This window comes from Microcoleus sp. AS-A8, from assembly GCA_039962225.1.
Classification (GTDB): Bacteria; Cyanobacteriota; Cyanobacteriia; order Cyanobacteriales; family Coleofasciculaceae; genus Allocoleopsis.
On the sequence record JAMPKV010000002.1, the window covers coordinates 346,029 to 461,371 of the forward strand.

The following is a 115,343-nucleotide window of genomic DNA, read 5'->3' on the forward strand; positions in this document are numbered from 1 at the left end:
CAAATTCAAAATCGGCGTTGCGCGAACATTATCGGCTGGCACGCAGCATGTATCGTGGGCAGTCTTACACGTACTTGGGTCGCCAAGCTGATGAAAAAACAGCAAGTGTAGCGAACATCCTCGCTGAACTTGAAGAGGCGGTAAGAAGCGCTGAACCCATTCCTGTGACTCACCTCGATCGCCAACCGGATGCCGAACATCCGCTCACAGGGTGTGGAGTGTATTTACGCACAGACTTCTGGGTACGGATCGATTCAGGCGGTAGCTATGGTCACACCTGCCATGTAGCCAAGGAACTCGCCAAAGTCACCGAGAAGCTGGTGTGCTTCATGCCCCATCAGTATTCGCTACTAGATGATTTTGGTCTCTCTCAAGTGGTTCTCGCTCCTGCGGGTGAGGATGGCAGCGAAGGAACGATTTTACAGAGTACCAAGCACTATTACCAACTTTTAAAACCAGCGATCGAAAGCTTGCGTCCGCTTTATATCTACGAGAGGTTGTGCTTGGGGAATTATGCAGGCGTCCTCTTGAGTCAAAAGCTGAAGATACCCTACATCGTTGAGTACAACGGCTCAGAAATCTCCATGAAGCGGAGTTTTGATGGTAGTGGGTATCAATATGAGGATATTTATCTGAAAGCAGAAGAAGCGGCGTTTCGACAAGCTACTTTGATTTCTGTTGTATCAGAAGCGGTTAAAGAGGATTTGGTCGCACGCGGGGTCGAGCCATCCAAAATTTTAATTAACCCCAATGGCGCTGATATCCAGGCTTATGCTCCTTTACCTCCTGACAAAAAAAGCACCTTGCGCCAGGAATTGGGCTTCGACGACTCCCATCGGGTTATTGGATTTATCGGCACCTTCGGTGGTTGGCACGGAATTGACGTACTAGCGGCGGCGATTCCTAAAATTTGTCAGCAACTGCCCGAATGTCGCTTTCTCCTCATTGGTGATGGCAACTACAAGCATTTAGTGGACCAACAGATTGCCAAGCATCAACTTTCTCAACAAGTATTAAGTGTTGGTCGCGTTCCCCAGAAAGAAGGTGCTCGTCTCCTAACGGCTTGTGATATTTACGTTGCCCCTCACAACAGCCATATGGTCGATCGCCGCTTCTTCGGTTCTCCAACCAAGCTCTTTGAGTATATGGCTCTAGGGGGCGGTATTGTGGCTAGCGACTTAGAACAGCTTGGCCAGGTTCTTTCCCCCGCTATGCGTCCTGGAAACCTGGGCAACCCAGATCTAACGGTGAGCAACCAACGTGCTGTGCTGTGTACCCCTGGCGATATCGAAGAATTTGTCAGTGCTGTTGTGGAATTAGCCAAACGACCTGAATTGTGCCAAATTCTGGGTCAGAATGCACGTCAAGCGGTCGTTGAGCATTATGCCTGGAACCATCATGTCGCCAAACTTTGGCGTTTTCTCAGAGGAGAAATCACCTCAGAGGGGTTTACCGTTGATTCGCCAAACAACAATATCGAGCCACTCGATTTACAAAAGCTCGATACTGGCGATGCCTATAAAAATGAAACGCAATCCCAGTGGAACAATAATCCTTGTGGTTCACAATATGTCAAACAGGCACAGCGTCATACCCTAGATTGGTTCTTGGAAGTAGAAGCATACCGCTATGGTGAATACGCGCCTTGGATGGCAGAGACGATGGAATTTGCCAAACATAGCGGCAAAAAACTTCTAGAGATTGGCGCTGGAATCGGTACCGATCTGTGCCAATTTGCTCTCAACGGTGCTGATGTTACTGATGTTGACCTTTCGGCTGGACACTTGGAACTGGCTAAAGAAAACTTTAGATTGCGGGGTTTGACAGGTAACTTTATTCACCAGGATGCGGAAGATTTACCGTTTGATAACAACAGTTTTGATGTTGTCTACAGCAATGGGGTGATTCACCATACCCCTAATACAATCCAACTGGTGAAGGAAATTTACCGCGTACTTAAACCCGGTGGAAAAGTCATTATTATGGTCTACGCTGAGAACTCATTACACTACTGGCGTAGTCTGGTTGGTAACCTTGGACTCATGAAAGGTGAGCTGCTGGATGTCTCAATGGGTGAAATAATGTCGCGTCACGTTGAGATTTCTGAAAATAATGCTAAACCTCTGGTTAAGGTCTATACCAAAAAAAGACTGAAAAATATGTTCAGAGAATTTGTCAATATCGAGATTGTGCAACGACAAATTACAGCACCGGAATTACCAAGCTCACTACGCTGGATACCGTTGGACTTGGTTGGCAAACTGGTAGGCTGGAACCTGGTAATCAAAGCGAATAAACCGGAGAAGGCGTAAATGGTTGTCCGGCTGCCTAATTGGTTAAGGCGTTTAGCCAAACGCGCACCCCAGCAAAAGGCGAAAGAGCTATCTTTGCCAGATTTGACTTCCGATTTAGCTAGCGCTGGACTGTCCTTCGATCGCTGGTATGCGAGTCTGCAAGGGTTAGGGAGTTTGTATGCGGAGTTGTCGGCAGAAACGATAGACCATTTGCGATCGCTGTGCGGCGATCGCATCTCCACTACCATTACCGCAGCCAATCAGATACTTGCCCATCAGTTCGACTTACTCGGCAGCGGCAAATATACACCCATCGAGCCAGAGCGTGCGATTAGTTCTCAGGGTTATCGTCCCATTGATTGGTATTTAGACCCGGTGTCTAAACTCCGCTTTCCTCAGGGAATTCCTCATAAAGAATGGAATTTATTCCAGATGCGCCCTAGTCAGGAAGCGGACATCAAGCTTCCCTGGGAACTAGCCCGGTGCCAGCATTGGGTAACTTTGGGGCAAGCTTATCGGCTAACCAACGATGACCGCTATGCCTGGGAAATTGCCCATCAGTTGCATGACTTTAGGGAAGCCAATCCAGTGGGTATGGGTATTCACTGGACTTGTACGATGGATGTTGCGCTTCGAGCCTTGAACTGGGCACTCGCTTTTTCCTTAATCGGTCAGTACCAAGGATTGCCAGCAGACTTTTGGCGGCAGGCTTATGAAGCTCTATTTGAGCATGGGGTATTTATCTACGGGAACCTGGAAAATAACTACGAGGTAACCAGCAATCACTTCTTGAGCAATGTAGTTGGTTTATACTACCTAGCCAGTGTCTTCCGGGACTTGCCTCAAGGTCGTATTTGGAACCAATTCTGCCGAGAATCTCTCGAACAAGAAATCCAGGTTCAGGTACTTGATGATGGGGCAGATTATGAGTCATCTGTCCCCTATCACCGTTTGGTAACAGAATTGTTTCTCGGTGCTGCCCGACTTGCTGAGTTTCGGGGTGAACCTCTATCCGAGGCTTATTGCGATCGCCTCTACAAAATGGTTGACTTCCTCGTGGGGGTGATGCGTCCCGATGGCTTGATGCCCCAAATTGGCGATGCTGATGATGGACGATTGCATATTTTCACCGACTACGGAACCTGGCAACCCCAAGATGCACGCCATCTTTTGGCTCCGGCTGCCTTCTTGCTGAATGAACCCGCTTGGCTGCAACAGGCTGGAGTGACTGGCTGTTGGGAAGCCGCTTGGTGGGGCTTCGATATTGGACAACTTTCTCCAAAAGATCAGCCTCCACCCGAATTATTCAAACTGTTTCCACAAGCAGGATTGGCTGTGATGCGGGAGGGCGGACATTATCTGTTGGTGAGTAACGGCGTGGTGGGCACCAAAGGGTTTGGCAACCACAAGCACAACGATCAGCTGAGTTTTGAATATCATGCTGATGGCATCCCACTGTTGGTTGACCCCGGCAGTTACGTTTATACGTCAGACTTCGCTGCCAGAAACCTCTTCCGGAGTACTGGCTATCACAATACCTTGTGTATTGATGAGGAAGAACAAAATGAGATGCGCCCAGAATGGATATTTCGCCTGTTTGAAACAGCTCGTGCAGAAACCTTAGACTTTCGAGTTACCGAGCAGTATGGGGAATACTGGGGCAAACATATTGGGTATCAGCGCTTAAGCCATCCTGTAACTCACGAACGTCGCTTTCGACTGGAAAAAGAATCAGGAGCCTTATTTATCCTCGACAGACTCAACGGAACGGGCAAGCATCAGTTAGTCTGGCATTTTCATTGCGCTCCTGGGGTGGAAGTGACACAAGTGGAAAGGGGAATCTATCAGCTGTCTGCTGGAAATGGGCGTTTTTATTTGCGTACTCCAGAAACCCTAGAGGGAACAATCCGCGATGCCTGGTATTCTCCATCTTATGGCGTGCGGTTACCGTGCCGAGCAATTGACTTAAGCCTAAATACGGAACTGGAACCTGTAGAATCCTGGTTTTTTGCAATGGCTGGTGAAGCGTGTTTTACACAACCCCAATGGGCAGCCCAATTAACATCCATTTTGCAGTCAATGGCTCTGGGATAACAGAAATAATTTTATGCGCTCTCTATTGACTACAATTGCTGGTTCTACATTAGATGCAAGCCGCACAATCCTGCGCTACCGGAAAATTATCTGGGCTACCACCAGAGTGGAACTTGCCAAACGCTACTCCGGCTCAGCACTTGGATTAGCGTGGGTCTTTTTACATCCGGCTTTATTACTGTCTATCTATATATTCGTATATGTCGTAATTTTTAAAGTTCGGTTTCCGGGCTATGGTCAATCCTATTATGTCCTCTATATATTCAGTGGTTTAATTCCTTATTTAGGCTTTTGGGATGCTATTTCTGGCGGTTCCTTATGCATTAAACAGAATATTCATTTAGTTAAAAATGTCATGCTACCTATTGAGCTGATACCCGTAAGGGCAGTGGCAGTTGGTATGGTGACACAGGTAGTAAGTACGGGCATTTTGATTTTATTGGTAGGATTCAAAGGTTCCTTAACGTTTCATTTAATTTGGCTACCCTTGGTTTTTCTATTACAGGTCATGTTCCTAGTCGGTCTTGTTTGGATACTGGCTGCCTTGGCAGTGGTATTGCCAGATATTTCTTATTTTATAAATTTGTTTTTGCTGCTTTTAATGTATATATCTCCTATCGGATTTACTCCCGACATGATTCCATCTCATTTAAAATTAATGATATATTTAAACCCAATCTATTACATGCTTGAGATGTATCGAGATAGTATACTAAAAGGGCAGTTGCCAGCGATAGATACGCTGGCAATTTATGTGATTATGTGTACAGGATTTTTTGCTCTGGGTGCAGCATTTTTTAAACGATTCAAAAGTATGCTAGTGGATTATGAATAATGTCATTATCCAGGCTAGGGAGTTGACGAAGGTTTACCGTCTTTACAGCAAGCCTCAGTACCGCTTCTTGGATATGTTCGGACTACTGGGTAAAAAACGCGGGGCTTTTACGGAACATGCGGCGCTAGACGGGGTCAATCTGGATATCCGGCGCGGTGAAAAGGTGGCTGTCATAGGGCGCAATGGTGCTGGGAAAAGTACGTTTTTGAAGCTGGTAACCCAGGTCACGCAACCCACTTCAGGTCAGATTAAGGTAAGAGGCAAGGTACACGCTCTACTGCAAATTGGGACGGGTTTTCACCCAGATTTTACAGGTCGGGAGAATGTTTACGCTTACTTGGCTCAACTGGGCGTGACGGGTAGAGAGGCTGACCGCAAGTGTGCTGAGATTATTGAATTTGCTGAATTGGAAGAATATATCGATCAGCCGGTGAAAACCTACTCCACGGGGATGGGTGCTCGGTTGATGTTTTCCACTTCAACGGCAATTACTCCCAATTTGCTGGTACTTGATGAGGTGCTAGGGGTAGGCGATGCTTATTTTACTCAGAAAAGTTATGAGCGAATTCGGGAGTTATGCGAAGGGGAAGGGACTACACTGCTATTGGTAACCCATGATATTTACTCAGCCTCAAAAATTTGCGATCGCGTAATTTGGATTGACCGAGGGCGCGTCTTGATGGATGGCAATGCTCCAACTGTCATCAAGGCTTATGAGGACTCGATCCGGGCGCAAGAAGAACAGCGTTTGCGCTTGCGTAAACAGGCAAAGTTGCAAGAACTCAAAGCCAATCATCAAAGTCGTGCACTTGATTATATCTTGCTGGAAATACGCAGCCGGGACAACAAGCCACAGCCCTGTCCTGTCTATTTCAGCGAAATATCTCTCTATAATCAGGGTGTGCCAATTGCCAGCCTGCCTCTGGGCGTCAATGGCTTCGATAATGAAGACAACTCGCATTTACAGCAGGAAGGTACATCCTGGGGCGACACTGTTTTCTGGGAAGGGCGTCAATCCCGCCCCATGCTTAATTACGGTTCCCCGTTTCACAAAGTTGCAGGCGTGTTTGTGACTCCGGGACTATTCACAGATGCCGACAAAACACAGATCGACTTATTGATGGAATATTGGTCGGACGAGCCTTGTGACCTTGTCCTGCGTGCTTTCATCAAAGGACGTGAGATAGACTTGGGGCCGCTTCCGCCGACAAAGGGACAATGGATTAAACATAGTGTTCAGTGCTTATATGAGGGAAAGCAAGGCGAACACAGGAATTTAGAGCCTTTGTCGGAAATCAATACTAGTGGAGTTTATGGTTCTGGCGTTATTGTTGTGCAGAATGTAAAGACTGTTGATGATTGCGGCAAAGATACTCATTTTTTGTCACATGGCAAAGGAATGAGCTTTTTAATCGAATATCAAATTGTGAAGCCAACCTTTAATGAAAGAGCTCAAGTAATCATTGTTCTGCATAAAGATGGTGTACAAGATGTGTGCCGCTTTATTACACGGGATTTACTTTTTGATGCAACAAAAAATAATAAAGGAATAATACGCTTAAATATCCCCAGACTTATGCTAGGTGCTGGCACCTATTCTGTAACCATTATGGTAGTCAAAGAAAAATATTTTGACCAGGAACAAACAATATTTTTTTCTATTAATCCGAGTGTTTATGCAGTCATTTCAAAAGTTATTGATATCCAAGTTACTGATGGAGGTTTATTGGGTTCAGGTACTATATTCGTAGGTCATGGCGAGTGGTCTATGGACTTTAATCACGAATTATTATCACCCTACAATTCCTAAAAATACATCTCCTATAGATTGCATTTATCTTTGCAATTAAATTTATATATGAGCAAAATCATAAGCTCTAATTGTAAATTGTTAAGTACATGGTCAACAATAGGTTACTGTTGCTAACCCAGCGATTTCCCTCGATAGAAGTTATAGAATCTAGGCTAAATGCTGAACCAGGCACAGTGTGGATGCTCCCACCTGAAGAGATGCCCACTACTGACGCCGACCTCATATCTTTTGCCCACAGAATGGCTAGGTTGAGGTCTACCCTAGTTTATCCACAAAGGATTCTTTGGATTCAACCTTTATCCCCGGAACTAACACTAACCTTGGAAGAGGCTGAACAGTTAGTAGGTTTAGTTGCTGGAGTAACATTGCTTGAAAAAGATGCTTGCCTTGATGGTCGAGATTGCTATGTGATCGGCGGTGTTATCCGCAAACAGGCTATTACATTTGGATTAAAATGGTCTAAAGGATGCTTTGAATCTAGTCAAGTTATAAACAAATACTTGAATCGAATTATAGAATATAGTAACTTGATTAATGACGCTATACATTTGATTGAATTACCCGAAAATCATGAAATCAACCAAGAATGGCGTGAAGCCGTTTATATCTTTCTTAAAGAATTAATAGAAAAAAATATACAGCCAACTCTAGGAATTAGCTTATCTCGCGTTCCCCGACAAGATGGCACAGATTTATGGGAAGCATTGCAATATCTTCAAAGTATCGAGATTAGAAAAAATCTATCCATTAAAATTAGTTTTCAAATTATAGATAAAAACTTTGATTTATCAGATTCTCAATCAATTCTTGATTTTGCTAAAACACACGAAATAAATTGTGATTTATCCCTCGATATTTATGGAAAAAAGAATGAATTGATTCCTTATTATCAGTATGAGGCTTATACTCCACTTAATTTCGATATACGCACCCCGTCTTTTCACTTAACTCAAAATGCTGTGATGGAAATACCGCATATAGACGGATTGCAACTAATTCAGGGTGAACATACTAATTTAAAACAACTTTTTACAAGTTACACTACAGATAGTCTATACAGACTCACCGTCGCTTTAAGCCGAAATCTAAGAAAGACCTATTTAGAACAACTGAATTTGAACTCAGATTTGATCTCACTGTGGCATTATTTTCATGTCTATAACTGGAGCGCGCCTCCAAACGATATTTTACAGTTACTGTTATTTGACGTAGAAGATTTTTTGCAAAATTTCTCTGTTGATGACTATAAGCATTTAGAAAAAGAAAATTGGATATGGAATTCGTTTGATTTTTTAAAAGACCTACGTCAAAAATCCCTAGAAACAGGTTTTTATGATATTAATTCCATTCTTAAATCTCAAGTTGATCTCCATCAATACCTTGAAGAGCGCACTACGCTAACGCCTGACGGAGAGAAACTGATTGAACTGTTACCGGCATCTCTGGGGAAAACGCTAGAAATAGGCTCAGGTTACGGTTTAATTGCCCGTAGGATAATAGAAAGAACGGAAAAATATATTGGAGTAGATTTACGAATTAATCAAGCCCATGAAATCAACAAACTAGGAGGTCATGGCATCATTGCAGATATTCATAAGTTACCTTTTTTAGATAATTCGTTTGATACTATTATTGCTGATAACGTAATTGAACATAGTTATAATCCCGAACATGCGTTCAAAGAAATTAGAAGAATTCTTCATGCTAAAGGACGATTGTATGCGCTAATTCCCCTAGATTATAAAAGTAGTAGTTATCAGTTAAAAGCACATTTTTGGAAAGCTGATGAAAAGTCGATTCGGATTGTAGCTCAAATAGTTGGGCTAAAAATCCAGTATATGGAAGTTTTAGATTTGAGCGAATTAAATTATTTTGGATGTTTTCCAGCTAGCTCTGGGAAAACTTGCCTGGTTATCATGGAACCCAAGGATTCTGAATTTTTAGACTTACCAACAAATAATATCACTGAAAAAATAAAAATAAATCACGATATAGATAGAAAAATAACTTTTGATGATTATGATCCGAGACATCAAAATTATAAGATGATAAAGCTTTGTGAAAATGCTCTATTAAATCTACAATCTGAGGTTAATAGAAGGGATGAAATACTAACCAATCTACAAGCAGAAGTCACTAAAAGAGATGAAATGCTAACCAACCTACAAGCTAAAATTAATGATGTGCAAGCAGAAGTCAACGATAATTTTATTATAGCCATAGAAAAAAAGATTAGAAATACCTACCATCATATTAAGAGTTTCTTGAAATTAGATTAACTGTAAAATATAAATTTACTTAGTTAATCTATAATACAAAACTATTAATATAAAAACTCTACAAAATAGTTTCTAGAACACAGGTGTGGCGATGTGTGGAATTGTTGGTACTTATAAACCTACTGGCGAGGTCTGTAGTTCAGAAGTCCTAATCGCCATGCGCGATCGCATGACGCATCGAGGGCCAGATGGGGCGGGTTTGTGGCGATCGCAAAATGGGAAGTGTGGTTTGGGACACCGCCGCTTATCCATCATCGATTTATCTGATGCCGCCGCTCAACCGATGTTAAACCAGGACGGTACAGTGGTACTAACCTTCAACGGCGAAATTTACAATCACGCTGAAATTCGGCAGGAGTTGGAGGCATTAGGTAAATATCACTGGAAAAGCGACCACTCTGATACAGAAGTCCTGCTGCACGCTTATGAAGAGTGGGGATTGGATTGCGTCCAGCGCTTCTACGGCATGTTTGCCTTTGCGATTTATGACGCCCGAAATCCAGACAAGCCAGTTGTTCACTTGGTGCGCGATCGCATCGGGATTAAGCCACTGTACTTTAGTAAAACGCGATCAGGAGAATGGCTATTTGCCTCCGAAATCCGGGCGCTGTTCGCTCACCCCGATTTAACGCCAGAAATGGATCGCACCGCTTTCTGGCACTACCTAACCTTTATCGTCACCCCCGCCCCCCTAACTCTGTTTCGGGGGATTTTTAAACTGCCAGCCGGTCACACCATTACGATCGACCATACGGGGAAAGCTACGGCTCATCAATACTGGAATTGTCAGCCTGATGCCGCTAACACTCTAACCGAACAGGATTTGAGCGAAACAGAAGCCGTAGCGGAGTTAACCGGGTTGCTCAAGCGATCGATTGCCCGCCGCATGGTTTCGGATGTACCCTTTGGTGTTCTACTCTCCGGTGGTGTAGACTCTTCCCTCAATGTAGCTCTGATGAGCGAACTGATGGATCGGCCTGTAACGACCTTCACCATTGGCTACGAGGGTAAAGAAGATTACAACGAATTCCAGTTTGCTCGCCGAATCAGCCAACGCTATGGCACAGAACACCACGAGGCGCTGATTAATCGGCAACAGATGCAAGAGTTCCTACCTCTGCTAGTTCAACTTCAGGATGAACCCATTGCGGATAATGTCTGTATACCGCTTTACTTTTTGGCTAACTTAGTCAGAGACAGTGGTACTACAGTCGTGCAGGTAGGGGAAGGGGCGGACGAAAACTTCCTAGGTTACTGGTGGTGCGAACATTATCGTCATAAGTATGAAACGGTTTACCAGGCGGCTCAGCACAAAGTGAGTTGGTGGCAACGTCTTCTGTCTAGAGGTAAAGCCACTTTGCCGGGATTGAGTGGAGAAGACTGGGAGATTCAGCGTCGGGCTCAGGCAGGTCAGGAACTTTTCTGGGGTGGGGCCGTTTGCTGGTGGGGAGAGATGCGCCGCCAACTCACACCAGACGCCGCACCGTTCCAGCAGACTCTTGAATGTCCGGTTGAGGGATTATTGCCAGAGAGTCACCAGCTTATCGATAGCCATTCAGTGGTCAGCCATTACCTGGGTGGCTTGAATGGTCACTTGGTGGAACCTGAGGTACTGCAAAAGATTCCCTACATGGAAATGAAGCTGCGTTTGCCAGAACATTTGCTCATGCGGGTCGATAAATTGACAATGGCTCATGCGATCGAAGCCAGGGTGCCCTTTCTCGATCATGAAGTTGTGGAATTCGCCACGCGACTACCGCCTACCTACAAGCTGCGCGATGGGGTAGGTAAGTTAGTTCTCAAGAAGTCTGTTGCACCTTACCTTGACAATGATATGATCTACCGGAAAAAACAAGGTTTTGGTGCACCGATGGAGGAGTGGTTTAAGGAGGGAGATTTTGGTCAGCGGTGTCTGGCTGCTTTTGAGCGATCGCAGATTAAAAAAGAAGGATTTTTAGATAATCAATATTTTACGGACTTGCTCAAACATCAGATGCACCAAGGTGGCGGCTACAGCTTTCACCTGTGGACGGTGCTAAATGCTGTACTTTGGTACGAGTCATGGGTCGTGGGTAACAAGAATTGTTTTTAGCCACCGTCTCAAGCCCCAGGAATGTATTCGGGCGTTTGACAGAAACAAAAGTGAAAACGCCAAAAATAAAGGATACTCATGCTTTATTTTCTTTCTATATAGCAATTTATTTCGTAGCTTGTGCCAAGCTATTTTGTATTACCAAGACAATAACGGAAGGAACGAACGTTCAATAAATGTTATGGTCAAGACTGCATGGAGTTAGAGTTATAACAGCGTCTCCTGATACTGCTAGAATCTTCCCAAAGCCTTGTCCCAATTAAGAGCAATTTATTATGTGCGGTATTTGTGGTGTGATATTCGCCGAGCATGATAGACCAGTGGACGCCAAGCTCATCGAAAGCATGTCTTCTACCATCGTGCATCGTGGCCCTGATGAGCAGGGCATTCATGTGGACGGTAACGTTGGCTTAGGTTCCCGGCGGCTATCGATTATTGACTTGGAAGGTGGGCGACAGCCCATTCACAATGAGGATAAGACAATCTGGGTTGTCTTCAATGGCGAACTCTACAACTATCCGGAACTTACTCACTCACTGTCGCGACGCGGACATCACTTTTACACCCATACTGATACGGAAATCATTGTCCATGCTTATGAAGAGTTTGGTGATGAGTTTCTACAGCACCTAAATGGGATGTTTGCTCTGGCGTTGTGGGATAGCCGACGTCAGCGATTGGTGTTGGCTCGCGATCGCATGGGCATTAAACCTTTATATTACGCGCTGCATGATGGTGCACTGATCTTCGGTTCTGAACTGAAAACGATTCTGACCTATCCGGGTATACCCCGCACAGTCGATCTAGTAGCGCTCAACGAGTATCTGAGTTTTGAATACGTTCCTACACCGCGAACCATCTTTCAAGGCATATCCAAGCTACCACCAGGACACGCGCTGTCCTTTTCTGAGGGGCGGATGCGGATTTGGCAGTACTGGGACGTTAATCTCGCTCGTAGTGAGAATATTCAACCTAAGCGGTTGGTTGAGTATGAAAACGAACTCCTAGAAATTCTCAGAGAAGTTGTACGCAAGGAGATGGTTAGCGACGTACCCGTTGGCGTTTTGCTCAGCGGTGGAATTGATTCCAGTGCTGTGGCGGCACTTATGTCAGAGATAGCACCAGAACGGGTCAAGAGCTTTTCAATTCGATTTGACGATGTATCTTTCGACGAATCTAACTATGCTCACCAGGTGGCTCAGCACTTGGGCACTGAACACCATGAACTAACGTTGACCCCTAAAATGGCACTGGATTTAGTGCCACAGGCTGCCAAGTTTCTTGACGAGCCGTTAGGTGACTCATCTCTCATACCAACCTTTCTGCTCTCACAGTTCACTCGCCATCATGTCAAGGTAGCTTTGGGGGGTGATGGTGGGGATGAACTTTTTGCAGGCTATTCTACGCTTCAGGCTCATCGACTAGTGGAGTATTACGAGTCGCTCCTGCCTAGCGTTGTTCGTCATCGCTTAGTGCCGTGGGTTGTAGACAGAATGCCTGTTTCTTTTGATAACATCAGCTTGGATTTTAAAATTCGACGTTTTATTGCGGGTCGGGGTTTGCCATTAGTGATTCGCCATCAGCAGTGGTTGGGTTCCTTTACGTCAGCCCAGAAGCAGCAACTCCTACAGCCTTGGACTCAGTTACGAGAAAAAGATACCTACCAGGTAGCCTTTGACTATCAACGTAACTCTCAAGCAAAGGAAGCCCTGAATCAGCTTTTGTATAGCGATATGAAGTTATATCTAGAAGGGGATATTTTGCCCAAGGTAGATCGAGCCAGTATGGCTAACTCGCTAGAAGTGCGCGTACCGTTGCTCAATCATACGCTCGTAGAATACGTGTCTGGTTTACCTCATAGTCTGAAGTTGCGCGGTCTGACAACCAAATACATCTTAAAGCGGGTGATGCGAGACCGTTTACCTGATGCCATTCTACAGCGAGGCAAGAAGGGGTTTAACATGCCAGTGGCGAAGTGGTTGGCTGGCCCCTTGCGCCCTCTACTGGAAGATATGCTTTCTAAGGAGCGGTTGGAACGTGAAGGACTCTTCAATGCAGGCTATGTAAAACAGTTGGTCAATGAACACCTGACAGGTCAGTTTGACCACCGGAAATTGTTATGGACTTTGTTGATGTTTGAACTTTGGTATGACCAATGGGGTTCAGCTGGTCAAGGGAAGAGAGACCTTGTAAGTCCTATAGCATTGATTGGAAACACTACTCCTTAAAAGTTTCAAATCAGTTTTTCAGGAGCTTTTTACTTAGGGAATAATTGGATGTTGGAAAGCCTCTCTCATCGAGCATAAAGGTTGAGTTTTCTAACAACAAAACGGGATTGCCTATCTTCTGATCGCGAATTCAGCAACACTAAGGTGACACTTTGTAGATTTTTTAAGGGTACATCCCAAGAGTCAACATAGTCACCAGGCTTGCTTAAAGTCTTCACATCGATAAATCTGCTTCCATCGGGCAAAAGTAGCCCCAAAGCCATCCCGCCATCATCTACTCGAACGTCATATTCAACATGCATGACGGAGAAGTTGGAAACAGGAATAGGAGCCATGAGTTGATAATGGCTCCGACCTGGGCTTGTTGTCACGCGTAGCAGGCTATCTGATTCAGCCTTGAAGGAAACATCAGGTAACGCCTTCGTCCAGTGGAGGTTTTTTAATGTTGTAATGGGCTTTGTTCGTCCCTCTGCAACCGCTAGACGTATTTCGTTTCCCACTAACACCTTTGTACTCTCCTCATTCAACGCCAGCAGATTTATGCTTGCATAGTTGCCGATAACAATTAATGCAAATACTGCTAGTCCCAGTGCAACTACTCTTTTTTTCAATATTGGTGAGAGTGATACGAATTCACTGTATAGGAGATTAATCAGAATTGCAGCGGCAAAAATGTAACTAAGAGGTACGTACCTGATATAACGGGATTCATAGTAAACAAGACCCAAGCTACCCATTGCGTAAATTAAAGGAATTGAAATGATGTAAGCAGTAGAAAAATTTTTTTTTAAAATAAGCACTATTATAGATAGACAAAATATCCAAAAACCGTATTGAGTACAGTAATTATTAATCAAATTAAAATAGTCAGGTATACCAAGGTATGATTGATGATCGAATACAATTTTTGAAAATCGCCAGATAATAGTAGTCAAAACATACAAAGGATGTTCGCGCCATGCATTTTGGTAAGCGGCTCTCCAGTACTTTTCTGATGCCGCTGAGTGCCACTCGATACCTTGTTGCATAAGTAGTTTAGCTGCTTTGTCATCATTGACAAAATAGCCGTAATCATTGGGTAACTGTCCAAGTCCACACCAAAGAGCATAGTTTCCTGCATTAGAGGTAAAGATCCAATGTCCATTATTAATTTTGTGATAAGCTCCCCAGAAAAACATGAGGGTGCAAAATCCAATAATAATCATTGTCACTGCATGAATTCTTCGCTCAGCAGGAGCAGTGAATACAGCCCAGAGCAAGAGTGGACAGATAAAGAGAACCAAATCAGGACGAATTAAAGCCGACACAGCTACCAAAAAGCCAGTTACCAGCCAGAGAAGCATCTTATCGCGACGGCTAACAAAGACTATTAAGGCAATCAACCATGCCATAAGTGGAGGGGAGAGAGCTTCGGCAAGCAGCATAATGCTGCCAAAAGTCCACAAAGGTGCGACAGTGTAAACACCAGCAGCGAACAGCGAAATTATGGGTCGAACGCCCAGCCGAATTAAAACATAAAAAATAGGAAAAACGGTCAAGCAATCAATAGCCGCTTGAACTAGGCGAATCGTCTGAAGGTTATTAATTCCAAAAAATTGCCAGATTGCAATAAATAAAGAATAACCTGGAGGATAGAAGGTGATAGACCAAGGTCGGAGATGTAATATATCGTCAGCACCCTGCACATATTTAATTGTTATGCCACCGAAATAATGAGCTAAGGACCAATCGATATAAGATTCCGAAAGACCTCCATTGAGCAGAAAGAACTGATACCGAACCCAAAATCCCAGAGGTAAAAAAGCTAAGAGAATCAGTAGCGTTAAACTAGGAAATCCGAAGACTTTCCATCGTTCAAGTGGCAACAGAAATTCAATTTTTTTCATTAGGCTAGTGGTTGAACAAGAAAGTTTTTAGTTTTTATAGAGGTGCCTAAACGTGTTTTTGCGCTCGACCAATAACCTGTAATCCAGCCCGTTTAAAGGCAGGTAATCGGACAGCCCAATCATCAAATTGCGTTACAAGTCGTGTCAGACTTCGAATGCCAGGAATGAAACGTAGCAACCCATTTACAACTAAAACGTCACTGTTCATAAAAAAACAAAAACCGAGAAACCCATAACTACGCCATTGACTTAATTGGAAGCCAACATCGAGAAGAATAGGTACTGTTTTCTCATACAAGAGAGGGCATTCTGTTTCGTGATCAAGAGCAGGAGAAAGTCTATAAATAATTGCTCTGAGCCAACGCCAAAGAAAGAAGTCACTTAATGGTTCTCTAAATATAAATTGGCCTCCGGGCTTCAGGATTCTAAAGATTTCTGAAAACAGCTGTTTGCGATCGCGTACATGATGGATACCACCTAGCATGAACACGCTATCGAAGGCTTCGCTTTGTAGGGGCAATTGCGTCGCATCGCCCTGAACAAAGAAGAGATTTTCATTGGGTAGCGTTGTCTGGGCACTTTCCAACATGGATAAAGATATATCTACTCCAACCCCTCGCTCGACACGTTCCCCCAGAAGCAGAAAGGCTTCACCCCGTCCGCAACAAATTTCTGCCACGGTTCCCAAATGAGCATCCTTAACAGCTGCTAAGAGTACTCGGTCGAGATAGTCCATATACTCTTGGGTATGGGGATAAGCTAGATTTTGTAAATAGGCTTTGGCGATCGCTTCATAATGCTGCTGTTGTATCCGTGCATCTGGTGAACAAACTTGTTCCCCGAACAGAGGAATACCTGAGGTGCTGATTTGATAAGAGTATTGCCCTGAGAGATTGGCTATCTGCCTATCTTTTAGTTGCAGAGTTTCGCCAGACTGAGGACAACGCAATAAGGTAAGGAATTTGGATACATTCATCATTTGAATGCTAAAAAATAGTGAACTGATTCTTTATGTAGCGGTACTACTTGTCTCTTTATTGATTGGCTTGGTTCCAACCGCTGTCCAGCTGTATCCGTGTCGGTGATGAACAGCAATATCGACAAAGCCACCTTGCTGCAAGAGGGAGATAACCTCATCACGCCTGTAATACTTTGCATAAGCAGGATTGAGTTGGTCGTAGATGATGAGCTGCTGTTTCTCGGGTGACATTCGCCCGATCACATTGGTTACATATTTATGTAGGGGCAAAGGAAGTATTTTGCACAATTGGATGTAGGCAAATAGAGGAAGATAAAAAATCCAGCTCAAACCTGCCAATAATTGGTGAGGCAGTAAACTCGTAATTTTCCGCAGGGGTTTAACAAAGAAAAGGTACAGTTCGTTTCCCTCTTGGCCATAAACCCAAATCGCAATTTTCCCCCCCGGCTTTAAAGCTGAGTAAGCCGCTTTGACAACTGGTACAGGTTCAGGAATGTGGTGTAAAACCCCTACAGAAAAGACATAATCAAAGTCTTCTGTAGCAGGTAGGCGATCGCCTGTTACATTTAAACAGGTTACTTTGTCAGGAATGTTACTAACATTTTTCAACAAAACCGCGAAGGCATCTGAGGCAGGCTCGATCGCTAAAACCTTTGATACCCCATGTTCTACGAGCATTTGAACGATTCGACCCGTACCACTTCCGATATCTACCACGCGTTTCTCTCTTATTTCGCCGGGAGTAACTAAGGGAGAAAAACAGTCAGTAAATAGTTCAGATGACCCGTAGTATCCTTGGTTATCTTGATAAGTTTTCCACTGCTTACCGAAATCATCAATCGTTTTTTGAGAAATTTGATCGGTCATAATATCCCTATTTACTACCTAAGTCTAATGATTGAATGACATTAATTTCATTGCAATTTAAGTGCCTTTGTCTGGCTTGTCCAACAGTGCCAATATAGAAACGCCGAAAGGAGGTGATAAGGTTGGAGATGACATAACGTCAAATGTAAAAATAACCTTGAATAAATTATTTAAAAAATCGTTATTAATTGAATTTTCATTTTTTACTCCCAGTTTTAATAACTTAATAACACTCCTAGCCGCCAGAATAGGCAAGAACAAAATATAATTAAAATAAAATATATTTAGGCAATTAAATCCAACATTTTTGGCTTTTCCTAAAAGTTCTTTCTTTAAATACCTTCTTTTGTGGTGAGAAACCTCATCTTGGGTTCCCCAAAGAATTTTGAAGGCAGGAACTGTTACAATTGCTCGGCCCTCAGAAGCAAGAACGCGGCGAATTTCTGATAGCGCGGCTAAATCATTATCGATATGCTCGATTACATCAGTAGCAAGGACGAGTTGAAACGTACCATCCGGAAAAGGTAAATTGCCAATATCCCCCAAAGTTACATTCTTAAAACCTTTTTCATGGCAATAATGGATGGCTTCAATACTACTGTCAATACCTTTAACAGCAGTGTAACCCAACTCACGCAGCACAGATAGGTTAGAGCCAGTGCCAGTACCAACGTCCAGAATGGAAGCATCTTTGGGAAGCGCTAATTGCTTGAGAAGCTTTGATAGCAGGTGACGCCGTCCAACAAACCACCAGTGGTAGGCGGCTACCTTAGCTTCGATCGCATAAGTCTCGAATTCCATAATCTACCTCCTACAGGAAACTCGTCTGTGTTTTGAAGCGTCAATAGCTTAGCAGCGAATAGGCATGATTCGCTAACCTTAGCTGTGCATCTAGGGTTGCTCCCAGTTTGGCTAATTGCATAGTGGTCTATCCTTTCTGCCATTGCTTCAATGAGTTGGCGGTTCAAGCAACTCAGATCGATGCTACTATCTCAAGGATTTACAAGTAGGTTTCACAATGTGCGGGATTGTTGGCGCACTGACGTTTAAACATAGCACCTTCACCGTTACTGAGCCATACCTGACTCGGATGCGGGATACCATGTTCCACCGGGGGCCAGATGGTGCCGGGATTTGGATTGCTCAAAACGGGCAAGTAGGACTAGGTCATCGTCGTCTATCAATTATCGACCTATCCCAAGCGGCTGCCCAGCCTATGTGCAATGAGGATGGCACTCTCTGGGTTACTTTCAACGGTGAAATCTACAATCATGCCGAGATTCGCACTGAGTTAGAACAAATCGGCGGACATCGCTGGAAAACTGACCACTCAGATACTGAGGTGATTCTCCATGCGTTTGAGCAATGGGGGATTGACTGTTTGCACAAATTCCGGGGGATGTTCGCGATCGCACTGTGGGATACTCAATCACGGGAATTATGGTTGATTCGCGATCGCATCGGTATCAAACCCCTCTATTACAGCATCCATAACGGTCGCATCACCTTTGCCTCAGAAATCAAAGCTCTTTTGCAAGACCCCGACCAAAAACGTGCCGTTTGCGAAGAAGCCTTTTACCACTACCTCTCCTTCCTCACCACACCCGCGCCCCAAACCCTTTTTGAGGGTATCAAAAAATTACCGGGTGGTTGTTGGCTACGAGTCACAGAAGATGGACAAATCCGTGAACATCGCTACTGGGACGTCTGGGACTACACCACACCATTGGTAGGTGTTTCTGAAGACGAAATTGCCTCCCGAATTCTCGCCGAACTACGAACAGCCGTGAAACTGCGTAAAGTCAGCGACGTTCCCGTAGGAGTCTTTCTCTCTGGTGGCATCGACTCCAGCACGAATGCCGCCTTATTTTCCGAAGGCGAAGGGGGAAACGTCAAAACCTTTACTATTGGTTACAAGGGCGAGTATCAGACCTACCAAAATGAGTTACATTACGCCCAGACAATGGCCAAGGAAGTTGGAGCAGAATACCACGAGTGTCTGCTCACCATCGATGACTTAATCGACTTTCTTCCCCAAATGGTACACCTCCAGGATGAACCCATTGCCGACCCTGTTTGTGTACCGGTTTACTACGTCTCCAAGCTGGCAAGAGATAATGGCGTCATTGTCTGCCAAGTCGGAGAGGGAGCGGATGAATTATTCTGGGGTTACCCCAGTTGGAAAATTCTCCTTCAGCTTCAACGCTACAATGCCCTGCCATTGCCCCAAATCTTCAAAAAACTCGGTCTTTTGGGTCTTCAGCTTGCAGGGAAAAGTCAAACACTTTACTACGAACTCCTGCGTCGGGGAGCTACAAATCAGCCTGTATTCTGGAGTGGAGCAGAAGCGTTTACTGAAGCTCAAAAGCAAGCTATCCTATCGCCCCGCTTGCGCCAAAAATTTGCTCACCTCACCTCTTGGGAGATACTAAAACCGATTTACCAGCGTTTTGAAACCAAAGCATGGGAAAAATCGCACCTGAATTGGATGACTTATGTCGATCTCAACCTGCGCCTTCCCGAACTTTTACTAATGCGAGTTGACAAAATGAGCATGGGAGTCAGCTTAGAAGGGCGAGTTCCTTTCCTCGACCACAAAGTTGTCGAGCTAGCGATGAGCATTCCAGAAGCCATCAAAACTAAAAACGACACATTAAAGTACATTCTTAAAAAATCAGTGCGTGGCTTAATTCCAGATGAGCTCATTGACCGCAAAAAACAAGGGTTTGGAGTTCCTGTGTATGAATGGTTCTTCGATAAGTTGGGTGAACAGGCGCGTCAAGAACTGAACGACTTTTGCTCTCAGACCGATTTTTTAGATAAAGTCGAGGTAAATCGCTTGATTGCTCAGAACCGAGGAGCCCAATTCTGGTACTTGCTGAATTTCGCTCTGTGGTGGAAGCAATACATCAGATGAGACCGAGGGAGAGTCAGATTGAAATTTTGCTTCCTTGAGAAAGTAATTAGTCTATACAGATTTTAACTTTGCACCTATAAATTGCTGATAGCTTATAATAATTTTAGCGAGTGCATTTGATTAAATATTAATTTTTAGTACCTGCTGTTGATCGTGTATTATTCGTTCTTTCCTCAGTAAATGCCTTATATCTAAGTCTGCTTTTTCACTTAGGGAAACGAATCTTGCTGCTGTATCAGCTCATAGTAGGAGCGATCGCCACGGGATGCATCTCAAATTTGCAAAAATTCACTTGTAGCGACCGGAAAGATCATTAGTTCTCTTCAAGTGGACAAGATTTGCGTATTACAACCTGACATACAGGGGATGCTCTTATCGTAAAGCTTTTGACGGGAATATCAATAACCTAGACATCTACTATACAGATAAAAACATCCGGATAGCTACCGCCTAGCTGAGTAAATAAAACAACTATCCTTGAACAGAAGCCAATTCTGAGCTACTGGGATAATTGGCTGTCACTTGTTATAAAACAAATATATTTCCTTGCAGAAAATAATCTATTTTAAACGTCTTTCGATCTGTTTTGGGTTTTTATTTAGTCGTTCATTCATAGCCCATACAGCCTTCTTTCATCCTCAGAATGAGCTGCAAAAACTTTATAGTTAAAATGAGAGTTTAGCTAATTTAGCCACTAACGCAGAAGCGTATTACACCCAATCAATTTATTCTAATCTAAGAGCTGCGGTATTAGAAACTGTTCCGGAGATGAAGCAGGCAAAGACAGACTGGGAGGGTGCCATTATCCTCCGAGACCACGTCTACTCACGGAATAAAATATTTCTCCCGATCGCAGAAGTACCTGTTCCATTAACGGTTGAAAAGTACAAAGCGATCGTTTCCGGTCAATCTCCTCAGATATGTACAGGAATGTCCTTAGCTTACATTGGTTTGCTTCAGGCGTTTGATATTCCAGCACGTTTAGTTAGCCTTGCCAATAACGAAGCCGTTAACCGCACCCAGTCTCCAAAAAATTCTGCGGCAAAAATTCCAGACACGCATTCGACCGTTGAGGTATTTTTAGACAAGCGCTGGGTATTGCAAGACCCATCCTTTAACACTCAATGGGAATTGGATGGTAAACCACTGGGGGCTTTGGAGTTACGTCAGGCTTACTTATCCAAGAAAAACCCAATTTCTACAACTAACGGTCGCCCAGTTTTGCCCCGTCGTTCGCTTCAAGAGTTTTACATTCCCTACCAAGATGTACTGGCTTATGTGGAGATTAGTGAAATTGAGATATTAAATCCCAAAAATGCCGGTAGCTTTAAAGTTGTTGTGACAATGCCACCCGGCCCGACATGGCGTCATGCCGTCCAATCATCACCCTTAGCACCCTCTTTAAACAATGAGAAAGAAACTAGAGTGCGTGATTGGGATTTGAGCGAGCATTTACCGATGGGTTGGGAGACTTTACCCAATGCGAAGGTATGGAATAATTCCCAGGAAAAGGGCATTGGGGTAAAAACAGATGCATCCAATAGTGGTTACCAACTCTGGTCAGTCCCCGAATCTTTACCGGGGGGTGACTACCAAGTTAGAGTAAAAGGTGACGTACTCGATGGCGGCTTGTATATTGGTGTATTGGATACAACAACCCAGCAGTTTATTAGTACAGCTTACTACTGGTCAGGCCAGCGCAATTGCCCAAGGAATGCCGACAAAGACGATTGCTTTAAAAAATCAGATATGATGGCTAAGTTCAGCCTCAAGGAAACAAAGCCAATAAAAATTATTTTGGCAAATTGGTCGTATGAAATGCAGTCTTCTACCTGGAACGTGAAGAACGTTGCGATCGCCAAAAATCAAACTGTTAGTTCAAAGCCATGATGGATGGAATAGAAGGCTGGTCATGAGTCGCGACTGGATCGGGATGTTGAAGCGTGGCTTACAAAAGCCCCCAAAGGTTATCGCGCAGCGTCTATACAGCGAGTTAACGGCTGAAGCTGACCGATTTCTCTCACCAATTCGTGCTAAACGTTTTAATGGGCGGCTACTGCTTAAGGCTACTGAAGAGGACAACCTGGATGCCTATTGGCACTATTTGAGCCAGCGTCCATTTGTTGCTCATACATCTTTCTTGAACGCGGCGGACTATGAGCAGTTGTGTCCTGGCGATTACGATCGCATTCTCAACGCCGCTCATTGTGCGTTATTACATCAGGTTGATTTACTGGGTTCTGGGCTGATTGCACTCGGCAGCAAGATTGATTGGCATAAAGACTATAAAACCGATATATCTTGGTCATCGGCTTATATCCGTAGTATTGAATACGCTAATCTAGACCGCCCCAGCGATGTGAAAATTCCTTGGGAAATTTCGCGTTTACAGTGGCTCATACCAGTGGGACAAGCATACCTCCTAACAGGAGATGAGCGCTATGCGGTTGCGGTTCGAGAGGTATTAGAGGATTGGATCACGAGCAATCCCTATGCCCATAGTGTGAATTGGGTTTGCACGATGGAAGTGGCGCTGCGTATCCTGAGTTGGACGTGGTTTTTTCATGTCTTTCATCACAGCAATGCGTGGGCTGATACTGGATTTCGCGATCGCTTTTTACGTACTCTGTTTCTACATGGAGAATTTACCGAGCGTCATCTGGAACGTTCGGACATTAATGGGAATCATTACACTGCCGATGCCGCAGGTTTAGTGTTTGCGGGTTTATTTTTTGGTAAGGGTGCTGCCCCAGAGCGTTGGCAAAAGCTGGGTTGGGATATTTTAAGTGAAGAACTCCCCCGCCAGGTTTTCCCCGATGGTGTTGATTTTGAAGCATCCGTGCCCTATCACCGCTTGGTACTGGAGTTATTTCTGCTTCCGGCACTGTATCGGGAAGCCTGTGGTTTAGAGGTCAACAGTGCCTATAAAGAACGAGTGATAGCGATGGCACACTTCACTGAGGCTTATTCTCGACCCGGTGAGAGCGTTCCTTTGTGGGGTGATGCAGATGATGCTAGAGCGTTGCCGTTTGGCGGACAGCCGATTAACGACCATCGATATTTGCTCGGTTTAGTTGGGCTGGCGTGGACTGTTCCCGAATTGTGCCAAGGCTTTGCAGGCTCTTGTAGTGAGATTTTTTGGCTGTTGGGGTCTACTGCTGCTGCTTCGCTCACCCATGTTGAAAAACCATTAGCGCCTCGCTCAATCGCCTTTCCCGATGGCGGTTTTTACGTGATGCGGAACGGATGCGATCGCCCAAAGGGCACCGACAAAGGCGATCGCATCTTTATTGATTGTGGCCCATTAGGGTTGGCAGGGCGAGGCGGGCATGGTCACAATGACTGCTTGGCGTTTGATGCGGTTTTAAACGGCGTGCACCTGATTTCCGATTGTGGCGCTTACCTCTATACGGCGTCTTACCTAGAGCGCAACAATTTTCGCTCAACCGCTTATCACAACACGCCACAGGTGGATGGCGAGGAAATTAATCGTTTTATTCGTCCCGATTATCTGTGGAATCTCCAGAATGATGCCCTACCGGAAGTCCGACGCTGGGAAACCGATGTTCAACAAGACATTTTTTGTGGCTCCCATAGCGGTTATCAACGATTAGCCCAACCTGTAAGACCCGTGCGGACTATTATCTTAAACCACATCCTCCATGCTTTAGTTGTACAAGATGCGTTTGAAGGAACGGGGGAGCATCGAATCGATATCCCCTTACACTTAGCTCCTGAGGTGGTGGTGCAGGAAGTGGCAACTGGGCAGCTAAGGTTGCGAGTGTGCGACCAAGACTTTATTCTGGTTTGGGGTAAGGCTGAGGACTGGCAACTAGAAGTGGGCATGGGTCGTATCTCCCCCAGCTACGGTGTTGTAAAATCAGCGCCGCGTTTGGCTTGGCGGCGCAACGGTTCCTTAGAAACTTCGTTGATAATCGGCTTGATACCAGCAGATAACCTGCCCTCAAATTCAATTGAGTGGGTCTACAACCTGCTTGACAAAAATGGAATTAAATGCACATAAGTTAGAAATCCAAAAACAGTGGGACAAAGACCCCTGCGGGGCGAGTACAGCGACCGATAAAATTCCGGAAACCTTGGAATTCTATCAAGCGGTGCGAGAGCATCGCTACAAAGTGTATGCACCTTGGTTTGACTCAGTGGTGCATTTTGAGGAATGGCGGGACAAGGATATTTTAGAAATTGGTGTGGGGTTGGGTAGCGACCACTTCCGCTTTGCTCAAGGTGGCAACCGCATGACAGCATTAGATTTAAGTCAGGAACACTTGAGGCAAACAACCCGACATCTGAAACTAGAAGGGCTGAGTACTACTCCAATTTATGGTGATGCTGAGCAGATGCCCTTCGAGGACGAGAGTTTTGATCTAGTCTATGCGTTTGGGGTACTTCATCATACGCCGAATACAGAGGCGGCTATTCGGGAAATCTACCGGGTGTTACGACCTGAAGGGACTGCAATCATTGGGCTGTATCATCGGTATTCTTATTTTATGTTGTGGGTACTGATATGGAAAGGCTTAATCTTGGGTGGGTTATGGCGCAAGGGATGGCGGCAACTTTTGTCAGAAATCGAATATCGCCGTGATTTGGATTCGGCGATGCCTTTGGTCAAGGTTTACAGTCGCAGGCAGGCGAAAACATTATTCTCTCAATTTTCTAGGGTAGAAGTTACAAGGTGTCATGTAAGCCTGGGACGTTTTCAGGATTTGTCGCCAGTGCCTCGTTCTGTAATAGAGCGTATTTTGGGTTGGTGTGGTTGGTATCTAATGATTAAAGCTGATAAAAAATTCTCCTGAAAGGAAAAGATTTAAAACCACCAATAAACACGATAGTGCCACAGATGTAATACCCTTCCACTTTTACTAGGCTACACATTGACCTCCTCACTAAAGCTCCGGCTAACCCCCTTTATCAAGGGAAGACAAGCGAAAAATTTGAGATGAAAAAGCTAGATTATGCCTTGATAGTTTATCCATTGTCCCAAGATTTTCGGAATCATTTTGAAAAGTCAGTTGGCTCTACACCGACGTATCTTAATCTACCTGAACTTCGTCGCTTGCCCTTGCCTGAATTAATTCGTACCCTTCGTTCTTTGAATGCAAACTATCTTTTTCTACCGATTGAGGATGTTAACAGTCGGGTCATTCTTCCTATTTTGGAAGCGATCGCAGCGGTTTCAGATGCCCGCAGGATCGAGGTGGTTCATCCTGACTTAAAACGCGATCGCATATCTCGTGGCAAAGCGAGTCTCTCGATGCTGGCACTGGCTGGTGCCTCGGTGGCAACCCAAGTAGCGATGCTTGAGTGTAAGCGTGAATTGGCACAGCTGGTTAAGCAAGCGCGTATCTGTGTATCCCCTCACCCTGTTCAACATTTACTGTATTTAAATGCCAATCTCTGGTTTGGTGTGAAGGCTGGAGGTTCGGTTGGGCATATTGCAGGTGTGGTTAACGCCCTGATGGAACAAAATTATACGGTTGATTTTGCTTCAGTGGGGGAGGGTGTGATGCTCAATCCAGGGGTTAACCTTCAGTTACTTCAACCCCCGAAAGCTTTTAGTATGCCCGCTGAACTCAACTACTACCGCTTTCAGCGTATGGTAGTAGAGCAACTTCGCCGCTTTGCCTCTCAAAAACACTATTCGTTTATTTACCAAAGATTGTCCATCGCCAACTATGCCGGGGTGGTGCTGTCGCGTGAAATGAAACTACCTTTAGTTCTGGAATACAACGGTTCTGAAGCTTGGGTGGCGAAAAACTGGGGACGACCTTTAAAGTATCATGACCTTGCGGTTCTGGTTGAGGAAGTCTGCCTCAAGCACGCTCATTTGATAGTTACGGTTTCCGACGTATTGCGCGATGAGTTAATCCAAAGAGGGGTTGAGCGCGATCGCATTGTCTTCTACCCTAACTGTATCGATCCCAACGTTTTCGATCCGGGGCGTTTCAGCCAGGAGGACTGCGATCGATTGCGTCAGGATTATGGGATTGCCAAGGATGCGATAGTCGCCACTTTTATTGGAACATTTGGGCAGTGGCATGGTGTAGAGGTATTAGCTGCCGCTATTCGCCAAATGATTGACAATAATTCAGAGTGGTTGCGAGAACGAAAACTGCATTTTTTACTCATCGGCGATGGGTTAAAAATGCCTAAGGTACGAGAAATACTGACTGGAGAAACTTATGCACCGTTTGTCACTCTCACAGGTTTAGTGAAACAAGAAGAAGCCCCCGCTTATTTAGCGGCATCCGATATTCTCTTATCTCCCCATTTACCCAATGGTGATGGCAGTCGTTTCTTTGGTTCACCGACGAAATTGTTTGAATATATGGTAATGGGGAAAGCTATTTTAGCGTCAGAGTTGGAACAAATTGGTCAAGTTTTGCAAAATAGTCTTCGTGTCGGTCACTTACCTTTTAATGCGCCGAACGGAGATGAAACAGAATTAGCTGTCTTAGCACCACCTGGAGATAGACAAGCTTTAATTGATGGCATTCTTTTTCTGGTTGAAAATGCCGAATGGAGGGTTTCGCTAGGTCAAAATGCTAGAGCTGAAGCACTATCTCATTATACCTGGAGTCATCATGTCAAAACAATTATTGAAGGCTTAAACAACCAATTTCAAGAAACTATAAAAAATGCCAATCATTAATTCAGATAAAAAAGCTGTCCACGAATTTTGGGAAGCAGCGGCTTGTGGTGAAAATCTGTATTTGAAATCCCAGGATAAAGATGATTATCACCAGCAAATTAAACAGCGATATGAACTAGAACCTTTTATCTTAAAGTTTGCTGAATTTGACCGATACAAAGGCAAAGATGTTTTGGAAATAGGGATAGGCTTAGGGGCTGACCATCAAAAGTTGGCTGAAGCGGGTGCCATTCTCTACGGAATTGATTTGACTCAACGGGCGATCGCACATACTCGTCGCAGGTTTGACCTACTGGGGTTGACATCAACATTACAGGTAGCCGATGCAGAGAACCTACCTTTTGAGGATGGAATGTTTGATTTAGTTTATTCCTGGGGCGTCCTGCATCACACGCCTGATACAGTCAAAGCTATAGATGAAGTGCTTAGAGTTTTAAAACCTGGAGGGGTGGCAAAACTCATGATTTACCATAAATACAGTTTTGTGGGTTACATGCTGTGGCTTAGATATGCGCTTTTGGGGTTCAAGCCCTTGACCTCTTTGAACGAAATTTATGGAAAATATTTAGAGAGTCCGGGAACGAAAGCTTATTCTGTGAGTGAAGCTCATCAACTGCTGAGCAAGTTTCAGTCGGTGGAGATTCAAACAATTCTTACTCACGGTGACCTTTTGACCTCATCAGCAGGTCAACGTCATCAGGGTTGGATGCTCACGGTGGCGCGATCGCTATGGCCAAGGTGGATCATCCGCACTTTTTTTCCCAATCAGGGGCTGTTTATGCTAATTAAAGCGACAAAGTAAGGTTGTGAAACAGATTCTTCAGTCACTTAGCACGGGTAGTACCGAGGTTGTAGATGTTCCCTGTCCGAAGGTGAAATTCGGTCATCTACTCATCGGTACCCGAACTAGCTTAGTCTCGGCGGGAACCGAACGGATGCTGGTGGAATTCGGCAAAGCGAATCTCCTCGATAAAGCCCGCCAACAACCGGAAAAAGTCCGTATGGTGTTGGACAAAATTAAGACGGACGGACTCATCCCGACACTGGAAGCGGTTCAAAGCAAACTTGACCAACCGTTGGCAATGGGTTACTCCAATGCTGGAGTGGTGTTAGAGGTTGGGGCGGGAGTAGAAGGGTTTAGAATTGGCGATCGCATTGTCTCTAACGGGTATCACGCCGAAGTTGTCTGCGTGCCGAAAAACCTCTGTGCCAAGATTCCTGATACCGTAAGTGATGAAGCCGCCGCCTTTACCGTCCTGGGTGCGATCGCTCTTCAAGGCATCCGTCTCGCCCAACCTAGTTTAGGCGAAGCGTTCGTCGTTACCGGACTTGGTTTAATAGGTTTAATAACCGTCCAATTACTACGTGCCCAAGGTTGCCGCGTTTTAGGGATAGACTTCGATCGCCACAAGCTTAACCTAGCTGAACAATTTGGGGCGGAAACCGTAGATCTTTCCTGTGGGGAAGATGCGGTTGCTGCTGCGATCGCATTTTCTCGTGGACGAGGGGTAGATGGTGTCTTGATTACCGCCTCTACCCAAAGTAACGAACCCATTCACCAAGCCGCCCAAATGTGCCGCAAACGGGGTCGGATTGTTTTAGTGGGTGTTGTGGGTTTAGAACTTTCCAGGGCAGATTTTTACGAAAAAGAACTCTCCTTTCAAGTTTCCTGTTCTTATGGCCCAGGTCGCTACGATCCAGCTTACGAGGAAAGCGGACAAGACTACCCCCTCGGCTTTGTTCGTTGGACAGAACAACGGAACTTTGAAGCCGTTCTTGATCTGCTGGCTGCTGGCAAATTAGACATAGCGCCTCTTATCTCTCATCGCTTTCCCCTCGACCAAGCACCTGCCGCGTACCAACTCTTAGGTAGCAATGAACCTTCTCTCGGCATCCTGCTGCAATATCCGGATTTTGAGTACCAATTAGCTGATAACCTGCTGAACCCAAGCATTCAGCTTGGAACTGTAGAAGGAAACGAACAAAAGTTTCGACCTATCCTCCCCCCTTACCAAGGGGGGATAGAGGGGGGTCAAGGGGGAGAGAAAAGACAAAATCAAGCCGTCCTGGGCTGCATTGGTGCAGGGAATTACGCCAGCCGAGTTTTAATCCCAGCCTTTAAAACCACCGGAGTTCCGATTAAAGCTGTTGCTACCAGTGGGGGGACGAGTGGCGTTTATGTCGGTCGCAAATTTGGCATTCAGCAGGCAACAACGGATACAGCCAGTTTATTCACTGACTCCGAAATCAACACTTTAGTGATTGCCACTCGCCACGACACTCACGCGAAGTTCGTCTGCCAAGCACTCAACGCTGGGAAACATGTTTTTGTCGAAAAACCCTTGGCGATTACCTGTGAGCAACTTAATGAAATCAAGTCAACCTATACCTCTATCTCGAATTCTGGTACCGCCCCTGTGCTGATGGTCGGTTTTAATCGTCGCTTTGCCCCCCAAATTCAGCAAATCAAAACCCTTCTTACCCCTTTCAAAGAACCCAAGGCAATGATCATGACGGTTAATGCCGGGGTAATTCCAGCCGAACACTGGACACAGGACATCGCGATTGGGGGTGGGCGAATTATTGGGGAAGCGTGTCACTTTATCGACTTGCTGAGATTTCTCGCAGATTCTCCAATTGTGTCGGTTCAAACCACAAGTTTGAGGAAATACCCTCCCCAATCTCCCTTACCTAAAGGAGGGCAAGAAGCGATCGCAATTCGCGAGGATAAAGTCAGTTTTACCCTCACTTTTGCCGATGGTTCCTTTGGCAGCGTTCACTACTTAGCCAACGGACACAAATCCTTTCCTAAAGAGCGATTAGAAGTTTTCTGTGCCGGCAATATCCTTCAGTTGAATAACTTCCGCAAGTTAAGAAGTTACGGCTTCTCTGGATTTAAAACCATGAACTTATGGCGACAGGATAAGGGCAATACTGCCTGTGCCGCCGCTTTTGTCAAGGCTATTCAGTCGGGTGAAGCATCTCCCATTCCGTTTGAGGAGTTAGTTGAGGTGACTCGCGTCAGCTTCGAGATTGCGGAGGCAGCGAGACATTGAATCTAGGCCGCTGGTTTCGTACAATTCGCGATATTCCACCCCGTCAGCTAGCAGCGCGAGTTCAATTTGAAATCCAATCGCGATCGCTTCCTCGCCTGCCCTTCCCCCTGCGCCAATCGCTAGCCGTAGGTAACTCTATCTCAACGCCTCCCTTACGTCAGGGCTATCTCCAAGCGTTAGAACTTCCCGAACCCTTTAACCCTATCCCCTCGCCTCAAGACACTTACACCCTCACCTTTCTCAACCAGCCGCAAGAACTGAAATTTCCCATCACTTGGAATAGTCCAGACTATCCTCGTTTGTGGCAATTTAACCTGCACTATTTCGACTGGGTACGGGAAGTCCTCACCGTAGCTTATCAACAAGGGCAAATTGAGGGTGAAAGCTTAAGTCAGGTCAAGCACCTTATCTGTGACTGGATTAACGCCAATCCCCTGTGTTCCTTTGATGGTTGGCATCCTCATACCACATCTTTGCGTATTGTCAACTGGATATTGGCAACTAGAGCGATTCCTCTTTTAGCTGAACCAGATGTTCTGACTTCATTGTGGTTTCAAGTACAGTATCTGCATCGCCACAAAGAATATTTTGCGGGTGGCAATCATCTATTAGAAAATCTCAGAGCGTTGATTCTTGGGGGTTTGAACTTTAATCATTCCCAAGCTGAAGCGATCGCAAAAATTGCCCTAGATCAACTTTCCCGACAGCTAGCCATCCAAATTCTCCCGGATGGCGGACATTACGAGCGCAGCCCGATGTATCATCTCATCGTCCTTAACCTCGTGGCTGAGTCGGTTGCTTGCCTGCGAAGTGCGGATTGGACGGTACCGGAAAGCATCAGCGAACCCCTGAAACGGATGCTGGACTTTGCCACCAAAATCCGCTTGTCTAATGGTGCTTATCCCTTGTGGAATGATGCCGCCTACAATATCGCTAACCCCTTAGATGAGGTTGTTAGTTGGGTAAGCCAGTTGTTGGGGCAATTTCCAAATCACTCGACTGATGCTTTATGTACTCGCTTGCTGCAAGCGGCAGGTGCCTCACCTATGCCCTTACTTCCCTACCAACCGTTAACAACAAGCAGCCATTGTCCTGATTCCGGCTACTCTATCCTCCGCAATGCCAATGGGTTAGAACTTGCCTTCGACTATGCCCCACCTTGCCCCGATGAATTACCACCTCATGCTCATGCCGACTGTTTAACCGTAGACTTATACTGCAACGGTCAACCCATCATTGTTGATACAGGCACGAGTCAATACGCTGGGGGCGAGATTCGGTCTTACGAGCGCAGTACATTAGCTCATAATACGATCGCGATTGCCAATCAAGACCAATCTGAAGTCTGGGGGAGTTTCCGCGTTGGTCGTAAAGCTCAACCTTTCAATGTGCGATCAGGTAAATCTCACGAATGGCAGTGGGTGAGTGCTGCCCATAACGGCTATGCCAAACCGCCTCTAAATGCGGTGCATCAGCGTTGGGTTGGTTTAGGAAGTCAAGAAATTGTGATTGGCGATCGCCTACAGCACTGCCCAAAGGGCGATCGCCTGGAAACAGCGCTTGCTACTGAATATACCTCTATGCTGCACTTTGCACCTGGTTTAAGTTTGGTTTATGACCCAGATCAGGATGAGTATTGCTGCCAACTGCATGAAAGGCGGTTGTATATTAAGGTGTTCGGTTTAGAGGAAAGCGATCGGGTAACTTGGATGGATGCCGACACTTCTCAATCCTGGTATGCCCCTGAGTTTGGGCGGCGTTACCCGCGTGGATGCCTAAGAATTCAGGGTTTATTGCCCCCTGATGGTAAGACGATTTGTACAGTATTGATGCTTGACTTTAGCCCTAAAGTGACTTGGGAGTGGAGCAATGGCAAAGGAAAAGTTCAATTTGAAAACGGGCTATTCATAGAGCCTAGCTAGGATTTGTAAGGCTCAATTCTCGAAATATAAATAAAATGCTGAATTCTGTCAAATGAACAAAGAGAGAACCATTTTTAGGACTGACTGGATTACTGTGAAGGAAACTGCCAGGGGTTTTCATTACTTGGAAAGAAAAGGCAGAGATTCAGTTGCGGTATTTCTCATGAGAAAAAGTAAATTTAATACAGGAGAGTAGGAAGTTTTAATTAGGCAGCAGCCCCTTTGTATCGATATTCCCGATATTAACGAAGAACATAGACTTTATCCTTGCCCAATTACTGGGGGGATAGATGAAGGGGAGTCGCCAGAGGAAGCAGCAATCAGAGAAGTGTATGAAGAAGCTGGTTTTTCAGTTGGGGTTTTGCCGCTAGGTAAGTATATTGTTGGGACTCAGACTAATGAAATTTGCTATATATACTATGCTGATGTAACACATATAGAGCCGGAAGTTGCACCGCAGGATGGCAGCTATTTTGAATCGATTAGCAAAAATGAATGGCATCCTTTGGATTACTTGAATCAATGTGATTATGCGGCTTGCAAGATTGGGTATTTTAGATTGCAGAATATTCTTTTATAGAAATATCCCTAGCGATTAAAAATCGCGGCTATATAAACTAAGTCCTCCTACCCTTCGGGTTCTCCTTTGGAGTACGCGGACTAATGAAGCAAAGCAGCAACCCCTACGAATGGCACTTTGAGTAGGGCAGCTCAGTCATTTAAGAAGTCGATCGCAAATTTATACTCAAAAAAACTTAATATTTCTACAGCACTCGCCTCGTCGCTCATGGAGGTCAATGTTTGAACCCTCGCGTTTGGATTGTTAACCAATTTGCCAATACTCCGGATGTCCCCGGACACATCCGGCAGTACGAGTTGGGTCAGTTTTTAGTCAAGCAAGGCTGTCAAGTGAATGTCTTCGCCTCAGACTACAACCTGACTCAGCGACAATACTTAAAACTCAAGTTCCCTCAACTATGGCATCTGGAAAACTTTGAAGGGCTGCAATGGAATTGGCTCTATGCCGTTCCCTATCAAGTCAATAATTGGCGACGATATGTGAACATGGTGTCATTCTGCCTAAGCTTGTTTCTCATCGGTCTGCTTAAACCAAAGCCAGACTTGATTATTGGCTCCTCGCCGCAACTTTTAGCCGCCTTTACGGCCTGGATACTCGCCAAACTTCGAGGTGCGACCTTTTATTTTGAGGTTCGCGACCTCTGGCCTCAAGTTCTGATCGAGCTTGGGGGAAAATCACCCAATAGCCTGATAGTGAGGGTTTTGGCTTGGCTCGAAGGATTGCTGTATCGTGAGAGCGATCGCGTAATTGTCCTTGCCTCTGGCTTAGTGGACTACATCAGCAAGCGTGGTGCTGTTGAGGTCATTTGGCTCCCCAATGGGCCTGATGTTGAACAGTTCCAAGTTGAACTCCCCATTGAACGGGCTAAAGCTCAATACCATATCAACCCTGATCGAATTTGCCTGATGTATACCGGAGCTCACGGCACGGCAAATTCCCTCAACACGATTGTTGAAGCATCACGAATCATCGACCAAAGCCATCCTGATCGATTTCAGATTTTGTTAGTGGGTGATGGACCGGATAAAGCCCAGCTTATCGAGCAAGCTACTGGTATTCAATGCCTAGAATTTAGACCCCCTATCCCAAAAGCCGAAATTCCCAAACTCCTCAAGGCGGCTGACGGTCTGATTCTCACGCTTAAAGATATACCTTTATTCCGCTATGGGGTCAGTCCAAACAAGCTTTATGATGCTTATGCGACGGGTAAACCTGTAGTGGTCGCTGTCGGCGGTACCATCAATCAAGAAGTTCAAGTCCATCAAGTCGGCTTCACCGCAGAACCTGAAGATGCCAAGGGATTGGCAGAGGCAATGATTCAACTCGCTCAGACACCTCGTGAGGAACGGGAAGCAATGGGTAAACGAGGGCAGGCTTTGGTCAGTTCAACGTATTCCCGCACCAAAGTGGCAGAAAAACTTTGGGCGTCGATTCAAGAAGACTTATGAGTGCAGATGTATTACTGACTGGGGCAACTGGATTTACGGGAGGTTTTGTCTGTGAGCAACTGCTTGAGCGCGGCATCCCCTTTGATTGCTTGGTTAGACCCTCTTCCCAAACCGAAAAGCTGAAAAACTTAAATCTGAAGGTCGTAGAAGGCGATTTGGACGATTTAGAATCGCTGCGTCGTATCTTCCCCAGCTATAAAGCCTTGATTAACGTCGCCTCAATTGGATTTGGTGCAGCCCCCAATATTGTCACAGCCTGCCAATCATCGGGAATCAAGCGGGCTATTTTTGTGAGTACGACGGCGCTGTTTACGAAAATCAATGCCAAGAGTAAAGTGGTACGTCAAGCGGCAGAGGAGGTGATTCGCGCCAGTGAGTTGGACTACACCATTTTGCGTCCCACCATGATTTACGGTACACCCAGCGATCGCAACATGATTCGATTACTACGTCTGATTCAGCGATCGCCCATTATCCCAGTTCCAGGTTCCGGAACATCATTACAACAACCCGTTCATGTAGAAGATGTGGCTTGGGCAATTTGTGCGGTTCTTGACAATCCCAAAACCTACCGTCGCGAATACAATATTTCCGGTGGTCAAGTATTGAGTTACAACGAGGTTGTTCAAATTGCCAGTCAGGCGCTAGGCAAGAAATCCATACTCTGGAATATACCTGTCAACCAATTTATCGGTCTGATTCAACTGGGGAAATCCCTCGGTTTGAAAATGCCAGTTAGTTCGGAGCAAATCTTGCGATTGAATGAAGACAAAGTATTTGACCATAAAGCCGCTAAAGAAGACTTTAACTATTCGCCCAGAAACTTTGCAGAAGGAATTACTCAAGAAGTAGCGCTGCTGTAAAGCCAAGGCATGATTGAGTGTGAGTGTGAGTGTGACCTAAATGATAAATATTTTCTTTCTTGTGCTGGCGATCGCCAGTTTTTTCCTCGCCGTTTTTTCTGTAGGCGTTATCAAACACAAATTTAGCCAAAAGCTACTGGATATCCCTAATGATCGCAGTTCCCATACGAAACCGACTCCCCGTGGTGGTGGATTGGGCTTTATCATTGCCTTTGCTGTTACCGGATCAATTGCTACTGCATTAGCCACTTACTTCCCTCAACTTCTACCCCGTGAGTTGGCTACCTTTAATCCCATCTGCCTTTGGCTCATCCTTACTCCTCTAGCCCTGATTGGTATTATTGACGATCGCTGCGGTGTCCCAGCGGGGACGCGGTATTTGGTTCAGCTAGCGGTTGCTGGAGTGGCGATCGCTTATTGTGGCTCATTTCCGCAACCTTGGCTCACTCCCTTCGGCTTAATGGGTCAAATTGTAGCAATCGCGCTCACCCTGATCGGCATGACTGCCCTGATCAACTTCTACAACTTCATGGACGGTCTAGATGGTCTTGTCGCAGGTGTCACTGCCGTACAATTGGCCTTTTTGGGGTATTACCTCAATCAACCCCTGTTCTGGCTTTTGGCAGCCGCCTTGCTGGGCTTTCTCTGGTGGAACTGGTCTCCTGCCAAAATTTTTATGGGTGATGCAGGTAGTACAGTTTTGGGAGCTAGTATAGCGATCGCTTTACTCAATACAAACCACAACCCAATCCAAGCTTGGTCAGCCCTAGCGGTTACTTTACCCTTGCTTGGCGATGCCATGTATACCCTCATCCGTCGTCTGATGCGTGGCGAAAATATCTTCAAAGCCCATCGCAGCCACCTTTACCAACGCCTCCAACAAGCAGGTTGGCCTCATGCTCAAGTGGCAAGTACCTATATTGTGGCTACAGGTATTGTCATTTTAGCTATTATCAATTTTGGCTTGATCGGTAGTGGGTTAAGCGCGATTGGAGTAGTCGTGGGAATTGCGATCGGCGAAAAATATTTGCGATCGCATCGTGTTCCTACTCGTTCATCAAAAATAGAGCCATTGCCCAGCGCTTATAGCTTGTCCGAAAAGTAGGATTAAAAGAGGGTTAACCTCAAATAAACACTGATTTCTAGAAGGTTTCTCTGGATGTTGGATAGGTTTTTAATTTAAAAAGAAGCAGGGGAAGCTCATGAAAGGGAAGTTTTATTTTTTTTGTGAGCTTCCAGCCATGATGTTGCTAAAGGACATCCGCAAAAGCTGGACGTAGTCGCTGATAGCAGCAGAATCCAAGCCAAAAAACAATCAAAGAAATAGCTGAGGCAATTCCCCATTCTCCCCAATGTTTAACTTCTCCAGTTAATATCAGATCGCGATAAATTTCTGCGATCGCGGCTAGAGGATTCAACCAAAAAACCCAACCCCGAAACGCTTCTGGAATTATAGAAGCCGGATAGACAATGGGTGTGAGATAAAACCAAAGATTTAAAACAACTCCCAACGTTTGAGGAATATCCCGCAAAAATACGGTTAGCGCTGCTGCTAGATATCCCAATCCAACCGTCAAAAGTAATTGGGGTAACCAAATGAGCGGTAATAGTGCCAAGGTAGAATGCAGGGTATGGGACGATACCGCCACCAACACAATTAAGGCAGCTAAGCCAAATGCGCTCTCAATAAAGGTGGATAAAATGGGTACCAAGGGGAGCAACGCTAGTGGAAATACGACCTTCTTCACCAAATTGGGTTGGCTAATCACCGAACTCGCTGACTGAACCAATCCACCTGTAAACGCTATCCAAGGAAGCAAACCCGCAAATAACCATAATCCGAAGATCACGCTGTTATCTTCTGGCAAGCCCTTGAGGGTTAACTTCACTTTCAAGACAATCGAGAATACATAAGTGTAAATCAGCAACTGTGATAGCTGATTCAACAAAGGCCACAAATTTCCTAAAACTGACCCTTTATATCTTGCCTCTAAATCGCGCCGCACTAAAGCCCGCAGCAAGTCAAACTTTGTCCACCACTGCTCACTTAGGGGCAGCCAACGCCTAACCTTTCCAACTTTACGGACAAGTAACTTGATTTCTTTGAGTAACAATCGCATTTTTGATCACAACCACCACACCACACCACCCATCCCCCTTGAAGTTGAGTCAAACAGTAGAGTTCCCACTGCCTCTGGCTCTACATTGATGGGGGACTATCACTTGTTTTAAGTTTAAGGGTCTAGTCGCTATTAACGGTGATACTCGATAGTGTAAAAATTCCTCCTGTCATGTTTCTCAAGGTGGAAATAGGGGCGATGAGGGGTGAAAAGGGCGCTGTTGCGATCGCTCTATCCAATGTCGTGTTGTGGCTATCTTTTGGCAAAATTGTTAGCTGGGATTAACACATCAAAATTCCACCTTATTGTAAAGCCCCTGATTCCGCTACACTGTGGAATGGTTCATCGTAACGGAAACGATAATGGAGATCGGGCAAAAAGTAAAAGTCTATCGCCTGAGAGATCGGGTGTCTCCGGCGACTGTGAGTAAACTAGGGAAAGTCGGCACCATACAAAATTTCAGAATGACGGATGGTAGCGGCGTTGGCGTTGTTGTTAAATTTGACGACAACTACACAACCTGGTTTTTTGAAGACGAACTCAAACCCGTAGACAATTAACAATGTCCCTGATACTTACCTTCTTGGGTAAAGGCGGCACCGGTCGCACAACGATCGCTATTGCTGCTGCCAAAAAGCTGTCCAGCCTCGGTCAACGCGTCCTTTTGGTAGGACAAGACCCAGGCCCCGCCTTGGGGCTTTTACTGGGAGTACCCACCAGTCCCGACCCTCAGGAAATTGGGGCTAACCTCACAGCCGTACAGTTACACAGTACATTGCTGCTGGAACGGGCTTGGGAAGAGGTCAAAAACTTAGAAGCGCAATATTTGCGATCGCCCACTCTCAAAAGTGTCTTTGGTCAAGAACTGGGCATTTTACCGGGTATGGACAGTGCTTTGGCGCTGAACGCGATTCGGGAGTATGACAAAAGCGGTAAATATGATGTGATCATCTACGACGGTAGTGGTGACCAAGCGACCCTCCGGATGCTGGGGATGCCAGAGGTTTTAAGCTGGTACATCCGCCGATTTCGGAAAGTTGTAGAAGATTCCGACGTTTGGAAATCCTTATCGCCTTTCATCCAACCAGTCACCAGTGCAGTCCTGAATGTGTCCTGGACTGGAGAAAGCTTTGCCAAAGAACCCACCCAGCAGGCTAATACGATACTCGATCAGGGAAAAGCCGCGATCGCTGACCCCAATCGCGTTGCTGCCTACTTAGTCACCAGTGGTGATACAGCAGCCCTTGCCACTGCCAAATTCCTCTGGGGCAGTTCCCAACAAGTCGGTCTTACCGTCGGGGGTGTCCTGCTCAACCAAATCCCGGCGACGGAACCGTTAACGGGTGAATTTGCACCTTTGGAAGTCAGCGCCCTTCCCAAGCTGTCCTCTAGCGATGAGTGGGAACCCCTGATTGATGCCCTGCCCGATTTCAAACAGGCAACACAGGTACCCAGACCCATCACCATAGATATTCTTTCTCGTCAAGTGCAATTGTTCCTGCCCACTTTTGACAAAAAGCAGGTCAAACTCACCCAATACGGCCCGGAAGTCACCATTGAAGCCGGTGACCAACGGCGTAACATAGTGCTGCCCCCACAATTAAGGGGTCAATCGGTCAAGGGTGCTAAATTCCAAAACAATTATTTGACAATATCGTTTTAGTGAAGGACTAATGGCGAATGACAAGTGACAACTCCGCCGAACGTAGCGCCAAAACTCGGCAGCTACTGGGGATGAAAGGTGCTGCCCCAGGTGAAACCTCGATTTGGAAAATTCGCCTCCAGTTGATGAAGCCGATTACCTGGATTCCTCTAATCTGGGGGGTTGTCTGCGGGGCGGCTTCTTCGGGTGGGTATAGTTGGACGCTGGAAGACATTCTCAAAGCTGCTGCCTGTATGTTGCTTTCCGGGCCTCTGATGGCGGGTTATACCCAAACCTTAAATGACTTTTATGACCGCGAAATCGACGCGATTAATGAGCCTTATCGCCCTATCCCTTCCGGTGCCATTTCCATCCCCCAGGTTGTCACCCAAATTTTAGTGCTACTTTTTGCGGGTGTTGGCATTGCTTACCTCTTAGACGTTTGGGCGGGTCATGAATTTCCTAACCTCACCTGTTTGACTCTAGGGGGTGCCTTTATTGCTTACATTTACTCGGCCCCACCCCTAAAACTGAAAAAGAACGGCTGGCTGGGGAATTACGCCCTCGGTTCTAGCTATATTGCCCTTCCCTGGTGGGCGGGTCATGCGTTGTTTGGTCAGCTCAATTGGACAATTGTCGTTTTGACCTTGTTCTATAGCCTCGCGGGATTGGGAATTGCGGTAGTTAATGACTTCAAGAGTGTAGAAGGCGATCGCCAACTCGGTTTAAAATCACTGCCAGTTATGTTTGGTATTGGGACGGCGGCTTGGATTTGTGTTCTGATGATTGATATCTTCCAAGCGGGAATTGCGGGTTATTTAATCAGCATCCATCAAAACCTCTATGCGGCAATTTTGTTGTTGTTAATTATTCCTCAAATCACGTTCCAGGATATGTATTTTCTGCGCGATCCCTTAAAAAATGACGTGAAGTATCAAGCTAGCGCTCAACCCTTTTTAGTATTGGGGATGCTGGTGGCTGGTTTAGCCCTCGGTCATGGTGCCATTTAAGAAAAGGTGTTTATAAAGAACAACAAAAAAAGGTCAATCCCGGAACTCAAAGACTACTGAGCAAAACATAAGCAGCAGTTCCCCCGTAGGTGCAATCCTTTTAAATCAAAGGTGATCGCATTGCATCGAACGGAGGAATTTCTGCTTAAGTTAAATTGTACTGACTTAACTTAAGTTTGTAGTATCACTTTAGCTCAAGTAAGCTTTCGCCTTTTACCTACAAATGCCTTGATTCAGCGTTATTTAGCTTAAGAGAAATCTCCGATTATTTAATATGCTGCAGGTTCAAAAGCTTAAAGCTCTGAAAAAAACTATTCGTTTAATATTTTTACTCATTTTTTTGTTGATATGTTTATCATTTTCTTTTGCCCTTTTAGTTATAAAAGACTTTTCTCAACCCTTAGATGGAATTGAAGACCTGGGGATTTGGGAGTATATGGGATATTACTTCTCTAAAAATCTAAAAATATTACCACTCCCGAATTTAGATTTGACGAATAACCAAGTATTTTATCCATACGGCACGAATAGCGTATTCCAAGGTTGGGGAATTGAAAAAGATACTTTCTATGCCGTTCTATACCTATTATTTGGTATTGGTGCATGGTTACAGATTTACTACTTTTTCACCATATTAGCTATAGTCATAGGAACTTTTTTATTACTATTTCGGGATTATGGAATTCAACGTGCTGCTGGAGCAGCAGTCATTGTCTCTTTTGGTAATTTTTATGCAGTACAGAAGTACCCAATACATTTTGATAATGCTGTAATTCACTGGACTACGCTCAGCTTTATTGCCGATTTTCTTATAGTAAAGAGAGTTACTTTGAGACAAAGCATACCTCTATCAATGATTTTGGTAAGAGCTTGCTTATTGATACTGAGTTTTGGACAGGGGTTAGGATATATAGCTGGATTTGCTTTAGTTTCTTTTACAGTTTCTACTGTTTTTGTTACAACGTTACTAATTTATAGATATTTCAGATATAAACAGAAGTTTAGTAAACTTTTTAAGAGCTTGTTAGAAACCTACAAGCAGGATTTTTTGAAGTCTCCTCACTTGTGTTTATTCTTACTAATTATCACTAGTGTGATTGGCTACCTATATTTACCCTTAGCACTAGAGATTGCCAAGGAAGCTAAAAGCTTTGATTTTAGGGAAATCCCTATGGGTGCCTGGTGGACTAATCCCTTAAGATTGTTTGTTCCTTTACTACCACCAGGTTTAACAGGTTTAATGCCATCCTACTATGAATTAAGTGAAGTATTTGCAAAAATATTTAGAGATTCACCAGCAGGTTCTCTTCCTGGGAGTCCCGGATTGTTTTTAGCTATTATTGGAGTTTTGGGTTTGTGGCAAGCACGTAAAAAAGCCATTATTTTTATCCCATTGATTATTGTATTCCTGCTTTGCCTATCCTATAATCCAGAGTTTTTTCCAACACTGCGCATTTTTCCCTGGTTTGCTTTTAACCGTTTTACTGAGCGTAGTACTAATATTTATCCAGTTATACTTTGTTTATTGGCGTTACATATTAACTTAAATAATCTGCCCTTAATTTTAAAAAAAATTCTTCCATTCCTTTTGGTTATTCTAGCCTGCACTGAACTATATACAGCTTATTATGTAAAGTTTAATTATCAGCCATACTCATTTGATAAAACTTTTTTTGCTTATATGGATTATGTAAAAAAAACACCAGGAGAAGCTGTTTTAGATTTCCCCTTCTGTGCGGTGGGTGGGAATGGAGTAGGTGGAACAGAACTCTGCCCATACTACTTGAAAACTGCTGGTATTTATGGATTGAGAAGATTTCACGAAAAGAAAGTTTTAGGTCAGTACTTTGGTCGCTTACATCCTTCCCAAATTCAGCCATACCTTCAGGCAGGATGGAACAAGCTCTTCTTTCCAGATAATCCATCTCCTCATCTTGCAGTCTCTCAAACACGATGTTTTAGAGCTGATGAGTGGGCTTTCTTTACCGATTTTTATAAGCTAAATGATTTTGCTGGTATTAATCTTTATGTTGATTTATTACCAAGAAATTGTGCTAGTGAATTTTATGAACGATTTGGCAATCCTGCTGTCGAAACAGTAGTTCCAGGAGCAGGTAGAGTGAAATTTTTACCGAAGTCTACTGAATTAAGAAATCAAGTTAACTTAGAATTAGGTACGGCGCTGAAATTTGAACCTTTTCTAAGTTTTTCAGAATCTAATTTAATTAAACCTAACTCAGAAAAGACCTTTTTGGCTATTCGTGGTCTTAATCCTTTAGCAAAAGATACAATTAGCGACTGCCGCTGGGGTTTAGGGCCTGAAAGCAAATTAGAATTCAAACTTCCTCAAAGTCAGACTTTAGCAGTCTCTTTCCGGTTTGATAATCCCATTCCCGGTCAAGATGTAGTGGTTGAAGCAAATGGAGCAACAATCTTAAGATTGGAGCGCATGACAGGAGGCAATACAGTTGATAAAACAATTAAGTTTCAAGGTGTTAAGGGGCTTAACTACGTTACTTTCAAATACAGGTCTTGGAATCACAATAAAATCATACTTGTCCCTAATTATAATCAGCCTATAGCTGTCTTGTTTAGAAAATTGTTAATTCAGCCAGAATAGCCATTGCTTTGGCGTCCTGAACAAACCCCCTAGAAGACCTCACCCAATCTGCGCTAAACCTTTACTATTGGTCAGCGAATATCGAGTAATTGTAAAGATTGGAAAAAATTCTTTGCTGTTGAATGATGCTGTTAGGCTAATTGTCGATCTAAAATTTTAGTGAAAATTGGGTAAGGGCGACTCATGAGTCGCCTAAAGCTATTTGCCAACCGTATCCTAAAAGTCTGGGGCTATAACAACGAAGTCTGCCTATCGCGCTTGCGCTCTTGCTAGCGTGGCAAGCGGACTCAATGCAAGCCTATGGCAACCCTGACCTTTACTACGGTCGCTCTAGCCTTCTCCTCGCGGCGTCAAGACCGGCTTGGTAGCCTTGATCGTAACCCTCTTTGTAGCCTCTATCGTAAGTGTCTTTGCAATTATTTCCGGTCGAACCACTAGCAGTTTTGCAATTTTGGAGACTGGCAAAAGGGATATAAGCCACTCCGCCGCTACCTGGAAGGCTGGTTTTATACTTTGCCCACTCCTGACTACTACCTGATTGGTCTCGCGATGTACCTATTACGCGTATCTCTGTACCGTCTGGGGCGAAACCGAGTACTCTTGAACTTAAAGAGGGACTGGCATAAATAGCCGCTTTCAATTCCTTTAGGCTTGTACCGACCGGATATCCTTAGTCTCGTGTACTCATTGTTGATTGGCTAGAATTTTCCGATAAACCTGAATCGTCTGCTGTGCGATCGCATCCCAACTATAATTCTTCAAAGCATATTCTTGACCCTTCATTCCTCGGCGCTGGCGTTCCCCAGCATCCTGAAGTGACTTGCGTAAGCACTCCGTTAAAGCATCAACATCACACGCACAAACCCAGCCTGCCTGAGTCCTTTCAACCTCTTCCCAAATATGAACTTGGTCAGAAATCACCACAGGCGTCGCAGCAACCATCGCTTCTGCCACTGCAATGCCAAAGTTTTCGTAGTAAGAAGGTAGGACAAATAAATCCGCATCTTGCAATAAAGCCGCCTTCAATTGCCCCGTCACAAAACCCGTAATCGTAGTACAGGAGGACAGAGGAGAAGTCTTAATTCGTTCGGCAATCTGACTTTCATAATCGGGGTCTTGAGGATTTGCTCCTGCTAAAACACAGTGAAAATTAACTCCCTCTGCTAACAGTTTTTCCACTGCTGGTATGAGCAAATTTAGACCTTTTTTGGGGTCAATTCGGGACATAAATAGCAGCAAAGGCTGGTTATCTGAAATACCCAGTTGACGCCGCGCTTCTCCTGGAGGGGGCATTACTAACGGCGTCACTCCTAGCGGAATCACCAAATCTCGTGTCTGAATGCCAAAACGTTCCGAAATCTTGGCCTCTTGATCACTGGTGAAGTGAATACCTGCCGCACCGGCTAAGTTAGATCGTTCCCACAGTGCAGCATAGATTTGCTTGAGTTGCCGCTTCTTCTGTAAGTCTGCTGGGTCAAGAGTGCCTAAGGGACGCAGAATATAGGGTAGGTTTTTGTGTCGTGCGATCGCAGCCGCTGCCGTACTCACAGGCGAGAACAAAGCATGGATATGAGCCAGATCAAATCCTCTGGATTCATACCATAACCATCGCAAAAGGTCAAGGGAAAACTTGTAGCGGCGGAATGGAGAACACCGAAAGTATCGCACTTGATAGCCATCTTGCTCGACGGGTTGATCCAAGGGAACATCCAGGGGTGGTTGTCCCACATCTCCATTCGAGTCAGTTGTGAGTACTGTAACGTCCATCCCCTGAGAGGCTAATGCTGATGAAAGCCCTTTTACCATCTGACTTGGGCCTCCATAAACCAGGGAAATCGAAGGAATAATTTGTAGAATCCGCAGAGGCTGGCTCATCGCTAGTTTATCTCCCTATCAACAGCAGGAGTGGCTTGAAAGGGTAGAACATTCAACTTTCCTTGCCCAATTCCTCTCTAGATCGTGTTCTTAGAGCTACCAAGGACTACCGACTATGGTAAAAGCGGCCCAATAGTAGGGTGAGGAAAAATCCTCATTCCCTATCATGGCTAGTTCTGAGGGTAAAGGAACCGTCTGTGTGGGGGTGTGCAACTGACCCCCTTCCCATCGCACCTGTCCTTTGAGCATCACGATCTGAGCTTGGCGGAGAGCCTCAGCTTTAATGGGTGCCGTTTTCAGTTCCTGATAAAATTGTGTCATCAGCCCTAATGTTCCGGCATCGCTGACCTCCCACAGACTAGCAATCACTGACTTCGCTCTGGCCTGCACGGCTAACCCGGCAAAGCCTAACTCCGCTTGCTTATCTCCGATCGCCGTCTCGCAAGCACTCAACACTAATAATTCTAGGGGTGTCTTGTTCCAAGGGAACTGCCCCATCTGATCCAACGTTAGCTTCTTGTCCCAAAACTGAATGTAAGAGTTGCTCGGTTCTCCGGGTTGGAAGGCGGCATGAGTGGCTAAGTGAATAATTTCATAGGGCTGTGAGGCGTGTTGTGATTGGAGATTGGTTAGGGTGAACTCTTGATTGAGGAAGGATTTCCCTTGCCCTAGGCTTGCCGTAATTGTCGATAATTCTATGGGTACAGCCGGCAAGGGATTTTGGTCTTTAAATTCCGACGCACCCATCGCTAGTACGGGCGACTTTCTCAAATCGGTGTAAACTTTACTGGTTAGTTTGAAAGCCGGAATGCGGGAAAAGCTATACTTTTCTACCAGAAACTGTTTCCCATCATGTAACGCAGCTAGAGGTAAAGTCCGCAAACCGCCACCGACGCAAAACAACAGCGTGTCGATTTTTTGAGCTTGAAGGTCTACCTCTAGTGGGGCAATCATCCACTGATAAAGTTGCTGGGCTGGTGCTCGATATTTGGTAGTGTTTCTGAACACGGGGTTGATCAGATATCGCGTCATCTCTTGGGCTTGCTTTTGCAACTCAGCGCTATTCGCCGCTAAGACACGCTTATGAATCGGTTTACCATCGGGCGTGATCATTATCAGTTCCAGTTGTTGCGGTCGAGGAACCATGTAAATTAGAGCCGGCTTTTTCCCTGTTTGAGTCGCGATTTGCGACAGAGTATCGGCAATTTTCTGGACTGTCATTGAGTCATTTGAGAAATTAGCCCCAAAGTATTCCTCAAAGTCCTTTTCCCAGGTTCGCTCGATCAGCGGCACGGCAACAGAAAGATTATCTCGGTCAAGAGCGAATAAGTGTGCAGGAACAACAGGAATATCCGCTTGGACTTGAAGGATTTGCCCTTGAGTAAGGGAATGGCTGCTAGTAGGGTCAGACTTTGGCTTCAGGGTTCGTGGCTGCACAGGTTCTGCACCCAGCGTTCCCATAAGCTGTAATGCTGCCAGCAATAAGCTAATTCGACTCACGACGGATTTCATAGGCACCTCACGGAAGAAATCCAACTACCTACAAGGGGCTGAAGAAGTGTGAAATGTGAAGGATAAAAAGTAAAGTCTTCTGACGACTGACAAGCTCTAGCCCTGACTTGTTTATGGAGAGTGTGGGGATGGGCTATTTCATCTTTGAGATGTCATCCTTCATCCTTCAGTTGACTGGAGTTAGCTCGTCAACGTTCGAGAAAATCGACAACACCTTCTCTTAGATCAACTATCCTCTGATTTCCGCTCAGGGGTATCGACCTTTGTGAGTATCTCGTATTACAGGTACGCTTAGGGGTTGTAGATCACTATTAAGGAAGCGATCGCCGCTCTTGTAACCCTGTGATTAACTAGCATGACATCGACGCTCTTAAGGCTGCTAACACTGGTGCCGAGTCAATCGCTTGTTGAGCCAGATACAAGAGGTTACTGTTTATTCACCGGGCTTCAACTCTTGGCTGTTCGGCGTCCGTTCTGCGAATTCTTGCCGCCGCATCTGTGTCTGCTGCTTTTTGTAGGCCATTAGGTCCTCCAAGCGAATCCGGCGTAGCATACCCGCTTGAGAGAAGGGGATAGTTCCTGTATCGAGGAGTTGCTCTACATTTTTTGACTGGACATTGAGCAAAGTGGCCGCTTCCCAGATGGTTAAGGGTTGGTGAAAGGTTGTAATGGTTACACTCTTGCTTAAGAGTAACTGATGCACCATTTGACGCAGCAAATGAAATACCGATTCAGGAAGTTCGACTTGCTCACCTGTTGAGGTAGACAGTCGTGGTAATGAGGCCATTTCCCCCTCAATCGGGGTATTTAAAATCTCGTCTAATTTTGCCAACTGAGTCTGCTCTTGCTCTGTAGCAACAATCGGTTCCGGTTGGAAGTCATTGGATGCCATTGCCCTAGTTTCCCATTTTTTGCTCTGCGGTCTAATGTTAGATTCCCCTTAACCGAGGCGATTGCTATCTTTTTGAGACAATATGTGACATCCTCCAGACGCTGACCCTACGGGTACAGCGCTGGCTTCCAAACCTCACGATTTGGCTTTCCTAGTTCTTCCCTTGCGGGATTTCGCCTCTGACCTAGACTGACTTTCATCAATCCCCGGCAGACCGACTGCATAGGCGTTTTCTATTCCGCAGAGTCCCTGCGTACTAATGAGTTCTAAACCACGCAACCTAATAACTTCTGATGCTGCATGATCTCTATCTGTTTCGTACCCACATTCACCGCATCTATGAACGCGTTCGGAAAGTTCTTTCTTGCCCGTATGCGTGTTGCACTTGGGACAAGTTTGAGACGTTCCATCTGGATTGACCCGGAGGAAGTAGATTTGATGCTTCTTAGCCACCCACTCCAGTAGATTGAGAAACTGACCAAAAGCGGCATCCAAGGTGTGTTTTCTCAACATACCCCTGGACATTGCCTTCAAATTCAAGTCCTCAACAAACACCATCCCAATACCTTCATTGGTACACAGATGGTTAGCCAGTTTAAATTGCCAATCCTTCCGAACGCTGGTGATGTGGTTGTGGAATCTGGCAACCTTGATTCGAGCTTTCTCACGGTTCTTAGAACCCTTTTTCGTTCTGGCATACTTGCGTTGCAGCAATTCCAGCTTGCGGTACAAGGATGTCAGGAATCGGGGTCTAGCAATAAACTCTTTATCCGAGGTTGTCAAATACTTGGACAGTCCCAAATCAATACCCAGTGCATCTCCATGAGGTTGAGCATCGGGTATCGATACATCAGACTCAATTGTCACTACGACTTCCCACCTATCGGCTTTCCTCAATACCCGTGCTTGCTTGACTACAAACCCCTCTGGAATAGGTCGATGCAAGTTGATGGGCATCTTCCCCACTTTGGGCAGGCTGATTTGCCATCCCGTAATTGGGTTGGTTTTGAATTGAGGAAACAGCATGGACTTAATTTGTCCAAACTTCTTGAAGCGAGGAAAGCCAAACTTTCTCTGTTGAAAATAATTCCAGGCGTCATGCAATCTACGAATGCTTGTTTGCAGAACTTGAGAAGGGGCTTGTTCCAACAATGGGAACTCTTTTTTCGCTTTGGGAAGTGCGTTCTGTTGAGCGTAATAGGTAGGAAATGGTTTATCGGCTGGAATGATATATTCTCTCTCCAGCGAACAATAATCCAAACTACATTTACGTGAATTGACCCAATCTTTGATTTCTCGCAAAGCATAGTTATAAACCTTGCGAGAAATTTCCAACCAATGCAGCATTGTTTCTTCTTGGTTGGCGTCTGGATAAATTCGGTAGAAGTAGTTCATGATCAGAGTCATGTTGTCAATTCTAACACGAGACTACGGGTCTATAAACTCATATCTAATGCTGGTTTTACCGGAATTGACCGGATAAAATCAGCGACCGGATCTCATACGAGGAGGAGTCCATGTATCCCAGCGCTCACCTTTCAGGTAGAGCGTGGGACTCCCTCACTAAAGCTCCGGCGCTCCCCCAAACCCCCTCAAAAGTTAAATTTATAGCCAAAGGCACCGAAGTTCATACGAGGAGGTAGAGGATTCGGCGCGCTGGGTCGTCGAATATCGCAGAAGGCAGAAGGGATGCATATTGACGGCTCAAGGTTTCAGTATTTGGCGAGAGTCAAGAGTGGCCTTGGCGGCTGCTATAGTACTGCCTTTGGACTATAGACAACAAAAAAAGGACAGGCACAAAAGCCTATCCTTAAAATTAGGAATTTAGCGGAGAAAATTTAGAAGTTCATCTCAGCCGCTTGCACCTTCTCAATCTGCTTCTTCTTCAGAACCAGAAGCGTTTGAGACAGCATAATTGCACCGATGAAGAGCATCAACCACTTCACTCGATTGGGGTCTTGTAAGACAACTTCTTTGTCAGCCTGACCAAATCCACCCACATTAGGATTACTGGTCAGAAGCTCGTTGGCTACTACTTTCTGCCCTTCGGAGACGATTAACTCTGGGCCTGCGGGAATTGTATCAACCACAGTTGCGCCATCTTCGGTCTGAATGGTAACTTCATAGCCACCCTCTTCTGTCTTGGCAATTTGAGAAATCGTACCCGCTTTAGAAGCGTTGTAGACGGTGTTATTGCTCTTGTCGCCTGTGGGGTAAACTTGACCGCGTCCGCGATTAGCGCCTACGTGAACTGGGTACTTACCGAAGTAAATCCCTTTATCTGTTTTAGGGTTTGGAGAAAGGACAGGGAAAACAATTTCTTGGTACTGTTCACCGGGTAGAGGACCCACAATAACCACATTGTCCTCACCGTCTTTGTAGGGTTGGAAGTAAACTCCCCCCACTTTTTCCTTCATCTCTTCAGGAATTCGGTCTTCAGGGGCAATCTTGAAGCCCTCCGGCAACATGACCACTGCACCCACATTCAGACCGCCTTTGGAGCCATCACCCAAAACCTGCTGTGAACTCAGATCGTAGGGAATCTTAACTACAGCCTCAAATACGGTATCTGGCTTTACAGATTGGGGAATTTCCACTTCTGTAGGTTTAGCTGCCAAGTGACAGTTGGCACAAACAATGCGCCCAGTGGCTTCGCGAGGGGTTTCCGGAGCGGTTTGCTGCGCCCAGAAGGGATAAGCCGCAGCTGACTGGGGAAGCGATAGATCACTAACTAATAAAAATGCCAGGGTTGCCAAAGCAAGCACAAGGGTTCTGGTGATTATCCGCTTGCTGAGGACGTTGCACATCACCGATAACGAAGGTGTTCTCATCTTTAAGCCAAAAAACTCAAAACTCATTAAGCTAATCTTGGGGGTTGTCGGTGTGGAAAACCTGACGCTCGCAGGCTCGCTACCGCTACGCTATCAACCGTTAAACCTTCAGCCTTCAACTCTTAAGCCCACCAAGGATCTTCGCCGGTACGGAAGTCGGTCTCTGTCCACTGGGTAAAGGAGAGCTTATCATCTTCGGTGACTGTGGCATGAACCAATGCCAAAGATAGGGGCGCGGGGCCTCGCACTACCTTGCCCTCATTGTTGTACTGAGAACCATGACAGGGGCACATGAACTTGTTCTCGCTGGCATTCCAGGGAACCACGCATCCTAGATGGGTGCAAACGGCGTTGATCCCGTAGTCAGCAACCGCTTTATCTTCGGTGATCACCACGTAGGTGGGGTCACCTTTGAGTCCTTGGGCTAAGGTGCGATCGCCTGCACTATGGCTCCCTACAAAATTACTGACGATAATGTCATTGCCTAAAGCGTCTTTGGCTGTAACACCACCGCCGCCACCCCCACTGGATGGAGGAATGAAAAACTTGACAATGGGATAAAGCGCTCCGACAAATGTCCCCGTTATGGTACCAAATGCCAAGAGGTTCATAAATTGACGACGCCCCATATCAGGAACATCAGCCGAGCCAGAAACTTGAGCCATAACTAAACGCCTAACGGTATATTTTTTTTAACAACTCTGGTAATTTTCCCAGATTTATTAAACCCCGCTCTAAGAATGTAGAGCAATTCAATAGCTAGCAGGGTTGCCAAAATCCTTGCAGCACAAGGATTCACGGCTTGATCTATGAGTATTATTACATTCTTTAACACCGTATCATAAAGTAAAGAAGCGTCATATTTGTAACGAAATGTAAACTCGTGGTTAAGGTAAACAGGGCTATGACAGGACAGGACTTGCGCCAACTCCTGCTCTATAAGTGGGGACGCTCTTATGACATTCAAATCCGACGGACTCAGGGTAAGATCTTTGTTCAGGTCATGTGGAAATACCTGGAACAGGCGTCTTTTCCCCTCTCTGAGGCCGATTATCTAGAGCATTTAGATACCGTGGCTCATTATCTCAACGCTTGGGGCGGAGTAGCACAGGTACAAACTTATATCCAGGAAACTCGCGAACGTCCGCGCCTGGGTAAAGCTGTGAGTATTCCCCTGGAAATGGGTGAGAGGGCATCCGAATGGATGTTGGAAGATTTTTAGCGGTATGGAGATAGAGCGATTCTCATGCGAGTGAGGTATCGATTCACCCTCCCCAACACGGAGAGGGGAGCAAGACTCCGGTTTCCCCTGTCAAGACGTACCCCACCTCGGTGAGAACCGCTATAGCTTCTGTGACAACATTCAATATCGTCACGCAATTCCCTATTGCCTAGAGCTTACTCGCTCTCGGCAAAAGTAACGTTTAAAACCCTCATTTTCCTGAGAGTTTAACTAAACCAATACCCCCAAAGTAAAGACCAATCACAGCACCCGCTAGTAAGCTTTGGGTAAGAGGGTCGGTAGAAGGTGTTAACACAGCTCCCAATACAGTGGCACCGAGGATGATTACGCGCCAACCTGATAGCATTTGCTGCGAAGATACAATTTCTAAATGACCCAATAGAAGCTGAATAATTGGAACTTGAAAAGCCAATCCAGTACTGAACATCAACAGCAATACAAATTCAAAATATTTATCAATTGACCACAGTTGCTCAACAACATCTGCCCCGTAGCTAATAAAGAAATTCAAAGCAGCAGGAATCAGAGCAATGTAGGCAAATCCTAAACCCATGAAGAATAGGACGCTAGAACCTAAAACGACAGGTGCGATTAATCGTCGTTCGCGCCGTGTCAGTCCTGGTAAAACAAACTGGATAATTTGGTAAAGAATAAAGGGACTAGCCACTAATAAGGCGCTGTACCCAGCAACTTTGAGGGAAACAAAGAAGTATTCCCCCGGAGCGAGTTGCAGAAACTTAACCCCTTGAGCTGGAATTTCTAGTAACTTGACAATGGGCTTAACCGCCGCAAAGCAGCCGATGGCGCACACAGCTACAGCAATTAGTGAGTAGAAAATCCGCTGCCGCAACTCTTCTAAGTGGTCGAATAGCGACATCTCGACATCATTAGGCAAGTCATCATCGTCGAGGTAGTTGTTTTCTAGGTCTTCTAAGCTTCTCTGGGATGCATTTTCTACGTCTGAGGAAGGGGTCATCGGTTTGGGTCAGTTCGGGACACGCTAACTATTGTATCGAGGTCAGTCACAGCGCTGAAGTTGGAGGGGCTGGCAGTGCCATTCATCCTAAATCGAATAGCACTGACTTAAGCCCTGAACTAAAGTACCCTACCCTTCGGGAACGCCTACGGCGAACGGGAACGCTGCGCGTGAAGCGGAGCTACCGCGCTAGCGGCACGGCGTCAAAGCTAAAGTCAGTTAAAACTGACTAAAAGACCTACCGGATAGGAGTTTGAACCTGTTTTAACAGGTTTTAGCTCTGAGCCTGAAATTTATTTCAAGGCTCTTATGTCAGTGCCAAAATCCTAAATCCGGTGACTCGCCCCACCTTATCTAGACTTTCGCCTTGGCTGAGAGTACTTCTCTCAATCGGGTACAAGCTTCTTCGATCTTGTCGAGACTGCCCGGATTGACCAACCCATAATAGTCAAAAACATAGACTTGCTTGTTTTGAGTGGCTTTGAGTTTATTCCAGAATGGCTCAGATTTGAACTGCTCCGCATTGGTTTGCTCGGTATTCACCACCAGCAGAACATCTGGATTTGCCTGTAGGATTTTTTCAGCCGAAAGCGTGACATACCCGCCTGTTGGACTTTGACTCTGTAAGTCTGCCACTATATTTTTGGCTCCAAATTTACTGAGCAAGTCTCCTGCCCAACTGTTTTTATTGGGTGCCAGAATGGGTTGACGACTCACGAGCACGAGAGTTGATGGCGCTTGGCTGGCTGATTTTCCTAAAAAAGTTTGGTAGCGTTTCAACAGTGGAGCAGAGTCGGCACCAATGGCTTGAGCTAGCTGTTGGGTTAGGTCTGTGAGGTCATCCCATTTATCAATTTTAGTGGCGAGGGTGGTAATGCCCAAATCTTTTAACTTTGCTAAGACTTGGGCGTGAAAGTCTTTGTTGCCAACCACAAGATTGGGTTTGAGAGCAACGATTTTTTCCAAGTTGGGGGGTGCTTGCCCTTTGCTAACTTGTGTTATCCCTTGGAATCGGGCATCTTTATCAAATAACTTACTGCCTGTGATGCCGACAAGTTTGGTTTTATCGAGCTGATAGACAATATCAGAGGACAGAGAGGTGAGGGTGACGACTCGTTGTGCTGCCGTTTGAGAGGGCGTAGAGTTGGCGGTTGGCTGGTTAGTGGCAGCATTGCACGCGATTAAAACCAAGCTCAATACAATGGTGGCGATCGCAATAGTCCAACGACGAAACATAAACAACTCCTCGTTTCAACCCTGTCTTAAGACTGCTAAATCAATATCGTAAGCAAGATCCCTAACCTTCCAACCTTCCAACCTTCAACCTTCAACTCCAAACGGGGCGATGGGACAAATTTGCACACCCACTGGTGTCTGGAGAACAATAACTTCAACGCCAAAGACTTGGGCGAGATTTTCCGGGGTGAGGACGGCGGCGGGTGTACCGATATCCCAAAGATACCCTTGCTTGAGCATGGCGATGCGATCGCTATACCGTGCAGCTAAATTCACCTCATGCAGTACCGTTATAATTGACAGCCCTCGCTTCTGATTGAGCCGTTTGAGCAGTTCCAGCAGTTGTAGCTGATAGTGAATATCCAGATAAGTTGTGGGTTCATCTAACAGCAGAACTTGTGGTGCTTGTGCCAGTGCCAGTGCCAGGAAGGCGCGTTGTCGTTCACCGCCGGAGAGATGTTCCACGGGGCGATCGCTCAACGATTCAATCCCCGTCTCCACAATCGCCTCCTCGACTTTTGTGCGATCTTGTGTATCTAATTCCCACTGCCACCAAGGTTGATGAGGACTTCGCCCCAAACTCACCAGTTGCCGCACGGTTAACCCCGTGGGCACCGCTTGTTGTTGTGGCAAAATTGCCAGTTTTTGAGCGACGACTTGGGCGGGTTGGTTGTGAATGGCTTTCCCATCCAAAAGTACCGTACCCTTGTGCGGTGACAGGATGCGGCTAAGAAGTTTGAGCAATGTGGACTTCCCGGAACCATTGGCACCCACCAGGCTCAGCCACTCGCCTTGTTGGAGGGCTAAGTTAATGCCGTGAATAATGGGCGTTGTGCTGTAACCACCGACCAAGTTTTGAGCTTCTAAAGGCATGAGCGAATGGAGCAATGTAGATTTTGCAATGATTTTGAGCGGAATTTTTCAGGTTAATTTTAACTTTATAATGCGCTTACCACGGGCTACCAATCATTGTGAATGCAGCCCAGTAATAAGGATGAGAGAAATCATGACTACTCTGTCCGGCGAGTTCTGGGGGTAAGGAGATACTACCCAGTTCGTCTAACCCTTGGAGTTGACCATTTTCCACACGTACTTGCTTTTGCAGCATCGCCAGTTGAGCACGCCGCAGTGCCTCGGCTTTGATCGTCACGTCGGATTGGCGCAAGTGCTGATAAAATCCACTCATGATTGCCAGTGTCCCTTCATCACTGACATACCACAGACTAGCCAAGGCAGATTTGACTCCTGCTTGCACTGCTAATCCGGCAAAACCCAACTCCGCATCGACATCTCCTAAGGCAGTACGACAGGCACTTAAAACTAACAGTTCAACTTGAGGGGGCTGATGCCAACCCATCTGCCGCAGTTGATTCACCTTGAGTTGGCTATCCCATAACTGAATGTAAGCGTTATCCGCCTTTCCGGGTTGAAAGTCGGCGTGGGTGGCTAAGTGAATGATGCCGAAAGGCTGACGCTGTGCCAAGAGATTCTTCTCGGTAAATTCTTCATTGAGGAAGGATTTCCCCGTCCACAACTGTTGGGTAATCACGTTCAATTCTGTTGGTACAGCAGGCAATGGTGCCAGTTCTTGAAATTCGGATGCTCCCATCCCCAGCACTTGGGCATCTTTCACACCCTTGTAGCGGCTATTGGTAAGGCTGACACTAGGAATAGATCCGAGGCTATACTTTTCCACCAAAAACTGCTGCCCATCGTGTAATGCTGCCATGGGGACGAGGCGTAACCCGGCATCCATACAAAAGATGAGAGTGTCGATTCCCAGTGATTCCAAATGAGATTCGAGGGGAGCAATCATCCATTGGTAGAGCTGTTGTGCTGAGGCAAGGTAGCCACGGGAATCTGTGACATTGGTAACGGCGCGACGGAACTCGGTTAAGGTTTTCTTGAGGGCAGCCGCATTCGCTTCTGGGACTACCTTACGGATGGGAGAACCATCTGGCATGACTAGCACCAGTTCCAGTTGTTGGGGTGTTGAGAGAGCGTAGACGATCGCAGGCTGAGTTTTGGTTTCGCTTTTAATTGTTTTTAAAACCGTTCTAATGCCTTCGACGGTAGCGGTTTCATGGGGTAAATTTTCTCCCAAATAGTTCTCAAATTCTTCCTCAAAGACTTCGTCAATTTGAGTAACGGCTTGATTGAGATTGCCTTGAGACAGAAGGTTTTGCAGGTTGATGTAATCTGTGTTGAGACTTCCTTCGGGAAGTGTCCACCCATATCGGGAGCTACTGCCTACCGCGTCTGGGTTGATTGTCGTTTTAGCTCCTACAAGCTCCCCAACTAAATTGGCTAGAATATCTTGGGGAATTGTATTGGAATCAGGTCGATTTGACCCTAACAAAGGTGGGGGTGGAGGGGCTACGGTTTGCCCAGGAACAGAGATAATTTGAATTCTCTCTTGAGTATGGGTGTTGAGAAATTCCTGATTGGGGGAGATGGTTTGGATGGGAAATGCATTTCCTGTCGTGATTGCTCCTGCTGTCCCGTTTGTAGTAGCATCCCCCACAATAAAAGGTGTAATTCCTTGTCCCCCGTGCCGGATAATAATCGAGCCTCCGCCCGTAACTCCACCCGTGGCAATACTGGCATTTGTCCCGTCTAAATTGGGAAAAGAACCCGTTGCTCTGAAAAATTGGGTTGTCGTAATATCAACATTTCCACCCGTGCCACCCGTACCTCCTTCCGCTTGAATCCCAGCGACTTGGATGTTACCACTAGCAGAATTAAGGGTAATATCGCCAGCATTGCCGATCGCGGAACTGGAGAAGATGGGACGAGAACCGACAGTAATGTTGCTGGCAGAATTAAGCAAAATATCGCCGCCATTGCCGTTCAAGGAACCGGAACTTACCCCACTCACACCAACGACGCTGCTGTCGTTATTGATATTAATTTCGCCGCCGCTATTAATATTAATAGTTCCGCCATCTCCGTTGCCACCACTGGAAGCGATCGCATTTATCGTGATATTACCTGCTGCATTGAGGGCAATTGCACCGCCAGTATTATTCCCTAACGCGCTGAGAGTATCTGTCGTGATGCTGCCATTATTAGCAGAAAGGGTAATTGCACCGCCATCGCCAACTTGAGAAGCAGAACTAAGGATTCCGGCACTAGTATTGATTGAACCATTGTTGCTAGTGATTGCGATCGCTCCACCTGAGGTGATGATATTACGAGTAATAATGTTTTGGTTGGCGCTGAGGCTGATATTTCCACTTCCCGTTGCGGCGAGTGCGCCACCATTTCCAAAGAAAATGCCCTCACTGTTGTTGTTAGTCCCCTCAACCATGCCTTCGAGGATAATGTTTCCCGTGCCAGTCGTTCGGAGTACACCATCGCCATTCCTACCAATCCAAACCCCATAACTCCTGTTTCCGGTTCCTCTGCTAGTTCCCCTGATGACGATATTTCCATTCTGTGAAGTCACTTGGGAGTTGGGGTCTAAAATAGCGATACCTTGATTATCTGTCCCATATCCGCCAGTCCCCGTTAGGGTAATAGTTCCTGTTCCGGTTGTTGCCACAACGGTGTCCCGAATCATCGCAATGCCGTCGTTATTGTCACCATTTGCATTGCTAATGCCCGTCATGTCAATCGAGCCTCCTCCAGTCGATTGCACTAAGCTGCCAATTCTGATTAAGATGCCGTGGCTTGAATCTGCATCGCTGGTATTAGCTGTGCCTTTTAAGCTAATATTTCCACTGGTTGTAAAAAGCCTAGAGCCTGACTCCATCAGTATTCCAGAATTGTCTTCTATCCCGTTGCCGCCAGTACCCTCTAGGGTTATATTTCCCGTCCCAGTTGCTTCGATTACGCTGGAATCATTCGTGGACTGCTCTCGAATGACGATACCGTAGTTGTCATTGCCACTACCGCTACCAGTCCCTATTAAAGCAATACTTCCGTTTCCGGAAGAGCGGATGATGCTGCCATCACGCAATTGAATGCCCCATCCATTATTAATCCCGTTGCCGCCAGTGCCGTTTAGGCTGATATTCCCGTTCTGTGAATAGATGGTGGTGTCAATAACATCGATGCCGATACTACTACTTCTTCCAATTCCACCAATACCAGTTAGGGTAATAGTCCCTGTCCCAATTGTTTCTAGTAAACTCCTGCCTACCAAAATGCCGGAATTATCATTGTCGTTGCCACCAACTCTCCCCGTACCCACTAAGGCAATAGCACCATTTCCAGTGTTAAGACTGCTGTTGAAAACATGAACGCCCCACGGCAGGGCAGCACTTCCCCTACCAATCCCAGTAACATTGCCACCATTGGTAAAAATCGTGGCATTGGCAATTTCAATAGCACCTGCCCCACTGCTATCAGCATCAGCATTCAGGTTCACATTTAGCCTACCGCTACTCGAAGAGATTCCCCCATTCAGGATGATGTTGTTGGCAGCTAGTAATGTAAGAGTCGCGTCTCCACCTGCTGTCTTGTTGATGAGTGCATCAGTATTCTGAGTAATATTGCCTTCTTCAACCCCACCAATATCCGTAGTGATAGTAACGTTAGTGCCAGTATTCAGTGCCGTATTAATATTGGCAACATCAACAGTATTTGTCCCGATCGCACCGCCACCCCCATTTGCGATCGTGATATTCGTTGGATCGATCAGCCAGGTACCACCAATACCATTAAAAGCACTAGCATTAGGAATACTGGTGAGATTGAGAGACTGCTTCCCAGAGGTTTCAATTAATCCACCATTTCCGGATACAGTTCCTCCCCGTGCCGTCAGTATCCCGTGAATGCTGGCTGTGCGATCAGAAAAAGCAATAACTTTTCCCCCATTGCCAGATAGCAGCGCATCGGCGGACACTATCGAATCGCTACTAACAAACGTTTCTAACGAATTCGGGACGTTCCCTTGTCCCTGAAAATCCCCACCAATCAACACCGTACCACCGCCATTGGTGCCAGAAGCATTGATATTGGCACCCAATAAACCCACCTTGTCACCCAACAAATAAACATTCCCGCCTACCCCTCCTGGGTAAGAGGGGGAAATGCCTTCTTGCGCCCCCCCTTGATAAGGGGGGGTTGGGGGGGGTGAAACATCGAGAGTACCCGACACAATCGTAGTGCCCGCTTCATAGGGAATCGTTACCCCAGAACTACTCAATTGCACCGTACCCGTTGGAGAAACCTTCAACCCAGTCTCTACATTTCCAGCCGTTCCCGTCAGCAACATGGGTAAATCTTGAGGAGAAATTGCTAATTGTTGTCCATCCGTTGCGCGAGGAGGTTGAATCTCTAAACTCAATAAGTGTCCAGATTGACTAATCCTAACTAGACCTTCATTCTGCACAGCAGCAATCATAATACTTCCCGACGCTGCTTTCAGTGAGCCAGTATTGACAACATTGCCACCCAGTAAGGTTAAATTCTGTCCCTCTCCCACTACCAAATTGCCACCATTAACAATTACGCCTAGTTGTTTGTTATCAAAAGCAAACAGACTGGGTGTACCGATTAACGTCTGATAGTCATTCTCACCAACGGCATTAAACCATTTATCCCCAGCAAAACCAATGCCTGTGGCTGTCGTCGCTGTAAACGAAGCCGGGACATTGAGACTGGCACCCGTACCAAACACAATTCCCGCCGGATTCATCAAAAATAAGTTCGATGGCCCTCCAGTTACCTGAATCAAACCGTTAATTACAGAAGGGTCACCGCCAATCACTCGCGCTAAAATATTCTGAATTGAATCATTGGATAAAAAATTAGCGATTTGCTGAGAATTGAGTCCAAATTGCGTAAAACTATGAAATAAATTAGTGCCATTGTGAGAAAGCGTACCCCCTTGGATATCAAAGCGATTTCCATCAGGTGTAACTTGAGTGCCAGTGCCGTCATCCGCCCCTTGAATAGGCTGTGCCCAGGCTAGTTGAGGTTCAAACAATCTAACCAACAGGAGACTGGTTAGCAAGGAAGCAACGACTCCAGCAACTGGCTTCATAATATTCCGTTTAATAGAGAAAATTTAGGTATTTGAAAAGCCGTAATTTCTCAAGAAATTATAGAATTTATATAGAATAAGACGCCAATTCGTTATATTTAGTAATGGCTCAGCCTGCTGACAATGGGCGAAAAAACTTGAGGATAATAGGTATTTTTACAGGAAAATTAATTCCCTGTCCTTGATCAGCTACTGTGTATACACAAGTCTTTTTCGCCCCCTAAATCCCCCAATTCTGGGGGACTTTGAAGTCTGGTTCAACCCAAAATTGGAAGGAATTTAAATTCTGTTTCCCCCAAAGTTGGCCGGAGCGACCGCCGGAGCTCATACGAGGACTTTAGTGAGGATGAGGAGTTAGGGAGGCTATTCAGCGGATTTGGCCCAAGTCTGGCTAACTAGAAGCCGCCGATCGCCGAGAAAGCAACCAGACAAACAAAGGCGATCCCAGAAGTGCGGTAACCGCCCCCACGGGTAACTCTACCGCCCCTAATCGGGACACAATATCCGCGAACAACAGGACTAAGGCACCCCCAATTGCAGAAAGCGGCAGCACCCAGCGGTAGTCTGTGCCTATCAGTAGCCGCACACCATGAGGTACGACTAAACCCACAAATCCAATTAATCCGCCGACACTGACAGCGCCTGCGGCAAGTAGGGTAGCAACTCCTCCAATTAAAAAGCGCGATCGCATCAAAGAAAATCCCAACCCTACCGCCAACTCATCGCCTAAATTCAAAATATTAACGGAGCGAGCCAGTAAACAACCACCCACCAGTGCCACCAGGACATAAGGGCCAGCTACCGTGACTTCTGGCCATCCTCGCCCATTGAGACTACCAATGAGCCAATTGAGAGCCGCCTGAACTCTACCATCATCAGCTAGCAGGAGCATGGTTGACTGAATCGCTCCAAACAGGGAACTCACCGCCACTCCCCCCAAAATCAACCGTTCCACGGAAACACCGATACTGGTACGAGCCAGGATATAAACAAATATCGTTGTCACGATCGCACCAACCCACGCGGCTAGGGGTAACCACGCTTGAAACAGCCCTAAAGTCACCAACCCCACAGCCACCAAACCAGCACCCGCAGAAATGCCCAATAAAAACGGATCAGCCAATCCATTCCGCAACATCCCCTGCAACAAGGCACCCGACATCCCTAAAGCTGACCCAACAATTAATGCTGCGATCGTTCGAGGCAACCGCAGATCCCAGAGAATTGTTTGATTAATCGGATCACCTTGATGAAGTAATGCCTGCCATAACTGGGAGAAACTCAGAGAGACGGCACCTTGAGACAGGGAAATCCCCACCGCCAAAAGTAAGCCGCCTCCCAAGAGCAAACAAGCTTGCCAGACTCGGTAACTTTTCTGCCAAAGTTGCGGGATAGCCAAGGCAAAAGACCTCACTAACGGGATACTACTGGCTGAGCCTTAGAATACTTGGCTAACGATTGAGCAATATCGGGATTGTAGAGTCGCAGATAATTCCAATAATTGGCAAAAACGGACTCGACATAACCCTTAGTTTCCCCAAACGGAATCACCTCAATAAAGGCATCCGGGTCACTAAACCCATATTTGGCAATCCAGTTTGACACGTTTCCAGGGCCAGCATTGTAACTGGCGACCGCTAATAAGGAGTTATTGCTGTACTCTTGGTGGGTGTGATCGAGATACCAGGTGCCGAGTTTGATGTTGTCATCTGGATTTTCCAGGTTATAGTCCTTGAGCTGGATTTTTTGGGCAATCCAAGTGCCGGTTCCTGGCATCACCTGCATCAAACCTTTAGCACCAGCAACCGAGCGAATTTTCGGTTCAAATCGAGACTCTTGTCGAATTAAACCAGCAACCAGGAAGGGATTAAGTTGGCGCTGTCCAGACCAGCTAATAATGGATTCTAGGAAAGGCAGGGGAAACAGAGCCTGCCAGTAAGCGGGTTCTTGGCGTAAATCTTTCCATTGCGATCGCTCTTCAGGGGTATCTCGCAGGCTGAGGTACCAAATTTTATTAATCCCGAGTTGATGCCGGCCTATCCCTACGTTGAGCAAACCATCGGTAAATTGCTCAGCAACGGTTGGCTTGAGTCGGTTCTTAAATTCTGCTTGCCAGAGTGTCCAGGCACTCTGATTCTGTCCCAACTGATAAAGTTCTTTTAAGGCTGCCGAGCCAGTGGGGGGTGTGGGTCGCAGTTGCGGGGGTACAATCTGTGGTTTCAAATCTCGCACGGTGGTAAAGTCTCCCACATTCCAGCCCAACAAATGTGCCGACCGCCATGCATAGAATGATTCTGGATAGTGAGCCAGCACATGCTCAAAGGCGGCTGTCGCCTCTTGTGGACGCCCTATTTGAGCCGCCCACCGACCGACCCAAAACGCGGCTTCTGGAGCCTGTTCACTATCGGGATTATTAGTGGTAATCGGTTGTGCCCATTGCCATGCTTCTTTATACTTTCTCGCCGCCGCCATTGTTTTGGCAACTTTCCAGCGATACTCCGCTGCCGCATCTGAGGTTTTATATTGAGTCAACACCGACTGACGTGCGTTGGTGGCTGAGGTGGCACTTCCTTTCGCCTCTAGAATGTCGGCTTTCGTGAGCAATGCCTGAGCGGCTTCATCCGGAAACTTTTTGATGACCAAATCCAGGTATTGCAGCGCCTCGTCTGATTTAGAGAGAGTGGCGAGACGCCTTAATCCCAGTCCGGTTTCCTTAGCCTCTGGGAAATCCTTGAGTAGTTGTTGATAGGCGGCTTTTGCTTCTGCCCTCTTGCCTCTCAGTTGATACCCGCGACCCACCCGATACGCGTTGAGAGGGGTTCGGGGCGCTTTGGCATAGGCTTGAGCCGCTCTCTCATACTCCATGGTTTCCCAGTAGCCAAAAGCGATCGCTTCCCAATCTGCTGGCTGGAGTTGGGCGGCAAACTCGTTGACTAAGCGCTCACGAATTGCCCCCATGCCTTGGCCTTCAGGGTTAGATTTGGCTAAGACTAAGAGCAACGCCGGTTGCTTGGGGTTCTTACTCAACCGTTGGCGAATGATTTCGTGGGTACTCGGATGAGATGGAAATTTAGCGATCGCCTGATTCCAGTACTCAGGATTGGATTCACCTAAGGCATACAAGGCTTCCGCTGCGACTGGCTGAGTCGGATGGTTGGTCAGGATAGCGTTCCAAGCCGCTTGGGCTTTCGCTTTATCCCCCATCAATTCATAAGCTTGGGCGCGTTTCACGCCGATCTGGGACGCCAAGACAGGATATTCTGTATCCAGTCCTTCCAGCCACTTGAGTGCCTTCTCCCCCTGCTTTTGCTCAATCAAATCCGAGGCTAACAGATAACGGGCACGTTGCTGGTCGAGAGATTTTGACCCAGAGGCAATCGCTTCTAGTTTTGAGGCTCTTGCTTGAGGTGACAGCGACACCAGAGGCAAAACTTCGGATTTTTCCTGTTTTGGAGTGAGTTTGAATTGACTTTGAGTCTGTTGACTACCAGTCCATTGATCCAATAGACCGGTCATTTTCAGCGCTAAAATTGATGAGCCAAGTAGGGCGCATAGTAATAGTCCAGCCCCTAGCGCCATAGGAATTTTGTTGATTCGTCCCTTTAGCATTACCCCTCGTTTGCCCAAAATTGGCACAATCGTTTCTTATTTTGCGTGAGCTGATTTCAGTATTCAGAGAGTAGGCGCTCTGTTCAGACTCAAGTCGCCAAAACCTGACGTGGAAGATTTTAGCTTGCTTTCATCCAGATCGGCAGGAAGGTCGTGTGTTTTGATGGATGACATTTATCCTCAATAAAAGTTGTTGCAATCGGCGGTTCCTCAGGCTGAGAGTATGAATCGTGAGTCTTTATTGGTTTTTGAGCAATACTTGAAAATTAGGTACATATATATCGATTGATAGAACCAGGAATGGACATTCGAGCAACGGATACACCCCGCATAGACTGGATAGGTGATGCACTGGCTGTTGGGTTATTTGAAGAGGCGACAACGCTGACCGATGATTTAGCCCAACTGGATGAGAAGTTTGCCGGTACGATCAAGGAACTGATTGAAGAAACAGAATTTAAGGGAAGCGCTGGTAGTAGTGCTGTAACACGCGTGGGTGCCGGTAGCTCAATTCGTAAAATTATACTGGTGGGGCTGGGTAAATCAGACACCCTAAGCTTAGATACCTTGCGTCGTGTGGCGGCAGCGATCGCCCGAACGGCGAAACAGCAAAAAATCAAAACTCTGGGAATTAGTTTGCCTGTTGTCAATGAAGACCCAGCAGCAACAGCCCAAGCGATTACTGAAGGCATTGTACTTGCCCTGCACCAGGATAATCGCTTTAAATCTGAACCAGAAGATAAAGGAGCCAAACTAGAACAGGTTGAGTTGCTGGGACTGGGCAATCAGGAAACGGCGATTAACCGTGCTCATGGAATTTGTTCGGGTGTGATTTTGGCACGGGAATTAGTGGCGGCACCGGCGAATGTGGTGACGCCCATTAGTTTAGCTGAAACCGCAGAGGCGATCGCATCCCAATACGGCCTTTCCCTGGAAGTATTAGAACGAGAAGACTGTGAGAAGCTAGGGATGGGTGCTTTTTTGGGCGTCGCCCAAGCGTCAGAAATGCCCCCAAAGTTTATTCATCTCACCTACAAGCCAGAAGGGACAGCCAAGCGTAAACTGGCCATTGTCGGTAAGGGTTTGACCTTTGACTCCGGTGGCTTGAACATCAAAGGTGCAGGTAGTGGCATCGAGACGATGAAGATGGATATGGGGGGTGCTGCTGCAACATTGGGTGCGGCAAAAGCGATCGCTCAGTTGAAGCCAGAGGTTGAAGTTCACTTCATTAGTGCAGCAACGGAGAATATGATTAGCGGGACAGCGATGCACCCCGGCGACATTCTCACCGCTTCCAACGGTAAGACGATTGAAGTTAACAACACTGATGCTGAGGGACGCCTGACTCTAGCCGATGCCTTGGTATTTGCTGAAAAGTTAGGAGTAGATGCGATCGTCGATTTAGCCACGCTGACTGGTGCTTGCATTGTAGCCTTGGGCAATGATATCGCTGGCCTGTGGGCAACCGATGATACTGTGGCTTCTCAGTTGAAAGCCGCTGCGGAACAAGCCGGTGAAAAGTTCTGGCAGATGCCGATGGAAGAGAAATACTTCGAGGGTTTGAAGTCACCCATTGCTGACATGAAAAACACCGGCCCGCGTGCGGGAGGTTCAATTACGGCAGCTTTGTTCTTGAAGCAGTTTGTCAAAGAAACGCCTTGGATACACTTAGATGTTGCAGGCCCAGTTTGGGCCGATAAAGAAGACGGCTGCAACAATGCCGGTGCTACGGGTTTCCCCGTGCGAACCCTTGTGAATTGGGTACTCAGCGACGCTTGATAGCGAGTTGCGTTCAAGCTAGTCGAGCGGTGGGACAAGGGATGGGGAGAGCCTTGAGGAATTCTCCCCCATCCTCGTATGAGATCCGGCTCCAATCCCCAATCCCCCACTCTCCCAATCCCTCACTCTCCCAATCCTCACTCTCCCCCACTCTCCCACTCCCCCACTCTCCCGCTCCTCTTCATCAAGGCTCCACCGTAACAGGTGTACCAATCTTTACCAGCGCGTACAACGCAAGGACATCTTTATTACGCATCCGGATGCAGCCGTGGGAAACCGCTTGTCCCACTAACGACTCGTCAGGGGTGCCATGAAATCCAATAAAGTTACGTCCATCAGTCCAAAAACCAATCCACCTCACTCCTAAGGGATTATCTCGCCCTGGGGGGATGATTTTACCATTCCAGGGATGCTCCCAAGCGGGATGACGCCGCATATCTATGACTTGATAACGGCCTGTAGGGGTTTCCCATCCCGCCTTACCTACTGCGATCGGGTAACTCCGTTTCAAGTTATCGTCATGATAAACATAGACCCGACGGTGACTCAATTTAATCACTAAAGATGTGTTGTCAATCGTACTTTTTAGCTCGGTTTCTGGTGAGGGAACATACAGAGAAGGCTCTCCCAAACGGGGCACTTGAGGTTTTGCAAAAGGCGAGAGGTTTTCAGATGCAGGTGTGTTGATCGTAGTATTGTCGGCTATAACGCTGGAAGCGTCACCTTGCCGCTGAACGCTGAGCGCTAAAATGGCTGCACTCAAACACAGGAATATGAAGCGTTGCTCTGGGGATTTAACCCTCACTGTTACTGTCATCTTTTCAGGTAATTAGTTCATTCCAAACACTTACTTTAAAAGAAGCCGATGTGTCATATTTAACTGGCCTGATCCAGTAAGTTGGCTCCCCAAAAAGCAATATATTTGAATTAGCATAACTCCCAATCAAAGGATTTATATATTTAGGTAGATTAATCTCAAAATACCAGCCGTTAGGATTTGGAAGTTCTTTTGCCTCTATCAAGAGTCTTGTCGACCAAGACTCCAGCGTTAGCTTGGTTTGTTACTCAAATCTTCTGAAAGTGAGGTTATTATGCGTCTTCAAAACCTAGAAATGTTAACGGGTGTGATGCTGTCCGTGCTAATTTCAGCAGTATCGGTATATCCGGCGAACGCTCGTCCTTTAGGAGAAGCAGGCTCAGAACAATGGCTGAGCCAGACAGATACGAATCGCAACGATACAATCCCTCCCAATCGCAACAATACGACAGATACTACGGATTCACCCAATACCAATCCCACCAACGATTTAAGAGATACCACTCCTACCAATCCAACAGATACAAATAATACACCGAGTACTGGTACCACTAACGATTCAACAGATACAAACAATACACCTAGTACCGATACCACTAACGATTCAACGGATACAAACAATACACCTAGTACTGGTACCACTCCTAGCAATCCAACGAATACTAACAATACACCTAGTACCGGTACCACTAACGATTCAACGGATACTAACAATACGCCGAGTACCGGTACCACTAACGATTCAACAGATACAAATCGCACCAATACAACCGATACCAATCGTACCAATACCATTCGTCGGCAAGAACGAACGATTCAGCAAAGGACAATCAATCAAACTACACCGACTCCGGCTCCGAATCGTACAACGACTCCTGACGCGACCTCGGCTCCTACCGTTGAACAATCCACTCCACAGTCAACTGAGCAGTCTGCGCCTGTGAGAGCACTTTGGTAGGATTGCCCACTTTTTTGGCACTAATAAGGCAATAAACCCAAACTCGTAATACTGTTTCGCTTGATCTTTCCTTGCTGGGGGCATGGCATTGTTGTGCCCCTCTACATATATTGCTATTGCACGCCTTTACTCAGTCACATTGTCATTAACTTCTAACAAACCAGGCACATTGTCATTAACTTCTAACAAACCAGGCGGTGGTGTAATTTCAATCCGACCCCTCTGGAGATCGACGACAGGCGCGATCGCTTTCACAAAGGGAATCAGCACCGTCACTGGCTTCTTTTCTTTCTGGCGTTTGAGCTTGCGGATTTTACTGGTTCGGGTGGGAGGTAGTGCTTCTGGTCTGGCGGGTGCGGGTTCCGGTTGCTCGTGTAGCTTAACCTCCAACAAACTGTTCCCGGCGGGAATCACATCAACGACAACACCGACTAACTCGTTTGTCAGTTGATTAAAGACCTCCAGATCGATCAAGTCCATCACATGATATTCATCTTCCCCTAGTTCCGGGCGATCGCTGGCTGGCACCAAGAGTACAGAATCGCGCAATGCTTCTGCCTGGTCGCGATTTTCAACTCCCGCTAGCTTTACGATGTATAAGCCTTTACCGGGAACATAACGCCCACTCAGCAATTCTATCGGTTGTGGTTCAGTCTCACCCGCTCGCTTGAGAAAGCGCTTTCCGGGTTCTTCAAACCGTTCCGGAAAATCAGAATTCGGATAGACGCGCAACTCCCCGTTTAGACCTTGCGGAGCAACAAGGGTGCCAATTTCTAGCCAGTCGTCATTTGCCATTCTCTGTGAATTTCTAGCGGTAAGCTTTTAAATTTTAACGATTGGCTACATTAATCGGCTTACCTGAATTAACCCAATCTTCCCCCCCTAGCCGATAACTCTCCTCATCCAGCCATCCCTTAGGCATTATCTCTGAGTCTCAAGGCCGATGCTAGGGTTGCCGGATTCTTCTACCCAATCATGAATTGGTTTTTGCATGTCCTCTGAGGTGAGAAAATCACATCAATCCCCTCCAAAACACCACAAGAAGACCAGCAAGACCACTACCAAGCTCAAGGAAGTAAGAGGTCTGAAGGAATTCACGATTTCCAGGGGAAAAAAGATCAGAACTTCTGCAAACATCAAACCGCTCAGGAGCAGCAACAAAATCAAGATAATGGAGGACATATTATCTCCAAAATACTCATAAGACCGGAAAAACATGACTCTTGATTAGGGCAGATAGTTTACTGTCACGTCTGTAACTCTTCAACTGTCTAAAGTCAGATATGAAGATACTAGGCAGTCTGATCTGCATTTTGACTGGGAAAAATATTGATTCTCAGTCTTTTAAGGAGGGTCTTGGTCATGCGGTGGTTACATAGTCGAGTTTGGGTCGCTTTGGCAGTAGCCTTAAGCGCTACACCCGCTTTCTCTCAAGCGGCAAATTTCCGTAAGTTGACACTATCGTCCGGCTTTTCCCCAGCAGCGGGACAAGCTTCCGGTCAGACAGGAGGAACGCTCTCATTATCGTCAATCGCTAATAGCGATCGCAACAACAAGCCCTGTATCGGTTATGGTTCTGAAACTCCCGATCACATCATGGTGTTGGAGAGCAAGTTTCCTAAGCTAGCCGTAGAAGTTAATAGCGGGAAAGATACCACCTTAGTCATTCGAGGGCCAAATAACTTAATTTTTTGCGGCGATGATACCAAGACCAGCAAAGGTGCGAGCAAAGATGCTAGTGTAGAAGCTGCCAATTTACCACCCGGAGAATACCGTGTTTGGGTCGGTGCCATGCAGGAGGGTCAACGCTGGAATTACACCTTGACTGTCCGACAGTAGGTAAGGAAGGTAAGATAGTTGTAGTCTATCTTACCATTATAATTGGGTAACTTTTTGTGCTATCTGCGCTTCTTGCTGACTTCCGAATCATCTTTGAGCGTGACCCAGCTGCCCGTAATTGGCTGGAGGTGTTGTTCTGCTATCCCGGTCTTCAGGCACTGCTGTTCCACCGCATTTGCCACGGGTTATATGCTCTAGGAATTCCCTTGATTCCCAGGGTCATCTCTCAGTTCTGCCGCTTTTTGACCGGCATTGAAATTCATCCCGGTGCCACGATTGGGAAAGGCGTCTTCATCGATCACGGCATGGGCGTGGTGATTGGAGAAACCGCTATTGTCGGAGACTACAGCCTGATTTACCAAGGCGTTACCCTGGGGGGTACAGGTAAAGAGTGTGGTAAGCGGCATCCTACTTTGGGAGAAAATGTCGTAGTCGGTGCGGGTTCTAAAGTTCTGGGTAACATCCAAATCGGTCAGAATGTCCGCATTGGAGCCGGTTCAGTGGTGTTGCGAGATGTGCCGGCTGATTGTACGGTTGTGGGTGTCCCTGGTCGGATTATTTATCGCTCTGGTGTTCGAGTCGATCCCTTAGAACATGGCAACCTACCTGATTCAGAAGCCACTGTTATTCGCACGTTAGTAGACCGAATTGAGGCTCTAGAGCAACAATTACAAGAATTACAAGAGCAAATCACTCCACCCTCTTCCATGCCCGTCTTAGTTCATGCTGGGTCTTCAAAATTTGAGTTGCCCACTCCCCCGGTAACGGTTGCCCAGTCTTGCAGCCTCAAGGACAAAGCGATTCAGGAGTTTTTCGATGGGTCTGGGATTTGACCGCTATTTTCCACACCTTTAAGTTAAGGATTGACAGCTTCCTTAGACCAGTCATCAAAGCTGTTTTTCTGATAAAAGACCCGGTTTTGGGGTTCGCCTCGCAACTCTAGGTGATCGACCTGTATAGGGTCTAGCAGTAACAGACAAAAATTGGGTAATGGTTGCTCTAAGTGGGGCGGCGGTGGCGAAAAAGCACCGCCGTTTTCAAGTCTGGGTTTACCCGGATAAGGCCACGCGAATTGTAAACGAGCTGAATCTGAAAGGTCTTGCCAAGTTGTCTGACGTGCTTGTTGGAACAATAGGTTAGGATGCTCGGCTCCAATCAGAGTCAATTCACCCGCCAAACGAAATTGCTCACGAGTTTTGGGAAAGTACCAGCACGCTTCTCCCCAAGAGTTCTGATTAATTTGCTCAGCTTTCTGGCTACGGGAATCGGTAATTATTTTTAGTTGATCAGTATCGTCTAAAAACCCCCGAAAGACAACCGTGCGATTAGCTGGAAGTCCATCGGGACGAACGGTAGCGAGTTGGAAGTAACGCGCATCAGGCAGGCTGCGATTTTTGTGGAGGGCACGAGCGAGAAGCGATCGCCAGGGAGCTGTCATACATTGTTGGATCAGAGATTGGGTCTTACACATCACAGTCAACTGCCCCACGCACAAGGCGATGGGACTTGTAACTAGGCAAGATTACTCTCGCCCGCTTGCCTCGCCTCTCATCCCACCCGCAAGGAGATGGGGTTTTCTCGGCAAATTTTATAAAAAGTCAGTCCATCCTAGGACAACCGTTAAGGTCAGTGCTTTTCGGGCAGGAAACGGTGGTGAGGCTAAAGCCTCACGATACGAGCATGAATCCCTTTCTAGTTATAGGGTAGTATTGACTCCTTAAAGAGTTTTAACCACTATATCTGAGACAGCGAGACTCATTGGAATCTATGGTTCGAGAACTTGAGCGCAGAGGCGAGACGACGCAGTTCCCTGAAACGGCACCCGCTGCTAATCCCGTGTTTTTTAGAACATACAGCCGTCGAACAGAAAGGGGACGAGAGACGTGGGAGGAAGTGTGCGATCGCACCACCCAGGGATTGACTAAACTCGGAAAGCTGACCCAGAGTGAAGCCACCCTACTATATCGGATGATGAGCCAGCTCAAGAGTCTCCCCTCCGGGCGATGGATGTGGGTTGGCGGCACGGACTGGATTGAGAAACCACAGAACTTCTCAGGAGCCTACAATTGCACCAGCACTAATGCGGTGGATTGGCAAGCTTTTGGACTGATGATGGATCTGGCGATGATGGGCTGCGGTACAGGCGCTGTCCTCGAAGCCAAGTACATCAACCAACTCCCCCCGATTCGGAACCAGCTCACAGTAAATATACAAGGAGAAATTGGCTCTACACCAATTGCAGAGCGTCGCGAATACACTGAAGTAAAGATTGAGGGAAATCAAGTCTACATCAACGTAGGAGACTCTCGCCAAGGTTGGGTTAAGTCTTACCAAACCCTGCTGGAATTATCCAGTGATGAGCAATTTTCTGGGTCAGTACAAGTTTTCATCGACTTGAGTGATGTGCGTCCGGCGGGAGAGTCCCTCAAAGGCTTTGGAGGGGTTGCTAATCCGGTTAAGTTGTCGGAACTTTATCAGCGTGGTGCAGCAATTCTGAATAAAGCTGTAGGGCGGCAATTAAATTCAGTTGAGTGCTGTCTATTAATTGATGAAGCAGCTATCACCATCGTTGCTGGAAATATTCGCAGAAGTGCAGGCATCCGCCAATTCGATTCCAACGATGAATTAGGCGCTAATGCCAAAACTAATCTGTGGCAGCAAGATGAAAATGGAAACTGGCGTATCGATCCTGAACGAGATGCGCTTCGCATGGCGAATCATACCCGAATTTTCTATCAAAAACCCTCTGAGCAAGAATGTATTGAAGTCGTCCGCAAGCAATATTATAGTGGTGAAGGCGCGATTCAATGGGCTGGCGAAGCAGTAGCCAGAGCTAACTGCGATTTGCTGTCAACTCAAGAACTCAGAAAATCTTTTCTGAAATCTTACGAACAAGGAACAGCAAAACAATGGTTGCAAGAACGCTATCCGATGCTAGTTCCTGATGAGATAGATCATCGATTAGCTCGTGTTGGTTTAAATCCGTGTGGTAAGTAACTTTGCCTCACTTAAAAAACCCCGCAAAATCGGTAGAAGCTGAGATATAGCTAGCTAAATTCGGTAAATTTTGGTAAAGTAAAACTCCTTAAGTCGAATTTTTCTCCAGGTAGTTTTATGCCTACAGAAAAACAAAAATTTAAGTTTTAGTGTGCCACTTGCCATCTCTAACATCACGTTCTTGAAAGCCCTGGTTTATATCAGGCTGACAAGTCAAAATACCTACCCATTTAGCAGTCTGTTAATACCGAGGTAAGTAGAGGAACTAAAAAGCCTTTACCACCGTAGAGCGTAGAGGGTGAAACTTTGTAAGTTGAAAAGTAGTCAAAAGAGACAATTTACAAAGAATATAATCCGAGGTAACACCTCCTACACCTTGGGGTGTAGCTCCAAGAGTGTGGGGCTTCCTCTGTTAGGAAGAAAATGTACGCCGAGCTACAGGGAAAACCGAACCTGTAGAACTAAAGGATAAAAAGCCTTTAGGGTAACAAAACTGGAAATAATTGGTTCTAATTTTCACTGCAATTTGGCTGAGATTCATCTCAATCAAATTGACCCCTTCAACTACAAAGAACAAGAGGAGGCTTTCACCGCAGGAGCGCTTTCAGTCGCCGTGCTTCTGAATCACCAATTTGTTGAGGAACGTTACCGCAAGTCTCGGGAACTCGATCCCATTGTCGGTGTATCCTTCACAGGCTTGTTCGACTTCTTTGTGAACGCCTTTGGAGTCGATTGGTTGCGCTGGTGGCAAGAAGGACGACCTGATACAACCGCAGGCGTGCAGTTTAAGTTACAGGAGCAGGAATACTTGACTCGTTGGCGAGAAATTGTGCATCGGGTGGTGTGGGATTATTGTAATGACCATAACCTCAAACACCCCAACCGCTGCACCACTGTCCAACCGTCGGGTACCAAATCTCTCCTGACAGGAGCATCACCCGGTTGGCATCCGCCCAAAGCCCAGCGTTTTCTCCGACGGATTACGTTCCGCAAAAATGACCCTGTAGCACTGGCTTGTATCGATTACGGATACAATGTCATCCCCTCTCAATCAGATAAAGATGAAAATGGAAACCTCTTGAATGACCCCTTCGATTCCCGTTGCTCGGAATGGTTGGTAGAAATTCCGGTGGCTGTACCTTGGGCTGACTTACCGGGGGCTGATGAAATAGACATTAGCCAATTTAGCGCACTCGCTCAACTGGACTTTTACATGCAAGTCCAAAACTTCTATACCCGACACAACACCAGTGCTACCATTGAGCTGCGTGACGCGGAAATCGAATCTTTAGGGACTCGGATTTACGAGGCCATCCGAGATGATCAAGGCTATATCTCTGCTGCTCTGCTCGCACGCTTTGACGATCATCAAACCTTCCCTCGTTTGCCCTTTGAGCCGATAGACCGTCATCAGTACGAACAGCTAATGCAGCAAGTCGTAACGCGGCGTCAAATCAATGACTTCCATGTGGCACTCAGTCGTTATGATTTAGGCGAATTAGCAGAAGCAGGACCCGTCGGTTGTGACTCCGATAAATGTCTGTTTCCAGAAAAATAATCGGTATCGCTCAGGAGTAATCATCGCTCCAAGGGGTTACTCCTGAACAGACACGTTAGGATTCGAGAAGAATCACTCATTATCAATGCCCAGTAGCACAAGGAGACACCCAGATGTTCCTCGATGAACTGTCACCCATTGCCAAACAACTGACTCAGCAGCCGGTTGCTTTCTTGGGAGGATTTTTTTCAGGAGTGTTTCGACTCAACCTCGCTGATGACCCCGTGAAAAGCTGGCTGGATCAGGAAACTGGTTCTACTACCTACACATCTGCTACCAGTGGCAGTGAAAACGGTAAAACTAGCGGTCCTCAATCGATTTCGATTGAATAAGACCCAATTTAATTGAATTAGCCTGAAAGTTTGGGGTCTGCTCAACCCGAGTAGACCCTAGTTAACTATTGGGTTGCTAGAAATGTGAGGTAGGTAACTAGGAACAAGTAAATGGGTAGGCTATCATAAAACGAAAGTAAAAGTTCAGTTCTACCTTTGGTTAGATTTTTGGGGTCTTGCGATTATCTCTTTGAGGTCGCACGAAGCGATCGCCTGGGGCATGGCTAGTTCTTAAAAATTTACCATCGGTCAACTCAGACGAGACGTTCAGCAGCTTCCAGTGCCAAACTCTGGTCTGTGAATCTGAACATCAGTCCCTAGTTCAGCTTTATTGATCGACATGACCATTTACGTCGGAAACCTGTCTTACCAAGCCACCGAAGAAGACTTGAGAACAGTATTTGCCGATTACGGCACCGTTAAGCGAGTGGTGTTACCTACAGACCGTGAAACGGGTCGAATGCGTGGCTTTGCCTTTGTTGAAATGACAGAAGAAACCCAAGAAGATGCCGCCATCTCCGAATTGGATGGTGCCGAGTGGATGGGACGTCAATTGAGAGTCAATAAAGCAAGACCTAAAGAAGATAATGGCAGTAGTGGGGGTGGAGCAAGGCGCAGTAATAATCGATTCTAAATCTCTATCTCAACGCTAGATAGAGGTAACGAGTCGCATCAACCCTAATCTGCCCTACCCGATCTGATCGTTTCCCAATTGGGTAGATAGACGAGGAGGGTCATGAATCACGCCCCTCCTCGTCTGATTTGGCTTGAGCTACCTGAACAAAAGCCAGTCTAATCTCCTAGACAAATCTGTAGCCCTCTAGCTGTTTTGACTAGAGTTCCTTGGGGATCTACGGCTTGATAGTGACCCAGAGCCTCTTGAATCGGCACATGCACCACCTGACGCTGTTGCCAAGTGACCATATGGTCATATTTTTCATCGGCAATTAAATCAACCGCTGCCACACCAAAGGCAGAGGCAATTAAGCGGTCAAGGGGGGAAGGGATACCGCCACGTTGAGTATGTCCCAAAACCGTGACGCGTGTCTCGGCACCTGTACCCGTAGAAATCTGGTCAGCTAAGTATTGACCAATTCCACCTAAACGACATTCGCCGGAGCGATCGCTCCAGGTGACCGTTTCACCCTTTTCTGTACAAACCGCCTCTGAAACAACCACTAAACAGAAATGCCGCCCCTGTGCCTGATGCTCTTGAATTTTGCGGCAGACGTTATCGAGGCTGTAAGGAATTTCTGGGATCAGGATGACATCCGCACCGCCGGCAATCCCTGCTGAGATCGCAATGTGACCGGCGTCGCGACCCATCACTTCCAAAATCATCACCCGGTCGTGACTGGCGGCTGTAAAGTGTAGGCGATCCAGCGCTTCGGTGGCAATATTCACAGCCGTATCAAACCCAATTGAACGCTCTGTGATCCCAACGTCATTATCAATCGTTTTAGGAATGCCCACAAAGTTGAGATTACCTTGCTGAGCGATTTTACGAAGAATGGCTAAGCTCCCATCTCCCCCAATCCCAATTAGGGCATCCAGCCCCAGCAGGTGATACCCATCGATGATGTCTTCCGAGCAGTCGTGAAGCGTCCCATCCGGCATCGGGAAAGCAAAGGGATTACCTTTATTCGTCGTACCTAGGATTGTGCCACCCTTGGTCAGAATGCTATCAACCTTGTCAATATCCAGCTCAATCGCTTGCACAGGACGGCTCATCAACCCCTGAGTCGCTCGATAAATACCCATTACATCCCAGCCATAAGTCCCTACAGCTCGATGCGTCACCGCTCGAATCACCGCATTCAGCCCAGCACAATCTCCACCACTGGTGAGAATTCCAATGCGTTTATGTTCTCCCATATCCCTTTTGTTACTTAAATCGTGAGCTTCCTAATAGATTTGAACTCAGGCCGAGTTTATAGACAAGGAAGGCAGTATGAAGATTTTATTGCTCTTTCTGTAGTTCATCTAAAGTTTCTTTAGTTCTCCTAAAGTTAGAAGCCGCAGCCGAAATGCCTCCCTAAGATAGAAATTAAAGAGGATAAAGCATTCGGCTGGCTTGAGGCAGTTCTGTGAGCAACTGACCTCTTGTCAGAATGCGTTACTCGATAGGGAGGACGAAAATTATGGCAGATGTAGATCAGCCTGTAGCTCAGGAACGGACTCTGGATCGTGATTGTACAACGCTATCGCGTCACGTTTTACAGCAGCTTCATAGTTTCTCAGCAGAGGCGCAAGATCTCAGTGCGCTTATGACTCGTATTGCCTTGGCAGCCAAGCTGATTTCTCGACGCCTGAGCCGCGCTGGTTTAGTTGAGGGGGTGCTAGGCGTTACAGGTACCGTCAATGTACAGGGAGAGTCCGTCAAAAAGATGGATCTCTATGCCAACGACGTGTTTATCTCGGTGTTTAAGCAAAGCGGTCTCGTCTGTCGCTTAGCCTCCGAGGAAATGGAAAAACCCTACTATATCCCAGAAAACTGCCCCATTGGACGTTATACCTTGCTGTATGACCCAATTGATGGCTCCTCAAATATAGACATCAACTTGAATATCGGTTCGATTTTTTCGATTCGTAGGCAAGAAGGAGACGACTCAGACGGTGAAGCTAGCGATTTGCTGCAAAACGGACATAAACAAATCGCCGCAGGCTACGTTCTCTATGGGCCGAGTACCATGCTGGTGTACTCTATCGGCACGGGGGTTCATTCTTTTACCCTTGACCCCAGCTTAGGCGAGTTTATCCTTTCTAAGGAAAACATGCAGATGCCAGACCATGGGCCGATTTATAGCGTCAATGAAGGAAACTTTTGGCAGTGGGACGAATCCATTCGGGACTATATTCGCTACGTGCATCGTCATGAAGGATATACCGCTCGCTACAGTGGGGCGTTAGTGGGAGATTTTCACCGGATTTTGTCTCAGGGTGGCGTTTTCCTCTATCCCGGTACGTTGAAGAAGCCGGAAGGAAAGTTGCGTCTACTTTATGAAACGGCTCCCCTTGCTTTTTTGATAGAGCAAGCGGGTGGCAGAGCCAGTACAGGAACTCAAAATCTGATGGACGTGGTGCCCACGGCTCTGCATCAAAGAACCCCCTTGATTATCGGGAGCAAAGAAGATGTAGCCCTTGTAGAGTCTTTTATTCAGGAGAGAGCGCGGGACTCAGGAGAAGCAGCAATGGCTTCTAGACCCAGTTGATCAGGAGCCTTTTGTCAAGAGTCTATGACTAAAGCTTAATGATTAATGAGCGTGAAACCTATAACCTTCAGTAAGCAGAGTACATCACAATTACTAGGAGTTACAGAATGACAGCTACAGCCAACAATCCGATTTTGCAAATTGAACAAAACTTCGGTCAGAGTATCTGGATGGATAATCTGAGCCGCACGCTGATCCAGTCCGGTGAACTCAAACAGCTGCTTGAGGAGCGAGGGATTGTCGGAATTACCTCCAACCCCGCAATCTTTGAAAAAGCGATCGTGGGAAATGCGATCTACGATGCCGACATCGAAGCCGGTATCGGTGCCAAGAAATCGGTGTTGGAAATTTATGAGTCTCTCGTGTTTGATGACATCCGGAATGCCTGCGATATCTTCAAACCGGTCTATGAGTCGTCCAATAAACTGGATGGTTACGTGAGTATTGAAGTTCCGCCGAACATTGCCGATGATACGCAAAGTACGATCGAGCAAGCCCGACGCTATTATGAGCAGATTGGTCGGGAAAACGTGATGATCAAGATTCCTGGTACGAAGATGGGCTTGCCAGCGGTTGAGCAAGTGATCAGCGAAGGAATCAATGTTAATGTTACCTTGCTGTTCTCCGTAGACAGCTATGTTGAGACCGCTTGGTCTTATATCCGAGGCTTGGAAAAGCGGGTTGCCGAGGGCAAGGACATCAGCAATATTGCATCTGTGGCGAGTTTCTTCCTCAGCCGGATTGATATCAATATTGATGCACGCATTGACGCTAAACTCGCGGAAGGCATGGATCGGATTGAGAAGAAAGCCATGCTGGAAGCGGTGAAAGGCAAAGTGGCGATCGCTAATGCCAAAATTGCTTACGAGAAATACAAAGAAATTATCCAGAGCGATCGCTGGAAAGCTTTAGCAGAAAAAGGAGCAAAAGTCCAGCGGCTGCTGTGGGCGAGCACCAGCACCAAGAACCCAGAATACAGCGATGTGATGTATGTCGATGAGCTGATCGGCCCTGATACCGTCAATACCCTACCGCCGAACACCATTGAAGCCTGTGCTGACCACTGTTCCCCAGCCAATCGCGTTGAGGCCGATGTTGACAAAGCCCACCACTTAATGGAAAGCCTCAAAGACCCCGATATCGATATCAATATCGACGAGGTTATGGAGGAACTTTTGTTAGATGGAATTGACAAATTTGTCAAGCCATTTGAGTCCTTAATGGCATCCCTAGAGGAGAAAGTCCAGAAGTTGGCGACGGTGTAAGTTCAGTTGGCAGCACCCAAATTACCCATATTTCGTAGGGGCACGGTATTGTCGTGCCCCTACCGAAAGAAAGCAGCGCTTGCGGGGACTCCCGAACTGGGAAAAGATGAAGTGCGGATAATCAAGTATGAAATTATTTTCAGGCTAGCCTAAGCTAGGCTGCGCCTAACAGCAAGGGCTACTCTTCGAGAACGCCTGTCGGCAAACGACCAACGGCTTCTGCGCGTGCAGTCTATCCTTGACACTTCAGCCTTCATTTCATCCCCAATTTAGTCAAAGAACAAGGCAACGTTTCTCTAATTTTTACTTTTGTCTGGCTCAGGACTTCGGTGATTGATCCCCAACTCAACCCCCCCGATTCAGGGGAGAAAAGGAAAATGACGGCGACAGGGGCTAAAACACCTGAAATTTTTTTGTACAGGGTGCGTAAGTTCTATTTATCCTAATCTCTATTCATTGAACTTGAAACAAAGATGGTCACTCTACTAGAAAATCCCCTACGCGTCGGCTTGCAACAGGAGCGGACGGCAGAGCCAGCGATTCTGGTCATTTTTGGAGCGTCTGGAGACCTCACCCAACGCAAGCTTGTGCCAGCCATTTACCAGATGAAACGCGATCGACGCCTGCCTCCCGAAACAACCATCGTCGGTGTCGCACGTCGGGAATGGAGCCACGACTACTTCCGGGAACAGATGCGCGAGGGTATTGAGCAGTTTTCTGACGGCATTGGTTCCGAGGAAATGTGGGAAGAGTTTGCCCAAGGTTTGTACTACTGCCCTGGTGACATTGATAAGCCAGAAAGCTATCAGAAGCTCAAAGCTTTTTTGAGCGAACTGGATGGCAAGAGGGGAACACGAGGTAACCGAGTATTCTACCTGTCAGTTTCCCCCAAGTTTTTCCCAGAAGCCATCCGACAACTGGGAAGTGCGGCAATGCTGACTGACCCTGTGAAAAACCGCCTAGTGATTGAAAAACCATTCGGTACAGATTTGAGTTCGGCACAGAAGCTCAACCGAGTGGTGCAACAAGTCTGTAAAGAACAGCAGGTTTACCGCATTGACCACTATCTGGGCAAAGAAACTGTTCAGAATTTGTTGGTATTCCGTTTTGCCAACGCTATATTTGAGCCACTGTGGAATCGGCAGTTTGTTGACCACGTCCAGATTACAGTGGCAGAGACAGTGGGCGTCGAAGACAGAGCAGGTTACTATGAAAGCTCTGGGGCACTGCGAGATATGGTGCAAAATCACCTGCTGCAAGTGTTTTGCCTGACGGCGATGGAGCCGCCCAATTCGCTAGATGCTGATAGCATCCGGACAGAGAAAATGAAGGTGCTTCAGGCAACCCACCTGGCAGATATCAATAATTTAGAGAATTCAGCGGTGCGGGGTCAGTATTCTGCCGGTTGGATGAAAGGCAAGCAAGTTCCTGGTTACCGGGAGGAACCCGGAGTTAACCCCAACTCGACAACACCAACCTACGTAGCCATGAAGCTACTCATCGATAACTGGCGCTGGCAGGGTGTTCCCTTCTATCTGCGAACGGGCAAACGCCTACCCAAGAAGGTGAGCGAAATCGCGATTCAGTTTCGTGAGGTGCCCTTGTTGATTTTTCAATCTGCCGCACAGCAGGCAAATCCCAACGTGCTGACATTGCGCATTCATCCCAATGAGGGAATTTCGCTGCGTTTTGAAGGGAAAATGCCAGGGCCAAGCCTGCGAACCCGCACGGTAGATATGGACTTTAGCTACGGCTCGTCGTTTGGGATATCAACCTCAGATGCTTATGATCGCCTGTTGCTCGATTGTATGCGGGGAGACCAAACTCTCTTCACCCGTGCTGATGAAGTGGAAGAAGCTTGGCGAGTTGTGACACCAGCACTTTCGGCTTGGGAGGTACCAACCGATCCAGCGTCTATTCCCCAGTATGAAGCGGGAACCTGGGAGCCAACCGAGGCGGAACTCTTGATTAATCGCGATGGACGGCGCTGGCGCAGACTGTAGGGGTGTGCAAGCTGGCATCCTCCTATAAGTTGTTAGTGGTTTATTGTTGAGTTATAAGAAGCCGTTAAATAGCTAACAACTAACCACTAACAATCAACAAATAATAAGCAACAGCTAACAACCCAAAATTAACCAACGAGTAACTGATATGGCAACACAATCTCCACCGATAGTCTCCCTACAGAAGCCCAAAGATATTTCAATCAGTGATATCGAGGCAGAACTACGTCAAATCTGGCAAAGCTATGGTACGAGTAGTGAATACGGTGATTTTCCCTCTGCCATCAGGGCATCAACGTTCAGCCTGATTGTCTATGAACCCGGAGAAACTCAACAGCTGTTAGCTGCATTGGGATATTACACCGGTCCCATCGATGGTATTGTCGGTCCCCGCATGGTGGCTGCCCTGAAGGCGGCCCAGAAATCCTATGGACTGCCGAGGACGGGTATGGCAGATGACACCACTAAGGCGAAACTGCGCGAAGAGTATGCCGAAAAACTCCAGAAAGCAGCGACAAGCAGTGCAGAAGGAACTGAACCGCTAAAGTATTCCCCAGATCTTGAAGGATCGGGGCTTGCCGATGCGATCGCAGCTTCCAATCCTTGTCGGATTATTGCCCTTTGTCCGATCGCGGGTGAAGATCAAGGCGTTACTGCTCAGGTCTCTGCCTCTTGCCCAGTTCAGAAGCACTCTCAGAGTACACTCGTCTGCTGCGAATACGTTACCCTACGAGGCACGGCTGTCGCGCTGGAACGCAACGCCGGCATGATTTCAGAGCTGGTGATTGGGGAGCTTCCCAAGTTTCTCTGGTGGAAAGGGACACCTGACCCTGAATATGGTCTATTCAAACGACTGGCAGCCCTTAGCAATAGCGTGATCATTGACTCTAGTTCCTTCAATGATGCAGAGACAGAGCTATTGCAGATACAAAACCTGATCGAGCAGGGAATTGGGATCGCCGACCTCAACTGGCGGCGGTTAGCAGCATGGCAAGAGTTGACGGCTGAGGCATTTGACCCACCAGAGCGGCGTGCGGCTCTTAAAGAGGTTGACCAGGTAACCATCGATTACGAGAAAGGCAATCAGGCTCAGGCACTGATGTTCCTGGGTTGGTTAGCTTCTCGATTAAAGTGGCGTCCCGTCTCTTATCAGACAGAGGGTGGTGATTATGATATCAGTCGCGTTCGATTCATCACTTCCGAGCAGCGCACCGTTGAAGCCGAGTTAGCAGGAGTTCCCGTCGCTGATGTGGGAGAAATTGCCGGTGACATGATCAGTCTGCGCTTGGGTTCGACAAACGAAGAGGCAGATTGCTGTACGGTGTTGTGTTCGGAAACGATGGGTTGCATGAGGATGGAAGCGGGTGGTGGTGCCCAGGCTTGCCGCATTCAGCAGGTGACACCACTATTTGACCAAAAGACCGAACACCTGTTAAGTCAGCAACTACAACGCTGGGGTCGCGAGGTGCTTTATGAAGAAAGTCTGGCGGTTACGGCTGAGATGCTCAAATTGGCAAATGGGTAATGGAGAGTAGGTAATGGGTAATGGGGAATAAAAGTCAAATATCAATTACCAATTACCAATTTCCATGGCTTTAGTCATCGCGGGTGAACGCAGTGGGGTGGGCAAGACAACGGTTACGCTCGCCCTATTGTCGTTTTTGTCACGGCACAAGCATCGTGTTCAATCGTTTAAAGTTGGCCCGGATTACATCGATCCGATGTTTCATCAGCAGGTTACCGGGCATCCTTGTCGGAATTTAGATCCGGTGCTGACTTCGGAAAATTACGTCCAAGACTGTTTTACCCGTCATGTACAAGGGGTGGATTATGCTCTTGTTGAAGGGGTGATGGGCTTGTTTGATGGGGCATCAGGACGAGAGGATTGGGCGAGTACGGCTCATGTGGCGCGGTTGTTGGAATTGCCTGTGCTATTGGTTTTGGATTGCAGTCGATTGTCGCGATCTGTGGCTGCGATCACACACGGTTACAAAACCTTTGACCCTAGGATACAGCTAGCGGGTGTGGTGTTGAATCGAGTGGGGAGCGATCGCCACTTGGAACTCCTCAAAGACGCCTTGGAACCCTTACAAATTCCTGTACTAGGAGTCATGAGGCGTCAGGATAATATTACGATTCCCGCCCGACATCTGGGCTTAGTGCCTACGGCTGAGATGGCTCAGTTGGATGACTTGATCGATAGACTTTCCCACCTGGCAGAAAGTTGTTTCGACTGGGAACGACTATTCCCGTTGCTGACTTCCCCCACAGATTTAGATCCCCCCCAACTCCTAACCCCCCTAACCTCCTCACTAAAGCTCCGGCTTGTTAAGGGGGGAACTAGATTCAATGTCCCCCAATTTATGGGGGATTTAGGCGGATCTCCGCTCAGGCTGGCAGTAGCACGCGATCGCGCTTTTAGTTTCTACTACCAGGACAACCTGGATATTTTGCAAGAACTGGGTGCTGAGTTAGTGCCTTGGAGTCCCCTCACCGATACGGCTTTACCTGCGGATATTCAGGGATTGTACTTGGGCGGCGGTTTTCCCGAAGTCTTTGCCCAAGAATTGGCTGAAAATACCCGTGCGCGTGAGGCAGTGCGAACGGCTATCTTGACAGGAATGCCAACTTATGCTGAATGCGGGGGGCTGATGTATTTGTGTGAGCAGATTAGGGATTTTGAGGGGCAGTCTTGGTCGATGGTGGGGGTATTGCCCACAACAACAGTGATGGGAAAGCGTCTGACTGTGGGATATCGGCAGGCAACGGCTCTGCAAGACAGTCCATTGTTAGCGGCAGGGGCAAGGGTTTGGGGGCATGAGTTTCATCACTCCCAGTTGACGGCGATGCCTGAGAAACCCTTGTTTGAGACACGGGGATATGACCAAAAAGGTGAGGGTAAAGCGGCAACAGAGGGATGGCGACGGCATCAGGTGCACGCTTCTTATGTGCATCTGCATTGGGGTGGGCATCCAGAGATTCCGGCTCAGTTTCTGCGATGTTGCCAGGTGTTGAGTATAGAGCGATTTTCAAATGAATAGACCACAGGTAGACCTCTCTCCAAACTCCTCACTAAAGCTCCGGTCTCCTAGGAGGAGAGAGGCTTTGAATGTCTCCCCTTCCCCAGTAGGGCTGATTCATGCTCAAGGAATCGCTCATCTGCCCGGGGGTTGAAACTCCTGTCTGAGAGTGGTGCCACATCTGAGGGGACGGAACCTGAACCTTAATCTTTGTGGCTAAAGTTATGGAAGGATGGTTTAGGAATTGCCGATGACCGAGGCAGAACTGCTGCGGGTAATTGAACAGGCGGCGAGTGAGGGGGTGACGGAACTCGACCTCTCTGGCAATGACTTAACGACGCTACCGCCTGCGATCGGCAGGTTGACTCAACTCAAAAAACTGATTCTCGGTAAATATCAGTATAACGACGAGGGCTATATCGTCGGTAGCATCGGGAACAAACTGAGTGCTTTACCTGCGGAAATTGGACAGCTCAATCAGCTTGAAGAACTTCAGGTTGTTAACAATCGTTTAAGCGCCCTGCCGGGAGAAATTGTCCAACTCACCTCGCTGCAATCGCTCTACCTCAGCGGCAATCAACTGAGCGCCCTGCCGGGAGAAATTGTCCAACTCACCTCGCTGCAAACGCTCTACCTCAGCGGCAATCAACTGAGCGCCCTGCCGGGAGAAATTGGACAACTCACCTCGCTGCAATCGCTCTACCTCGGCTCCAATCAACTGAGCGTCCTACCTGAAGAAATTGTCCAACTCACCTCGCTGCAAACGCTCTACCTCGGCTCCAATCAACTGAGCGCCCTGCCCCCCGAAATTGGACAACTCACCTCGCTGCAATCGCTCGACCTCCGCTACAATCAACTGAGCGCCCTGCCTGGAGAAATCGTCCAACTCACCTCCCTGCAATCGCTCTACCTCCACAGGAATCAACTGAGCGCCCTGCTCCCCGAAATTGGACAACTCACCTCGCTGCAAACGCTCGACCTCAACTCCAATCAACTGAGTGCCTTGCCTAGAGAAATTGGACAACTCACCTCGCTACAAACACTCTGGCTCTTCAAGAATCATCTGAGCGCTCTGCCTGGAGAAATTGGACAACTCACCTTGCTGCAAACGCTCGACCTCGAAGGCAATCAACTGAGCGCCCTGCCCCCCCAAATCAAGCAACTGCCCAACCTTGAAAGGCTAGATCTTCGGGGCAACCCTGTCCCCATTCCCCCTGAGATTTTGGGTCCGAAAGAGTTGATGGAAAGACCGGGTGATGTCAAGGAAATCCTCGATTTCTATTTCCAGGTGCAAGATCCAGCCGAAACCGAACCCCTCTACGAAGCCAAATTCTTGATTGTTGGCGAAGGGGGAGCGGGAAAAACCTCTTTAGCCAAGAAAATCGAAACCGAAACCTACGAACTCCAGTCCGATGAAGAATCCACCCAAGGCATTGATGTCATTCGCTGGGACTTCCCCCTGCCTGACGGACAAAACTTTCGCGTCAATATCTGGGACTTTGGCGGTCAAGAAATCTACCACCAAACCCACCAATTTTTCCTCACCGAACGTTCTCTCTATGTCTTAGTTGTAGATACTCGCCAAGAAAACACCGACTTTTACTGGTGGCTCAAAGTTGTCGAACTTTTGAGCGGTAATAGCCCCATTGTGATCGTTAAGAATGAAAAACAAGACCGTCAGTGCCAGGTCAACGAGCGCCAGTTGCGCGGAGAATTCACCAATCTAAAAGAAGTCCTAGCAACCAACTTAGCCACCAATCGCGGTTTACCCGAAATTAAAGATGCGATTCAACAATATATCAGCAGGCTTCCCCATGTCGGCAGCTCCTTACCCAAACTTTGGGTGAGAGTTCGTTCGGCATTAGAAAACGATTCCCGTAATTACATTACCGTCCAAGAATACCGCCAACTTTGCCGACTGAATCAATTAACTGACCGTCAAGATATGCTAATGCTGAGTCGCTATCTCCACGACCTCGGCGTTTGCCTTCACTTTCAAGACGATTCTACTCTTAAACACTGGGTTATTCTCAAACCCGAATGGGGGACGGCTGCCGTCTACCAAGTTTTAGACAATGAAACCGTCAAGAAAAATCTCGGCTGTTTTACCCAAGATGATCTCAAAGATATTTGGCAAGACATTGAATATGCCGAGATGCTAGATGAACTGCTCAAACTGATGATGCAGTTCAAACTTTGCTATGCAATTCCCAATCGTCCTGACACCTACATTGCCCCTCAACTGCTCGATTTCAACCAACCCAGCTACACCTGGTACGACACCAACAGCCTAATCTTGCGCTACAACTACGAGTTCATGCCCAAGGGTATTCTCACTCGCTTCATCGTAGAAACCCACCCTTGGATTGAACAACAAAAACTCGTTTGGCGCAGTGGGGTTATTCTCAACAAAGACCAAACCCGTGCCGAAGTCATCGAACAATACAATCAAAAAGAAATTAAAATTCGTGTAACCGGAATTCGCAAGAAAGAACTCCTCGCCGTCATCACCCACGAATTGGAAAAAATCCACAACTCTTACGAACGTTTGAAATATCAAACCTTTGTTCCTTGTAACTGCGAAGATTGCCAAGGAAGCCAGACGCCTCATTCCTACCCTCTGGACAGACTCCGCAAGCGCTTGGATGCCGGTAAATACAAAATTGAGTGCGAAAATAGCTATGAAATGGTAGATGTCCGTAGGCTAATCGATGATGTCAACCTGCAACCTCTTGGAGTAGAACGGGAAATTAACCCACGAGACTTACCACTGCAACGGGAACTGCAACAGGAGAGAGCCGAATCCATGAATCGTTCATCAGAACCTAAATTCGACCAAGAAATCTTTATATCCTATGCTTGGGGTGGGGAGAATGAGGAATATGTAAATAACCTCGATCGCACGTTACAGGAAAAAGGCATCACAATCATCCGGGACAAACGTGATTTAGGTTACAAAGGACTCATCAAAGACTTCATGGAACGAATTGGACGCGGCAAATGCGTGATTGCTGTGATTAGCGACAAGTATTTAAAATCTCCCAACTGCATGTTTGAACTGGTGCAAGTGGCGAAAAATGGAGAAATCCGCGATCGCATTTTCCCCATTGTCCTAGCCGACGCCCAAATTTATAAGCCCGTTGCCAGAATTAAATATATTCAGCATTGGGAAAATGAAATTAAAGAATTAGATGAAGCGATGAGAGGAGTTGGTGCAGCGAATTTGCAAGGATTTCGCGAAGAAATTGACCAATATACCGAAATCCGCAACACCATTGCCGAACTCACTAACCTTCTGAAAGATATGAATACCCTAACACCGGATATTCACAGCCAATTAGAATTTCAGGACTTGATTAAAGCAATAGAAGACCGCTTAGATCAGGATACAATTGCTTAAGCTACAGCTCTCAAGTCCGCCTTGGCAACCGGAGCTTTAGTGAGGAGGAATTAGGGGGGTGAGAGGCTGGGACGATTGCCAGGAGTTAACCCCTACTCTTGAGCAGAATTAGGCATTGTTTGAGAAAAGAAAATGGCATTAATGGATAGACAAGAAATTGAAGCATTAGTGAAAGATTATGGAACTCAGGTCAATGAAGGCCGAACGATAAAAGAACTCATCAATGATGGAGAAATCCCAGAACTGAAAGGTTGCCAAATTTATGAAGGCAAAGTTTCCAATTGTGTTTATGGAGATACCCTAAAAACCAATGAGGGAATACCCATTCGATTGATGTATCGGTCAAATCGAGTTTCCACCCATGACCAACACAGAGGAACGATACCCTTTAAAGACCAAGTTTTAGCATTAAATCATCATCTCATGTTAGAGCTGGTTAAGGGAATATTGGGGAGTTCTCAATTTGAAATTCCCGACTTAACGCCCACTTCAACAGTCATTGCAGCCGAAAATTTAGCCCCAATTCAATTTGAAAACGTACTCAGACTTTATATGGCAGAGAGTAGCACTTCAACCTCTCTCTATCAACATTGGTTATCTGGGGAAAGAGAATTTTGTGGACATAAATTACCCAATAATCTCAGCCCCAACGGGAAGCTTCCTTACCTGATGGATACCCCTTCCACAAAAGCGAAAAATGATGAATCTGTGAGCCCTCAATACTTATTTGATAAGGGAATCTGTACTGAGCAAGAGTATAGGGAAATCCGAAATAATTCGATTCTAGCATTTGGAATTATTTTAGAACACGATAGAAAAAAAGGAATGGTTCCAGTTGATACCAAACTAGAACATGGACGGAACCACAAAGGAGAAATTGTGGTAATGGATGAAGTCTTTACTCTGGATTCAACAAGAAGATGGAAACTGGATTTAGAGTCCGGTGCCTTTGAACTTGCTCAGGAAGGTAAACCGAAATCCTATTCTAAAGAGTTTGTTCGAGGGATGAAATTCGATAGTAAGACAGGATTACTCAGTCCAGAACAGGAATTAGAAGTAGCTGTAAGATACATAGAAACAATCCAGCATATCAGTGGCAAAAGATTTGAACCTGATCTCAGGCCGAGAGATGAGAGAATTGTGGAATCGACCAACTTAATTTTGAAACATTTGAGTCTAAAAAAGTAATCGATATTAAAACACTTAGACTTATATGAGATGGGTTAAAACCTTGGTAGCCGTCATCTAGGAGAGAATGCGATCGCCTGCCCTTTCGAGGTAGCTTCGCTTCACCGTATCGCCTAAAAAGCGATCGCCACGGCACCCAGTAAAACCCACCTCCAGAATACACTCCGAGGTGGGAAACCTTAGCTAGGATGTCCGAGCATGGAGCTCGGTAGGAACTGCCATAGCGCTTTACTAGATCCGAAATAGTACCATTCTTCGGAATTAGCTGAACCACCGGGCACTCTCTAGTGGTAAGTTATCCCTGTTTTGCCCTAATATCCCCAATATACGGAGAAAAAACTTTGGGTATAGAACTGCGTAGTTACGTATTTCTAGACAACTTACAGCCCCAACATGCGGCTTACATGGGGACAGTGGCACAAGGGTTCTTGCCCTTACCCGGTGATTCATCCCTGTGGATTGAAATCGCACCTGGGATTGAAATTAACCGGATTACAGATATCGCCCTGAAATCCACCTCTGTTCGTCCGGGGGTGCAGGTTGTCGAACGACTTTTTGGACTTCTAGAAGTTCATTCCAGCTTCCAGGGGGAAACGCGGGCGGCGGCTAAGGCGATTTTGGAGGCGCTGGGTGCCCGAGAACAAGATTGTCTTAAACCCCGTGTCGTTTCCAGTCAAATTATCCGCAATATTGATGCCCACCACACCCAACTGATCAATCGCACTCGCAAGGGACAACTCCTCTTAGCAGGACAAACGTTATATGTCTTGGAAGTTCAGCCGGCTGCCTATGCGGCTCTCGCCGCGAACGAAGCTGAGAAAGCAGCCTTCATTAACATCCTGGAAATTCTCCCGGTGGGTATCTTCGGACGCCTCTACTTAGGGGGAGCCGAACGGGATATTTTAGCCGCGTCTCAGGCTGTGTTGGTGGCGTTGGAAAATGTGGTTGGACGCGCTCACCCTGACAGTGGAAAATCACAATAGCGATCGCACCTGACTCTAAGCGATCGCCGTTTTAGGGATTCACCCAACAAACCACCCCTCAACACCACGCCGATTCACAGGCATGATGGTTAGAGTGACTCGTTAAATTTAGTTTTTTACCAAACCTAGAGATGGCAAATGCAGAGCATCTAGCGTTTCTCGCTCAGGGTGCCGTTGGATGGATTAAGTGGAGAACTCTCAACCCACAATTAGAACCCGACTTGAGCGAAGCGAACCTGATTGGCGTTAACCTCAGAGGTGCTCACCTGCAAGGGACTAACCTGAGAAAAGCACTGCTGGATCATACTCTCCTGATTGCAGCGAACCTCACAGGTGCTAACCTGAGTCAGGCTAACCTTTCCCATGCATCCCTCAACGAGGCAAACCTCGTCGAAGCTTGCCTCATCGATACAACCCTGATCAGTGCTGACCTCAGTCATGCTGAACTCACGGGTGCTAACCTAATTGGGGCAGACCTTTACGGAGCTAACCTTAAAGGCGTCGATCTCAGTGATGCCAATCTGATTGGGACTAACCTGAGACGGGTTAACCTCAATGGAGCTGATTTGAGTGGGGCACAGCTATTAAGAACGAACCTCAGCGAGGCTAAACTTGTGGAGGCTAACCTCAGTCATACGAATCTGAGTAATGCAAACCTCCACGAAGCCGAACTCATCGGGGCTTACCTTTACAAGAGTGATCTCCAGAAAGCGAACCTGAGTGAGGCTCACCTGAGTGGAGCTTACCTCTCTAGAGCAAATCTGCGGGAAGCTGACCTAGAGCGGGTTGATTTGAGATGGGCTAATCTCAACCGAGCCAACCTGTGCGAAGCTGACTTGAGAGGCGCTAACCTCCGAGGAGCCAACCTCAGCCAAGCTAATTTAGAAAGAGCTGACCTGAGAGGTGCTAATCTCCGAGGTACCAACCTGAACAAAGCTAACCTTCAGGGAGCCATAATGCCTGATAGCACAACTCACTTGTAGATACCGAACAGGTAGGGGCACGATATTATCGTGCCCGACAAAAACTGCTCTTGAACCCGAATGAAAACTGCGATAGAAGTGGTTGCGATCGCCCTCGCTTAGACAAACTGACCTTTCGAGTCCTTGGGGCGAATACCAATCACTGAAGGACGTGGTGCTCCCTGAGGATTGCCCTCGATATTACTAGGCCAGTTACTGCCACGAGGCACCGTGCGTGTCTGGTTAAACAAACTGCCATTCAAATCCAGCATCTCGATCGTGCGGCTCAGAGTTTGCTGAGGGTTGAACGGACAATCTTCACTGGGATGCTGCACCGCGAGGATGAGCGTATCCCCGATGAAGGTTGGCCCAGTCATCTCGCAACGGGGTGGCCCATAAGCAAAGGGTACAATTCTTCCCGCATTCGGCCCACGGGTGGGAATAAAGAACAGCCAGTTATTGCCAAAAACTCCAATTAGGTCAGACGTCTGAACATTTAAATTAGAATCGGTAGTCACTGTCGATGTAGCGCCCACGACTCGATGGTCTATCGGTCTTTGACTCGGATTCGCTCCGGTACTAAAGCCATTGTGGGCGCTAGTGGACATATCAGTTACGCCCCAGACATTACCTTGGCTATCAAACGCTAGGTTATCCACATTAGCAAAACCATCTCCGGGTTCGGCTCCGGCTTCCCCACCTTTAGCCAGTCGCTGCCAGCGAAAAGTCGTCCCTGTTGTACAATCGGGGCTGTTTTCAATAATCTTGAACAGTTCTCCCGACGGTTGTGGGGCGTTAACAGCATTGCTGTACTTAGATACTACAAAGATTCGAGAATCGGGGTAGCCATCACTACCAGGAGCACCATCAGTGTAGGCGATGAAGACTTCCTTAGTGCGGGGATGAACTTCAATATCCTCAGGACGAGCTGTCGGTGTTCCCCCCACGAGATTAGCCGCTAAGAAGGCATCCACTAACACTGCCCCTTGGCTGGTGTAAAAATCGGACAGCTTCTTGCCTTTGTAACCGGATAAAGCGGTAGCTTCGTTGGTGGTATCGACGTTAAACGAACCCCCATTGGAGGTTTGTCCGGCAATACCGTTACGCTTGGGGAGTGGCAGCAGACCATTTCTCGTTGCTTTACCCAATTTGGAAATTTCCACAGAGGCAAGCGTCGATGGCGCAATGGGGTCGGTTGCCGTATTTAACGAGAGGGGAATCCACCGGCCTGTACCATCTGAGTTGTAGCGGGCAACGTAGAGCGTTCCGTCCTCAAATAAGGCACTGTTGTTTTTGTCGGTGGGCGAAGATACAGTACCTTTACTGACAAATTTCCAAGTATGACCCCCTCGTCGATCATCACCCATGTAAGCAATTAATTTTTTCCCCGCTTCCACTCGCATGGCAATGTTTTCATGGCGAAAACGACCCAAGGCGGTGTGTTTGCGAGGGCGGTAATTGGGATCGGCGGGGTCAATTTCTACCATCCAGCCGTATTTTTCCCCAACTAAGCCAAACTTTTCCCCTGAAGTCCCGGCAATGTAGCCTGTCTGAGTGCCATCAGGCTTTACAGGTTCCGTTACCCCCATGAAAAAGAGTGCACTGCCTTGGAAGTTCTCTTCAGCCGACAAAATTCTTCCCCAAGGCGTTGTCCCACCGGAACAGTTGTAAGCCGTGCCAATAATTTTATCGCCCAATCCATCAGTAGATTTGGTAAACACTTGGGTTGCGGCGGGGCCGGTACCAATGAGGTAGTTTTGGTCTCCTTTCTGATAGCTTTTGGAACCCCAAGAGGTGACAGTTTTGTACGGATCGGAACGCTGGCTGTTAATCCCTAAACCGGAAAGTCCATGGATGCGTCGATTCTTGGAATCGCTGACAACGGCAAATTTTGCACCCTGGCCTGAGCGGGAGATGCGAACAATGGAACCGCCCTGATTGTAATAAAATTCGCCTAAAAGTTGAATACTTGCTTTGTCATTCGATAAGGTTTGCCCAATTACCAAGGGGTAGCTTTCAGAAAATTCAGCGACATCATCGGGAGCCTCTGGGGCGAGTTTAGAAAAGGGGTAGGAAATGTATTCATGATTCACCCAAAGATAGCCATCATTGGAGTTGTTCCCATTAATAGGAACAAAACCGGTATAGTCGCAGTTGTAGCCAAAGTATTCTTCCTGGTTCGGGAAAACCCGATCGCCCCAGCGCACAATTACATAACGTTCATATTCCGGTGGCACAACAACATCATCGACGATATTGTACTGGCCTAATCGAGCATCGCTGGATGGATTTAATACCGTTCCCTGCCCAATTGCTGTTGGCAGGTAACTTGCCTGCTGTTGGTAAATGGGTAGAGGATGTGGTAAACGGACGGGGGTAAATTTCAGAGGCTGAGTCGCTTCGGCAACATTAAGATGGCTACCGAAAAGTTTATCTTCTAAAGCAGGGGCTAGAACGGCAGCACCAGCACTGGCTCCAAAAAAAATAAGGAGCTGCCTCCGAGTAATTTTGGACATCGAATTCTCTCTCTTGTTTAGGATCGCAAGAATTACAAGTCTTGAAACATCATGTCGGCAGAACTAAGGTAGAGATGAGTTCCAAACAATTTTAAAATCCTACTCTTACAAAATTAAGAACGGGTAATCTTAAGTTTAATTGTCAATATTTATTTATTAATGTTACCTTAACGGTTTATTTTTGGTCAACCTGGACAAGGTGTATGTTTTTTTTAAAAATATCTTGAAAAAATGAAAAGGATGAATTTTTGAGTTTTTTATCTTTTACACAGTGCTAAAATTGTTTTTCATCCTTCATCCTTTACAGTTCAGACTTGAGTTAGTCATCTCTAAAAGCCGGATCGTTTTCTCTTCTCCTTCTACGCTCCTGTGCTGGATCGATTTGAGAGGTAGGGGGAGCGGAAGGTTGATTAAAGCCAAGTAGTACTCTAGAATTGTTGGCAAAATATCGAGTCCATCGATATATCCTAGAGTATTGTTGCCATCCAGAGCGAGAAACTTGCGATCGCAGCAGTGGAACGATCTGTCCCTGGTGTTCTCCTAAAATGAGAATAGAGACTTCACTCACTTCAGGATTCTCGATAAATTCCTGCTCTATTGAGCTTTGTGCCAAATCTTGAGCTTGTTGCACGAGGATATCAAAGGATTGACTGCCCTCAGAATTAAGGATAAAGTTACGCTCTACCGATTCAGCGGAGGCAATGGAGATGGTAGAGACGAAACTACTGAGTATTAAAATCATGCCCCAGCAGAAATGGTGATAAAAATTCATGGGCTTGGCTGTTGTAACTAGAGGTGCGCTAGTTAGGCTAACAACCAAGTGTTAAACAGCGAGTAAGCTTTGGTTAAGGGAATAATTGGGAAATGCTGGGAGAAAATTAGGCTACATTTCCTGGAAAGGTAATTCTAAATTCGGTTCCTTGACTCCGATCAAGCTCCAGCGAACCCTCTAGCTGTTCTACTAATCCTTGAACTAGAGTCATTCCTAAGGATGAATGCTTCGATGCCATCGATTTCCCCCAGCAGAAAACTATCCATGAGAACTAAATTACGGTATCCAACAGGCGCGCCTGAAAACGGAGGTGTTGCTCGGCTTGTTCGCGTTCGCCTAGCACGGCTTCTAACAAGTTATGCGTTTCTTGCAACTGGGCTTGCGTCTGCTTTAATTCAGTGATCTCGCGAGAGATTGCTAATACTGCTTCGACTTCCCCAACGAGGTTCAATTCGGGAACGTAGCGAGTTTGGAAGTAAGCAATACCCTGAATACCAGCGTATTCAAACTCAATGCTCACTTCTTGTTTCGTCTCAAAAACTTGCTGAATTGCGGCTTCCCACAACCGAACGCAATCTTCTCGCATTTCTAATTCACGAGACGTTTTCCCAATAAAATGTTCGGGAAGTAATCCTGTTATATTAGCTACAACGGGATTTATATAGAGAATACGACTTTCGCGATCGAGTCGAGCCACAGGATCGGATAAGTTTTCTACCAAGGCGCGGAACTCTTGTTCACGTTTATGCAGGGTTATTTCAGCACGTTTCAAAATTTCCAGGCATTGTTGTAACTCTAAGGCTGCCGCTTCTTTGGGAATCTGCTGAAGATGGGTGGCAATGGCAGAAATTTGGTGTATACAGTCAGCGAGGGTTGCCGAAGGCATGGCAGTTGACCGTAAGCTTCTCAAGTTAATTGTTTTAGATGTTGTTCGGCTCATCCCGAAATTCTAGGATATGCTGTGCTGTCTTCTGGGGCTGTTCGAGGTGAGAGACATGTCCACAATTTTCGAGCCAAATGAGTTGAGAATGTGCGATCGCTTCCTTAAATTTGTAGGCATCCGCCGTCCCCAAAATGCGATCCGATTCTCCCCATAAAATTAGGGTTGGCTGTTTAATGTGTGAAAGTTTTTCCCCAAACGAGACATAGCCTCCACTTTTCGTAAAAGCAATCAAAGCGTCGTGCCAACCTTGTGATTTGAGATGTAAGGCGGCACACAATTGGGCATCTAATGAAGCCAAGCTTTTGTTGAAGTAAGCCTTAGTACTAATTTGTTGCCGAACTTTTGGGCTACTTAAAAATCTTGTTGCCAAAGAGCTAATGGGCGGAAACAGCAACTTACCAATGTTCGGAGGGGCTTTATATCCAGCGGTATCAATTAAAACTAACTGCTTAACCAATTGCGGATAAGAGAGCGTGAAATCAATAGCAGCGGCTCCTCCCATCGAGGCACCGACCAAAATCATTGGCTGATTAATCAGTGTTTTCCAAAAGTAGTAGAGATGGGTTTTAATAGCCGCCGGACTAAAGGGAATACCTAGCAAGCGTTCCGTAAAACCAAAGCCTAACAAATCAACAGCCCATGTCTCATTCTCAGCCGCCAACAAAGGTATCAGACGCCGAAACTCGAACAGCGAACTATCAAAGCCATGTAACAACACAATGGGAGTGCCGCCACTACCCTGACGCACATAAGTCGTTAAAATCGGCTGTTCACTCAGGGGAGTTGTAATCGGAATTTGCTCAATACTTTGAGCAAGAGCAATAGAAGTAGATTCGGTTAACTGAGCAATTTCGGATGGAAGAAAACCAGTAGACATCAATTTAGGAATAGATACCAATAAACTCAAGGTACCTCATCATCCGCAAACTGAAAATCTGGGGTTCAACCCGACTCGCTCTATCTTCGTAGAGGGCGAAACTCTTAGACTCTGGCGATGAACTAGGTTGATCCGCCCTGGATTCCTAATTGTCAAGGCTTCATGCCAGCTAGGAGTTCTTGTTATGTATATTCATATTACTACGGGAGATGTGACATTACAGACCACAAAAGTAATGGGGTGCTAGCGAGGATGGTAAAAATGATCGCATTTTCTAAATTGCGCGTGGCAAATCCTACCGTTAGCATTAGACATAGAAAAAGGACTAAAGACAGCAATAGGGCTAGATTTCCGCCGCTAGAATCAATCAGTAAACTGTCCATTCAAGTCTTCTCCTGAGGTTATATTTTCTCCAAAGAGATGAAAATTTGGAAATAGCGAGTTCCTTTTACTAGTTCTTCTTAAATAATATTTTAAACATAAACTTACAACTTAGCTGCATTTATGTAGGGTGGGCAGTTGGCGGGACAGCTTCAGCCGCTATCAATAACGCTTGTCTGCACTGTCCACCCTAGGCGACTAAGAGCGATCGCACTGAACAAACTGTACCGCTTCGCGGAATTCAAAATTCAAAATTCAAAAGTCAAAATGCTTATACTGTCAGCATTTCAGGGATTTTGAAGGGTAGCTTTATTCCGCCGCGCTGTACTAATCGAGCAACGGCTCTAAGCGTGAGAAATTATTCAGTAATTATAGAACGTTGCTCGGTCTTCTCATTGATGAATAAGCTGAATCTGGCTGGCAACTCTCAGCGCTTTTTCCCTAGCGTCCTGAGTATCTTTTCCCTTGGCTAAAGCGACACCCATCCTCCGGAAAGGACGTGAATCGGGTTTGCCAAATAATCTCAAATCGACATCGGGTTCAGATAAGGCTTCCGCGACGCCTGCAAAAAAGATTGAATCAGAATTATCTTGAGCTAAAATAACAGTACTCGCTGAAGCGCCTAGTTGTTCTATTTTAGGAATTGGCAACCCTAAAACCGCTCTCAAATGTAGCTCAAATTCATTCAGATTTTGAGAAATTAAAGTGACCATTCCCGTATCATGAGGTCGGGGTGAAAGCTCGGAAAAAATCACTTCATCCTTGGTAACAAAAAACTCCACGCCGAAAATTCCAGCACCGCCTAAAGCATCGGTTACTTTTTGGGCGATCGCCTCTGCTTCTCTCACCTGTTGTTCAGAAATTGCTGCCGGTTGCCACGATTCTTGATAATCCCCTCGTTCTTGACGATGCCCAATCGCTGGGCAAAAAATAGTCGGTGCATTCCACTGTTTAATGGTTAATAAGGTAATTTCTATCTCAAAGTTGATGAATTCTTCAACAATAATTTTTTTTGTATCTCCCCTAGAGCCTGCGATCGCGTAATTCCAAGCCTGTTCTACTTCCTCGAAAGAGTTAACCACCGATTGTCCTTTTCCCGAGGAAGACATCACAGGTTTAACCACATTTGGAAAACCAATTGTTTGAGAAACTTCAATAAACTCATTTAAGTTTGTCGCATAAGTATAGTTAGCGGTTCGGATGCCTAACTGTTGATGAGCCAGTTCTCGAATTCGGTCACGGTTCATCGTATAATTGGTTGCCATCGCTGTAGGAATTACCGTTATTCCTCGCTGCTCAAATTCCACTAATTTCTCAGTTCTAATCGCTTCAATTTCTGGAATAATGAAATCAGGCTGATGTTTAGTAACAACTCGTTCCAAATCATCTGCACTTAGCATAGAAATGACTTCTGAGCAATCCGCCACTTGCATCGCTGGCGCATTCTCATAGCGGTCAACGGCAATGATATAATTACCCAGCCGTTGAGCTGCAATGACAAATTCTTTGCCCAGTTCGCCTGAGCCGAGGAGCATAAATTTTTTAGGAAGTTTTAGCGAATCTGACATGAGTGATTTCACTTAAAATTAAAAACTGCGCCCATTTATTGTAAAACTTAAAGAGGGCTAACTATTAATAATGACTGAGAACATTTACAGGCTTTGAAGCGTAGCCTAAGCACAACAAAGGAGGCGAATGAGCCAATATTTTGCTACGGTTGCTCGTGGCTTAGAGTCAATTACTGCCCAAGAGTTAGAGCGATTGGGTGCAAAAGAAGTTCGTCCTGATTTTACTGGGGTACATTTTAGGGGCGATCGCACCTTACTATACCAAGTAAATCTCTGGGCGAGAACCGTTTTTCGGGTACTCGTTACGCTACGAGAATTCCCCTGTCCTAATGCCGATCGCCTTTACACAGAGGTGCAAAAAATCGATTGGCAGCAATACATCCAGCCTCACAATACCCTCGCCGTGAATGCAACAGGAGGCAATCGCCAACTGAATCACACCCACTTCACCGCTTTACAAGTTAAAAATGCCATTATCGACCAACAACGTCGCCAATTTGGTCAGCGGTCTAGCGTTGATACCGAAAATCCTGATTTACTGATTAACGTCCATATCTATCAAGACCGTTGTATTTTAAGTTTAGATAGTTCCGGTGCCAGTTTGCATCGACGGGGATATCGACCAGCAATGGGGCTTGCACCTCTTAAGGAAACGTTAGCCGCAGCGCTTTTAGATATGGCGGAGTGGGAGCCAAATCTGCCATTTTTAGACCCATTGTGTGGTTCTGGAACTTTACCTTTAGAAGCGAGTTTAAAAGCCTTAAATATTGCCCCCGGATTGTTTCGTCCTGAGTTTGCTTTTGAGAAATGGCATGATTTTGACGAACAACTTTGGACGCGGTTGCTGGATGAGGCGGAAGAGAGTCAAATCCCTCAACTCAAAGCACCAATTATAGGGAGCGATAAAGACCCTGATATTCTCGCTCAAGCTCGAATTAATGCACAACAATGTCGTATTTCAGACCAGGTAAAGTTTACTCAAACTGACCTCAAAGACGTAGAAACACCAGCCGATAGGGGTGTGATTATTTGCAATCCGCCCTATGGAGAACGTCTGGGGGATGCGGCAGAACTCGGTGATTTTTATAAGCTGTTAGGTGATGTTTTCAAGCAACGTTTTAAAGGTTGGACAGCGTTTGTTTTAACGGGAAATAAGGAATTGGCAAAGCGGGTAGGATTGAAAGCGGCTCGTCGTATGCCTGTTTATAACGGTTCTATACCTTGTACTTTGTTGAAATACGAGATGTATTAATGCAGTTTTTTACACATTCAATAAAAAACCCCCAGCGCGAACGCTGGGGGTAACATCAGGGTGCATCTACTTTTTCTTTATCCGTCATCGTTATGGCTGCATCAGGAAAAATTGATAAAGTACCCAAAGAAATCGAAGGCTGAACTGAGGCAATCTGATGGCAACTTATCTGATTACAGGGACAAATCGCGGGATTGGTTACGAATACTGCCGCCAAATCAAAGAACGGGGAGATACGGCGATCGCCGTCTGTCGCACTGCTACCCAAGACTTGAGGGATTTGGGCGTGCAGGTAGAGGAGGGGGTGGATATTACCTCGGATGCTTCCGTTGCAGACTTACGCGATCGCCTAGGTAATACTGCGATCGATGTTCTGATTAATAATGCGGGAATAGTAAAGCGTGTAACGTTGGAAGACTTGGATTTTGACAGTATTCGCGAACAGTTTGAGGTCAATGCCCTCGGTGCCTTACGGGTAACCCATGCATTCCTTCCCAACCTGAAAGCGGGTTCCAAGATTGCACTGATGACGAGTCGCATGGGTTCAATTGCAGATAATACCTCTGGCAGTTCCTATGGCTACCGGATGTCGAAGGTGGCGTTGTCGATGGCAGGCAAGTCGCTATCTCTCGATCTCAAACCGCGTGGGATTGCAGTGGCAATTCTGCATCCAGGGTTAGTTCAAACCCGCATGACGAACTTTACCTCTGGTGGCATTACACCGGAGGAGTCGGTGAAGGGGTTGTTGGCTCGGATTGATGAGTTGACGCTGGAGAATACAGGTACTTTTTGGCACGCTAATGGTGAGGTGCTGCCTTGGTAAGTGCGTGTCCCTGATTTAAGAATTGCAGAGAATTATTCCTTTTCTTGGCAGTCGCACCGGAAGTCCATATACCAGGCTAATTCATGTCATTAACCCGAGCTGATCTTGAAAAAGGACGTTTGCAGGAGATGATCGTGCAGTCTAACCCGACTGTATCTTTCCTCAGTGAAGCCGAGTTACAAGCATCGCTGTCTAACACGTTGCAACAACAACAACCGGATTCAGATGTCTGGCTGTTTGCCTATGGCTCACTGATCTGGAACCCTGTCTTCACATTTGTTGAGCGTCGTATGGGCATGATTTACGGGTTCCATCGACGGTTCTGCTTGTGGGTACCTGCTGGTCGTGGCACTCCAGAGAATCCTGGATTAGTGCTGGGTCTGGATCGCGGTGGTAGCTGTCGTGGCATTGCTTTCCGGATTGCGGCAGCGGATGTATCTTCTGAATTGCCGCTGGTTTGGCGACGAGAAATGATTGTTGGTTCCTATGTTCCCCGCTGGGTGAAAGTAGAAGATGGGAAGCAAGGGTTTAAGGCAATAACGTTCGTGATTAACCGTCAGCATCGGAGGTATGCTGGTGAGTTGTCGCAAGAAACCACTGTTAACAGCATTGCGACAGCAAGTGGACACCTCGGTTCTTGCGCTGATTATCTGATGCAAACTGTTAATGGCTTGCTTTCTGTCGGGATTAAGGACAAATATCTGCTATCACTGCGTGACCAAGTCATGGCACGCCAACAATTGCTAGTCAATGCTCACGAGCCGTAAGACGGGGAACTCATGCACTTCAGAAAGTCCAGAATGTAGCGGTAAACGTGAGCCGGAAGGATAGCTTGCTGAACGCACCGTCGCAATAATTCTGGCAAGCGATCGCCTAATTGAGTGAGTTGTTCTGAGAGGTCGTCTGGAATTTCAATCGCGATCGTTGCCACAGCGAGAGCCACGCAATAATTACACTATTCGCTATTCTATGCCGGGTTGAAAGCTTCTCCCAGAGTTTAAATCACTGGCTGAGTGGAGTGAACCTCGGCGTGCGATCGCTTACTGTCTGTACCCCTTTTTAAGTCTCAGGAAGTACTTCATCTAAAAGCTTAGAGATTTCTTCTAAGGATTCAGGCTTATTCTTAATCAGCCATTCCGTGAGTTTTACAGAATCTCTAGTTTTTGAAAATTCTACCCTGCTTTCAGATAATTTTGAAAATATATCTTTCAAGACTCTTGCCGCATCAATATGTATATCTACCCAATGGCAATCTAAAAGGTTGTTATTTGAAACATTTTTAGGAAAGTAAGATTTTTCCTGTCTTGCCTCGTTCAAAAGTACATTAACATCTGAAGCGGTAATAAGGTTCTCTCGATATTCATCCAGGTTATTGAGAACATTTGCTATAGCTTCAGAATGCAGTAAGTAATTTTCATACATACGTCGAGGTAAAAACTTAACCGGATTTGAACTTCGTTTCCGCAACTCGTCCATTTCTGGTGCGGTACGAAGTTCTCGATCAAATAAAAAGCCTACTGCTGGAGGAAATAAGTTTTGACTGCCACTGAGCTTATCGTAAACATCAAAAATAACGCGTGCGCGTTTTCCTTCCAAATTACCTATACTCTTAACTGCAAGAACTTGAATTCCCCTAAGCGGTTTATTGAGAATTTCCTTGATAATTAATGGGTAACATTTTTCTTCAGTTGGTCCTTCAACCCAAAGTATGTTATCCATTCCAAATACATCAGACAGTCTAACTCCAACTTCGTCTAGAAGGAATCTTAACTCTCGTGTATCTTCGGAATTCATTACAGAGAGTGCTGTTTCACAACTTTCTATATATCGCAGCATTACAATAGAGGTAGGCTCGGCAGAAGCAATTATAGTTGGGGAATGAGTAGAAACAATATATTGATGTTGTGGAAAGCTTCCGCTCTTACCTATTTCTCTAAGAATTTCTATAAGTTTTTTAGCTGCTCCAGGATGTAAAAAAGATTGAGGTTCATCAATAATCACTACTCTTGGGCTATGTGCAGTAAGTACAACATATAAGATAGATAAAACTTGACCAATGCCAGTACCACAAGCAGACAATGGAAACGATAAATCGTTTCTGTATGTTGAAGGATCGACATACCAAACCTTGATTTCAATATTTGATGCTTGTGAAACAGTAACTCGTTTAATTTGGGGAAATACTATAGAAACATAACGATTAAAGAGATTAAATAATTCTGGATTCTCGCCTTGCAGTATGCCGAGTACCTCAGGTAGATTAGATGCGTTAGGTTCAAGCTCTGAGTTAAATCTTCTGCCGCAACTACCAACATTCAGACGTTCAGCAAAAAACCTGTAAATTCGCTTTCGGACAATTCTAAAAAAATGACCAAAAACGCCTTCATTTACGCTTTTATCACCCATTGAATAGGATGATGTTGTTAATCGCTCATTTACATCCTCTAGAAGTTGAATATGATTGCAGACCCCAGAAACTACTGGAATTGTTTCATACAAACCCATAGTTAATCCTTGATTGGAATCATTAACAATTAAAGTTGAGTCACCTTCAATAGCCGAGCTGTATGTTTGTAAATTTGGATTATCTAACCAATTTTGAAATAGTTGGATTGCTTCAAGTGGATCTGAAATAGGATGAGGTATAAAGTAGGGCTTTGGAATTTGTGCCACTATTTCTTTCACTTCTTGCTCTGTAAGGTTTACTGAGAAGTTGACCTTAGACTGAGGATGTAATGGAAAAGACGGTGTAGGTAATGTCCTAATGCTTTTATGAGGTATATTTTGAAAATCTAGTGCCAAAGCTTCGAGTAAAGCTGTCTTTCCTGCACTATTCTGACCTGTGATAATGTTTATTCCCGGTCGAAAGTCTATCCAACCAGAATCATGGAATGATTTATAGTTGAATATCTGAATCTTTGAAATTAGCATATAATGCGTAATCTATTTAATAATCCAGAGCTACTACTTTAGTTTACTTGTTGATTCAAAATAATTTTTGAAACGATTTAATTTAGAATTAACGCTCACTTTTCATCTCGGATAAGTCTATTGAATATGACGGATAATCTTTGAAAAGATAGGTGCTTAACTAGCCAATGTGAGGTTGAATACATAGTTAGCCCTCATCATCCCGCCTCACGAGTTCCTATGTCAGAAAGAGCCATATCGATCGCCATCAATGCATCGGACGCCCCGGCAAGAACCAAACCCTCGAACTATCCTGAACCGTTCGCGTCGCGCATGGTGGGCAGAGAAAAGCGACCACTTGGTGACCTGTTTGGCCTCACGAACTTTGGCGTCAACCTCACACGCTTGGCTCCCAATGCCGTTTCCGCCCTTCGTCACGCCCACACCAAACAAGACGAGTTCATCTACATTTTGCAGGGACACCCAACGCTACACACGGACGAAGGTCGTACACAACTCTCTCCGGGCATGTGTGCGGGCTTCAAGGCTGGCACTGACAACGGGCACCATTTGATCAACGAAACCTCAGAGGATGTCCTGTACCTCGAAATCGGGGACAGGACACCGGGAGATGAAGGAAGCTATCCCGATGATGACCTCAAAGCCCTGCTGGAGGATGGCTTGTGGAAATTTGTTCACAAAGACGGCACTCCGTACTAAACGGGTGACAACTGACAGTCCGGTTATTCTGTTGTCTGCTTCTCTGTTTGATACGAATCAACCAAAGGCTATTTTAAGCAATTCTGACAACAGATGAGAGATTTCAACTGTTGCTAAAAGTCTATTCATCAGCATTTGCAATCGCATCGCACAGGTGTCGCTCTTTTTCCTTAAAATCGGCATTTGTTAGCTGCATCAGTGATTAGGGTATTCAGTAGACATCTTGACAAAACCTCCAATGGCTGATTTCTCCGTTGTTATCCCGCCAGGGGTTCAAACCCCTGTCTCATAGCCAAAGTCCGTTGAAACGGACTGGCTGAGCAGGTTGCAGTCCTATGCAAGAGGACTTGAGCTATTAGCAAGGGACTTGAGTCCCTTGCGGGGACTCCGGTTGTTCTTCGACAAGAGCTAGAGGTTGTTTAATCTGCCAGGTTTTGTCCTGGGAGAGTTCCAGCAAAGACTGATGGTAATTTGCCAATGTAGCGCGATGTCCCACACTCAAAAAAGTAGTCCCTTTCTCCTGCAAATGTTGATATAACCGTTCTTCATTGCCCAGATCTAACGCGCTAGTCGCTTCGTCCAAAATGGCGTAATTAGGTTTGTTCAGCAGCAACCGGGCGAAGGTCAACCGTTGTTGTTCACCCAGCGAGAGGACATCTGCCCAATCCTGTTCGGCATCAAAGCCGCCAAACCGTTCATCTAAACCCGCTAAGTTCACCTGCTCCAGAACTTGCTTCAAGTGTTCGTCGTCAACCTCAAGGTGGGTGTTGGGATAGAGCAGTTGATCGCGAAGGGTACCCAGCACCATGTAAGGACGCTGGGGCAAAAATAGAATCTGGTCGGATTCAGGACGAACGATCGCACCCTCACCAGAATCCCACAATCCTGCGATCGCTCTTAGCAGTGAACTCTTGCCGCAACCACTCGGCCCCATCACCAAAAGCCCCTGTCCAGCAGCTAACTCCACCGACAAATCCTCCACCAACGTCCGCTGATAATTGGGAGTTTGCAGACTGAGGTGTTCGACTGCCAGCCGATCTGCCTCAACCGTCTCAATCCTTGGTTGCTCGTCGGATGCCTGGGTTGCCTCTGTCTGTTCTAAAAACTGGGCAAAGGTATAGAGACGGTTAATTCCAGCTCCAAAAGTGGTCAATTGCTGGAAGCGGGCAACGACAACATTGAGCGAGAAGAAGACTCGGACAAAAGCTCCCTGTGCTTCAGAAACTTTACCCACCTCCATTTCTCCAGCAAAAATCGCGGGTGCGACAACCAGGGCAGGCAAGACGAAGGGGATAAACTCATAAGCATTCGTCAGAACATTCAAGTTCAACTCCCAAACCAGCAGCCGTTTGACATTCTCAAACACATCCAAAAATCGGTGCTTGACCTGATTCGACTCCTGCTCCTCCCCCCGGTAAAAAGCGATCGCTTCCGCATTCTCCCGAATTCGCACTAGGCTAAAGCGGAGATTCGCTTCTTTCTTGAGTTGTTCAAAGTTGAGTCGGACAAGCGGCTTACCAAACACGGCGCTTGTAACCACAGTTCCAATCAGGGCATACAGCACCAGAAAAAACACCAGGGGTTTAGAAATGCCCCAGAGCACGCTGCTGAAGGCGATCGTTGACAGCACCGACTCCACCAACCGCAGCAAAAAGGTGAGGGACTCCTGGGTAAAACTGCGAACATCCTCCGCAATCCGCTGATCTGGGTTATCAATCTCGGTTTCTGAGATATGCAGGTTGTAATAGGCGCGATCGCGAAAGTAGTTATCCACGAATCGATGGGTGAGCCATTTCCGCCATTGCAAACTGAGGCGATCGCGCAGATAGGTATAGCCTGCGAGCAATGGTGCATAAATCACCAGCACAGCGAGGAAAATGATCACGGTTTGCCAGAAGCGTGGCTCATCACGCGCTGAGAGGGCTGAAATCAGTACTCCTCGCTTGTTGTTGAGTACGACGCTCAACCCCGTATACGCTAGCAGACACAGCACGACCCCCAGCAGTAATCCTCTGGCTTGCCATTTTTCATCCCCTGACCAATAGGACTTGGCGATCGTCCAGAATTGCTGGATTACATTAAAGTTCAATCGATCCATCGGCTTGTTTCCCTTATAACTCGGTCTTCCAGGAGATAATCGATAAAGGTGAACCAGAGTAAAATTTGCTCAACGACTGGTGCGACTCATCTCTGGGCAATTGTTAAATTATGCTACAAATTTCTAATACCGTGAGCATTCCAGAGTATGAGATTGAGATGAGTGCCGTGCGCTCTCAAGGGGCAGGCGGACAAAACGTGAATAAGGTGGCGACTGCCATTCACCTGCGCTTCGACATCGTGGCTTCCTCGCTGCCCGATCGCTACAAAGAGCGGCTGTTGAAGCTTTCCGACCAGCGCATTACCAAGGAAGGGGTGATTGTCATCAAAGCTCAAGAACACCGCAGCCAGGAGCAGAATCGGGAAGAGGCGTTGCAACGACTGCAAGACTTGATTAAAAGTGCGATCGCAATCCCCAAACGCCGTAAACCCAGTAAGCCGACTCGGAGTTCTCAGAGGAAGCGTCTGGATAGCAAAACTAAGCGATCGCAACTTAAGACAATGCGAGGCAAGGTTACGGATGAGTGAGATCGCTTGGCATCTCATGTACCGGACTCAACCATTTAGCCCCATAAATTCAGCAACAGAGCCAGGATGGAGCTTGTTGATTTCGGATGCTACCTAGACCAACAGGTATTGTTAGAGCAACTTTCAATCATCAACAATCACCAATTACATACCATGGCTCAAGCTATTTCTGTGTAAAAGTGATTTATTTCAAAGTCCGTCGCTACGAGAGTCGGAGCGCCGACAAGGGTGGCAAACAGAGCACCTGTGCCCAAGCCAGGGTCACTACCATTGGAGTTGTAGAACAGGTTGCCATTAACCGAGTTGTAAACGATATCTGCGATGCTAGTGGCAGCATCATCATCGCTCGTGACAATAGCAAACTCAGAAGCTACACTAAACCCTGTCCCTACAGCGCTGCTAATGCTGGTGAAATTATTCCTGAAGAGGACAATTTTGTCGTTACCTGTCTCGAAGTCAGATATGACATCTACACCAAAATTTTCAGGACTAAAGGCAACCCATGGAGAGTAGAAGTCGTAGGAGTAGACAAAGCGATCACTCCCCTCTCCGCCAATTAGGGTGTCATTGCCAGCCCAGCCAATCAGAGTGTCATTGCCGTCCCCACCAATCAGGTAGTCATTGCCAGCCCCACCATCGAGGGAGTCATTGCCATCACCACCAATTAGAGTGTCATCGCCGCTGTTCCCGCCATAGGAAGAGCCACCAATTAGGGAGTCATTGCCAGCACCGCCATCAAGGTAGTCATTGCCGTCCCAACCATTGAGGGAGTCATTACCGTCCTCACCAATCAGGTAGTCATTGCCGTCCCAACCATTGAGGGAGTCATTGCCCGCGCCGCCATAGAAGGTATCATCGCCAGTCCCGCCAGTGGCATAGTCATCGCCGTCCTCAATAACGAAATCTGTTGCTACAAGGGGCGGAGCGCCAGCAAGCGTGGCAAATAGATCACCTGTGCCAAAGCCAGGGTCACTGCCATTGGAGTTATAGAACAAGTTGCCGTTAACTGAGTTGTAGACAATATCTGCCGTGCTGGTGGCAGCTTGGGCGTCACATTCGACAATGGCAAACTCATCAGCCACGCTGAAACCCGTCCCTCCCACACTACTGAGGCTAGGGAAAATAGCCCGTTGCAGGTGAATTTGGTCATTACCTGTCTCGAAGTCAGAAATGGCATCTACACCAAAATTTGCAGGGTTAAACGTTGTATAAGATCTGTAGACGAAGCGCTCGCTCCCCTCTCCACCAATGAGAGTATCATTGCCAGCCCCGCCATCAAGGTAGTCATTGCCAGCACCGCCATCAAGGTAGTCATTGCCGTCCCAACCCATTAGGGTGTCATTACCGTCCTCACCAATGAGGAGGTCATTGCCGTCCCAACCATTGAGGTAGTCATTGCCCGCCCCGCCATAGAAGGTATCATCGCCAGTCCCGCCAGTGAAATGGTCATTGCCGTCCTCAATAACGAAATCTGTTGCTACAAGGGTGGGAGCACCAGTGAGCGTAGCAAATACAGCACCTGTGCCAAAGCCAGGATCACTGCCATTGGAGTTATAGAACAAGTTGCCGTTAACTGAGTTGTAGACGATATCTGCCGGGTTCGTGGCGGCGTCAGCATCACTCGTGACAATGGCAAACTCATCAGCCACGCTGAAACCCGTTCCTCCCACACTACTGAGGCTAGGAAAAATAGCTCGTCGCAGGTGAATTTGGTCATTACCTGTCTCGAAGTCGGAAATGACATCTACACCAAAATTTGCAGGGTTAAACGTTGTATAAGATCTGTAGACGAAGTGATCGCTCCCCTCTGAGCCAATGAGAGTATCATTGCCAGCCCCACCATAAAGGGTGTCATCGCCAGCCCCACCATAAAGGGTGTCATCGCCAGCCCCACCATCGAGGGTGTCATTGCCAACCCCACCATCGAGGTAGTCATTATCGTCGGAACCATCGAGGGTGTCATTGCCGTCTCCACCATTGAGGGTGTCATCGTCAACCCCACCATTGAGGGTGTCATTACCGTCCCCACCTTCGAGGGTGTCATTGCCGTACCCAGTATAGAGGGTGTCATCGTAAGGAGTACCGAGATAAAGTACCATACATTTGAACTCTGTTTTCTCAAGAGTTATCAGAATTTTTGTACGTATTAACTTATTTCCAGTGTCTTGCTACTTATGCAATAACTCTCTTCCTCAGACCCTCATTTGTAACAAAAACTTGACCCTTGAGCAGAAATCACTCAATCTGCTAAGGTAATCCTATTCACACTGAAACCCTAAAAATCTTTGCGCCACTCAAAGCTGTTGGCACCAGCTAAGAGCGGCTAACCCCCAAACTGCAACAACCAGTCTGGAAGCTAGATGAAATGGTAACATTCCTCGACGCACCCCGACTTTTTATGGCAATTAAAATGGGGCGTCTGAGATTTTGGGCTACTACACATCCACCCAAAACAGGAGTGCTTTACCTTCATGTCCCAAAACTTGATTACGGCTGGGGTCATTGACCCCCGGCAAATCCCTCTCGACCAAATCCGGCAGCAAGTCGCCACCTACCTCAAAATTCCCCTCCAGCAAATCGAGCATATCGAGTGCTGGAAACACCAAATCTGGGTCAAATTGGTGGAATCCCGTGCCAAATTTATTAGCTATCGCAGCTTACCCCTGTGGATTGACCAAGGATTGACGACCATCTTTCGCTGCACTAACCGCCCCGATTTGGATCGTTTAGGTGAAATCTTGCGTACTGAACGAGACTGGTACGACGAGAATGAAATGTCTCAAGCGGTGCAACCTTGGCGCGACGCTTGGGCGAAACAAGCCCAACTCCTTCGGGAAGAGGACGAACGCCTGCAACCCTTTCGCGCCCATCAGCAGGCGGGGAGAGAGTGGTATTCGGCCTGGGAACGAATATTGCGCTGTTGTCACGATTGTACCGGACTCAAGCATTTAGCCCCAGAAATTCAGCGACAAAGCCAGGAATTTACCGATTTACTTGACGTGACGGAAGCCATGCAACGCCTGTGGAGCGATCGCTGGAAGGAACTATCAGAAACGATGGTTGCGAAGCACACTGCCGAAGAGAGCACCTAATTTTTTAGCTGAAGTAGAACTATGGGTAAGCTTTCGGCCTCTCAAGAAAAGGATATAGGGTGAGCAATGCCCACCCCTGAACGTTTTTGAGGATTATTATTTCTTGTTCTCTGGTCGTTGGGTAGCCTCCTGATTCTCAGGCGCTTCTTCTGCTCTAAGTGCAGCAGTCCCTTCCGCCAGTAAATCCCCCGGCTCTACGGATAAGTCAGCCGCTGTATCAATGCGACCATTGGCGTTTGTATTTGGTTTTACCGAATTGCCTTTATGGCTAGCATGTCCACTACCCATGAGTCTTTACCTCTATATCACGTATCTAAACACACCTCAGCTTAGACTTAGTGATTGAGACGATTACCCTATCCTGAGACTTAGATTCCGCATTTTGTTGCGATCGCTATTTGCGATCGAAGACAACGAGTAAGTACCCCTGGCTCCAAAGAACAGTGGTTAAGCGGCTGTAAATGGTACGAAAGACCGACTAGAAAATGTTGGATTTTAGACCACTCGGTTCTGACGAATGCACTCGGCATACCAGTTAAAACTTGCTTTGGGAATACGTTTTTGCGTCTTGTAATCGGTGTAGAGGATACCGAAGCGATCACTGTAACCCCGACTCCACTCAAAGTTATCCATTAAACTCCACAGGAAGTAACCTTTGAGAGGATACTTTTCTTGGATGGCTCGATGAGCTGCCCTCAAGTACTGCCGCAGATATAAGATGCGATCGCTATCAATAACCTCGCCGTTTTCGTTTAATTCATCTTGGGTAATGCAGCCGTTTTCACTTACGAACACGGGCAAGTCATGACGCCCCAATGTGTCGCTCACATGACGAATCGCCCAATACAGGCTCTCAGGAATGAACTTTATCCAGGTTGCCTGCATCTTAGGATAGCTTTTGGGAAAGTCGAGGAGTTCGTATCCTTGTGGATTGTTAGCGGCACGGGCATATTTACCCGTGTACAGATTAATCCCAAAGTCATCGAGGGGTTGGTGAATCGTCTTGAGGTCACCGTCCTGAATATCGGGTGCATCAGCGCCCAATTCTTTTAGCATGATGGGACTATAGGCACCTGTGAGGGCAGGAAAAATGATGCCTCCATTGAACCAATACGTATGAAATGCTGTTTGGGCGGCTGCGATATCGGCGGCTGATTCAGTGAGGGGAACAGTTGAGCCAATGTCCAGAACTAGCGCGATCGCACAGGGTTTAGGCGAAGCCGCGCGGATGGCTTGACAGCCGAGTCCATGAGCTAGTAAGGCGTGGTGAGAGGTTTGCCATACTTCTTTTTTGGAGCTAACGCGGGTGCCAGGGGCGTTGTTGGGTTGGCTGTCTACACCGTAACCGAGATGAGTGAATTGGGAGATTTCGTTCAGGGTCATCCAGTGGGTGATGCGATCGCCTAATCGAGTGACAATGGCGGTAGCATAGTCCGCAAAGTCGGATGCGATCTCCCGACTGCGCCAAGAACCGTACTTGTCCTCTAATGCTTGCGGCGAGTCCCAATGGAATAAGGTGGCGTGGGGGGTAATGCCGTATTTGTTTAACTCATCAAGCAGACGTTTGTAGAAATCGACGTCTTCTTCATTCACTTTTCCTCGACCATCGGGAATAATGCGAGGCCAAGCGGTGCTGAAGCGATAGTGCTTGACGCCCAGTTGTGCCATTAACTTGATGTCGTCTTTGTAGCGGTGGTAGTGGTCGCAGGCTACAGCCGGTGAACTACCATCTTTAATCCGTCCGGGGATAGCACTGGCTGCTTGTAAGTCCTTCATTGATCTCTGATAGTCTTTTAGAGCCATATAAGCGCTACTCCGCATATTGTAAGCATTAGCATCGTTAGGGTTGAGTTGAATTGCCTGAGTGAAATCCTTAACCATGTGTCCATCATCTAACCCATAGCGCAGTCGCACTACATCCCGTTCGCCGGGGCTAAGAGTGTCAAGAACACTTTCTAGGTCTTCCCGAAGCAGATTTTTGGAAACCTGATCCTCTGGGGTTTCGCCATCGGCTTCAATGAAGTCTCCAAGGCGAGAGTCTTCTTCTTTCCCGATTGGCGTTTCTAAGGAGATTGGCAGTTGAGCAGATTTGGCAATGAATCGCAGCTTCTCGATGGTCATTTCCATACGTTCTGCAATTTCTGCTTCTGTCGGTTTGCAACCCAATTCTTGGGCAAGAATTTTGGTCGTTTTTTTGATACGCGAGATCGTTTCATAGAGATGAACTGGCAAGCGGATAGTACGGGATTGGTCGGCGATCGCTCTCGTTATTGCCTGTCGAATCCACCAAGTAGAATACGTGGAGAACTTGTAGCCTTTTTCATGATCAAACTTTTCTGCCGCACGAATCAAACCCAAGGAGCCTTCTTGAATTAGGTCTTGGAATGATAGACCCCGATTCATATATTTCTTAGCAATTGAAACCACCAAGCGTAGATTTGCCTGCACCAATTTATCTTTAGCCCGTCGCCCAATGTAGAGGCGATGGCGGAAGGCTGGTAAAGCCATATTCACCTCCATTGCCCATTCACTGTCTTGCGGCTCCCGTTCTAACTGCTCATACAAGCGCTCGCGTATACGCTCTAATTCCAATAAGTCAGCAATCTTACGGGCTAGCTCAATCTCTTCGTCTGCCCGTAACAGGCGTATGCGACCAATCTCTTGTAAGTATAGGCGGATTGAGTCCTCTGTATAGTGCTTCTTTTTAGTTCGACCATGATGGGTAGAGTAAATCTCATCAGGCTCACCTTGTATTAAGACTGAGTGATTGACAGTTGGGAATAAGTGGCTTGCTGGTTGTGGTAATGTCTCAAGTTTAGTCGCTCTGTATCGGAGTACTGGCGATAGGCTAAATACCTTTTGTACCTTAAATTTTGAACCATCTGGGTTAGTAATTATTGTTCCCGGTGTAGGTAGTTTTGCATTGAATTCCCTGGCTCTCTGTTGCCACTCCTGACAATGCTTATTCAGTGCCTTTGGATTCAACTGAATTATCTGTGGTTTCTGGTTAGGTAGGGCGATGGCAATCAAGGCGTGTTTTATAGCCAATCCGTAGGTCTTGTTTGCTGCATCTAGATAAGCCGCACATTGGATTTTATATTCGTGTATCTGCTCCTCCGAACAAGGCTCTTCGCGGGTTTTCCAGTCTATAAGACAAAGCACTTCTTTTAATTGCACAATGCAGTCTACTTTTCCCCAATAACCCAGTTCTCGGTGAAATACCTCAGCTTCTACGTGCAGTACTTTTTGTATCTGCTTAAGCGCAGGCTCAATTGACCTCCTCCACGGCTCTAGGTCTTCAGGACAAGGTGTTGAACTTTGCTGGAGATACTGTTCTATCCACTTGTGTAGCCGTATACCACGATGTCGCGCTTCCACTGCTGATTGTTTACCCTTTACAGAAGAGTGAGCGCTTGTTTTGTAAAATTCTTTCGTTTCTCTGAGGATACGTCCGACACTCCCTAATTTCTCTTTAATACACCGACGAAACCATGCGAGTGAATCTCTATCACTTTGCAATCTACATAGGCTTCCTGCTAAAACTGGCTCATTGAGGCTGTCAAAGATGATATCGAGGGCTTTATAGTTACGTTCCTGGCAGCAATCGAGTACTTGATTGATTAGACTTTTTGGTTGTGTCATGGATAGCAATTCTTGCTGGCGGTGAGAATACACTTCTCTCTTAAAGTTCCCGCTAGGGACTTGCTACTAACATTTATGACAGCATAATTTTTTTAAGCGCCGAGATGTAGATACCCGTCGGTTTACATTCCTTTAGGCCTTACACTTGGCTGGGAGCGATCGCTCCTCACATAAAAGCGAGATCGCATCCTCCCAAAAACAGCCTCTTTTCAGTCACGCCTGCTCCTCTGGTGGAACGAGAGGCTCGATTTGTTGGATGAGTTCAGGAATAGAAATTGTTGCTACATTCCATACCTCATCCAAATCCACATCGTCATAGTCATGAATCAGAATATCTCGCATTCCAGCCATTTGTCGCCACGGTATTTCTGGATGACTGCCTCTAAATGCTTCCGAGAGTCGCTTAGTTGCTTCTCCTATAATTTCCAGTTGTCGCATGACAGCAGACTGACGCATCAAATCCGTCTCAAATGTATCTCTATCAGCACCTACTACAAACATTTGCACCAGTCGTGCTGCTACCAAAATATCTGCAAGAGAACTTAAATCACGATGCAGCATAAATAACTTCCGCCGAGCTAAGAATGGCTTTCCGGCGAATATAATTACGGCTGCGCTCAATTCCTCGTTTGCTAACCAAATCTACCTTACGCTCAAAAATCACCTCTAGCTCATCTTGCATATCTACATGATTGAACAGTGTCCATCGAGCATCAGGTGAAAACGCCACGAGGACATCAATATCGCTATCTGGACGGAAATCATCTCGCAGCACCGAACCAAAAAAAGCAAATTCTGTGATTTTCCAGCGTTGGCAGAAGTCTGCAATTTTATCTATCGGGATTTCGATATTTTGTACAACCATCACGCTGCCTATCCAAATGAATCTAAAGGAGCGATCAACCTACTCTTCTAAAACTTCAACCACATCATCAATCATCACATCAAATACACGGGCGAGTTTCTGCAAAGCCGTATAGTCCACAGTTGCCAGATTGGGAGAATGGGCATAGCTTCTGACTGTACCGTAGGGGATTCCTGAGCGATCAGAAACTTCTTTAAGTGTCCAACCCTTTTCAGCAGCTAGTTCCCGAACTCGCAACCTAATTAATCCCATCCAGATAAGCCTCAGAGGTTAATAAACCTACTCTTCCACAATCTCCACTAAGTCTTCAACAGAAATACCAAACACGCGAGCCATTTTGTGTAAGGCAGTGTAGTCAACGGTTGCCATGCCTGAAGACTTTGCATAAGTTGCGATCGTTGTATATGGAACACCTGTTCTATTAGAGACTTCTTTTAACGTCCAACCCCTCTGCTCAGCAAATTCCCGAACTCGCAACCTAATTAATCCCATTCCACCGTTGACAAATACGAGTACTCGTATTTCAATGAACTTATGAACGACAAGCGATCGCCCTCGTGCCCGGAAAACATTAGAGCGATCGCCTTTCCTCAAACATCCCACAAAGTGGGAAGGATAGCTTTATGATACCAAAATCACAGGCTGGCAAGATGAAAAAGTTAGACCAGGCAACCTTTCGAGGAGAAGGGTGGCAACTGGTCACAGACAGCCAAGCTATTGCGTCAATCCTCAAAGCCATTGCCGTTAAGGATGATGAATACCGTTCGATGTATGTCCTGACTGGAGTTGATCAGGCTTTAGTTTCGGTACCAGGTTCTACCTCTTTGCTGGAAGTATGGGCGGGTTGGCACAAAGAACCTCGCAATGGACGCGCCTTTGTCTGCCTCTATGACAGAGGGAAAGCCTACACTGAGCAAGGGCAAGAATTATGACTACTCTGTTTCGTCGCCTCCAGCCTGCTCAGAAATTCCGGATTACCATACATGAGATCGCACAAATCCTAAAAATTCCTCAACACCTGATTGTGCGCCTGGAATGTTGGGCATATGTACTATTTGTCCACCGCCAAGACAAAGGGGGACAATTCATTAGTTACCGCCAGCTACAACAGTGGCGCAATGCTGTAGCCTGCCAGATGCAGAATTGCTCAACTTGGCAAGAGTTACGATCACTTTGGCTAGCCATTGAATTCGATTACAAAAGGCACAAAGAGCAGTACGACGACAAGCATTACCCGTTTTTATCTCAAATCTGGACAAAATACTGGCATAAGCTTTGGGATGAAGAACCATTCAGCGATTCGCTAGCTCATAAAACTCGCTTCAACTTGAGTGAAGAATTGAGCTAACTTCTTCTCATCCAATTTTCCATCGGTGCGAACACCACTACAAACATTCACGCCAAAGGGTTGTATTTGTTGAATGGCATCAAGGACGTTATCCGCCGTAAGTCCCCCCGATAGGAACACAGGCACATCCACTAACTCCCGAATCTGTCGGCTAGTTTCCCAACTGTGAATATGCCCCTTTCCACCCAGTTCTTTTATGTCCTGGGATGGATTGCCAGAATCCAACAATAATCCATGAACGTGAGGAGCCATCGAAACAGCCTCTTCTATGGATTCTTTATCGTTAACATGAATCACCTGAACGATCGCAATTCCTGGTAATGCCTGACGTAAATCATCGCAAGTCCCGGATAATAGGCGATCGCAAATCTGCACCGTATTTACACCCAAGCGTCGTTGCTGTGCGATAATTCCCAACGTATCGACCTTACTGGTTACCAAAAACGAAGATACCGCAGGCGGCACAATAGCAGCGACTTGGGCGATCATCCCTTCGGCAAGTACTCCAGGCCCACTGGGCATATCGGGAACTAAGCCCAATGCCGACGCTCCGTAACGAATCGCGAGATTGGCTTCTTCTACACTGCTAATGCAGCAAATTTTTACTCTAGGTCGTTTTGTGGGTTCCATCTGAGATCTTGCATTATAGTCACTGAGCCGTCAATCCCACCAGAAAGTAAACCCTTGCAGGGTTTACTTCTTACTTCAGCCTTCAGTTGACGGCTATTTTCCCGGAAGAGTCTGAATTAGACTGCGTCGGTGTTATCCAAGCGGAAGAAGAGCTTGCTCCGTTGGACACCCTTGTCGCTACCATAACTGCTAACACTGAGCGATCGCAAATGCTCAAAGAAGGGTTTTGCTACAAGTTCCACCACTCGAACAATCGGTAGCTGACGCTCAATCAGCGTTCCACTCTCTCGCCAGTCAAGATACAGATAGCCATCATTGGGCTGAGGTAAGGGCGCGATCGCATTGTTAAATCGGTCACTCTTGACTAAAGAATTTTCCACGCCTTTGAGCGCTTGATTCATGGCCTCAATCGAAGTCGTGAAAATCTCATAATCCCCTACAGCCGTGTGGGCACCCCCTACTTGTGCCTCTAACTTCATCAAACGCTTATCTTTACTCCCAACCGGAGTCGCCGAGGTAACCAGCTTCGTCCAGGCGGTGATGGCTGTATCTCCTAGGGGCAGAGAGCCTACACTCAATCCTCGTTGCTTAGCAACAGCGTCTAGATGCTCAATAGATGACTCCGCTGCATCTGAACCTTTTTGCGCCACAAAAATCCAATCGGGATTGCCTCGATCTGGACGCGGCATCATCGAGAGGGCATATTCGCCTTGCACCCAACTAAAGATATCCTCTGGCAGTTGAATCCCCCAGCGTGACTGCAAACTGGCGACAGCTTGTTCAAGCAGGGGTTTGAGAGCATCCTCACTTCCCTCGCCGGATGAGAGTTGAGTCCAGAGTTGGTTCAAATTAGTTCCTGCGATCGCCAAAGCACTTTGGGCGGGAATGTACTGCAAAGCTGCCACCGGCTCAGACAGGGTCGGTTCTCGGCTGCTATCATTCGCTTCTGACCCCAGTAAAGCCGTTTGTGCGACTAACCCTAGACGGTTCAAGGAGAGGCCAAGAGCAAGGGTTTCAGACCCCTTGAACGAGTCTCGCACGGGGGCTGGCTGTTTGGAAATCCATGCGGCTAGGGAGGGTATATTGACAAAACTTAGGCCAATCCGTGGCTCAGAGAGAGTTTCCAGCATTTGCTGGTACTCGTGGTCATCCTCTAAGCTGAGGTTGGCGGCTTGGACATTGTTGAGGGCATCGCGCAATACCTTGGGGTGATTGGCAAATAAAACGAAGCGATCGCCCACTACCGCACTCGTTAGGGCTTCGGGCAGGGGGCTTTGAGGGGAACCCGAACCGTTGGTAGATGCCTCAATTTGGCTTAGGGGTCGCCTGTAAATCAGGTTCACGCCCTTGTACTTTTCAAAGACGATATCGTCAACGCTTGTCGCCGCCTGTTTGGAATAAAACAGTTGCAAGAACTCCCGCGCCCGTTCTCCGTCCTTCGTCTTGACGACGAGTAGATAGCCAGGTTGGGTTGCATTGGCTGGGTTGCGGTCAAAGTCTAAAGAGGTTACCGCCAGGGTGATTTCATCGCCCAGCCAGGGTTGAATATCTCGCTGATAGTTTATGTCCGTGTTGAGCAGGAGGCTGTTTTCGATTTGGTTGAGTTCGGCACGCGCTCGCCGTCGTGCGATTGGACGTGCTACCAGTTGCCGAAATGCCTCCAATCGCGCTGGGTTCACCAG

Annotated in this window: 90 protein-coding genes and 3 pseudogenes (2 of these 93 cut by a window edge); 50 read left to right on the top strand and 43 right to left on the bottom strand. The window is 46.6% G+C overall.

Going from position 1 to position 115,343, the window contains the following annotated elements:
- From NDI48_04580 to asnB (NDI48_04610), 7 genes are all read left to right on the top strand, one after another.
- Nucleotides 1-2,312: the 3' portion of a methyltransferase domain-containing protein gene (locus NDI48_04580; protein ID MEP0830482.1), read on the top strand. 379 nt of this gene lie to the left of the window's left edge; 2,312 of the gene's 2,691 nt are visible here — the last part of the coding sequence; its start codon lies beyond the left edge, outside the window; the stop codon is at nucleotides 2,310-2,312.
- Nucleotides 2,313-4,388 carry a heparinase II/III family protein gene (locus NDI48_04585; GenBank protein ID MEP0830483.1) on the top strand — a complete coding sequence of 692 codons (2,076 nt, stop codon included), beginning with the start codon at nucleotides 2,313-2,315 and terminating at the stop codon, nucleotides 4,386-4,388. It abuts the gene before it with no gap.
- A gap of 13 nt (nucleotides 4,389-4,401) precedes the next feature.
- Nucleotides 4,402-5,223: an ABC transporter permease gene (locus tag NDI48_04590; protein ID MEP0830484.1), complete on the top strand. Its 822-nt coding sequence runs from the start codon at nucleotides 4,402-4,404 to the stop codon at nucleotides 5,221-5,223.
- Entirely contained in the window at nucleotides 5,216-7,033 is a 1,818-nt protein-coding gene (locus tag NDI48_04595) for an ABC transporter ATP-binding protein (protein ID MEP0830485.1), read from the top strand. Before NDI48_04590 ends, NDI48_04595 begins: the two co-directional genes overlap by 8 nt.
- A 323-nt stretch (nucleotides 7,034-7,356) precedes the next feature.
- A complete protein-coding gene (locus NDI48_04600; protein ID MEP0830486.1) occupies nucleotides 7,357-9,315 on the top strand; it encodes a class I SAM-dependent methyltransferase in 1,959 nt (652 codons plus the stop codon).
- Nucleotides 9,316-9,406: 91 nt separating this feature from the next.
- Complete coding sequence (asnB, locus tag NDI48_04605) at nucleotides 9,407-11,407, top strand: asparagine synthase (glutamine-hydrolyzing) (protein ID MEP0830487.1); 2,001 nt, start codon at nucleotides 9,407-9,409, stop codon at nucleotides 11,405-11,407.
- A 275-nt stretch (nucleotides 11,408-11,682) separates the two neighbouring features.
- On the top strand, nucleotides 11,683-13,635 hold the full coding sequence (gene asnB, locus NDI48_04610; protein MEP0830488.1) for an asparagine synthase (glutamine-hydrolyzing): 1,953 nt from the start codon (nucleotides 11,683-11,685) through the stop codon (nucleotides 13,633-13,635).
- A 65-nt stretch (nucleotides 13,636-13,700) separates the two neighbouring features.
- Here asnB (NDI48_04610) and NDI48_04615 read toward each other — a convergent pair whose 3' ends face one another.
- From NDI48_04615 to NDI48_04630, 4 genes are read right to left on the bottom strand one after another with little or no spacing between them, the layout of a single operon-like run.
- The gene (locus tag NDI48_04615) at nucleotides 13,701-15,521 is read right to left on the bottom strand and encodes a glycosyltransferase family 39 protein (GenBank protein MEP0830489.1); all 1,821 of its coding nucleotides are present in this window, start codon (nucleotides 15,519-15,521) and stop codon (nucleotides 13,701-13,703) included.
- A 46-nt stretch (nucleotides 15,522-15,567) separates the two neighbouring features.
- On the bottom strand, nucleotides 15,568-16,500 hold the full coding sequence (locus tag NDI48_04620) for a class I SAM-dependent methyltransferase (GenBank protein MEP0830490.1): 933 nt from the start codon (nucleotides 16,498-16,500) through the stop codon (nucleotides 15,568-15,570).
- 30 nt (nucleotides 16,501-16,530) lie between these two features.
- On the bottom strand, nucleotides 16,531-17,367 hold the full coding sequence (locus tag NDI48_04625) for a class I SAM-dependent methyltransferase (GenBank protein ID MEP0830491.1): 837 nt from the start codon (nucleotides 17,365-17,367) through the stop codon (nucleotides 16,531-16,533).
- Between the two features lie 57 nt (nucleotides 17,368-17,424).
- Entirely contained in the window at nucleotides 17,425-18,168 is a 744-nt protein-coding gene (locus tag NDI48_04630) for a class I SAM-dependent methyltransferase (protein MEP0830492.1), read from the bottom strand.
- 217 nt (nucleotides 18,169-18,385) lie between these two features.
- Here NDI48_04630 and asnB (NDI48_04635) point away from each other — a divergent pair, with 217 nt between their 5' ends.
- From asnB (NDI48_04635) to NDI48_04690, 12 genes are all read left to right on the top strand, one after another.
- Nucleotides 18,386-20,284 (top strand): asparagine synthase (glutamine-hydrolyzing), encoded by a 1,899-nt coding sequence (gene asnB, locus NDI48_04635; GenBank protein MEP0830493.1) that lies wholly within the window; start codon nucleotides 18,386-18,388, stop codon nucleotides 20,282-20,284.
- Between the two features lie 768 nt (nucleotides 20,285-21,052).
- Nucleotides 21,053-22,174, top strand: a complete 1,122-nt coding sequence (locus NDI48_04640; protein MEP0830494.1) for a transglutaminase domain-containing protein — start codon at nucleotides 21,053-21,055, stop codon at nucleotides 22,172-22,174.
- 22 nt (nucleotides 22,175-22,196) lie between these two features.
- Entirely contained in the window at nucleotides 22,197-24,308 is a 2,112-nt protein-coding gene (locus NDI48_04645) for a heparinase II/III family protein (protein MEP0830495.1), read from the top strand.
- Nucleotides 24,289-25,101, top strand: coding sequence for a class I SAM-dependent methyltransferase (locus NDI48_04650; protein ID MEP0830496.1), 813 nt, complete (start codon nucleotides 24,289-24,291; stop codon nucleotides 25,099-25,101). Before NDI48_04645 ends, NDI48_04650 begins: the two co-directional genes overlap by 20 nt.
- Nucleotides 25,102-25,244: 143 nt before the next feature.
- Nucleotides 25,245-26,957: a glycosyltransferase gene (locus NDI48_04655; protein MEP0830497.1), complete on the top strand. Its 1,713-nt coding sequence runs from the start codon at nucleotides 25,245-25,247 to the stop codon at nucleotides 26,955-26,957.
- Complete coding sequence (locus tag NDI48_04660; protein MEP0830498.1) at nucleotides 26,944-27,759, top strand: class I SAM-dependent methyltransferase; 816 nt, start codon at nucleotides 26,944-26,946, stop codon at nucleotides 27,757-27,759. Before NDI48_04655 ends, NDI48_04660 begins: the two co-directional genes overlap by 14 nt.
- A 4-nt stretch (nucleotides 27,760-27,763) precedes the next feature.
- Nucleotides 27,764-30,013 carry a bi-domain-containing oxidoreductase gene (locus NDI48_04665; GenBank protein MEP0830499.1) on the top strand — a complete coding sequence of 750 codons (2,250 nt, stop codon included), beginning with the start codon at nucleotides 27,764-27,766 and terminating at the stop codon, nucleotides 30,011-30,013.
- A complete protein-coding gene (locus NDI48_04670; protein ID MEP0830500.1) occupies nucleotides 30,010-31,935 on the top strand; it encodes a heparinase II/III family protein in 1,926 nt (641 codons plus the stop codon). Before NDI48_04665 ends, NDI48_04670 begins: the two co-directional genes overlap by 4 nt.
- A gap of 328 nt (nucleotides 31,936-32,263) precedes the next feature.
- Entirely contained in the window at nucleotides 32,264-32,515 is a 252-nt protein-coding gene (locus NDI48_04675; GenBank protein MEP0830501.1) for a hypothetical protein, read from the top strand.
- A gap of 221 nt (nucleotides 32,516-32,736) precedes the next feature.
- Entirely contained in the window at nucleotides 32,737-33,963 is a 1,227-nt protein-coding gene (locus NDI48_04680; GenBank protein ID MEP0830502.1) for a glycosyltransferase family 4 protein, read from the top strand.
- Complete coding sequence (locus NDI48_04685; GenBank protein ID MEP0830503.1) at nucleotides 33,960-34,826, top strand: NAD(P)H-binding protein; 867 nt, start codon at nucleotides 33,960-33,962, stop codon at nucleotides 34,824-34,826. Before NDI48_04680 ends, NDI48_04685 begins: the two co-directional genes overlap by 4 nt.
- 40 nt (nucleotides 34,827-34,866) lie before the next feature.
- Nucleotides 34,867-35,931 carry a glycosyltransferase family 4 protein gene (locus tag NDI48_04690; GenBank protein ID MEP0830504.1) on the top strand — a complete coding sequence of 355 codons (1,065 nt, stop codon included), beginning with the start codon at nucleotides 34,867-34,869 and terminating at the stop codon, nucleotides 35,929-35,931.
- 145 nt (nucleotides 35,932-36,076) lie between these two features.
- Here NDI48_04690 and NDI48_04695 read toward each other — a convergent pair whose 3' ends face one another.
- Entirely contained in the window at nucleotides 36,077-36,946 is an 870-nt protein-coding gene (locus NDI48_04695; GenBank protein ID MEP0830505.1) for an ABC transporter permease, read from the bottom strand.
- 138 nt (nucleotides 36,947-37,084) lie between these two features.
- Here NDI48_04695 and NDI48_04700 point away from each other — a divergent pair, with 138 nt between their 5' ends.
- The 5 genes from NDI48_04700 (at nucleotide 37,085) to NDI48_04720 (ending at nucleotide 42,218) form a co-directional block, all read left to right on the top strand.
- A complete protein-coding gene (locus NDI48_04700; GenBank protein ID MEP0830506.1) occupies nucleotides 37,085-37,231 on the top strand; it encodes a hypothetical protein in 147 nt (48 codons plus the stop codon).
- A 77-nt stretch (nucleotides 37,232-37,308) separates the two neighbouring features.
- Nucleotides 37,309-37,506, top strand: coding sequence for a DUF2862 domain-containing protein (locus NDI48_04705; GenBank protein ID MEP0830507.1), 198 nt, complete (start codon nucleotides 37,309-37,311; stop codon nucleotides 37,504-37,506).
- Between the two features lie 2 nt (nucleotides 37,507-37,508).
- Nucleotides 37,509-38,609, top strand: a complete 1,101-nt coding sequence (locus NDI48_04710) for an ArsA family ATPase (GenBank protein MEP0830508.1) — start codon at nucleotides 37,509-37,511, stop codon at nucleotides 38,607-38,609.
- Between the two features lie 17 nt (nucleotides 38,610-38,626).
- Entirely contained in the window at nucleotides 38,627-39,598 is a 972-nt protein-coding gene (gene chlG, locus NDI48_04715) for a chlorophyll synthase ChlG (protein ID MEP0830509.1), read from the top strand.
- 274 nt (nucleotides 39,599-39,872) lie between these two features.
- Nucleotides 39,873-42,218 carry a hypothetical protein gene (locus tag NDI48_04720; protein MEP0830510.1) on the top strand — a complete coding sequence of 782 codons (2,346 nt, stop codon included), beginning with the start codon at nucleotides 39,873-39,875 and terminating at the stop codon, nucleotides 42,216-42,218.
- 319 nt (nucleotides 42,219-42,537) lie between these two features.
- Here NDI48_04720 and NDI48_04725 read toward each other — a convergent pair whose 3' ends face one another.
- The 7 genes from NDI48_04725 to NDI48_04755 form a co-directional block, all read right to left on the bottom strand.
- The gene (locus tag NDI48_04725; GenBank protein MEP0830511.1) at nucleotides 42,538-42,858 is read right to left on the bottom strand and encodes a hypothetical protein; all 321 of its coding nucleotides are present in this window, start codon (nucleotides 42,856-42,858) and stop codon (nucleotides 42,538-42,540) included.
- A 44-nt stretch (nucleotides 42,859-42,902) separates the two neighbouring features.
- Complete coding sequence (hpsP, locus tag NDI48_04730; GenBank protein MEP0830512.1) at nucleotides 42,903-44,081, bottom strand: hormogonium polysaccharide biosynthesis glycosyltransferase HpsP; 1,179 nt, start codon at nucleotides 44,079-44,081, stop codon at nucleotides 42,903-42,905.
- Nucleotides 44,082-44,189: 108 nt separating this feature from the next.
- On the bottom strand, nucleotides 44,190-45,605 hold the full coding sequence (locus tag NDI48_04735; GenBank protein MEP0830513.1) for a CHAT domain-containing protein: 1,416 nt from the start codon (nucleotides 45,603-45,605) through the stop codon (nucleotides 44,190-44,192).
- A 433-nt stretch (nucleotides 45,606-46,038) separates the two neighbouring features.
- A complete protein-coding gene (locus NDI48_04740; protein ID MEP0830514.1) occupies nucleotides 46,039-46,497 on the bottom strand; it encodes an excisionase family DNA-binding protein in 459 nt (152 codons plus the stop codon).
- A 135-nt stretch (nucleotides 46,498-46,632) separates the two neighbouring features.
- Entirely contained in the window at nucleotides 46,633-47,904 is a 1,272-nt protein-coding gene (locus NDI48_04745; GenBank protein ID MEP0830515.1) for a transposase, read from the bottom strand.
- A gap of 431 nt (nucleotides 47,905-48,335) precedes the next feature.
- The gene (gene petA / locus NDI48_04750; GenBank protein ID MEP0830516.1) at nucleotides 48,336-49,328 is read right to left on the bottom strand and encodes an apocytochrome f; all 993 of its coding nucleotides are present in this window, start codon (nucleotides 49,326-49,328) and stop codon (nucleotides 48,336-48,338) included.
- A gap of 122 nt (nucleotides 49,329-49,450) precedes the next feature.
- Nucleotides 49,451-49,993: a cytochrome b6-f complex iron-sulfur subunit gene (locus NDI48_04755; protein MEP0830517.1), complete on the bottom strand. Its 543-nt coding sequence runs from the start codon at nucleotides 49,991-49,993 to the stop codon at nucleotides 49,451-49,453.
- 239 nt (nucleotides 49,994-50,232) lie between these two features.
- Between NDI48_04755 and NDI48_04760 the strand changes: the two genes are divergently transcribed.
- On the top strand, nucleotides 50,233-50,550 hold the full coding sequence (locus tag NDI48_04760; protein MEP0830518.1) for a DUF3067 family protein: 318 nt from the start codon (nucleotides 50,233-50,235) through the stop codon (nucleotides 50,548-50,550).
- A gap of 211 nt (nucleotides 50,551-50,761) precedes the next feature.
- Here NDI48_04760 and tatC read toward each other — a convergent pair whose 3' ends face one another.
- The 6 genes from tatC to NDI48_04790 form a co-directional block, all read right to left on the bottom strand.
- Nucleotides 50,762-51,547 (bottom strand): twin-arginine translocase subunit TatC, encoded by a 786-nt coding sequence (gene tatC / locus NDI48_04765; GenBank protein MEP0830519.1) that lies wholly within the window; start codon nucleotides 51,545-51,547, stop codon nucleotides 50,762-50,764.
- 354 nt (nucleotides 51,548-51,901) lie between these two features.
- Nucleotides 51,902-52,783 (bottom strand): ABC transporter substrate-binding protein, encoded by an 882-nt coding sequence (locus tag NDI48_04770; GenBank protein ID MEP0830520.1) that lies wholly within the window; start codon nucleotides 52,781-52,783, stop codon nucleotides 51,902-51,904.
- Between the two features lie 84 nt (nucleotides 52,784-52,867).
- Nucleotides 52,868-53,656 (bottom strand): ABC transporter ATP-binding protein, encoded by a 789-nt coding sequence (locus tag NDI48_04775; protein ID MEP0830521.1) that lies wholly within the window; start codon nucleotides 53,654-53,656, stop codon nucleotides 52,868-52,870.
- A gap of 76 nt (nucleotides 53,657-53,732) precedes the next feature.
- The gene (locus tag NDI48_04780; GenBank protein ID MEP0830522.1) at nucleotides 53,733-58,775 is read right to left on the bottom strand and encodes a CHAT domain-containing protein; all 5,043 of its coding nucleotides are present in this window, start codon (nucleotides 58,773-58,775) and stop codon (nucleotides 53,733-53,735) included.
- A gap of 391 nt (nucleotides 58,776-59,166) precedes the next feature.
- Nucleotides 59,167-60,174: an iron ABC transporter permease gene (locus NDI48_04785; GenBank protein ID MEP0830523.1), complete on the bottom strand. Its 1,008-nt coding sequence runs from the start codon at nucleotides 60,172-60,174 to the stop codon at nucleotides 59,167-59,169.
- A gap of 14 nt (nucleotides 60,175-60,188) precedes the next feature.
- Complete coding sequence (locus NDI48_04790; protein MEP0830524.1) at nucleotides 60,189-62,384, bottom strand: transglycosylase SLT domain-containing protein; 2,196 nt, start codon at nucleotides 62,382-62,384, stop codon at nucleotides 60,189-60,191.
- 300 nt (nucleotides 62,385-62,684) lie between these two features.
- Here NDI48_04790 and NDI48_04795 point away from each other — a divergent pair, with 300 nt between their 5' ends.
- Complete coding sequence (locus tag NDI48_04795; protein MEP0830525.1) at nucleotides 62,685-64,163, top strand: leucyl aminopeptidase; 1,479 nt, start codon at nucleotides 62,685-62,687, stop codon at nucleotides 64,161-64,163.
- Nucleotides 64,164-64,347: 184 nt separating this feature from the next.
- Here NDI48_04795 and NDI48_04800 read toward each other — a convergent pair whose 3' ends face one another.
- Complete coding sequence (locus NDI48_04800; GenBank protein ID MEP0830526.1) at nucleotides 64,348-64,980, bottom strand: L,D-transpeptidase; 633 nt, start codon at nucleotides 64,978-64,980, stop codon at nucleotides 64,348-64,350.
- A gap of 274 nt (nucleotides 64,981-65,254) precedes the next feature.
- On the opposite strand from NDI48_04800, the gene NDI48_04805 reads away from it, so the two are divergent.
- Nucleotides 65,255-65,938: a hypothetical protein gene (locus NDI48_04805; GenBank protein ID MEP0830527.1), complete on the top strand. Its 684-nt coding sequence runs from the start codon at nucleotides 65,255-65,257 to the stop codon at nucleotides 65,936-65,938.
- Nucleotides 65,939-66,064: 126 nt separating this feature from the next.
- Here the strand turns inward: NDI48_04805 and rimM are convergent, their stop codons facing one another.
- Nucleotides 66,065-66,733 (bottom strand): ribosome maturation factor RimM, encoded by a 669-nt coding sequence (gene rimM / locus NDI48_04810; protein ID MEP0830528.1) that lies wholly within the window; start codon nucleotides 66,731-66,733, stop codon nucleotides 66,065-66,067.
- Nucleotides 66,734-67,300: 567 nt separating this feature from the next.
- Between rimM and NDI48_04815 the strand changes: the two genes are divergently transcribed.
- Together NDI48_04815 and cysE are read left to right on the top strand one after the other, a co-directional pair.
- Entirely contained in the window at nucleotides 67,301-67,777 is a 477-nt protein-coding gene (locus NDI48_04815; protein ID MEP0830529.1) for a hypothetical protein, read from the top strand.
- A gap of 56 nt (nucleotides 67,778-67,833) precedes the next feature.
- The gene (cysE, locus tag NDI48_04820; protein MEP0830530.1) at nucleotides 67,834-68,610 is read left to right on the top strand and encodes a serine O-acetyltransferase; all 777 of its coding nucleotides are present in this window, start codon (nucleotides 67,834-67,836) and stop codon (nucleotides 68,608-68,610) included.
- A 23-nt stretch (nucleotides 68,611-68,633) separates the two neighbouring features.
- On the opposite strand, the gene NDI48_04825 is transcribed toward cysE, so the two are convergent.
- Nucleotides 68,634-69,248 carry a pyridoxamine 5'-phosphate oxidase family protein gene (locus NDI48_04825; protein MEP0830531.1) on the bottom strand — a complete coding sequence of 205 codons (615 nt, stop codon included), beginning with the start codon at nucleotides 69,246-69,248 and terminating at the stop codon, nucleotides 68,634-68,636.
- Between the two features lie 296 nt (nucleotides 69,249-69,544).
- Between NDI48_04825 and nrdJ (NDI48_04830) the strand changes: the two genes are divergently transcribed.
- The 4 genes from nrdJ (NDI48_04830) (at nucleotide 69,545) to NDI48_04845 (ending at nucleotide 73,298) form a co-directional block, all read left to right on the top strand.
- Complete coding sequence (gene nrdJ / locus NDI48_04830) at nucleotides 69,545-70,774, top strand: ribonucleoside-triphosphate reductase, adenosylcobalamin-dependent (GenBank protein ID MEP0830532.1); 1,230 nt, start codon at nucleotides 69,545-69,547, stop codon at nucleotides 70,772-70,774.
- A gap of 526 nt (nucleotides 70,775-71,300) precedes the next feature.
- Nucleotides 71,301-72,332, top strand: a complete 1,032-nt coding sequence (gene nrdJ / locus NDI48_04835) for a ribonucleoside-triphosphate reductase, adenosylcobalamin-dependent (GenBank protein MEP0830533.1) — start codon at nucleotides 71,301-71,303, stop codon at nucleotides 72,330-72,332.
- 113 nt (nucleotides 72,333-72,445) lie between these two features.
- The gene (locus NDI48_04840) at nucleotides 72,446-72,664 is read left to right on the top strand and encodes a hypothetical protein (protein MEP0830534.1); all 219 of its coding nucleotides are present in this window, start codon (nucleotides 72,446-72,448) and stop codon (nucleotides 72,662-72,664) included.
- A 340-nt stretch (nucleotides 72,665-73,004) separates the two neighbouring features.
- Nucleotides 73,005-73,298, top strand: a complete 294-nt coding sequence (locus NDI48_04845) for an RNA-binding protein (protein ID MEP0830535.1) — start codon at nucleotides 73,005-73,007, stop codon at nucleotides 73,296-73,298.
- Nucleotides 73,299-73,456: 158 nt separating this feature from the next.
- On the opposite strand, the gene NDI48_04850 is transcribed toward NDI48_04845, so the two are convergent.
- On the bottom strand, nucleotides 73,457-74,539 hold the full coding sequence (locus tag NDI48_04850; GenBank protein ID MEP0830536.1) for an ATP-dependent 6-phosphofructokinase: 1,083 nt from the start codon (nucleotides 74,537-74,539) through the stop codon (nucleotides 73,457-73,459).
- 266 nt (nucleotides 74,540-74,805) lie between these two features.
- Here NDI48_04850 and fbp point away from each other — a divergent pair, with 266 nt between their 5' ends.
- The 9 genes from fbp (at nucleotide 74,806) to NDI48_04895 (ending at nucleotide 88,718) form a co-directional block, all read left to right on the top strand.
- Nucleotides 74,806-75,876, top strand: a complete 1,071-nt coding sequence (gene fbp, locus NDI48_04855) for a class 1 fructose-bisphosphatase (GenBank protein MEP0830537.1) — start codon at nucleotides 74,806-74,808, stop codon at nucleotides 75,874-75,876.
- Between the two features lie 107 nt (nucleotides 75,877-75,983).
- A complete protein-coding gene (tal, locus tag NDI48_04860) occupies nucleotides 75,984-77,141 on the top strand; it encodes a transaldolase (protein ID MEP0830538.1) in 1,158 nt (385 codons plus the stop codon).
- Between the two features lie 473 nt (nucleotides 77,142-77,614).
- On the top strand, nucleotides 77,615-79,144 hold the full coding sequence (zwf, locus tag NDI48_04865; protein ID MEP0830539.1) for a glucose-6-phosphate dehydrogenase: 1,530 nt from the start codon (nucleotides 77,615-77,617) through the stop codon (nucleotides 79,142-79,144).
- A gap of 148 nt (nucleotides 79,145-79,292) precedes the next feature.
- Nucleotides 79,293-80,669: a glucose-6-phosphate dehydrogenase assembly protein OpcA gene (opcA, locus tag NDI48_04870; protein MEP0830540.1), complete on the top strand. Its 1,377-nt coding sequence runs from the start codon at nucleotides 79,293-79,295 to the stop codon at nucleotides 80,667-80,669.
- A 64-nt stretch (nucleotides 80,670-80,733) separates the two neighbouring features.
- Nucleotides 80,734-82,185 carry a cobyrinate a,c-diamide synthase gene (locus NDI48_04875; protein ID MEP0830541.1) on the top strand — a complete coding sequence of 484 codons (1,452 nt, stop codon included), beginning with the start codon at nucleotides 80,734-80,736 and terminating at the stop codon, nucleotides 82,183-82,185.
- 229 nt (nucleotides 82,186-82,414) lie between these two features.
- Entirely contained in the window at nucleotides 82,415-85,564 is a 3,150-nt protein-coding gene (locus NDI48_04880; GenBank protein ID MEP0830542.1) for a leucine-rich repeat domain-containing protein, read from the top strand.
- A gap of 141 nt (nucleotides 85,565-85,705) precedes the next feature.
- Nucleotides 85,706-86,752: a phosphoribosylaminoimidazolesuccinocarboxamide synthase gene (locus NDI48_04885; GenBank protein MEP0830543.1), complete on the top strand. Its 1,047-nt coding sequence runs from the start codon at nucleotides 85,706-85,708 to the stop codon at nucleotides 86,750-86,752.
- Between the two features lie 341 nt (nucleotides 86,753-87,093).
- Nucleotides 87,094-87,735 (top strand): hypothetical protein, encoded by a 642-nt coding sequence (locus NDI48_04890; GenBank protein ID MEP0830544.1) that lies wholly within the window; start codon nucleotides 87,094-87,096, stop codon nucleotides 87,733-87,735.
- A gap of 131 nt (nucleotides 87,736-87,866) precedes the next feature.
- Nucleotides 87,867-88,718, top strand: a complete 852-nt coding sequence (locus tag NDI48_04895; protein ID MEP0830545.1) for a pentapeptide repeat-containing protein — start codon at nucleotides 87,867-87,869, stop codon at nucleotides 88,716-88,718.
- A gap of 98 nt (nucleotides 88,719-88,816) precedes the next feature.
- On the opposite strand, the gene NDI48_04900 is transcribed toward NDI48_04895, so the two are convergent.
- The 6 genes from NDI48_04900 to purT all read right to left on the bottom strand — a co-directional run bounded on the left by NDI48_04900 (nucleotide 88,817) and on the right by purT (nucleotide 95,754).
- A complete protein-coding gene (locus tag NDI48_04900) occupies nucleotides 88,817-91,213 on the bottom strand; it encodes a PhoX family phosphatase (GenBank protein MEP0830546.1) in 2,397 nt (798 codons plus the stop codon).
- Between the two features lie 319 nt (nucleotides 91,214-91,532).
- Entirely contained in the window at nucleotides 91,533-91,985 is a 453-nt protein-coding gene (locus tag NDI48_04905; GenBank protein ID MEP0830547.1) for a hypothetical protein, read from the bottom strand.
- A gap of 271 nt (nucleotides 91,986-92,256) precedes the next feature.
- The gene (locus NDI48_04910) at nucleotides 92,257-92,925 is read right to left on the bottom strand and encodes a PAS domain-containing protein (protein MEP0830548.1); all 669 of its coding nucleotides are present in this window, start codon (nucleotides 92,923-92,925) and stop codon (nucleotides 92,257-92,259) included.
- Complete coding sequence (locus tag NDI48_04915; protein ID MEP0830549.1) at nucleotides 92,906-93,805, bottom strand: alpha/beta hydrolase; 900 nt, start codon at nucleotides 93,803-93,805, stop codon at nucleotides 92,906-92,908. The genes NDI48_04910 and NDI48_04915 overlap by 20 nt, the downstream gene beginning before the upstream one ends.
- A 200-nt stretch (nucleotides 93,806-94,005) precedes the next feature.
- Nucleotides 94,006-94,188: a hypothetical protein gene (locus NDI48_04920; GenBank protein ID MEP0830550.1), complete on the bottom strand. Its 183-nt coding sequence runs from the start codon at nucleotides 94,186-94,188 to the stop codon at nucleotides 94,006-94,008.
- A 390-nt stretch (nucleotides 94,189-94,578) separates the two neighbouring features.
- Nucleotides 94,579-95,754 (bottom strand): formate-dependent phosphoribosylglycinamide formyltransferase, encoded by a 1,176-nt coding sequence (purT, locus tag NDI48_04925; GenBank protein MEP0830551.1) that lies wholly within the window; start codon nucleotides 95,752-95,754, stop codon nucleotides 94,579-94,581.
- A 127-nt stretch (nucleotides 95,755-95,881) separates the two neighbouring features.
- Between purT and NDI48_04930 the strand changes: the two genes are divergently transcribed.
- From NDI48_04930 to NDI48_04940, 3 genes are all read left to right on the top strand, one after another.
- The gene (locus NDI48_04930; GenBank protein MEP0830552.1) at nucleotides 95,882-97,006 is read left to right on the top strand and encodes a class I SAM-dependent RNA methyltransferase; all 1,125 of its coding nucleotides are present in this window, start codon (nucleotides 95,882-95,884) and stop codon (nucleotides 97,004-97,006) included.
- A 157-nt stretch (nucleotides 97,007-97,163) separates the two neighbouring features.
- Entirely contained in the window at nucleotides 97,164-97,829 is a 666-nt protein-coding gene (locus tag NDI48_04935) for an SDR family oxidoreductase (GenBank protein ID MEP0830553.1), read from the top strand.
- 83 nt (nucleotides 97,830-97,912) lie between these two features.
- Nucleotides 97,913-98,596: a gamma-glutamylcyclotransferase gene (locus NDI48_04940; protein ID MEP0830554.1), complete on the top strand. Its 684-nt coding sequence runs from the start codon at nucleotides 97,913-97,915 to the stop codon at nucleotides 98,594-98,596.
- On the opposite strand, the gene NDI48_04945 is transcribed toward NDI48_04940, so the two are convergent.
- Together NDI48_04945 and NDI48_04950 are read right to left on the bottom strand one after the other, a co-directional pair.
- Nucleotides 98,584-98,772: a hypothetical protein gene (locus tag NDI48_04945; protein ID MEP0830555.1), complete on the bottom strand. Its 189-nt coding sequence runs from the start codon at nucleotides 98,770-98,772 to the stop codon at nucleotides 98,584-98,586. The genes NDI48_04940 and NDI48_04945 overlap by 13 nt on opposite strands.
- 116 nt (nucleotides 98,773-98,888) lie before the next feature.
- Entirely contained in the window at nucleotides 98,889-100,760 is a 1,872-nt protein-coding gene (locus tag NDI48_04950; protein ID MEP0830556.1) for an AAA family ATPase, read from the bottom strand.
- Between the two features lie 219 nt (nucleotides 100,761-100,979).
- Here NDI48_04950 and NDI48_04955 point away from each other — a divergent pair, with 219 nt between their 5' ends.
- Nucleotides 100,980-101,459, top strand: a complete 480-nt coding sequence (locus tag NDI48_04955; protein MEP0830557.1) for a cupin domain-containing protein — start codon at nucleotides 100,980-100,982, stop codon at nucleotides 101,457-101,459.
- A gap of 355 nt (nucleotides 101,460-101,814) precedes the next feature.
- Here the strand turns inward: NDI48_04955 and NDI48_04960 are convergent, their stop codons facing one another.
- Complete coding sequence (locus NDI48_04960; protein MEP0830558.1) at nucleotides 101,815-103,557, bottom strand: ABC transporter ATP-binding protein/permease; 1,743 nt, start codon at nucleotides 103,555-103,557, stop codon at nucleotides 101,815-101,817.
- Nucleotides 103,558-103,667: 110 nt separating this feature from the next.
- Between NDI48_04960 and arfB the strand changes: the two genes are divergently transcribed.
- Nucleotides 103,668-104,084, top strand: coding sequence for an aminoacyl-tRNA hydrolase (gene arfB, locus NDI48_04965; protein MEP0830559.1), 417 nt, complete (start codon nucleotides 103,668-103,670; stop codon nucleotides 104,082-104,084).
- A 158-nt stretch (nucleotides 104,085-104,242) separates the two neighbouring features.
- Here arfB and NDI48_04970 read toward each other — a convergent pair whose 3' ends face one another.
- Both NDI48_04970 and NDI48_04975 read right to left on the bottom strand, forming a co-directional pair.
- A complete protein-coding gene (locus NDI48_04970) occupies nucleotides 104,243-105,415 on the bottom strand; it encodes a hypothetical protein (protein MEP0830560.1) in 1,173 nt (390 codons plus the stop codon).
- 450 nt (nucleotides 105,416-105,865) lie between these two features.
- A pseudogene (locus NDI48_04975) lies at nucleotides 105,866-106,135 on the bottom strand (hypothetical protein).
- A gap of 420 nt (nucleotides 106,136-106,555) precedes the next feature.
- Between NDI48_04975 and NDI48_04980 the strand changes: the two are divergent.
- A complete protein-coding gene (locus tag NDI48_04980; GenBank protein MEP0830561.1) occupies nucleotides 106,556-107,176 on the top strand; it encodes a hypothetical protein in 621 nt (206 codons plus the stop codon).
- 96 nt (nucleotides 107,177-107,272) lie between these two features.
- On the opposite strand, the gene NDI48_04985 is transcribed toward NDI48_04980, so the two are convergent.
- The 8 genes and pseudogenes from NDI48_04985 to NDI48_05020 form a co-directional block, all read right to left on the bottom strand.
- Entirely contained in the window at nucleotides 107,273-107,464 is a 192-nt protein-coding gene (locus tag NDI48_04985) for a hypothetical protein (GenBank protein ID MEP0830562.1), read from the bottom strand.
- A 207-nt stretch (nucleotides 107,465-107,671) separates the two neighbouring features.
- Nucleotides 107,672-108,952 carry a family 1 glycosylhydrolase gene (locus NDI48_04990; GenBank protein MEP0830563.1) on the bottom strand — a complete coding sequence of 427 codons (1,281 nt, stop codon included), beginning with the start codon at nucleotides 108,950-108,952 and terminating at the stop codon, nucleotides 107,672-107,674.
- A 108-nt stretch (nucleotides 108,953-109,060) separates the two neighbouring features.
- Nucleotides 109,061-109,882, bottom strand: a pseudogene (rpoD, locus tag NDI48_04995) (RNA polymerase sigma factor RpoD).
- 279 nt (nucleotides 109,883-110,161) lie between these two features.
- Nucleotides 110,162-110,818: pseudogene (locus tag NDI48_05000) on the bottom strand (PD-(D/E)XK nuclease family protein).
- Nucleotides 110,819-111,031: 213 nt separating this feature from the next.
- Nucleotides 111,032-111,379: a DUF86 domain-containing protein gene (locus tag NDI48_05005; protein MEP0830564.1), complete on the bottom strand. Its 348-nt coding sequence runs from the start codon at nucleotides 111,377-111,379 to the stop codon at nucleotides 111,032-111,034.
- Nucleotides 111,366-111,683: a nucleotidyltransferase family protein gene (locus NDI48_05010; GenBank protein ID MEP0830565.1), complete on the bottom strand. Its 318-nt coding sequence runs from the start codon at nucleotides 111,681-111,683 to the stop codon at nucleotides 111,366-111,368. Before NDI48_05010 ends, NDI48_05005 begins: the two co-directional genes overlap by 14 nt.
- Before the next feature lie 39 nt (nucleotides 111,684-111,722).
- On the bottom strand, nucleotides 111,723-111,935 hold the full coding sequence (locus NDI48_05015) for a helix-turn-helix transcriptional regulator (GenBank protein MEP0830566.1): 213 nt from the start codon (nucleotides 111,933-111,935) through the stop codon (nucleotides 111,723-111,725).
- A 27-nt stretch (nucleotides 111,936-111,962) separates the two neighbouring features.
- On the bottom strand, nucleotides 111,963-112,175 hold the full coding sequence (locus NDI48_05020; GenBank protein MEP0830567.1) for a helix-turn-helix domain-containing protein: 213 nt from the start codon (nucleotides 112,173-112,175) through the stop codon (nucleotides 111,963-111,965).
- Between the two features lie 131 nt (nucleotides 112,176-112,306).
- Here NDI48_05020 and NDI48_05025 point away from each other — a divergent pair, with 131 nt between their 5' ends.
- Together NDI48_05025 and NDI48_05030 are read left to right on the top strand one after the other, a co-directional pair.
- Nucleotides 112,307-112,615, top strand: a complete 309-nt coding sequence (locus tag NDI48_05025) for a hypothetical protein (GenBank protein MEP0830568.1) — start codon at nucleotides 112,307-112,309, stop codon at nucleotides 112,613-112,615.
- Nucleotides 112,612-113,031 carry a hypothetical protein gene (locus tag NDI48_05030; protein ID MEP0830569.1) on the top strand — a complete coding sequence of 140 codons (420 nt, stop codon included), beginning with the start codon at nucleotides 112,612-112,614 and terminating at the stop codon, nucleotides 113,029-113,031. The genes NDI48_05025 and NDI48_05030 overlap by 4 nt, the downstream gene beginning before the upstream one ends.
- Here NDI48_05030 and NDI48_05035 read toward each other — a convergent pair.
- Nucleotides 112,987-113,661, bottom strand: a complete 675-nt coding sequence (locus tag NDI48_05035) for a phosphoribosylanthranilate isomerase (GenBank protein MEP0830570.1) — start codon at nucleotides 113,659-113,661, stop codon at nucleotides 112,987-112,989. The genes NDI48_05030 and NDI48_05035 overlap by 45 nt on opposite strands.
- A 116-nt stretch (nucleotides 113,662-113,777) precedes the next feature.
- Nucleotides 113,778-115,343, bottom strand: the 3' portion of a protein-coding gene (locus tag NDI48_05040; GenBank protein ID MEP0830571.1) for a DUF3352 domain-containing protein. The gene runs 183 nt beyond the window's last position; 1,566 of the gene's 1,749 nt are visible here — the last part of the coding sequence; its start codon lies off the right edge, out of view; the stop codon is at nucleotides 113,778-113,780.

What these genes read in the sequence shown, in the direction of transcription:
- NDI48_04585 (MEP0830483.1), top strand. Translation starts at nt 2,313, where the DNA reads ATGGTTGTCCGGCTGCCTAATTGGTTAAGGCGTTTAGCCAAACGCGCA.
- NDI48_04590 (MEP0830484.1), top strand. Translation starts at nt 4,402, where the DNA reads ATGCGCTCTCTATTGACTACAATTGCTGGTTCTACATTAGATGCAAGC.
- NDI48_04595 (MEP0830485.1), top strand. Translation starts at nt 5,216, where the DNA reads ATGAATAATGTCATTATCCAGGCTAGGGAGTTGACGAAGGTTTACCGT.
- asnB (MEP0830487.1), top strand. Translation starts at nt 9,407, where the DNA reads ATGTGTGGAATTGTTGGTACTTATAAACCTACTGGCGAGGTCTGTAGT.
- asnB (MEP0830488.1), top strand. Translation starts at nt 11,683, where the DNA reads ATGTGCGGTATTTGTGGTGTGATATTCGCCGAGCATGATAGACCAGTG.
- NDI48_04615 (MEP0830489.1), bottom strand. Translation starts at nt 15,521, where the DNA reads ATGAAAAAAATTGAATTTCTGTTGCCACTTGAACGATGGAAAGTCTTC.
- NDI48_04620 (MEP0830490.1), bottom strand. Translation starts at nt 16,500, where the DNA reads ATGATGAATGTATCCAAATTCCTTACCTTATTGCGTTGTCCTCAGTCT.
- NDI48_04625 (MEP0830491.1), bottom strand. Translation starts at nt 17,367, where the DNA reads ATGACCGATCAAATTTCTCAAAAAACGATTGATGATTTCGGTAAGCAG.
- NDI48_04630 (MEP0830492.1), bottom strand. Translation starts at nt 18,168, where the DNA reads ATGGAATTCGAGACTTATGCGATCGAAGCTAAGGTAGCCGCCTACCAC.
- asnB (MEP0830493.1), top strand. Translation starts at nt 18,386, where the DNA reads ATGTGCGGGATTGTTGGCGCACTGACGTTTAAACATAGCACCTTCACC.
- NDI48_04640 (MEP0830494.1), top strand. Translation starts at nt 21,053, where the DNA reads ATGAAGCAGGCAAAGACAGACTGGGAGGGTGCCATTATCCTCCGAGAC.
- NDI48_04645 (MEP0830495.1), top strand. Translation starts at nt 22,197, where the DNA reads ATGAGTCGCGACTGGATCGGGATGTTGAAGCGTGGCTTACAAAAGCCC.
- NDI48_04650 (MEP0830496.1), top strand. Translation starts at nt 24,289, where the DNA reads ATGGAATTAAATGCACATAAGTTAGAAATCCAAAAACAGTGGGACAAA.
- NDI48_04655 (MEP0830497.1), top strand. Translation starts at nt 25,245, where the DNA reads ATGAAAAAGCTAGATTATGCCTTGATAGTTTATCCATTGTCCCAAGAT.
- NDI48_04660 (MEP0830498.1), top strand. Translation starts at nt 26,944, where the DNA reads ATGCCAATCATTAATTCAGATAAAAAAGCTGTCCACGAATTTTGGGAA.
- NDI48_04685 (MEP0830503.1), top strand. Translation starts at nt 33,960, where the DNA reads ATGAGTGCAGATGTATTACTGACTGGGGCAACTGGATTTACGGGAGGT.
- NDI48_04690 (MEP0830504.1), top strand. Translation starts at nt 34,867, where the DNA reads ATGATAAATATTTTCTTTCTTGTGCTGGCGATCGCCAGTTTTTTCCTC.
- NDI48_04695 (MEP0830505.1), bottom strand. Translation starts at nt 36,946, where the DNA reads ATGCGATTGTTACTCAAAGAAATCAAGTTACTTGTCCGTAAAGTTGGA.
- NDI48_04705 (MEP0830507.1), top strand. Translation starts at nt 37,309, where the DNA reads ATGGAGATCGGGCAAAAAGTAAAAGTCTATCGCCTGAGAGATCGGGTG.
- NDI48_04710 (MEP0830508.1), top strand. Translation starts at nt 37,509, where the DNA reads ATGTCCCTGATACTTACCTTCTTGGGTAAAGGCGGCACCGGTCGCACA.
- chlG (MEP0830509.1), top strand. Translation starts at nt 38,627, where the DNA reads ATGACAAGTGACAACTCCGCCGAACGTAGCGCCAAAACTCGGCAGCTA.
- NDI48_04720 (MEP0830510.1), top strand. Translation starts at nt 39,873, where the DNA reads ATGCTGCAGGTTCAAAAGCTTAAAGCTCTGAAAAAAACTATTCGTTTA.
- NDI48_04735 (MEP0830513.1), bottom strand. Translation starts at nt 45,605, where the DNA reads ATGAAATCCGTCGTGAGTCGAATTAGCTTATTGCTGGCAGCATTACAG.
- NDI48_04740 (MEP0830514.1), bottom strand. Translation starts at nt 46,497, where the DNA reads ATGGCATCCAATGACTTCCAACCGGAACCGATTGTTGCTACAGAGCAA.
- NDI48_04745 (MEP0830515.1), bottom strand. Translation starts at nt 47,904, where the DNA reads ATGACTCTGATCATGAACTACTTCTACCGAATTTATCCAGACGCCAAC.
- petA (MEP0830516.1), bottom strand. Translation starts at nt 49,328, where the DNA reads ATGAGAACACCTTCGTTATCGGTGATGTGCAACGTCCTCAGCAAGCGG.
- NDI48_04755 (MEP0830517.1), bottom strand. Translation starts at nt 49,993, where the DNA reads ATGGCTCAAGTTTCTGGCTCGGCTGATGTTCCTGATATGGGGCGTCGT.
- NDI48_04760 (MEP0830518.1), top strand. Translation starts at nt 50,233, where the DNA reads ATGACAGGACAGGACTTGCGCCAACTCCTGCTCTATAAGTGGGGACGC.
- tatC (MEP0830519.1), bottom strand. Translation starts at nt 51,547, where the DNA reads ATGACCCCTTCCTCAGACGTAGAAAATGCATCCCAGAGAAGCTTAGAA.
- NDI48_04770 (MEP0830520.1), bottom strand. Translation starts at nt 52,783, where the DNA reads ATGTTTCGTCGTTGGACTATTGCGATCGCCACCATTGTATTGAGCTTG.
- NDI48_04775 (MEP0830521.1), bottom strand. Translation starts at nt 53,656, where the DNA reads ATGCCTTTAGAAGCTCAAAACTTGGTCGGTGGTTACAGCACAACGCCC.
- NDI48_04780 (MEP0830522.1), bottom strand. Translation starts at nt 58,775, where the DNA reads ATGAAGCCAGTTGCTGGAGTCGTTGCTTCCTTGCTAACCAGTCTCCTG.
- NDI48_04790 (MEP0830524.1), bottom strand. Translation starts at nt 62,384, where the DNA reads ATGCTAAAGGGACGAATCAACAAAATTCCTATGGCGCTAGGGGCTGGA.
- NDI48_04795 (MEP0830525.1), top strand. Translation starts at nt 62,685, where the DNA reads ATGGACATTCGAGCAACGGATACACCCCGCATAGACTGGATAGGTGAT.
- NDI48_04800 (MEP0830526.1), bottom strand. Translation starts at nt 64,980, where the DNA reads ATGACAGTAACAGTGAGGGTTAAATCCCCAGAGCAACGCTTCATATTC.
- NDI48_04805 (MEP0830527.1), top strand. Translation starts at nt 65,255, where the DNA reads ATGCGTCTTCAAAACCTAGAAATGTTAACGGGTGTGATGCTGTCCGTG.
- rimM (MEP0830528.1), bottom strand. Translation starts at nt 66,733, where the DNA reads ATGGCAAATGACGACTGGCTAGAAATTGGCACCCTTGTTGCTCCGCAA.
- NDI48_04815 (MEP0830529.1), top strand. Translation starts at nt 67,301, where the DNA reads ATGCGGTGGTTACATAGTCGAGTTTGGGTCGCTTTGGCAGTAGCCTTA.
- NDI48_04825 (MEP0830531.1), bottom strand. Translation starts at nt 69,248, where the DNA reads ATGTGTAAGACCCAATCTCTGATCCAACAATGTATGACAGCTCCCTGG.
- nrdJ (MEP0830532.1), top strand. Translation starts at nt 69,545, where the DNA reads ATGGTTCGAGAACTTGAGCGCAGAGGCGAGACGACGCAGTTCCCTGAA.
- NDI48_04840 (MEP0830534.1), top strand. Translation starts at nt 72,446, where the DNA reads ATGTTCCTCGATGAACTGTCACCCATTGCCAAACAACTGACTCAGCAG.
- NDI48_04845 (MEP0830535.1), top strand. Translation starts at nt 73,005, where the DNA reads ATGACCATTTACGTCGGAAACCTGTCTTACCAAGCCACCGAAGAAGAC.
- NDI48_04850 (MEP0830536.1), bottom strand. Translation starts at nt 74,539, where the DNA reads ATGGGAGAACATAAACGCATTGGAATTCTCACCAGTGGTGGAGATTGT.
- fbp (MEP0830537.1), top strand. Translation starts at nt 74,806, where the DNA reads ATGGCAGATGTAGATCAGCCTGTAGCTCAGGAACGGACTCTGGATCGT.
- tal (MEP0830538.1), top strand. Translation starts at nt 75,984, where the DNA reads ATGACAGCTACAGCCAACAATCCGATTTTGCAAATTGAACAAAACTTC.
- zwf (MEP0830539.1), top strand. Translation starts at nt 77,615, where the DNA reads ATGGTCACTCTACTAGAAAATCCCCTACGCGTCGGCTTGCAACAGGAG.
- opcA (MEP0830540.1), top strand. Translation starts at nt 79,293, where the DNA reads ATGGCAACACAATCTCCACCGATAGTCTCCCTACAGAAGCCCAAAGAT.
- NDI48_04875 (MEP0830541.1), top strand. Translation starts at nt 80,734, where the DNA reads ATGGCTTTAGTCATCGCGGGTGAACGCAGTGGGGTGGGCAAGACAACG.
- NDI48_04880 (MEP0830542.1), top strand. Translation starts at nt 82,415, where the DNA reads ATGACCGAGGCAGAACTGCTGCGGGTAATTGAACAGGCGGCGAGTGAG.
- NDI48_04885 (MEP0830543.1), top strand. Translation starts at nt 85,706, where the DNA reads ATGGATAGACAAGAAATTGAAGCATTAGTGAAAGATTATGGAACTCAG.
- NDI48_04895 (MEP0830545.1), top strand. Translation starts at nt 87,867, where the DNA reads ATGGCAAATGCAGAGCATCTAGCGTTTCTCGCTCAGGGTGCCGTTGGA.
- NDI48_04900 (MEP0830546.1), bottom strand. Translation starts at nt 91,213, where the DNA reads ATGTCCAAAATTACTCGGAGGCAGCTCCTTATTTTTTTTGGAGCCAGT.
- NDI48_04905 (MEP0830547.1), bottom strand. Translation starts at nt 91,985, where the DNA reads ATGAATTTTTATCACCATTTCTGCTGGGGCATGATTTTAATACTCAGT.
- NDI48_04910 (MEP0830548.1), bottom strand. Translation starts at nt 92,925, where the DNA reads ATGAGCCGAACAACATCTAAAACAATTAACTTGAGAAGCTTACGGTCA.
- NDI48_04915 (MEP0830549.1), bottom strand. Translation starts at nt 93,805, where the DNA reads ATGTCTACTGGTTTTCTTCCATCCGAAATTGCTCAGTTAACCGAATCT.
- NDI48_04920 (MEP0830550.1), bottom strand. Translation starts at nt 94,188, where the DNA reads ATGGACAGTTTACTGATTGATTCTAGCGGCGGAAATCTAGCCCTATTG.
- purT (MEP0830551.1), bottom strand. Translation starts at nt 95,754, where the DNA reads ATGTCAGATTCGCTAAAACTTCCTAAAAAATTTATGCTCCTCGGCTCA.
- NDI48_04930 (MEP0830552.1), top strand. Translation starts at nt 95,882, where the DNA reads ATGAGCCAATATTTTGCTACGGTTGCTCGTGGCTTAGAGTCAATTACT.
- NDI48_04935 (MEP0830553.1), top strand. Translation starts at nt 97,164, where the DNA reads ATGGCAACTTATCTGATTACAGGGACAAATCGCGGGATTGGTTACGAA.
- NDI48_04940 (MEP0830554.1), top strand. Translation starts at nt 97,913, where the DNA reads ATGTCATTAACCCGAGCTGATCTTGAAAAAGGACGTTTGCAGGAGATG.
- NDI48_04950 (MEP0830556.1), bottom strand. Translation starts at nt 100,760, where the DNA reads ATGCTAATTTCAAAGATTCAGATATTCAACTATAAATCATTCCATGAT.
- NDI48_04955 (MEP0830557.1), top strand. Translation starts at nt 100,980, where the DNA reads ATGTCAGAAAGAGCCATATCGATCGCCATCAATGCATCGGACGCCCCG.
- NDI48_04960 (MEP0830558.1), bottom strand. Translation starts at nt 103,557, where the DNA reads ATGGATCGATTGAACTTTAATGTAATCCAGCAATTCTGGACGATCGCC.
- arfB (MEP0830559.1), top strand. Translation starts at nt 103,668, where the DNA reads ATGCTACAAATTTCTAATACCGTGAGCATTCCAGAGTATGAGATTGAG.
- NDI48_04970 (MEP0830560.1), bottom strand. Translation starts at nt 105,415, where the DNA reads ATGGGTTGGGACGGCAATGACTACCTTGATGGCGGTGCTGGCAATGAC.
- NDI48_04980 (MEP0830561.1), top strand. Translation starts at nt 106,556, where the DNA reads ATGTCCCAAAACTTGATTACGGCTGGGGTCATTGACCCCCGGCAAATC.
- NDI48_04985 (MEP0830562.1), bottom strand. Translation starts at nt 107,464, where the DNA reads ATGGGTAGTGGACATGCTAGCCATAAAGGCAATTCGGTAAAACCAAAT.
- NDI48_04990 (MEP0830563.1), bottom strand. Translation starts at nt 108,952, where the DNA reads ATGAAGGACTTACAAGCAGCCAGTGCTATCCCCGGACGGATTAAAGAT.
- NDI48_05005 (MEP0830564.1), bottom strand. Translation starts at nt 111,379, where the DNA reads ATGCTGCATCGTGATTTAAGTTCTCTTGCAGATATTTTGGTAGCAGCA.
- NDI48_05010 (MEP0830565.1), bottom strand. Translation starts at nt 111,683, where the DNA reads ATGGTTGTACAAAATATCGAAATCCCGATAGATAAAATTGCAGACTTC.
- NDI48_05015 (MEP0830566.1), bottom strand. Translation starts at nt 111,935, where the DNA reads ATGGGATTAATTAGGTTGCGAGTTCGGGAACTAGCTGCTGAAAAGGGT.
- NDI48_05020 (MEP0830567.1), bottom strand. Translation starts at nt 112,175, where the DNA reads ATGGGATTAATTAGGTTGCGAGTTCGGGAATTTGCTGAGCAGAGGGGT.
- NDI48_05025 (MEP0830568.1), top strand. Translation starts at nt 112,307, where the DNA reads ATGATACCAAAATCACAGGCTGGCAAGATGAAAAAGTTAGACCAGGCA.
- NDI48_05030 (MEP0830569.1), top strand. Translation starts at nt 112,612, where the DNA reads ATGACTACTCTGTTTCGTCGCCTCCAGCCTGCTCAGAAATTCCGGATT.
- NDI48_05035 (MEP0830570.1), bottom strand. Translation starts at nt 113,661, where the DNA reads ATGGAACCCACAAAACGACCTAGAGTAAAAATTTGCTGCATTAGCAGT.